Below are 112,932 nucleotides of genomic sequence, written 5' to 3'. Positions count from 1 at the left end.
CTCCTCGTCATTCTTCTTGATGCCGTGGCGGGAGTCGATCAGCACATAGACGCGCTTCAGCGTCGAGCGGCCGCGGAGATAATCGAAGACGAGTTTCGTCCAGGCGTCGACCTGTTCCTTCGGCGCCTGGGCATAGCCGTAGCCCGGCATGTCGACGAGCGCCATCGGCGGCAGGTCGTCGGCCTCGCCGGAATAGCCATCGGGTACGAAGTAGTTGAGTTCCTGCGTGCGGCCCGGCGTGTTCGAGGTTCTTGCCAGTCCCTTATGGCCGACCAGCGCATTGATCAGCGACGACTTGCCGACATTCGAGCGGCCGGCAAAGGCGATTTCCACCGGTCCCTCCGGCGGCAGGAACTTCATGGCGGGCACGCCGCGAATGAAAATCCACGGCCGGCCGAACAACGGCTTGTCGTCTTTGGTTTTGCTTTCGGCCATCGGCGGTCGGTCCTTCATCGAGAAAGTCCATGGCTTCCCGGTTTTGGCCGTGGATGTCAAGGCGTCGGCGTGCGGACCGGCCGTGTGGGGATGGTTTGCGCCCGCCGGAACTCGTTGAAGAGATAGGCAAGCAGCGCCAGAAAGATGAAGGTGCCGCCGATGATCGTCCGGCCGCTCGGCACTTCGCCATGAATGATCGCGACCCAGAGCGGACCGAGCACGGTTTCGGCGGTGCCGAGCAGGGCGGCCAGCGCCGAAGGTACCAGCCGGGCACCGGTGACGAAGAGCGCCATGCCAAGCCCGAGGTTGAAGGCGCCGAAGACGAAGAGAAGTGCCAATTCGCCCGATGTCACCGCAAGCCCGGAAGACTGGCCCCCCGCGATGGCGCTGGCCGCGAAGCAGCCGAAGCAGGTGGCGGGCGTCATCCGCACATGCGGATAGCGGCGCGTGATGACGGTTGCCAGCGCGAAGACCACAGGGATCAGCAGCGCCAGCGCATCGCCAACCGGCGACACGCTGCCCGTCAGGCTCTCCGACACCATGATCGCGACCCCGACGATGACGGCCGTGATCGCGCCCCAGGTGAAGCGCGATACCCGCTCGCGAAACAGGATCCAGCTCATCAGCGCCGCAAACAGCGGCACGCCGGCGCCGAGCAGCACGACATTGGCGATCGTTGTATAGGAAATGGCGATGATGAAGGAGGTCGAGGCGATGGTGAAGCAGAGCCCGACGGCGATGCCCGGCCAGCCCATGCCCTTGAAGAGTGCCAGCGTGCCACGCGGTCCGTCGCGCACCAGCATGAAGGCGAGCAGGAAGAGGCCGGCAAACAGGCAGCGCCAGAAGACGATCGTCCAGCTGTCGGGGATCTCCAGGAAGCGGGCGATGGCTCCTCCGAAACTCCAGAAGAAGGCCGAGCCGAAGACGAGCAGGGCGCCAAGCTTCTCGTTGGCGGCGAGCGGAGCGGAGGTGGCCGACGGGTCGGTCATGGCAAATTGTCCTGGAGCGAGGCGCAGAGATTTCGATATCGCCTGATGCCCGCGCCGCGCGCCCGCGTCAACGCCATTGCGTGTCGCGCGATGGCGCAGAAACGAAAAAGCCCCGGACCGTGGTCCGGGGCTCTGGGATTGTCGTGCCGGAGGCGTCATTCCGCCGGTTTGGGTTTCTTCGAAAACAGGCCCTTCAGGTTGTCGAAGAGCTCGATCTTCACGCCCTGGCGCTTCATGATGATCGACTGCTGGGCCACCGAAAGCGTGTTGTTCCAGGCCCAGTAGATCACGAGGCCGGCCGGGAAGGATGCCAGCATGAAGGTGAAGACCACGGGCATCCAGGTGAACAGCATTGCCTGGGTCGGATCCGGCGGCGTCGGGTTCATGCGCATCTGCACGAACATGGTGATACCCATGATGATCGGCCAGACGCCGAGGTGCAGGAAGGCCGGGCCGTCGAACGGCAGCAAGCCGAAGAGGTTGACGATCGTCGTCGGATCGGGCGCCGAGAGGTCGTGGATCCAGCCGAAGAACGGCGCATGGCGCATCTCGATGGTGATGTAGATCACCTTGTAGAGCGCGAAGAACACCGGGATCTGGATCAGGATCGGCCAGCAGCCCGCCAGCGGATTGATCTTCTCGTCCTTGTAGAGCTGCATCATCGCCTGCTGCAGGCCCATGCGGTCGTCGCCGAACTTCTTCTTCAGTTCTTCCATCTTCGGCTGAACCTTCTTCATGTTCGCCATCGATGCGTATTGCTTGTTGGCGAGCGGGAAGAACAGGCCCTTGACCACGATCGTGGTGATCAGGATCGCGATGCCGAAGTTGCCGAACAGACGGAAGAAGAAATCCATCATTTTGAACATCGGCTTGGTGATGAAGTAGAACCAGCCCCAGTCGATCAGCTTGTCGAAGTTGGGGATCGAGTAGGCCACTTCGTAATTGTCGACGACGGGAACTTCCTTGGCGCCGGCAAACACGAGGTTCTTGACTTCCGAGGACTGGCCGGCAGCGATGGTGATCGCATCGCTCTTGTAGTCGCTTTGGTAGCGGCCGCGGCCGTCGGTGAAGTGCGAGAAACGGGTGTCATAGGGCGTCGCCTGCGGCGGAACGATTGCGGAGGCCCAGTACTTGTCGGTGATGCCGAGCCAGCCGCCGGTCGCCTTGCCCGGTTCGATGGCCTTGTCGTCCTCGATCTTCGAATAGCCGACTTCCTGCAGGCCGTGATCGCCGAGGACGCCGATGAAGCCTTCATGCAGCACGTAGACGCTCGGCGTCGTCGGCTTGTTGAAGCGGGTCACGCGGCCATAGGACGAAAGCGCCAGCGGCTCGGCCGTGTCGTTCTTGATGCTGTCGACCACCTGGAACATGTAGTGGTCGTCAACCGAGATCGTGCGGGTAAAGGTGACGCCCTTTTCGTTGGTGAAGGTCAGTGTTACCGGGGTCGCTGCGGTCAGCTTGTCGCCGCCTGCAAGCGTCCACACGGTCTGCGGGCCCGGCACGCTGCCGGTTGCATCGCTGCCGACATAGCCAAGTTCGGCGAAGTAGCCGTCGGTGGTCTCTGCCGGGCTGAAGAGCGTGATGACGGGGCTCTTCGGATCGACCGTCTCGCGGTATTCCTTGAGCTTGAGGTCGTCGAAGCGTGCGCCTGCCAGGTTGATGGAGCCGGAAAGGGCTGGCGTGTCGATCGCAACGCGGGCCGATTTGGCAATTGCATGGTCGCGGTTCTCACCGGCGCCCGGAATTGCACCGCTGCCCGGCAGAGCTTGGCCCGAAGGCTGCTGCGTCGGGGTCGCCGACTGCGACTGCGCCTGTTGCGCCTGCAGTGCTTCCGCAGCGATGCGTTCCTTTTCCATCTTCGGATTGACGTAAAGGAACTGCCAGGCAATGAGGATCAGCACGGACAGGCCAATCGCCACGAAATAGTTGCGGTTTTTTTCCATCATGGTTTCCTGGAACCGGCCGGCGGCCGCTTCTGTTTCGGCTTGTTTTCGATGCGCTCGCCAAGCCCCCGGGTCAAGGCGTCGAAGGGGGCGTTCAGGAGATCGCGTCGGGCGACAATCACATAGTCGTGTCCGGGTTTCATTGCAAACCCGGCGGAAAGCCGCACCGCCTCTTTCAGGCGTCGGCGCATCCGGTTTCGCTCGACGGCATTGCCGTGTTTCTTGGTAACGGTGAAGCCGACGCGGGCTTCGCCCTCCGGATCGTTGCGGTCGAGCACTTCGAGGAGAAACAAGGGGCCTCTACGGCTTTCTCCTGCCCGAACGGCCAAAAACTGCGGACGGCTTTTCAGCCGCCCGACAGTCGTTTTGTCTTTATCTGACGTCATGTGCCCGGACACTGGTTTCGGGCAGTTTCGGCTTAAGCCGAAAGACGCTTGCGGCCACGAGCCCGGCGGGCTGCGAGGACCTTCTGGCCACCCTTGGTAGCCATACGCGAACGGAAGCCGTGGCGACGCTTGCGGACAAGCTTGGACGGTTGGTAGGTACGCTTCATTTATTTAATACCGCGGTGTGCGGCCCTTCTTGGGTTTGCGTGTAGCAAGGAGCGTTTACGTTACCGGACACGGCTCCGCCTTGCGGGCAGGAGGGCTTGACCGGACGTGCGCGGCTTATAAGGGGAAATTTCCCGGAAAGTCAATTGCGGCCGGTGATTCAGTGGCGGCGGGATCGCAAATATAAGCGGCACGCTCGATCGAGGCGTGTCACAGGCGCGCGAAAGGCGGGCATCTAGCCGAGATTGGTAAACAGAACTCTAACCGGCGTTCCCCAGAATGCCGGCCGGCGGCGGCGAGCTTTATTAACCACGGCTATTTTAGGGTCGTCTCGGTGCAATGGGGTGGCGGCAGTCCGATAATCGGACAGGTCTCGCGACCTTGTGGAGGTCGGGATGAAAATACGCGGTAAAATCTATCTGATCGTCGGGATCATGAGCCTGCTGGCGGTTGCGGTGACCGGGATGTCGCTCGTGGCGGTCGCCAAGTACAACGAGAAATTCCATCAGTACGAGAATGTCGCTGCGCGCGCCTTCAAGGCGGAACGCCTGAACCGCCTGGTGACCACGGTGGTGATGGAATCGCGCGGTATCTATGCCGCCCCGACCGTCGAAAAGGCCAAGCCCTTTGCCGAGGGTATCCGCAAGAGCCTTGACAAGATCGACACGCTGCTCGCCGAGTGGCGCCCGCTGATCCCCGCCGACACACAGGCCTCCTTTGATACGCTGGTCAGCAAGGCGCAGGAGTTCAAGACGTTCCGCGTCGAAACGGCTCGCCTCGGCGAACAGGTTTCGCCCCAGGCTGCCAGCGAGCAAGGCAACAATGATGCCAATCGCGCAAACCGCAAGGCCTTCCAGCAACAGATCGACTCCGTCGCCGATATCAATCTGAAGACACTTGAAGTCGTCACCGCGGAGGTCGCGGTCTTCGAGCGCTCGGTGGTCATCGTCATCCTGGGTATCGCCGGCCTCGGCATGCTGGCCGGCCTCGGCGCGGCCTTCTATATCGCAACGAACCATTTGAGCCGCCCGATCCTCGAGCTGACCGGCAAGATGAAGCAGCTGGCTGGCGGCGATCTGACCGTCGACGTGCCCTTCGCCGGCCGCAAGGACGAGATCGGCGAAATGGCCGAGGCCGTTCAGGTCTTCAAGCAGAACGGCCTTGCCGTTCGCGACCTCAACGCGCAGGAAGCGGTGCTGCGCGAAAAGAGCGCCGATCTCCAGTCGAGCATCGGCGTCGTCGTGGCGGCCGCTGCTGCCGGTGATTTCACCAAGCGCATCGGCAAGGATTACGAGAACGACGACCTCAACCGCTTCGCCGCAAGTGTCAACGAACTGGTCGGCAGCGTCGATGCGGGTATCGCCGAGACCCGCCGGGTCGTTGCGAGCCTCGCGGGCGGCGACCTGACCCAGAGCATGAACGGCCATTTCCAGGGCGCCTTCGCCGAGCTGCAGAAGAACGTCAACGAGACGCTGTCGACGCTGCAGAAGACGCTGCGTGAAGTCCGCGTGACGACCGACACGATCAACGGCAACTCGTCCGAACTGCGTGCAGCAGCCGACGACCTTTCGAAGCGCACCGAGCAGCAGGCCGCGGCCCTCGAGGAAACCTCCGCCGCGCTTGATGAGATCACCGTTGCGGTGAAGAGCTCGACCGAGCGGGCGCAGGAAGCGACCGTCATGGTCAATGAGGCCAAGCACAGCGCCGCGCAGTCGGCCGCCGTCGTACGCAACGCCGTCGACGCCATGGGGCGCATCGAGCAGGCTTCGAGCGAGATCGGCCAGATCACCAACGTGATCGACGAAATCGCCTTCCAGACCAACCTCCTGGCGCTGAATGCCGGCGTCGAGGCAGCACGCGCCGGCGATGCTGGCAAGGGCTTTGCGGTTGTCGCACAGGAAGTGCGCGAGCTTGCCCAGCGTGCGGCAAGTGCCGCCAAGGACATCAAGTCGTTGATCTCGAAGTCGGGCAGCGAAGTGGCGACCGGCGTCCGGCTGGTTCAGGAAACCGGATCGGCTCTCGGTGAGATCGAAGACCGCGTCCTGAAGATCAACGATCATATCCACTCGATCGCAACGGCGGCGCGCGAGCAGTCGACGGGCCTCAGCGAAGTCAGCACCGCGGTCAACCAGATGGACCAGGTGACCCAGCAGAACGCGGCGATGGTGGAGGAGGCGAATGCCGCCACCCACAAGCTCTCCGCCGAGGCCAACAACCTCGCCAACCTGATCGCCTACTTCAAGGTGGACAATACCGCGGCAAGGCCGGTGGTCGTCGCGCGTGAAACCGCCCGCCCGGTCGAATCGCCGGCGCGGCGCATGATGGGCAACGTCGCCCGCGCCTTTGGCGGCGGCTCCGCCGCGGCTGTGGCGAAGGACGATTGGCAAGAGTTCTGATCGGCGACTTGCCTCGCCAGGTGTTCGGAGCCCGCGGTACCTCTGGTGCCGCGGGTTCGCTTTTTGGGGGTGCCTCCTATGCCAGTCGCCGGTCTCACGGCACTGCCGCCAGCCGCAATCCCCGAAGCGTTGCAGCACTGTTCCCTGGGTGACTTACAGCGATCCGGATTCTGTGCAGGTAGGCCAGAGCGATGCGAGGGGAGGGAGATAAATCGGGATGTGGTCCTTTGCAATTGTCAACGGCGCGACACCGAATGATGTCCGCGCCTATGCCGCGCCGCGCCCAATCCCTCTGAGATTGGAAAACAGATGGCCATCTCCTATTATGGACCCTTGGCGCGAAGCTCCTTGGCTCGGACATTTGTACGGGGTCTCGGGCGCTTTGGTTGACGGGCAGGGAAGTTTGTAAGGCATGGCGGAAGAGACGCGTCCGGCAACGGCAAGTGAGCCACCAAAGACGAGTGCGGGGTTCTTCCGGGGTCTCTCCGGCAAGCTGCTCCTGCTGACCATTGTCTTCGTCATGCTGGCGGAGGTGCTGATCTTCGCACCGTCTGTCGCGACCATGCGCATTCGTTGGCTGGAGGATCGGCTGAACACGGCTGCTGCCGCCGCCGTCGTCGTCGATGGCTTGCAGAATGTCGAGCTGCCGCGGAGCGTCCAGAAGGACACGCTGATGGCGACCGGCACGAAGGCGATCGTCATCCGCCGCAAGGATGCGTCGCGCATGATCGCGCTCACCGACATGCCCCTTGAGATCGAGGGCGAGTACGACGTCGCCAATGCTACGGCTTTTGGCGCCATCCGCGATGCCTTCGACACCCTGCTCTTCGGCGGCGATCGTGTGATCCGTGTCTATGGGCCGCTCGGCGAAAGTGACGCGACGATCGAGCTCCTGATGAAGGATGCGAGCCTGCGCAAGGCGATGCTCGTCTATTCGCGCAACGTCTTCTTCCTGTCGATCGTCATTTCGCTGATCACGGCGGCACTGATCTTCCTCGCCATCAACCGCATGCTGATCACGCCGATCCGGCGGATGACGGCGAACATGCAGGAATTCTCCGACGATCCGGCCGATCCGGGTCGGGTGCTCGTGCCGCCGGAGGGGCGCGATGAGCTTGCCGTCGCCGGCCAGCATCTCGCCAGCATGCAGCGCGAATTGCAGAAGACGCTGAAGCAGCAGAAGAGCCTTGCCGAGCTTGGCCTTGCGGTGTCGAAGATCAACCACGACATGCGCAACATCCTGTCCTCGGCACAACTGATCTCCGACCGCTTGGCCGACGTGGACGATCCCGTGGTCAAGCGTTTCGCCCCGACCCTGCTGCGCACCATCGACCGGGCCGTCGGCTATACGCGCGAAGTCCTCTCCTATGGCCGCACCACCGAGGCCGAGCCGCATCGACGCTTCGTGGCGCTGAAGCCGCTCGTGTCCGATGTCGCCGAACTGCTGGCGATCGATCCCCAGGCGGGCATCGATTTCCAGATCCAGATGCAGGACGACATCGAGGTCGACGCGGACAGCGAGCAGCTCTTCCGGGTGGTGCACAATATCTGCCGCAATGCCGTCCAGGCCTTGACCAACCACGAACCGGAAGACGGCCGTCCGCGGCTGGTCACGGTGTCGGCCATGCGCATCGGCAGCGTCGTCACCATTTCCGTCGACGATACCGGCCCCGGCATGCCGCCGAAGGCGCGGGAAAACCTGTTTGCCGCTTTCCGCGGCTCGGCCCGCTCCGGCGGCACCGGACTTGGTCTCGCGATCGCGCGCGAACTGGTGCTCGCCCATGGCGGCACGATCGCGCTTGTCGAAAAGCCGACGCCCGGCACGCTCTTCCGCATCGAACTGCCCGACCGGCCGGTGCCGCTCGACGCGTTCCGCTCGAAATTCCGCCACTAGGCTGCAAACGTTCTCAAGTTCCGGGTGGAGCCTGTGCAAACGCTGCTGCCCCAGAATATTTTCTGTATTTGGCATTTCTGCCGCGACGCCCTGCTTTCCAAAGCGTCTGCGCGCCGGCATGGTCTTGTTCGTCCACAGCAAAACGGGACGCCGTCGTAAAAATGAAATTTTTTACCGAACGGCGCTTGCAATCCCCGAAAGGACCCTTTAGAGAACCGCTCACGCAAGCGGTTCGACCGCTTCAGGCAAGCACCCGTAGCTCAGCTGGATAGAGCACCAGACTACGAATCTGGGGGTCAGGAGTTCGAATCTCTTCGGGTGCGCCATTCTTCTTCAATAGCTTAGGCTAGTCTATATCCCCGTCGTTGCGCGGGGATTTTTGCGTTTTGGGGCCATCCTTTCAGTCAAGCGTGGCGCTGTGCGACGTTGGCGCAGCCGTCGGTCGCGCAGCCGTTCGGCCACGCTTGGTTGCGTGCCGATCGCTTTGGCGGCGGTGCGCGAACGGCCGAGCGATCCCGCTCACTCGGATGACGGCCCGAGTTTCTTTATATGACGCAGCGCCACCGCTGCGAGGACCGCAAGGATGGTCACGGCGATCGCGCTGCGGATGGCTGCGCTGCTGAGGCCTGCCGTAAGGGCGGCCCGCGCATTCTCGATGAGGCCCGCCGGCAGTTCCGTCAGCACCGCCAGCGCGCCCCACAGACTGCCGCTGAAAGCCGCGTCGGCTGCGGCGCCGAGGTCATCGGGAGTGCTGAGAGCAACCGAATGGCGGTAGATCGCCGTCGAGATGCTGCCGAGCACTGCGACGCCGAGCGAAATGCCGAGATCCTGCATGGATTCGGTCATGGCCGAGGCGGAGCCTGCCTTCTCGGGCGGTGCGGAGCCGACGACGAGGTCGGTGCGGAGCCGACGACGAGGTCGGTGCCGACTTCGCACATGAGACGTTGCTCGTCGACGAGCATCGTCATTTGCGGATGACCGTCTACTTCGAGGGCTAGGGGCCTTGCCCACAGTCACGACGATTTTTGCCAGTGCGACATATTCGCCGCACGGAGCGTGGGGGCAATTGTTCAATGCTCCGAAGTGGTTACGTGACAAAGAATATATATTAGTATAATGTTATCTTCATAGGTCGTGGAGGCGCCGAACCCGTCTCGGAGCCTTTGGGGGATAGTGACTCCGGATCACAAAAAGGCGGAAGCGCCTTCACGAACTTTTGACGCCTGTGTCTGAGAATTGGCCCAATGACTTCCTATATTCAGGAAGATACCGCGGCCACTGAAGGAAAGGAGGTGCCGGATGTATCGCTATATGATGAAAGAACTGCTGGTGATCGTAGCTGGCCTTTCGATATGTGCCTTCACGATCCTGTTCTTCCTGGTTAACTCGACGCCCAATCTCTGACGGAACCAAGCGACGTTCCGCGAGCGTTGGCGTCACCGCCGGTGCGCCAGTATGTCCAGAGTGCGCCGATCCTTCTCTCCCTCGAAATAGTGCTCAAGCGCCTGTTGGAACAGGCGCCCGCCTTCGTCGGCCTCGGCAAACAAGGTCATCGATGACCGGAACTTCACGTCGTCGGGGCTCGAGAATATGTCGTGTGCCGATTTCCCTAAAACCGAATTGACCAGTTCGGTGCATTGCCGAAGCCGCAGCCCCAGCAGCGGATGGGCGAGATAGGCCCGCGCTTCGTCGAGCCCACAGATCGCATAGCGCTCTGCCATCGGCGAGTGGCCGAGGCCGGCGATCTGCGGGAAGACGAACCACATCCAGTGCGTCCGTTTGCGGCCGTCGCTGAGCTCGTCCAGAACCGCGGCATAGACACGGTCCTGGGCTTCGACGAAACGTTTGAGCTCGAAGGGATCAGCCATTGCCGCGTCTCCTTGCCCACGCCTGCAGCGGTGGCGTCAGTTACCAGCGATGATGAACATGAACCTTCACCAGCCGTTCGTAAACTGCGGTGATGGCCGCCTTGGTCTGCTCGTCGATGGCTGAGAGTGCGCTGGCCGCGGCGTTGGATTTCGCTTGCGCCTCGTTGCGGGCGCCGGGGATGACCACCGAGACGGCCTGCTGCTCGAGGATCCAGCGTAGCGCGAACTGTGCCATCGGCACGCCTCCGGGCACCAGCGGACGAAGCTGCTCGACGGCTTCCAGCGCGGCTTCGAACGGCACGCCGGCAAAGGTCTCGCCGACGTCAAAGGCTTCGCCGTGCCGGTTGAAGTTGCGGTGATCGTCAGCGGCAAAGGCGGTTTCCCGGGTGATCTTGCCGGAGAGCAGACCGGAGGCGAGCGGCACGCGTACGATGACGCCGACATTCTTCTTCTGAGCCTCCGCAAAGAACAGCTCGTGCGGGCGCTGGCGGAGGATGTTGTAGATGATCTGCACGGTCGCAACGCCGGGATATTCGATCGCCTTCAGCGCTTCCTCGACCTTTTCGACCGACACGCCGTAGTGCCGGATCTTGCCCTTGGCGACGAGCCGGTCCAGCGCACCGAACAGCTCCGGACGATAGTAGACCTCGGTCGGAGGGCAGTGCAGCTGTACGAGATCGAGCGTCTCGACGCCGAGATTGGCGAGGCTGCGGTCGATGAAGGCCTCGATGTTCTCGCCCGTGTAACCCTCGGCGACATGCGGGCTGAGCCGGCGGCCGGCCTTGGTCGCGACGAAGGGCTTGTCGCCGCCGCGCTCCTTCAACACCGCCGCGATAATCTTTTCGGACCGGCCATCGCCATAGACGTCGGCCGTGTCGACAAAGGTGACGCCGGCATCAAGTGCGGCATTGAGTGCACGCTTGCCGTCTGCCTCGCTGACATCGCCCCAGGAGCCTCCGATCTGCCAGGCGCCGAAGCCGATCTCGGAAATGGTGGCGCCGGTCTTGCCAAGAACTCTCGTTTTCATGGTGCTGTCTCCTGTTTTGCGTCGTCGATCATAGGCTGTGTGGAGCGCTTCTATTATGACCGGTCTGATCGAGTAAATTAGAGCGAGATAGAGAGCGGGAAACCGCGCACACTTTTCTCGACAGGCTGCCTGAGAACGCGTTTTCGGGCGGAAGCTGATCGCTTGGGGCGTGGGCGCGCCGGGAGCTAGTCGTCGAGCGAGACTACGGCCTTGCCGCGGCTGATATCGACGACCATGGAAAGAATCGTCTCCGCTTCATCCTTGCGCAGGTCCACGGTCAGGACCGGGCCCTTGTCTGTGAAGCTCTCGCCGGCAATGGTCACGTCGCGGGCGAGGAGCCGCGCCTTGATCAGGGCCATGTCGGAAAAGTCGACTGCGACGGTCGCGCGCACGGTTTCGATCATCTCGATCTTCTCCGCCGCCCTGAGGCAGAGTGCCGCCGTACCGCCATAGGCGCGCATCAGCCCGCCGCTGCCGAGCAGGATACCGCCGAACCAGCGGGTGACCACCACGGCAACCCGGTCGAGCTCCTGGCCGCCAATCGCGGCGAGAATAGGCTTGCCGGCCGTGCCGCTCGGCTCGCCGTCGTCGCTGAAGCGATAGGCCTGGCCGAGGCGCCAGGCCCAGCAATTGTGGTTCGCCGTGGGATCGGAATGGGCGCTCAGGAACTCTTTCGCCGCCTGCTCGTCGGCAACGGGTGCGGCAATCGCCAGGAACCGGCTCTTCTTGACGTCCTGGGTTGCCGTTTCGATGCGCTTGAGGGTGAACATGGCCGCTTCCGTTTCTGAAACGCTGATAACGGATTGCGGGCAAGGGCGCCACCACGGTTTGTACCGCGGCCCAGGCTTGAGTATCGGAGCGGGTCCGAACTTTTCCGGCCCTCATTTCTGTGCTTGTTACAGAAATCCAGTCACGGCGCGTCTGCGCCGTGAGAAGACTCCGTCTGCAGTGGCGCCTTGAAAGGTTCTTTCGCGCCGCCGACGCTGCGCAGCTGGATCTCTGTGACAAGCACAGAGATGAAGAGGAGAGGGCAGCGCCACGACGACCGGGTGAAGCCCCAGCCCTTCATTGCCTCCCCCGCGTTCGGGAGAGGCATTCTTGTCTGTGAGGACGAGTGACGATCAGCCGATCGCCATCAGGCTGGCATTGCCGCCGGCAGCCGCCGTGTTGATCGACGTTGAGACCTCCTCGAGCAGCCAGTTCAGGCAATAGGCGTCGGGGTTCTTGCCGATCTCTTCGGTGGAGGCAGCCTGCACCAGAACCAGCGGGCCAGGCAGGCCCGCAATCGCCTTGCTGACCTCGCGCACCCGGGTGCCGTCGCCTTCGACCAGAGCGCCCGCGAACGGGCCATCCGCCGCCCAGTCCTTCGACCAGGAAAGCCGGGCGGAAACGCTCGCCGGCAGGTCCTTCAACGAGGCCTGCAGGCCGGAGGCAGCGTCGACAACTACGGTGTTGCCCGTGGCAAGCGCAGCACCCAGCTGGTGGTAGAGACCGGTTTCCGTCGCCGGCACCAGCAGGACGCGGCCGCGCGGGTGCAGCGCATAGAGGTTGCGTTCGCCGACCGGGCCCGGAAGCTCCGAAAGCAGGCCGAGGGCCGAGTTGCTGCCGGCGGTGCGGGCAGCTTCGGCTTCCGCCTTGGCACCCTTGCCGTCGAGCCACTTGGCAAAGTCGAGCAGCGCCGGATCGGTATGAACGGAGCTGTGCTGCGGCGGGACCGGGGCGGTGGCCACGAGACGGCCGAGATAGAGCGGACCGCCGGCCTTCGGGCCGGTGCCGGAGAGGCCGCGTCCGCCGAAGGGCTGAACGCCGACAACGGCGCCGATAACGTTGCGGTTGACGTAGAGATTGCCCGCCTTCACCCGCGAGGTGACATGGGCGATCGTCTCGTCGAGGCGCGTGTGCAGGCCGAAGGTCAGGCCGTAGCCGGTGGCGTTGATGTCGTCGATCAGCTGGTCGAGATCGTCGCGGCGGTAACGGATGACGTGCAGCACCGGCCCGAAGACTTCGCGCTTCAGGTCGGAGAGCTTGTCGAGCTCGATGATCGTCGGTGGCACGAAGGTGCCCTGTTCGGTTCCCGAGGCAAGGCCGATCTGTTCGACCTTGCGACCGAGGCCGCGCATGGCATCGATGTGCTTTTCGATGATGCCCTTGGCCTCAGCAGTGATGACCGGGCCGACATCGACCGACAGCCGATCCGTGCGGCCGATCTTCAGCTCATGCAGCGCGCCCTTCAGCATCGAAAGCGTGCGGTCGGCGACGTCTTCCTGCAGGCAGAGAACACGCAGCGCCGAGCAGCGCTGGCCGGCGCTGTCGAAGGCCGAGGCGATGACGTCGCCGACCACCTGTTCGGCAAGCGCCGAGCTGTCGACGATCATGGCGTTCTGGCCGCCGGTTTCGGCAATCAGCGGGATCGGCCGGCCGGCCGGGGACAGCCGGTCGGCAAGCTGCGCCTGGATCAGGCGGGCGACTTCGGTCGAGCCGGTGAACATCACGCCGGCGATTTCCGGGGCTGCGACGAGGGCAGCACCGATGCGGCCGTCGCCGGGCAGAAGCTGCAGGGCGTCGGCGGGGACGCCGGCCTCGTGCAGGATGCGCACGCCTTCAGCGGCGATCAGCGGCGTCTCCTCGGCGGGCTTTGCCAGCACCGGGTTGCCGGCGACGAGGGCCGCGGCAATTTGGCCGGTGAAGATCGCCAGCGGGAAGTTCCACGGGCTGATGCAGACGATGGGCCCAAGCGCCTTGTGGGCCGGGCCGAGGGTGCGACGCGTCTGTTCGGCGTAGTAACGCAGGAAGTCGATCGCTTCACGCACTTCGGCAATGGCGTTCGGCAGCGACTTGCCGGCTTCGCGGGCGATGAGGCCGAGCAGGGTCGGCATGCGTGCCTGCATCAGATCGGCGGCGCGCACCAGGCAAGAAGCACGTTCGGCCGGCGAGACGGCGGCCCAGCTTGCGGCCGCCTTGGCGGCAAGGGTCGCGGCCTGACGGGCATCGGCTTCCGAAGCCTCGGTGACCGAGCCGACCACGTCGCGGTGATCGCCGGGGTTGACGACGGCCCGCGTTTCCCCCGAGGCAGTGCCGGTTGCCAGCTGCGGAACGGCCTTCCAGTCGACGGCCGCACTGGCCTGCAGCGCTGCTGTCAGCGAGGTGAGGCCCGCTTCGTTAGAGAGGTCGAGACCGGCCGAGTTGCGGCGCGTTTCGCCGAAGAGATTGTCAGGCAGAGCGATCTGGTCATGCGGCGCGCCGACGATGGGCATGGCGCGCACGATCTCGACCGGATCGGCAATCAGCTCGTCGACCGAGACCTTCGGATCGGCGATGCGGTTGACGAAGGAGGAGTTCGCACCATTCTCGAGCAGGCGGCGAACGAGATAGGCCAGCAGCGTCTCATGCGTGCCGACGGGCGCGTAGATGCGGCAGGGACGGTCGAGATTGCCCTTGCCGACCACTTCGTCATAGAGCGGCTCGCCCATGCCGTGCAGGCACTGGAACTCGTACTTGCCGACCTTGAAGTCCTTGCCGGCCATTTCGTAGATGGTTGCGAGCGACTGGGCATTGTGGGTGGCAAACTGCGGGAAGATCACGTCGGTTGCGGCCAAGAGCTTCTTGGCGCAGGCGATATAGGAGACGTCGGTGTAGATCTTGCGGGTATAGACCGGGAAGTCTTCGAGACCGTCGAGTTGGGCGCGCTTGATCTCGGCGTCCCAGTAGGCGCCCTTGACGAGGCGAACCATGACGCGGCGCTCGGCGCGGCGGGCAAGGTCGATGATGAAATCGAGCACGTAGGGGCAGCGCTTGCCATAGGCCTGGACGACGAAGCCCATGCCGGCCCAGCCGGCGAGGTCCTTGTCGAGGCAGAGCTCTTCGAGCAGGTCGAGCGAGAGTTCGAGGCGGTCGGCTTCCTCGGCGTCGATGTTGAGGCCGATGTCGTATTTCTTCGCGATGAGAGCGAGCGCCTTCACCTTCGGCAGCAGCTCGCTCATCACGCGCGCGGCCTGGACGCGGGCATAGCGCGGGTGCAGCGCTGAAAGCTTAATCGAGATGCCGGGGCCTTCATAGATGCCGCGGCCGGCGGACGCCTTGCCGATGGCGTGGATCGCCGTCTCGTAGTCGCGGTAGTAGCGCTCCGCGTCGGCAGCCGTCGTCGCCGCTTCGCCGAGCATGTCGTAGGAATAGCGGAAGCCCTTCTGTTCGAGCGCGCGCGAACGGCGCAGCGCCTCGTCGATGGTCTCGCCGGTCACGAACTGTTCGCCCATCATGCGCATCGCCATGTCGACGCCGCGGCGGATGACCGGCTCGCCGCAACGGGCGATGAGACGGGTCAGAGCGGCCGAAAGGCTGCGGTCGTTCACGGTGGCGGTGAGCTTGCCGGTGACGACGAGACCCCAGGTGGCGGCGTTGACGAACAGCGAGCGGCCGCCGCCGATATGCGACTTCCAGTCGCCGTCGGAGATCTTGTCGCGGATCAGCGCGTCGCGCGTTGCGGTATCAGGAATGCGCAGCAGCGCTTCGGCAAGGCACATCAGCGCCACGCCTTCCTGGCTCGACAGCGAATACTCCTGCACCAGACCCTCGACGCCCGAGCCCTTGTGCTTGGCGCGCAGTGCCTCGATCAGCTTGCGTGCGGTCTTGGCCGCTGCCGCGCGGGTCGCGGCGTCAAGCGTTGCGGCTTCGATCAGCGCCGGCAGCGCTTCCGTTTCCGGGCGGCGGTAGGCGGCGGTGATTGCCTGGCGCAGCGTGCTCTGCGGCCGCACCGGCGGGGCGAAATCGGCGAAGGGAGCCTGCGGCGCGCCGGTTTCGGTCGTGGTCTTTTGAAGCGGTGTCTGGCTCATCGAGCGCTATCCTCCGGGAAGCGGTTTGGAGGGCGCGGCGCGCCCCCGATCGTGGGCGGAAAATACGCTTCCTTTCGCCGTACATCCATCCGGCATTTTTTGTCTTTTGCGGAATGTTTCACCGCTGCGGCCGAACATGACCGGAGACAATGCGGATTGTTCGCGATATCACCGGATGATCAGAGATCAGGCTGCCTTGCCGAAATGCTTCTCGCGCGCCATCAGGCACTCGTCGTCGCCGGGCATGCAGGTGCGACAGACGATCGGGCGGATCGCATAGATCTTGCAGCCGACGTGCTCGCCGAGCTTGCCGCCGAGTGCGGAGCAACGATCGTCCTCGCAGCGCATGCCGCCGAGATCGGCCGACACATATTCCGCCGGTATCAGGTCGAGCTCCTCGTCCGTCTCCAGCGAGAAGCGCGGCCAGTCGGCCGAATAGGCGCAGCAGGCGCCGCAGCTCTGGCAATCGAAGATGTCGTCGGAAGCGGAATGGGTCATGCGCCAAACTAGCATGAAGGTCCGCGGTCCGAAATGGCCCTCACGCGATGGTCGCGTCCCGGCGGGCAATCTCGTAGTCTTCCGTATGCACCAGCACGCCATCGTCGGTCACGACGGCGATGCCGTAGGCCGCCGGCTCGTCGACAGACAGAGACGTATCGGGTGTGTCGAAGGGCATCGGCTGCTGGTGCACGGGGCTCTTGAAGATCGAGAAGGGAATGCCGCGGCTGGAGCCGCTGATCGTGCGGTGCACGTGGCCGGCAAAGATATGCCGCACGTTGCCGTGTCGTTTGACAAGCGCGTAGAACTCCGTCTCGTTGGCGAGCCGGATCATGTCCATGCCGGTAAAGCCCGTTCTGTGTGGCGGATGATGCATGAACAGCAGCGCCGGTTTGTCGCCGGCCTCGGCAAGCTGCCGGTCGAGCCAGGCGAGACGTTTGGCACAGAGCACGCCGACATGGCTGGTGGGATAATCATAGGGCGGCGCAAAGAGCGTATCGAGCAGGATGGCACGGCAGTCCGGGAAATCGATCGCCTGCTGCACGAAGCCGTGCTCGTCTGTCGCCGTATTGGCAAAGACATCGAGGAAGACCTCGCGCCGATCGTGGTTGCCGATGGTTATGGCAACCGGCGGCGTGAGTTGATCGATAAGCTGCTTCAGCCGTTCGTAGGAGGTGCGATCGGCGTAGTGGGTGAGGTCGCCGGTGAAAATCACCCGGTCGGCGTCCGCATGGTAACGGTTGACGTGTTCGATGCCATTGGCAAGGCGCTGGTAGGGATCAAGCCCGATGATCGTCGTGCCTTCGGGCACCATGTGTAGGTCGGTAAAGATGATCAGCTTTGTCATGGGATCCAGCGGTGACGTCGTAGGTAGCCCAAGCTGTCGCGCGGCGTGCGACGCGTCAAGCGGCAACTTTGGGGCGACTCTCCGAGAGTCCAGCGGTTTTCCTTGCGACGGCTCTAGGAAAGCGCTAATGCAAACGCATCTGATATATCAGCCATGATCGCCGCTAGGCGACGGCAAGCGAGTTGGAGAAACGGCATGCGGTGGAAGCGCACGATCCAGTTGCTGGACGTTCATTGCGAGGGTGAGATCGGCAAGGTCGCGATCGGCGGCGTGCCGAAGATCCCGGGAACCTCGATCGCCGAGCAGCTCAACCACATCAACACGGTCGATGACAGCCTGCGCCGGTTCCTGTGCCTGGAGCCGCGCTCCGGCTCGATCGGATCGGTCAACCTGCTGGTGCCGCCGAAGCGGCCTGAAGCCGATGCCGGTTTCATCATCCTGCAGGCCGACCAGGCGCATGCCATGTCCGGCTCGAACTCGATCTGCGTCACGACCGCGCTGCTCGAATCCGGCATCATCGAGATGAAGGAGCCGGAGACAGTGGTGATGCTCGACACGGCGTCCGGTCTCGTCAAGGCAACCGCGACCTGCCGCGACGGCCGTTGCGAGAAGGTGAAGCTGACGATGGTCCCGTCCTTCGTGCACGAGCTCGACGTCGAGGTCGATACGCCGAAGTGGGGCAAGATCAAGCTCGATCTCTGCTACGGCGGCATCTTCTACGCACTGGTCGATGTCGGCCAGATCGGCACCACGATCGACAAGCCGAACGCCCGCGAGATCGTCGAAGCGGGCATGATCCTGAAGGATATCGTCAACCGCACCATCCCGGTCGTCCATCCGGAGATCCCGGAAATCAAGGGCGTTGCCTACGTCATGTTCCGCGATGTCGAGGCGGATGGCACGATCCGCACCTGCACGACCATGTGGCCGGGTCGTGTCGACCGTTCGCCCTGCGGCACCGGCAGCTCGGCCAACCTTGCGACGCTGCATGCGCGCGGCAAGGTCAAGGTTGGCGACGTCCTGAAGTCCCGCTCTATCATCGGCTCTGAATTCGAAGTGGGCCTCGAAGGCGTGACGACCGTTGCCGGCCGCGAGGCGATCATCCCGACCATTTCGGGCCGCGGTTGGACCTTCGGCCTGCACCAGGTGGCGCTCGACCCGTTCGATCCGCTGGCCGACGGCTTTGCGCTGACGGATACCTGGGGGCCGCAGGCGGGTGAAATTCGCTAAGCAATTCCAGGAAAAGTGTGCAGCGGTTTTCCGTCCGGATTTGCGAGGTTTCAGGCCAATTCCAGGAAAAGTGCGCAGCGGATTTCCGTCCGGAATTGCGCTGCTTCAAAAAAGAAGCGCGGGCCGAAGATCCCTATGATCTCCGGCCCGCGCGGCCCTTGGGAGGCGTGTTGGATTATTTGATACGGCTGGTCTTGCCGAGCATGGCCGTCTGCAGGGCGTCGCTGCCGGTAAGCTCCGCGAGCTTGCGTTCGGCGAAGGCGTCACCCTCGTTGGCGGCCTTACGGAAGATCGCACGGGCGGCCGGGATATCCTTGGCGGTGCCTTCGCCGTTCTCGAGCATCAGGCCGAGATTGACCATGGCATCGACATTGCCGCGGTCTGCGGCCAGGTGATAAAGCTTGGCAGCCTTGGCGTTGTCTTCCGGCACCAGCTTGCCTTCGTCCAGGATGACCGCGAGGTTGAAGGCGGCGACGTCGTCGCCGGCGAGCGATGCCCGTTCGAACCATTCGATCGCCAGCTTGCCGTTGACCGCCGTGCCCATGCCGTCGCGGTAGGAGACGCCGAGATTATAGGCGCCGAGAATGTTGCCGGCGGCGGCCGCCTTCTGGTTCAGCGCGAATTCGGTTGCCGTGTCGCCCTGTTCACCAACGAGAACAGCATAGTTGGTCATCGCCAGTGCGTGGCCGTGTTCGGCGGCTTCACCGAGAATGCGCAGCGACTGGATCTTCTGGCCGGCCTTGTCGAGCACACGGGCAAGCTGAAATTCGGTGCGAGCGCCGCTCTTCTGGTTATAGGCCTCGCGGCAGGCCGAAAGCGCCACCCCGATCCTGATGTCTTCGGTGGCAACGGCCGGGAAAGTCTGGTTGCGCTGCAGGTCGAAGATGCTGCCCGCTTCGCGGTCGCAGACTTCGGCTGCGGAGAGCTCGGCAGCGCGTGCCGACGGGAGAGCGATCGCGGCCACTGCCAGCAGACTGACGATCGCCAGCAGGAGGGCGTTGATGATGCGGGTGCCGGATGTGCTGCGCTTTTCCATGATGCTCTCCCCTTGTCTTGACGATGAATTTATCGGCGACTTTGGCGGAGGGCTGTTCCGGCGGGAACAGCCCGGTGGCGAAAGCTCTGGCGAAGTGACGGAGGAACATAAAGAGCCGGGCCTTTGAGCCGGCTTGCATCCGGGAACGCCGGGGCTATCTTCGAATGTCGGCAACGCTCAAACGGGAGAGGGGCAATGGAAGATCTGGCAGCGCCAATGCGCAAGATGCTGGTGAGCCGACGCGTTGTCGTCGGTGGCCTGCTGCTGACGGCGGCCGGCGGCGGTGTCGCCACCTCCTGGGCAAGCCCCTCACTTGGCGAGGCAACGGAGGTCCGCGGCGACGTTAGACGGAAGCAGGCGGAAAAGGACGACGCGCTCACGGTCGGTAGCCAGCTCTTCGAGAACGACCGGGTGCGCACGAACGCCGAGAGCTATGCGACCTTGAACCTCGGCACCGATACGCGCGTGCTGCTCGGCGCCGAAACCGAGCTGCTGGTCGACAGCTTCATCGCCGGTCAGGGCGGTACGCTCGAACTCGGAACGGGCCGCATGGTGTTCGATCGGCCCGAGGGCTTGCCCAAGGTCGATGTTGCGGTCCGCACGGCCTTCGGCATGATCGGCGTGCGCGGCACTAAGTTCTTTTGCGGGCCGAGCCGGGCCGCTTTTGCCGTTTTCGTCGAACATGGGAGCGTTTCGGTCGCGCGTGGCGGCGTGACCCGGACCGTCGCTGCAGGGCAGGGGGTGGAGTTTCATCATCGCGGTGACGCCCCGAGCGAGCCCGTCAAATGGGGTGAGCCGCGTATCAGGGAAGCCTATGCCAGCGTCGGGCTAACGCGTTGAGCCGCCGCTATTCCGGACCACAAGCCGCTTCGCGCATTGTGTCCCAGAAACTGGCTTTGCGGCGCTTTACTCCGAAACCGTGAAAAGCTCCATCGTCGAGAAGCCGCGAATTTCGTGGGTGCCGAGCGGGCGAAGCTGCTGCTTGCTCTCCGCCGCTGCAGCAGGCCCAACGCAGATCGCGGTGCCTAGGAACTTGTTCGCCTCCTGAAGCCGCGCCGCCAGATTGATCGCGTCCCCATGGGCGGTGTAGTCGAGCTTGCCGCCGGCGCCGACTTCGCCGACCACCGCCGGTCCGGTCTCGACGCCGATCCGGGTCCGGCCGAAGCTGTTGGCCGCGAACTGCGGACGCCGACGCATCTCTTCCGTCAATGCATGGATCGCTCTGGCGCACGCGATCGCCCTGTCGACGTGTTCCGGCAGGTCCTCGGGCGCGTTGAAAAAGGCGTGCACCGCATCGCCCACCACCTTGTCGACCATGCCGCCGTGCTCGGCCACCAGCGCGTTGACTTCGGCAAAGTAGATGTCGAGCAACGCGATCAGCTCCCGCGGCTTCAGTCTCTGCGACAGGGAGGAAAAGCTCTCGATATCGGTGAAGAGCGCCGTCACCTGCCGTTCCTCGCCGGCCACGCGTGCAAGCCCGGGATTGTCGATATAGCGGGCGACGACCGATTGCGGCAGGTATTGCGAGAATTTCTGCCGTGCTGCCGCTTCGGATCGCCGCACCCGAGCAAATTGCAGGATGCTCGTCACCGCGAGAACCACGGCGAGCGCGACCGAAATGCTGACCGCATCGATAAGCCAGCCACTGGTGTCATAGATGATCGCTGCTGCCGCGACGACGGCGGCGACGGCGATAAGGCCAAGGGCCGCGGATATCAGTGGCCGAAGGCGCGCGGCCGCAAAGGCGATACCACATCCGGCGACGAGGGCCATGGCGGCCTCGGCGAGCGGAAGCCGGCTGTCACGCTTCGGTATGAAGCCGGTCAGGACCGCGTTGGCGATATCCGCGTGGATCTGCACCGAGGGTTCGAGCGGCATCGAGGCGCTGGGCCGTAAGCCCCCGAGGCTCGGCAGGCTGCTGCCGATGAGCACGAGTTTGCCTGCAAAGCGATCCGCCGCCGCCTTGCCGGACAACACGTCGGCGGCGGAAACGGTGCGGGCGGCGAGCCGGTCCGCAGCACTGGCGACGAAGCGCAGGCTGCCGGTTTCGTCGAGCGCGATCAGCCGTCCGTCGATGCGCAGCCAGGCGGGTGCGCCGCCGAGGATCGGCGTGCCGGCGCCGCGCATCAGCCGTGTCGCCTCGATCGCCAGCGTCGGATAGGCGTCGTTGCCGAGGATGGCATAGGCCTGAACCCGGCGGATCCGCGCGTCCTCGTCGCCAACGAGAAACGAAGCGGCCGCCGCCTTCGCCTGGTCCATGAACGCGGCACAGGAGGTTTCGGCGCCGTCGAGGAACCAGAGTTCGGGCGGGGCGAAGGGGCGGCTCAGTGCCAGCGGCGGCACCGGACGTGGCCGCTCCTGGATCGTATCGGCTACCAGAAAGCCGAGAACGATGGGAACGCGTCCAAGCGCGGAGGCGAGGGCGGCATTGCCGTCGCCGGCCGCGTTGCAATCGGCGCTGAAGACGAAGTCGACCGCCACGGCCTTGGCGCCGGCCGTCGCAAGCCGCGACAGAAGATCGGCGGTTGCCGTCCTGTCCCATTCGCCTGACGGGCGCGATTGATGGGCCTGGCGGTCGATGTCGACGACAATGATGTCAGGCGACTGCGGTGCGGGAATCCACTGTGTCAGGCTGTCGAAGAACAGCTCGCGCTGCGTTTCTAATACCGGCTCGGCGAAGAGATAGAGGGCGACGGCAACCAGCAAGCTCGTCAGGAACCCGCCGGCAAGCGGAGTGAAACGCAATTGCCGGCGCGGCTCAGAGGCCATGCGCTCTAGTCCTCCTCCGGATCGGCGATGCTTTGCAGGCGGCCGACCTTGCAGGCGATGATGCCCTCGCTTCTTCTGATCGCGCCGCTTTCCTCCAGCCACTGGATGGCGCGGTTGACCTTTGGCCGGCTGGCGCCGAGCACACCGGCGATGTCCGTCTGGCTCATGGTCAGCCGGAGATTGGCGCTTTCCGGCAGCTCGTTGCCGTGGATCTGGCGGAGCGTGGCCAGGAAGAAGCGCGCGACGCGGGCGTTGAGGTCGTAGAGAGCGATGGTTTCGAGCCGCTCGGTCGTGTCGCGAAGCTGGGCGCAGAGGAAGCGGATGACGGCCTCGGCCGCTTCCGGCCGGTTGGTGACGATGTCGAGGAACGACTTCTTGCCGATCACATACCCTTCCGACGCCGTCATCGCCGTTGCGTCGGCCGACCGCGTCTGGCCGTCGAGCACCGCCATCTCGCCAAAAATTGCACCGGCTTCATGCTGACGCAGCATCAGTTCGCGGCCTTGCGGCGTGATCAGCGACAGCTTGATGCGCCCGGAGATGACGACAATCATGTAATTGCCTTCGTCGCCACGCTGGAAGATTACGGTACCGGCCGGCCACTTCCTGTAGGTCGCGATGTCGGCAAGCTCGGCAACGGCATTCTTGTCGAATTCTTCGAAGATCGGAAACGAGCGCCAGAAAGTCGGGCTCCTGTTGATTTCGTTCATGACATGCCCCCGCGCGGCGTCCCCTGCCGCGCCGAAATTCTTCGCCCAGCCGCCTCGTCCTTGCAATAGAAAAGAACGATGTGCCGACGATGTAGTTCCGTGTTTGTCTGCGGATAAGTCAGAAAGCGCCAAGCTCGAAGGTTGACGATGCCTACTGGTCGTTTCATTTTCTTGAACGATCTGTCGCTCCCGGAGCGGCTAGATGAATTTGAAAATGCTGATACTTCTGTTGCCAACAACCGTTTCTCACAGGAGCCTCGCATGCCTCAGAATGTTGTCGTCCTCATCGGACGCGTTCTTCTCTCTATCATGTTCATCATGTCCGGTTTCAGCAAGCTGATGGATCCGTCGGGCACGGCCCAGATGATCACCGGCGCTGGCTGGCCGGCACCGACCGCACTCGCTTACCTTGCCGGCCTCTTCGAACTCGTCGCCGGTCTCGCCGTTCTCGTCGGCTTCCAGACGAAGATTGCCGCCTATCTGCTTGCGGCGTTCAGCCTTGTCACCGCTTTCGCCTTTCACAGCGGCGCGATCAACATCCCGAACTTCCCGCCGGAAGCCAACGGCCTGCTGACCGTCTTCAACGGCCTGATGATGATGAAGAATATCGCGATCGCCGGTGGTTTCCTCGTGCTCGCCGTCTTCGGCCCCGGCGCTCTGTCGGTCGATAAGCGCGGCGCCTGAGACCGAACATGCCGTGCGTTGGGATCAACGCACAAGGCATACTCTGGTTTACCGCAGTAACATCAAGCCCGCCGCTCGTTCGGCGGGCTTCTTGCATTTCAGGGATAAATCACGCCCTTGCGCAGGATGACGTTGCCGTAGAGCCTGGGTTCGCTCGTCTGGACGACCGTGTGGGCGGCTCTTACGCGCGGGTAAAAATCCGCTCCGAGCAAGGGCACGACACGGCGGCCGGGCTCGTGCCGGGCGCAACACGCGACGATTTCCTGATGCACCGGATCAAGCGCATCCCTGTCCTGTTTGACGGTGGCGCGGAAGATCGCCTCGGGCACGAAATCGTCGATTGGCAAAACGCTGAAGATGGCGTCGAGCACCGGGATCAGCGGGTGCCCGTCGAGCCGGACGAGACGGCGCGCATGTTCCTGGCCCGGATAGTTGCCGTCGACCAGCGCGATCTCGTCGCCGTGTCCCATCACCCGGAGCGTTGCAAGCAGCTCGGGACTGAGGATCGGGTTTAGTCCTTTCAGCATCAGCCGAGCTCCTTGAAAAGGACATTGGTGTCGAGCAGGTAGCGGGAGAAGAGCGGCAGGCTGGCGCCGCCGATGGCGCGCGCGTCGCTACCGACCAGGCCTTCCACCAGCTCAGGGATGGTCACGCCCTGGAGGTCGAGCTCGTAGAGCGCCCTGCGCGTGGCGGCGAGCAACCGGGCGCGGACCCAGGGTGGGAAGCCGCCGTCGATGACAACGGCCGAGAAGTCGACGATCGATACCGCTGATACCACCGCCTGGGCAAGAGCCGCGCCACAGTCGTCGATCCAGATGTCGAGCGGTTCGCCGAAGTCGATCCAGTCGTCAGCCGAGTACCAGAGCGGCCGCGGGTCGATGCCGCGTTCGCGCAGCAGATTTTCGAGTACGAAGACCGAGGCGATCTTGAGGAGCTGGATGGTCTTGCCGTCCTTGCCTGAAACCGGCAGGGGGCCGATGGCGCCCGCCGTTCCGGTACGTCCGGAGAAGAGCGCTGAGTTCAGGACGACGCCGCCGCCGATGAACGAGCCGATATAGAAATAGACGAAGTCCGGATAGATGGCGCCGACGCCGAAGGCGAGCTCGGCGCCGCAGGCGCTGGTGCCGTCGTTCTGCAGGAAGACCGGATAGGTGGTGCGGGATGAGACTGCTGCCTGCAGATCGATGTCGCGCCACTTGTTCATTTCTTCCCGCGGCGCGCCCACTTCCTCCGCCCAGTTCCAGAGTTCGAAGGGCGTGGCGATGCCGATGCCGGCGATCCGCTTGCGCTGATCGGGGTTGAGCTGCTGTTCGAGCTTCGCCATGCCTGAAATGATGAAATCGACCAGATCGCCTGGCAGCGGATAGGCATGCACATGATGCAGATGCAGCCGGATGGTGCCGACGAAATCCATCAGCACGAGATCGGCGCTGCGCCGGCCGATCTTCACGCCGAAGGAAAAGACCGCGTCCGGATTGAGCCGCATCGGCGTCGATGGTTGCCCGACCTTGCCGCGAACGGGATCGCCCTTGACCAGCAGGCCGTCGCTTTCCAGCGCCCGCATGATCACCGATACGGTCTGCGCCGAAAGGCCGGAACGCCGGGCGATATCGGCTTTGGAGAGGCCACCGTGACGCCTGACCAACGACATGACCAGGCGCTCGTTATAGGCGCGCACGCGCGTCTGGTTGGCGCCGCCGCTCGGGTCGATGACCTCAGGTTGCGTCGGTCCCCGATCAGGACCGTCTGTCAGTGACATGCCACCGTCTCCTCCCGTTGGCATAGATCACGCTGGTTTAGAGTCGGATCGGCCCAAAACCATAAACGTGATCGTTTCTCATAAGTTAGAGCGGGATGCGGGCGGAAAACCGCATGCACTTTTCCTCATCCCGCTCTGGTGCCCGCTTGGCGCAGGTCTGTTGTTTCCGCTTGCCGTGGCTCTGTCAATTTGTCTGACGCTCCGCTTCTGCGACGGAGCGTCGTCATCCCAAGAATGACACATCGAAATAATAATTCAATTTGATTTATTTATTGACACCCCGGAATTTTAGTGTTTGTTTTTGTCTCGGAAGCGTCGATTGCAACGAGGAGAATGTTGCTGTCGCGTGGCCTGGGGCGGTCCGCCGGCCCGATTTTCAATCCTTGGGAGGATTTCATGAAGAAGACTGTTCTCTCCGCCGCTTTCGGCGCGCTGGCGCTTGGTGTCGCTTTCGCCGCGCCGGCACAGGCTGCTGATGTCGGCGCCTGCCTGATAACCAAGACCGACACCAACCCCTTCTTCGTCAAGATGAAGGAGGGTGCGACCGCCAAGGCGCAGGAACTCGGCGTGACGCTGAAGGCCTATGCCGGCAAGATCGACGGCGACCACGACAGCCAGGTGGCTGCGATCGAATCCTGCATCGCCGACGGCGCCAAGGGCATCCTGATTGCTGCCTCCGATACCAAGGCAATCGTCGACCAGGTGAAGAAGGCGCAGGAAGCCGGTCTTCTGGTGATCGCTCTCGACACGCCGCTTGATCCCGCCACAGCCGCCGACGCCACGTTCGCAACCGACAACCTGCTCGCCGGCAAGCTGATCGGCCAATGGGCCGCCGCTACGATGGGCGAGAATGCGAAGACCGCAAAGATCGGCTTCCTCGACCTCACCCCTTCGCAGCCGACGGTCGACGTCCTGCGTGACCAGGGCTTCATGATCGGTTTCGGCATCGACCCGAAGGACCCGAACAAGATCGGTGACGAGGATGACCCGCGCATCGTCGGCCACGACGTGACCAACGGCAACGAAGAAGGTGGCCGCACGGCGATGGAAAACCTTCTGCAGAAGGATCCCGATATCAACGTGATCCACACCATCAACGAGCCGGCCGCCGTCGGCGCCTATCAGGCGCTCAAAGCCGTCGGCAAGGAGAAGGACGTGCTGATCGTGTCGGTCGACGGCGGTTGCCCGGGCGTCAAGTCGGTGGCCGAAGGTGTTATCGGCGCGACTTCGCAGCAGTATCCGCTGATGATGGCCGCACTCGGCATCGAGGCGATCAAGAAGTTCGCCGACAGCGGCGAAAAGCCGAAGCCGACCGAAGGCAAGGACTTCTTCGACACCGGCGTTTCGCTCGTTACCGACAAGCCGGCTGCAGGCGTCGAATCGATCGACGTCAAGGTCGGCACGGAGAAGTGCTGGGGCTGATCGCCTCCGCTCTTCGATCGCATGAGGCAGTAACGGAAGGGCGGCCCCGGCCGCCCTTCGCGTAAGCGCCGATGTCTTTGACAAGGCGACGGAAACCGCGCAGCTTCTTTAGTGAGTGCTGATGCCCGCCCGATGGTGGGCGGGCTGTGCACCAGATTGCATCGCAACCCCTTGGGAGTGGGGTTCACCGGAGGAAGGTCCATGGGCGAGCCCAATACAGCCGCACAGCCATCCCAGGAATTCGAAAAAGTCCTGGTCAACAGTTCGACGCAGGTCGCGTCGTTCGATACGCATGACAAGACCGCGATCCAGAAGATCCAGCATTTCCTGCACTCGACGCCGGCGGCCGTGCCGTTCATCGTGCTCGTTGCAGCGATCCTGATCTTCGGTGTGGCGATCGGCGGAAAGTTCTTCTCGTCCTATACGCTGACGCTGATCCTTCAGCAGATCGCCATCGTCGGCATCCTGGGGGCCGCGCAGACATTGGTGATCCTGACGGCCGGCATCGACCTTTCGATCGGCGTGATCATGGTGCTTTCGGCGGTGATCATGGGCAATTGCGCCGTGACCTATGGCCTTCCGGCGCCCATTGCGATCTTCATCGGTTTCGTCGTCGGCGGCGCCTGTGGCTTCCTCAACGGTTTCCTCGTCTCCAGGGTCAAGCTGCCGCCGTTCATCGTGACGCTCGGCACCTGGTACGTCATCATGTCGACGAACTTCATTTACTCGGCCAATGCGACGATCCGCGAGGCCGATGTGACGGCGGTCACCCCGATGCTTCACCTCTTCGGCGTCAGCTTCAAGGTGGGGCCCGCAGTCTTCACGCTCGGCGTGGTGATGATGGCGGTGCTGGTCTTCGGCCTCTGGTATGCGCTCAATCACACGGCCTGGGGACGACACCTTTATGCCGTGGGTGACGATCCGGAGGCCGCCAAGCTTTCCGGTATCCGCACCAGCCGCGTGCTGCTCAGCGCCTATACGCTGGCGGGTCTGATCGCAGCGCTCGCCGCCTGGGTTTCAATCGGCCGCAACGGCTCGATCTCGCCTTCGGCAGCCGTCACCGACTACAATCTGCAGGCCATCACAGCAGCCGTGATCGGTGGCATCTCACTCTTCGGCGGACGCGGATCGATCCTTGGAACCCTGATCGGCGCGATGATCGTCGGCGTGGTCTCGATGGGTCTCAATATGCTGGGCGCCGATCCGCAGTGGAAAGTCTTCCTCACCGGCGTTTTGATCATCACCGCCGTCGCAATCGACCAATGGATCAGAAAGGTAGCAGGCTGATGGCTCAGGAACCCATTCTCACCGCACGCGGCCTGGTCAAGCGTTACGGCCGGGTCACGGCGCTGGATCATGCCGATTTCGACCTCTACCCGGGCGAGATCCTGGCCGTCATCGGCGACAACGGCGCCGGCAAGTCCTCGATGATCAAGGCGATCTCCGGCGCCGTCACGCCTGATGAAGGCGAAATCCGGCTCGAGGGCCAGCCGATCCACTTCCGTTCGCCGATGGAGGCGCGCACCGCCGGCATCGAGACCGTCTACCAGAACCTGGCGCTGTCGCCGGCGCTATCGATCGCCGACAACATGTTTCTCGGTCGCGAAATCCGTAAACCCGGCATCATGGGCAAGCTCTTCCGCACGCTCGACCGCGCGGAGATGGAGAAGCGGGCACGGGCAAAGCTGTCAGAGCTCGGCCTGATGACCATCCAGAACATCAATCAGGCGGTGGAAACCCTTTCGGGCGGCCAGCGCCAGGGCGTGGCCGTGGCGCGGGCTGCAGCCTTCGGCTCCAAGGTGGTGATCATGGATGAGCCGACCGCAGCACTTGGTGTCAAGGAAAGCCGGCGGGTGCTGGAATTGATCCTCGACGTGCGCTCGCGCGGCCTGCCGATCGTGCTCATCTCGCACAACATGCCGCACGTGTTCGAGGTGGCCGACCGCATTCATATCCATCGGCTTGGCAAACGGCTATGCGTCATCAACCCGAAGGAGCACACGATGTCGGATGCTGTCGCCTTCATGACCGGGGCGAAGGAGCCGCCGCGCGAAGCGCTCGCGGCATGAACGTCGAGCCGATCGCAAACGAAATCCTGAGACGGGCGGCTGGTGCTGCCCGTTTCGTCGTCGCCATTGCCGGCCCTCCGGGTTCCGGCAAGTCGACGTTGTCGGACGCGCTCGCCGAGACCCTGGTCGCCCGCGGCGAAAAGGCGGCGGTGCTGCCAATGGACGGCTTCCACATGGACAATGCCGTCCTGGAAGAAAAGGGCCTGCTCCCTCGCAAGGGCGCGCCGGAAACGTTTGACGTCAGGGCGTTCCTGTCGACGGTTCAGGCGGTCCGCGCCAATGACGGCGAGGTGCTTGTTCCGGTTTTCGACCGGTCGCGGGAATTGGCGATCGCCTCGGCCCGGATCGTTGCGCCCGAAACACGCATCGTTCTCGTGGAGGGCAACTATCTGCTTCTCGACGAGGACCCCTGGAACAAGCTCGCGGGCGCCTTCGATTTCTCCATCTTCATCAACCCAGGGATCGAGGAACTGGAGCGGCGTCTTTTGAAACGCTGGTACGATCACGGCTATGACGAGGAGGCGGCGAAGCGCAAAGCCCATGGCAACGACATCCCTAACGCGCATCGTGTCGTCGAGCACCAGCGACGCGCAGATCTCGTGCTTGCGGATTTCTGATCGATGGTCGGATTGCGGATTGTCTTCCCGGGCGCATTGGTGTTATCGAGACGCGGTTCCACCACATGAGTAACCGCCCGCCACCCGCACCTGCCGGCTGCAAAGCCGCGCGCGCGGATCGGGCGCGAGCAGAGCGGGATGAGTGTAAGCGGTTTCCGCCTGCATTCCGTTCTGAGCTAGGAGAACGCTGACCATGCAAGACCTCGTTATCCGCCGGCCGGATGATTGGCACCTTCACCTGCGCGACGGCGACATGCTGAAAGGCGTTATCGCCGATACCAGCCGCCATTTCGCCCGCGCGATCATAATGCCCAACCTGGTGCCGCCGGTCGTGACGACCGCAGACGCCAGCGCCTATCGCGAGCGCATCCTCGCCGCGCTTCCCGCGGGCGACCGGTTCGAGCCGCTGATGACGCTCTATCTCACCGCAGGCACCAATCCTGACGACGTCGAGGCCGGCCACAGGAGCGGCCTCGTCAAGGCGGTCAAGCTTTACCCGGCGGGCGCGACGACGAATTCGCACAGCGGCGTGCGCAATATCGATGAGGCGATGCCGGTGCTGGAGCGCATGGCGAAGATCGGCCTGCCGCTCTGCGTCCATGGCGAGGTCACGAGCTCGGATGTCGACATCTTCGACCGCGAAGCCGTGTTCATCGAGACCGTGCTCGATCCGCTGCGCAAGCGGCTGCCGGAACTGAAGGTGACGATGGAACACGTCACCACCAAGGACGGCATCGACTACATCAAGGCGTCGAAGGCCAATCTTGCCGGCTCGATCACCACCCATCACCTGATCATCAACCGCAATGCGATTTTGGTCGGCGGCATCAAGCCGCATTACTACTGCCTGCCGGTCGCCAAGCGTGAGAACCACCGTCTGGCACTGCGCGCGGCCGCCGTCTCCGGCGACAGGCGCTTCTTCCTCGGCACCGACTCCGCACCCCATGTCGATCCGCTGAAGGAATGCGCCTGCGGCTGCGCCGGCATTTACACCTCGATCAACACCATGAGCTGCCTAGCGCATGTGTTCGAGGAGGAGGGCGCGCTCGACAGGCTCGAAGCCTTCGCCTCGCTGAACGGTCCCGCCTGGTATGGCCTGCCGGTCAACGAGGAAAAGATCACGCTGCGCAAGCAGGCTGAGGCGGTCACCTATCCCAAGAAGATCGAGACCGGTGCCGGTCTGGTCACCGTATTCGATCCGATGTTCCCGCTGCACTGGGCCGTCGTCTGATCCGCTGAGTTTTGAAGGAGAGTTTGATGTTTTCCAACGCGTTCACCGACAAGGCTGTGATGGCTGAGCTGGTCGCCAAGATGCTCTGGGAGATCAAGGCCGTACACTTCCGCGCCGATGAGCCCTACAAGCTGTCGTCGGGCATGGCGAGCCCCGTCTATATCGACTGCCGCAAGCTGATTTCCTACCCGCGCATCCGCTCGGCGGTGATGGATTTCGCCGCAGCGACGATCCTGCGCGAGGCCGGTTTCGAGAAGTTCGACGTGGTCGCCGGTGGCGAAACGGCCGGCATTCCCTTTGCTGCGATGCTTGCCGAGCGCTTGGGCTTGCCGATGATCTATGTCCGCAAGGCGCCGAAGGGCCATGGTCGCAACGCCCAGATCGAAGGCCATATGCCGGAAGGCGCACGCGTGCTCGTCATCGAGGACCTGACGACCGCCGGCGGTTCGATGTTCAAATTCATCGACGCCATTCGCGCAGCCGGCGGCATTGTCGACCACGGCATTGCGCTCTTCTACTACGACATCTTCCCGGAAGCGGTTGGCGAGATGAAGGGTAAGGGCGTTGACCTCCACTGGATCGCCACCTGGCGCAACGTGCTGGCGGTCGCCCGCGAGCAGAAGCTGTTCGACGAGAAGACGCTGGGTGAAGTGGAAGCCTTCCTCAACGCGCCGCTCGCCTGGTCGGGCCGCAACGGCGGCGTGAGCGCTCTCGCGTAACGTTTGAAGAGGCCCCGGCCGAGCCGGGGCCTCGCAACGCCTAAGATTCAGTTCTTAAATCGATTGAAATTCTACCCAGGAGGAAGAGCCGATGATCGTATGTTGCGGAGAAGCGCTGATCGACATGCTGCCGCGGGACACGACCGCGGGCGAGAGTGCCTTTGCACCCTATGCCGGCGGGGCGATCTTCAACACGGCAATCGCGCTCGGCCGCCTCGGTATCCAGACCGGCTTCTTCACCGGCCTTTCCGACGACATGTTCGGCGATATCCTGCGCGAGACGCTGAAGGCGGCGAATGTCGATTTCGGCCCCTGTGCGACGCTCTCGCTGCACACGACGCTTGCCTTCGTCAAGCTCGTCAATGGCCATGCGAGCTACGCCTTCTTCGACGAGAAAACTGCCGGGCGCATGATCACGACCGAGCACCTGCCGAAGCTGGGGGATTTCTGCGAAGCGCTGCATTTCGGCGCGATCAGCCTGATCCCCGAGCCCTGCGGTTCAACGTACGAGGCGTTGATGACGCGCGAGCACGAAAAGCGGGTCATCTCCTTCGACCCGAACATCCGGCCCGGCTTCATTAAGGACCGCGACGCCCATCTCGCCCGGATGAACCGCATGGCGGCATTGTCGGATATCATCAAGTTCTCCGACGAGGATCTCGCCTGGTTCGGCATGGAAGGCAGCCATGACGAACTTGCTGCCGAATGGCTGAAGCGCGGGCCGAAGCTGGTGCTGATCACCAAGGGCGCCGACGGCGCAGTCGGCTACACGGCGCACCACAAGGTCGAAGTGGCCGGCGAGCGCGTCACCGTGGTCGACACGGTCGGCGCCGGCGACACCTTCGACGCCGGCGTACTGGCATCCCTCAAGCTCGCCGGCCTCTTGACCAAGGCCGATGTCGCCGATCTCACCGAAACCGCGGTCCGCAATGCACTGGCACTCGGCGCCAAGGCGGCGGCCGTCACCGTCTCGCGTGCCGGCGCAAACCCGCCGTGGAAGCACGAAATCGGCCTCTGAGCTTTCTTACTCTTCGGGCTCCGGGCGGTATTCCAGGATATCGCCCGGCTGGCATTGCAGCACGGCGCAGATCTTCTCCAGCGTATCGAAGCGCACGCCCTTCACTTTTCCCGATTTCAGCAGCGAGATGTTCTGCTCGGTAATCCCCACCTGTTCGGCGAGATCGCGCGAACGGACTTTGCGCTTCGCCAGCATGACATCGAGATTGACGACGATCGGCATCCGCTAGACGAAGCTCCTGTTCTCCGCCTCGACCCCCGACGCGATGACCAGGACGTGGCCAAGGCCGACGACCAGTCCGGCCATCAGCAGCACGATGATGGCGCCGCCACTGATATCGAAGACCACCGCATGTCCCGTGGTGCCCGGATTGTCGTAGGTGACAGCCAGGATGCCGATGCCATTGCTGATCGTCATGCATAGCGCTCCCGCAAGCGCCGTCAGCCCCACGCGCCGCAACAACACGCCATTGCGGCTGGTGAGAATCTCGCCGCGCTGGAAGCCGTCGAAAAGCTGCCACGCGAAGGCGAGGCCGGCGATGACGAGCGCATTGTTGATCGCGGTCAGGAAAATGACGGTGGCGATGGCGCGATAGGACAGCGTGATGACATCGACGCGGGGAAAGACGACGTCCCGAATACCCTGTTCGAAGCCCTGTCGGTCGAAGAAAATCTGCCAGTGCCCGTAGACGACGGCTGAGCAGAACAGTGCGCCGCTCAACACCACCATGAGCTTCATGAAGCGGCTGAGCTTGCGCAGCCTCTCGGCGGTTTCCGTCATAAAAATTCCCTTATCGTTTGGCTTGTATTTTTATCGTAAAACAATAAGTAATTCTCGTCAATTGTGATTTTGGTGCCGTGCCATGCCTCTCCTATCAGATCTCGATCTGATGCAGGTGCTGAAACCGGCGGGCGCCACGGTGCTGCCGGCCTGCGCTATATGATAAGGCCCGAGGCACGATCTGCACTTCGGGCCTTATCGTTCGACGCGATGCGGTTCAGGATGGAACCGCCTGGAGCTGCTCCTCAGCGCGCGGCCTTCAGCAGGGCCGCCACCAGGCCAGCGGTCGACGAATCGTGGCCGGCAGCACTCTCCTTGCCTTCGACGACCGGCAGCAGGCCTGTTGCCAGTTCCTTGCCGAGTTCGACGCCCCACTGGTCGAAGGAATTGATGTTGAAGAGCGCGCCTTCGACGAAGACGCGGTGCTCGTAGAGCGCAATCAGGCGGCCAAGTGCGAAGGGATCGAGCTGGTCGTAGACGATCGTCAGCGACGGGCGGTTGCCGGTGAAGACGCGGTGCGGCGCGATCCTGTCGGCCTTGGCGTCGGCCATGCCCTTGGCGGTGAGCTGCGCCTTCGCCTCAGTGAGCGTCCGGCCCTTCATCAGCGCCTCGGATTGCGCCAGGCAATTGGCAATCAGCAGTTCGTGCTGGTGGCGCAAGTTCTTTTCATGGCCGTTTGCCGCGATCATGAACTCGGCCGGGATGACGTCCGTGCCCTGGTGGATCAGCTGGTAGAAGGCGTGCTGGCCATTGGTGCCGGGCTCGCCCCAGACGACCGGGCCGGTTGAATACGCCACAGGGGTGCTGTCGAGCGTTACCGCCTTGCCGTTCGATTCCATGTCGAGCTGCTGCAGATAGGCGGGGAAGCGCGACAGACGCTGGTCATAGGGCAGGATCGCGCGCGACGGATAGCCGAGCACGTTGCGGTGATAGAAGCCGAGAAGGCCGAGCAGGACGGGAATGTTCTTGCGGATCGGAGCGGTGCGGAAGTGCTCGTCGATGGCATGGCCGCCATCGAGGAAGCGGCCGAAATTCTCCTTGCCGATGGCGATCATCAGCGGCAGGCCGATCGCCGACCAGATCGAGTAGCGACCGCCGACCCAATCCCAGAAGCCGAAGACACGGGCCTGGTCGATGCCGAAGGCGGCGACCTTGTCGAGCGCCGTCGAGACGGCAGCGAAGTGATGGCCGACGGCGGCCTCTCCGAGCTTGCCGGCGATGAAGGCGCGGGCCGTCGCGGCATTGGTCATCGTCTCGATCGTCGTGAAGGTCTTCGAGGCGACGATGAAAAGGGAGGTTTCCGGATCGACGAGCTTCAGCGTGTCGGCGATGTGGGCGCCGTCGATGTTGGAAACGAAGTGAAGGCGCGGACCGTCATGGAAGGGCGCGAGCGCCAGCGTCGCCATGACGGGGCCGAGGTCGGAGCCGCCGATGCCGATATTGATGACGTCGGTGATCTTCTTGCCGGTGGCGCCCTTGAGCGCACCCGAGCGGATGCCGTCAGCAAAGGCGCCCATGGCGTCGAGCACGCCGTTGACGTCGGGCATCACGTCCTTGCCGTCGACGAGGATCGGGCGGTTGCCGCGGTTGCGCAGCGCTGTGTGCAGCACGGCACGCTCCTCGGTGATGTTGATGATGTCGCCGCGGAACATGGCGTCCCGCTTCTCCTCGACCTTGGCCGCCTTGGCGAGCGCTTCGAGGCCGTCAAGCACCCTGTCGTTGACGGCGCATTTCGAATAGTCGAGCAGCAGGTCGCCGAGCGTGGTGCTGAAGCGCTGGAAGCGTTCGGCGTCGCTGGCGAAGGCAGCGCGGATATCGGTTGCGTTGGTCTCAGAGGCGGTTGCTTTGAGTTGGTCGACAAGCGCTTTCATCGCAGGGCTCCTTGTGTCGGACAGGGGTGTCGGACAATCGCCTGCGTAGCTATTCGCTTTAAGTGGACCAAATCAAGACTGGAAAACCGCCGAAGTGGCGGTTTTCAGGATTTTTTAAATCGTTTGAATTTTGGACTAATTCAGCCGCGCAGGTCTTTACGCAGGATCTTGCCGACATTGGTCTTCGGCAGCTCCGTCCGGAACTCGACGAAACGCGGGCGCTTGTAGTTGGTGAGGTTGGCGGCGCAATGGCGCTTGACCTCTTCCTCCGTCAGCGCCGGATCCTTCTTGACCACGAAGAGCTTGACGGCCTCGCCGGAATGCTCGTCCGGAACGCCGATCGCTGCGCATTCGAGAATGCCCGGATGGGTCATCGCCACTTCCTCGATCTCGTTCGGGAAGACGTTGAAGCCGGAAACGAGGATCATGTCCTTCTTGCGGTCGACGATCTTGACCAGGCCGTCCGCGTTCATGAAGCCGATGTCGCCCGAGCGGAAGAAACCGTCCGGCGAGATCGCCTTGGCTGTTTCATCCGGCCGCTGCCAGTAGCCGGCCATCACCTGTGGGCCGCGAATGCAGATCTCGCCGACTTCGCCGATCGGCAGCGTGTTGCCGAGGTCGTCGCGGATCTCGACGTCGGTCGAAGGAATCGGCATGCCGATCGTGCCGGTGAACTCGGTCGCGTCGAGGATGTTGGCCGTTGCCACCGGCGAAGTCTCCGACAGGCCGTAGCCTTCGGCGATCGAGCAACCGGTCATCTGCTTCCAGCGTTCGGCCACCGGGCGCTGGATCGCCATGCCGCCACCGAAGGTCAGCATCAGCGACGAGAAATCGAGCTTCTGGAACTCCGCATTGTTCATCAGCGCGTTGAACAGCGTGTTGAGGCCCGGGAAGATATTGGTCTTGTGCTTGCCGAGTTCCTTGACGAAACCCGGAATGTCGCGCGGATTGGGAATCAGGATGTTGTTGCCGCCAGTGGCAAGGCCCATCAGCGAATTCACCGTCAGTGCGAAGATGTGGTAGAGCGGCAGCGCGCACATGAAGACGAGGTTTTCCGGGCGTGCCCGCGAGCGGAACGCCGTGTGGAACCAGATTTCCATCTGCGCCATGTTCGACAGAAGGTTCGAATGGGTGAGTGTTGCACCCTTGGAGACCCCGGTCGTGCCGCCGGTATATTGCAGGAAGGCGACATCACCAGGCGCGACGTTCGGTTTCGTCAGCTTGGCACGGCCACCCTTGGAAAGCACCGTCTTGAACGAAAGGTGGCCGGGGATCGACCAGGCAGGAACCAGCTTCTTGACGCGACGGACCACGAGATTGACGATCGCGCCCTTGAGACCCAGCATGTCGCCCATCGTGGCGACGACGACGTGCTTGACGGAGGTCTTGTCGGTCACCTGCTGCACCGTGTGGGCGAAGTTTTCCAGAACGAAGATCGCCTTGGCGCCGGAATCGACGAGCTGGTGCTGCAACTCGCGCGGCGTATAGAGCGGGTTGACGTTTACGACGGTAAAGCCGGCTCTAAGAATGCCGTAGACGATGACGGGGTTCTGCAGGATGTTCGGCATCATCACGGCGACACGGTCGCCTTTGACGAGGCCGAGAGATTGCAGCCAGGCACCGATCTTGGCGGATTCGGCATTGAGGTCCGCAAAACTCAGCGTCTTGCCCATGCAGGTGAAGGCCGGGCGGGTCGAATAGCGGGCGACGGCGTGGTCGAAAAATTCGCCGATCGATTTGTAGGGCAGGGCGCCGATTTCGGCGGCTATGCCGGGTGGATAGGATTTCAGCCAGATCTTGCCTGGGCTGGTACCCGTTTGTTGTGCGCTGACTTCCACCATGACCTCTCTCCCTCTGGTCGCCACAGGCTGGCCTGCTCGCGGCCTGAGAAAATCCCTCCTGACCTTCTCATGCCGATGAAGATGATGCTTTTGAGACACCACTTCAAGCTGAGATTCGGGATTATCTAACTTTGACGTAAACGTCAACTGAGCTTACGGTTAACGGGCGCGGATTGCGCCCTCGAAAAAGTATGACGAGAGCTGCAAAAGCTTTGCCTGCTAGGGCAAAACACTGTATTGCATTGCAGCATATCCCTGTTGGTCCGATCCAACGTCCGCCGATATATCCCCCAGATTTTTCTCCGGTCCGCTCGGGCCGGACGACGCAGGCCATTGCTCATGTGTGACGAAGCTTATTCTTCCGCCGCCGAACCGCGCCGTGCCCGTGTTTCTGCTGCCGAAGTAGCGCTCGCAGTCGGCGGCTTCGGGATCGGCACCGGCGAATTCGCGATCATGGGTCTCTTGCCACAGGTCGCTGAGGATGTCGCCGTTTCGGTGCCGCGGGCAGGGGCAGTGATCAGCGCCTATGCTCTCGGCGTCGTTGTCGGCGCGCCGCTGATCGCAGTGCTTGCCGCCCGCTTCTCCCGCTTCCGCGTGCTGCTTGCGCTGATGCTGGTTTTCGCCGTCGGCAATTTTGCAAGCGCGATCGCACCGGATTTCTATACGCTGATCGTCGCGCGCTTCTTCGCCGGCCTGCCGCATGGTGCCTATTTCGGTGTGGCCGCCCTGGTCGCCGCCGGCCTCGCGGCGCCGAACCAGCGGGCGCGTGCAGTTGGCCGGGTGATGATGGGGCTGACGATCGCCACCCTCTTCGGCACGCCGCTCGTCGCATGGTTCGGCCAGGCGCTCGGTTGGCGGTCCGCTTTCGCCATCGTCGGCGGCATCAGCCTTTTGACCGTGGCGCTGACCTTCGTCCACGTGCCGCGCGACAAAGGCAATCCGAAGGCAACGCCGCTTCGCGAGCTCGGCGCGCTTGGCAAGCTGCAGGTCTGGCTGATGCTTGGCATCTGCGCCATCGGCTGCGGCGGCATGTTCGCAGTCTTCAGCTACATCACGCCGGCACTCACCGAAGTCGCGGGTGTTTCTCTTGCCAATGTGCCGGTCATGCTCTCGGTCTTCGGCGCCGGCATGATCCTCGGCAACATCGTCGGCGCGCGGCTTGCCGATTGGGCGCTGCTGCCGGCAATCGGCATCGCCATCGTCTTCAACATCTTCGCCTATGTGCTCTTCTATTTCACCATGGGCAATCCGTGGATCGCGATCGTCAACGTGCTCTTCATCGGCGGCGGTTTCGCCGTCGTGCCGGGCGTGCAGACGCGGCTGATGGATATCGCCGGCGAGGCACAGACGCTCGCCGCCGCCCTTAGCCATTCCGCCTTCAACCTCGCCAACGCGCTTGGCGCCTGGCTCGGCGGTGCCTCGATTGCCGCTGGCTACGGCTGGACCTCCACCGGCCTCGTCGGCGCCGTTCTCGGCGTTGCCGGCTTCGGCATCTTCCTCGCATCCGTCTTTGTCGATCGCGCTCAACCCGCTCGCCTGGCTGCAAAACCTGCGGCGGAATGACCGGTTTTTGCAAAAGAAGGTCGCGGGAACTTGATCCCTCCTAAATTTTTCTGTCATGTCCCGCCGCTAGCGTCGCTTCTGGCCCTGAAACTACCGTAAAGCAGGGGCAAAGGGCCGGGCTTGGTGCCACAGAGGCTGGCAAGACCCCGGGTTTGTTGTAAGCTCGTCGAAAGACGGAGGATCATTGGTGCAATTGGGCAATCGCGAACGAGAAAACTTCGCCGTGGAGCCACGGCTTCTCGGGCACACCGCGATTTCGCGCCATGCCCTCGTTGGACCGATGACGGCTGCCCGCTGGATGCTGGTCTTCGTTCTTCTTGCCGGCGTCTACTTCTTCCACGGTTTCCTCGTCCCGGTTCTGGCCGCCGTCGTCATCGGCTTTGCCAGCTGGCCGATCTATCGCCGGCTGCTTGCCGCCGTGAACGGCAACCGCACGCTTGCGGCCACCATCGCCATCGTCTGCGTCATCTCCTTCATCGTCGTGCCGATTTCTCTTGCTGCCGTCTATGCGGTGGACGAAGTGCGCGACTGGGTCGTCTGGGCCGTCGAGACCAATGCCAACGGTGCCGTGGTTCCCGCCTGGCTGACCAGCATTCCGATTGCCGGCGTTTGGCTCGGCGAACAATGGGTCAAGCATGTCGGTCATCCGGGTGCGCTCGGGGAACTGGTCCAGTTGGTCAGCGGTTCCAACATCGGCAACATCTACCGTGGCGTTCTGGTCGTCGGTGCCTCGACGTTCCACGCCTTCCTGACGCTGCTTTTCATGCTGATCACGCTGTTCTTCGTCTACCGCGACGGCCAGTCTTTTTCCGGACAGCTCGACCGTCTCGGCGAGCGCATCTTCCCGATGCGCTGGGAGCGCTTGTCGCGCGTCGTGCCGATGACGATCAGTTCCACCGTCACCGGCATGGGCATCATCGCCATCGGCGAGGGCATCGTGCTCGGCGTCGCCTACTGGCTGGCCGGCGTGCCGTCGCCGGTCACGCTCGGCATCATCACCGGCCTGATGGCTCTCATTCCGGGCGGTGCGCCGCTGTGCTTCACGCTGGTCTCGGTCTATCTCGTCGCCAGCGGCTCGCCGGTTCACGGCATCGCGCTGTTTGCCTGGGGCACGACCGAGCTCTTCATCGTCGACAAGACGCTGCGGCCGCGCCTCGTCGGCGGGCCGATCAAGCTTCCCTTCCTGCCGACTTTCTTCGGTCTCGTCGGCGGCGTAAAGACCATGGGTTTTCTCGGCCTCTTTGTTGGCCCGGTGCTGATGGCACTGCTGGTTGCCATCTGGCGCGAGTGGATGCGCGAAGTCACCACCCCCACCGACACGACCGTCAACCCCATCATCAAGGGCTGAGCCACCCATGGCTAAGCCGCCGGTTGCCTGGGCGCGGCCGGTGAGACCGTCTCCCTGTTTCATTGGAAACGCGAGATGATCCGATGCTTCGTATCTGCGCTCTCCGCCTCTCTCGGAATGTCGTCTGCGGGTGCCTTTATCTTTTCCTTACACCCCCTCCCAACCATCGCAATCGATAATTGACCCTGAGCGGACGCAAGATCCGGACTTCAATAGTCCGGAGTATTTTTGCATGTCCGATGTTCTTTTCCTTGCCGCCGGCATCGGCGGCTTTGTCGTGTTTGCGCTTTATGCGCGCGCGCTGAGCCGTCTTTGAGGAGGGCGTCATGTTCGAAGCCCTGATTGGTCTCGCAGTCGCCGTCGCCCTTGCGGCCTATCTCGTCGTCACCCTCGTTCGCCCCGAACGATTCTGACGCCCTTCGCGGAGAAATCTCATGTCTATCATCGGGTGGCTGCAGATCAGCCTCCTCTTCATCGCCGTCCTGATCGTCATCAAGCCGCTGGGGCTTTACATGGCGCGGGTCTTCTCCGGTGAACGCAACGTCTTTTCACCTGTCCTCGGTCCTGTCGAGCGCGGTCTTTATCTCGCTGCCGGCGTCGATCCGAACAAGGAGCAGGGCTGGCTCGCCTACACGATGTCGATGCTCGCCTTCAGCCTTGCAGGCTTCGTTTCTCTCTATTCGATTCTGCGGCTGCAGGCTTACCTGCCGATGAACCCGCAGGGTTTTGCCGGCATGCCATCCGATCTCGCCTTCAACACGGCGGTCAGCTTCGTCACCAATACCAACTGGCAGAACTACGGCGGCGAAACCACGCTCAGCCATTTCAGCCAGATGGCCGGGCTGACGGTGCATAACTTCGTGTCGGCGGCGACCGGCATCGCCATGGCGCTCGCCGTGACCCGCGCCTTTGCCCGCTCGAACGCTTCGACCGTCGGCAATTTCTGGGTCGATCTCACCCGTTCGACCCTTTATGTGCTTTTGCCGATCGCCGTCGTCATGGCCCTTGCCATGGTCTGGGCCGGCCTGCCGCAGACCTTCCATGCCGACCTTACTGCAACGACGCTCGAAGGCGCCAAGCAGACGATCTCGGTTGGTCCGGTCGCAAGCCAGGAGGCGATCAAGCAGCTCGGGACCAATGGTGGCGGCTTCTTCAACGTCAATGCCGCCCACCCGTTCGAAAACCCGACGGCCTTCTCCAATTACCTCAACATCTTCGCTATGCTGTCGATCTCGGCTGCCCTCGTCTACACCTTTGGCCAGATGGTCGGTAACCGTCGCCAGGGCTGGGCCTTCATCGCCGTCACTGCCGTCCTTTTGATCGCAGGTGTCGGTATCGTCTACTGGGCGGAAACGCAGGGTAACCCGATCCTGACCGCGCTTGGCCTCGATGCTGTCCAGGGCAATATGGAAGGCAAGGAGGTCCGCTTCGGTCAGGCGATGACGGCGCTTTATGCCGCGGTCACCACCGGCCTGTCGGATGGCGGCGTCAACGGGATGCACGGCTCGCTCACCGGTATCGGCGGTCTTGTGCCGATGTTCCTGATGCAGCTCGGCGAAGTTCTGCCTGGCGGTGTCGGCTCCGGCCTCTATGGCATGGTCGTCTTTGCGATCCTCGCCGTTTTCGTCGCCGGCCTCATGGTTGGCCGCACGCCGGAACTGCTCGGTAAGAAGATCGAATCGCGCGAGATGAAATACGCGATGTTCGCGGTCCTCATCCTGCCGGCGACGATCCTCGGCTTTGCCGCCGTGTCCGCCATGCTGCCTTTTGCCGTCGCAAGCATCGGTACCGCAGGCCCGCACGGCCTGTCGGAAATCCTCTATGCCTTCACCTCGGCTGCCGGCAACAACGGCTCGGCCTTTGGTGGCCTCACCGGCAATACGCCCTGGTACAACACCACGCTTGGTCTCGCCATGCTGCTCGGCCGCTTTGCCTATGCGGTGCCCGTCATGGCGATCGCCGGCTCGATCGCGGTCAAGACCCGCGTACCGGCTTCCAAGGGCACGTTCCCGACCGACACGCCGCTCTTCGTCGGTCTGCTCGTTGGCATCATCCTCATTCTCGGCGGGCTGCAGTTCTTCCCGGCGCTCGCTCTCGGTCCCATCGTCGAGCATTTTTCGATGCTTGCCGGCCAGACCTTCTAAAGGAATTCGACACATGTCTTCCAAACCAGTTGCTCCAAGTCTTCTGGATCCGGCCATCCTCCTGCCGGCTATCAAGGCGGCCTTTGTCAAGCTCGACCCGCGCCAGCTCGTGCGCAACCCGGTGATCTTCGTCACCGAAGTGGTTGCGGCCGTGGTCACTGGCCTCTTTGTCCGCGATCTTATGACCGGCACGGGCAGCCCGCTCTTCTCCGGGCAGATCGCCGCCTGGCTGTGGTTCACGGTGCTTTTCGCCACCTTCGCCGAAGCCGTCGCCGAAGGGCGCGGCAAGGCGCAGGCCGATAGCCTGCGGCGCACCAAGTCCGAACTGACGGCCCGCAAGCTCGTATCGGCAGAAGGCCGGGAAACCCAGACGATCCCGGCGACCTCGCTCAAGGTCGGCGACCTCGTGCTGGTCGAAGCCGGGGAACTGATCCCCGGTGACGGCGACGTCGTCGATGGTGTAGCCTCCGTCAACGAAAGCGCGATTACCGGTGAATCGGCTCCTGTCATTCGCGAATCCGGCGGCGACCGTTCGGCCGTCACCGGCGGCACGCAGGTGCTGTCCGACTGGATCAAGGTCCGCATCGGCGTCGCGCCGGGCAATACCTTCGTTGACCGCATGATTGCGCTGATCGAGGGCGCCCAGCGCCAGAAGACCCCGAACGAAATCGCCCTTTCGATCCTGCTTTCGGGCCTGACGCTGATCTTCCTCGTGGCTGTCGTCACACTCTGGGGGCTTGCCGGCTATTCTGGCACCTTGCTGTCGGTCACCGTGCTTTCTGCGCTGCTCGTCACCCTGATCCCGACCACCATCGGTGGCCTGCTCTCGGCGATCGGCATCGCCGGCATGGACCGTCTGGTCCGCTTCAATGTCATTGCCACCTCTGGCCGTGCAGTTGAAGCCGCCGGCGACGTCGATACGCTGCTGCTCGACAAGACCGGTACAATCACCTTTGGTAACCGCATGGCCGCCGACTTCATGCCGGTGCCGGGCGTCACCGAGGCGGAACTTGCCGACGCTGCACTGCTTGCGAGCCTTGCCGACGAAACGCCCGAGGGGCGCTCGATCGCAGCGCTTGCGACCGGTGAATTCGGCCGCCAGGCGCCTGCCGTTTCGCTTCCCGCGTCCGGAAAGGGTGAAGTCGTCGCGCTTGCCGTTGGCGGTGGCGCAAGCCCGGCCGGCGCGACCCGGATCGACGCGGTCATTCCGTTTGCTGCAGAGACAAGGCTCTCGGGCGTCGACTTTGGCGGCCGCCGGCTGCGCAAGGGCGCCGTCGACTCGATCCTGAAGTTCACCGGCATCCGCGACGAAAACGTGCCGAACGAATTCCGCCGCGCCGTCGACCAGGTGGCGCGCACCGGCGGCACGCCGCTTGCCGTCGCCGACGGCCCGCGCCTGCTCGGCGTCATCCACTTGAAGGACGTCGTCAAGCCGGGCATCAAGGAGCGCTTTGCCGCCCTTCGTGCCATGGGCATCCGCACTGTCATGGTGACCGGTGACAACCCGGTGACCGCCGCGGCGATCGCTTCCGAAGCCGGTGTTGACGACTTCCTCGCCGAAGCAACGCCAGAAGACAAGCTTGCCTATATCCGCAAGGAACAGCACGGCGGCCGCCTGATTGCCATGTGCGGCGACGGCACCAACGATGCGCCGGCGCTTGCTCAGGCCGATGTCGGCGTTGCCATGCAGACCGGCACGCAGGCCGCCCGTGAGGCCGCCAACATGGTGGACCTCGATTCCAGCCCGACAAAGCTCATCGAGATCGTCGAGATCGGCAAGCAGCTCCTGATGACCCGCGGTTCGCTGACGACCTTTTCGATCGCCAACGACGTGGCGAAGTACTTCGCCATCATCCCGGCGCTGTTCATCACCACCTATCCGGCGCTCGCCGCACTCAACGTCATGGGCCTCGCTTCGCCGCAATCGGCGATCCTCTCGGCCGTGATCTTCAACGCACTCATCATCGTCGCGCTGATCCCGCTGGCGCTGAAGGGCGTCAAGTATCGGCCAGTCGGCGCCGCTGCGCTGCTGCGCCGCAACCTCCTCGTCTACGGTCTCGGCGGCATCCTCTTGCCCTTCGCAGGCATCAAGCTTGTCGATATCGTCGTGAACGCGCTCAATCTGGTGTAACCATGCTGAACCAACTTCGCCCCGCCATCGTGATGACACTGCTCCTGACACTCATCACAGGCCTTGCCTATCCCTTCGCCATCACTGGCATGTCGCAGGTGCTGATGCCCGCCCAGGCAAACGGCAGCCTCATCGAGAAGGACGGTGCTCTGATCGGCTCTGAGCTGATCGGCCAGAACTTCACCTCCGACAAATACTTCTGGCCGCGTCCGTCCGCGACTGGACCGGAGGCCTACAACGCCGGCGCGTCGAGCGGCTCCAACCTTGGCACGACCTCGGTCAAGCTGAAGGATCGCGTCGCAGCCGACGTCGAGCGTTTGAAGAGTGTCGGCTTTACGGGCGAAATTCCTGCTGATGCGGTGACGACGTCAGGCTCCGGCCTCGATCCGCATATCACGCCGGCTTTTGCCCAGGCGCAGGTGGCCCGCATTGCCAAGGCGCGCGGTCTCACGGAAGCCGACGTCACCGCGCTGGTCAACAAGGCAACTGAAGGCCGTCTGCTCGGGGTCGTAGGCGAGCCGCGCGTCAATGTGCTAGAACTCAATCTGGCCCTTGATGCGCCCCGAACCTGATATCTCACGCCTGAGACGATGAATGCCCGACAGTGAACGCGACGCCAAGAGTCGCCCAGACCCAGACGCACTGCTTGCCCTCGCCGCGCAGGACCGCCGAGGAAAGCTGACAGTTTTCCTCGGCGCAGCCCCCGGCGTCGGCAAGACCTATGCGATGCTGACCCGGGCCCGTCGTCTGAAGGAAGACGGCGTCGATATCGTCATCGGGCTTGTCGAAACCCACGGTCGCGGCGAGACCGCCGCGCTGGTCGAGGGACTGGAAATCTTGCCGCGCCGCGATGTAACCCATCGCGGCCGCGTGCTTTCCGAGTTCGACCTGGATGCGGCCCTTGCCCGACGTCCCAAGATCATCGTCGTCGACGAACTCGCTCACAGCAACCCGGCTGAATGCCGGCATCCGAAGCGCTATCAGGACATCGAGGAACTGATCGCTGCGGGCATCGATGTCTGGACGGCGCTCAATATCCAGCACCTCGAAAGCCTTTCGGACATCGTCGCGCAGATCGCCGGGGTGCCGGTGCGCGAGCGGGTGCCGGATACGGTGCTGAAGCGCGCCGACGAGGTGCTGCTCGTCGATCTGCCGCCGGCCGAACTGATCGAGCGGTTGAAGGAAGGCAAGGTCTATCTGCCCGACAGCGCCAAGCGCGCCGTCGACCGGTTCTTTCGGCTTGGCAACTTGACGGCACTGCGCGAACTGGCGCTTCGGCGCACGGCCGACCGGGTCGATGACCAGATGGTCGACTACCTCAAGCAGAACGCGATCGAAGGCGTCTGGGCGAGCGGCGAGCGCCTGCTCGTCTGCATCGGGTCCGATGCGCTTTCCGAGAAGGTGGTCCGCACCGCAAGCCGGCTGGCAGAGGGATTGAACGCTCCCTGGATTGTCGTCTTCATCGAGCGCGCCGACCGCGAAAGCGGCGATGGCGAGGATGTGCGCCGGCTCGACGAGACCTTTCGTCTTGCCGAACAGCTTGGCGCCGAGACGCGCCGCATCATCGGCAACGACTTCGTCGAGGAGATCTTGAAGCTTGCGCGCCGCGAACATGCGACGCAGATCGTCATCGGCGCACGACGCCAATCCTTTCCGATGCGCTTTCTGCGTCAGTCTCTTCCCGACGCCCTGGCCGAGCGCGTGTCCGGGGTCGGCATCCACCTTGTCACCGATCGCGAGACGGTGCCTGCCAAGCGGCGGTCCACCGCGAAAAAGACGCTGCCGCCCGGCACCGGGCGCGCCGTTGGCATTGCCGCCGGCTCGGTGGGCGTGGCCACGGCGATCGGCCTGCTGATCGAGCGCTTCATCATCCTGCCCAACATCTCGCTTCTCTATCTACTCGCCGTCTTGGCCTCGGCGACCTATGCGGGCCACATCTCGGCGATCGCGGCGGCTTTGTTTTCGGTTCTGGCCTATAACTTCTTCTTCATCGAGCCGGTCGGCACGTTCACCATTGCTGAGCCGCACGAGGTCTTCGCGCTCTTCATCTTCCTGGTCGCCGCTGCCCTTGCCGGCAGCCTCGCATCGCGGGTGCGCGAACAGGCGAAGACCGCCCGCCGGCGCGCCGCAGCGACCCAGGCGCTCTACGATTTCTCCCGTAAGCTCTCCGGCACCGCCAAGGCAGACGATGTGCTGTGGGCGGCGGTGACGCAGATGCAGTCGACGCTCAAGCGCAGTTCGGCGCTGCTTTTGCCGGAGGAGGGGGATCTGCAATTGAAGGCCGCCTGGCCACCGGACACCGAACTCGATGTCACCGATATCATGGCGGCGCGCTGGGCGATGGACAAGCGGGAACCGGCCGGCAATGGTACGGGCACCCTGCCCAACAGCCCATTTCACTTCCGCCCGCTGACGAGCCCGCACGGCGTCGTCGGCGTCTGCGGCTTCGTTCAGGCGGACAAGCCGCTTGAAATCAACGAGGAGCGCGCGCTGGCGGCGATCCTCGACCAGACCGCGATCGCCGTCGACCGGGCGCGCCTGTCGCGCGAAAGCCTCGATCACGCAGCGAAACTTGAAGGCGAACGCTTTCGCGCGGCGCTGCTTTCGTCCATTTCCCACGATCTAAGGACGCCGCTTGCCACCATCACGGGGGCCGTCACCAGCCTGCGCCAGCTCGGCGACCGCATGCCGCCGGAGAGCCGCGACGATTTGTTGAAGTCGATCGAGGAGGAGGGAGCGCGCCTGACGCGCTTCGTTGCCAACCTGCTCGACATGACCCGCATCGAAGCGGGCACCGTCAACGCCAAGCGCGACTGGGTCGACGTCGCCGACGCAGTGCGGGCGTCCGTCGATCGTGCCCGCAAGTACTTTCCCGAGCGCGAGATCGAAACCAGCATCGCGCCGGACCTGCCTTTGATGCGCGGCGACAGCGTGCTGCTCGGGCAGGTGCTCTTCAATCTGCTCGACAACGCCAACAAGTACGGCGGCGACGAGCCGATCAGCATCTATGCCCGTTCGGATGGCAACGAGATCGTGCTGTCGGTGACCGACCTCGGCAGGGGCATTGCGCCGAAGGACCTCGAGCAGGTCTTCGAGAAATTCTTCCGCCGCGGCAAGGCGGATGGCCGTGCGCCAGGGACAGGCCTTGGGCTGTCGATCGCCAAGGGCTTCGTCGAGGCCATGGGCGGGCAGATCAAGGCGGAAAGCCCGGCGCTTCGCCGCCGCGGCACGCGCATTTCGATGCGCTTTCCGGCCGCCAAGGCCGAAATCTCCGAAAAGGACAGTGCATGAGCGTGGAGCGCATCCTCGTTGTCGACGACGAACCCCAGATCCAGCGTTTCCTGAGGCCCGCATTGAGCGCTGCCGGCTATGAGGTGCTGGAGGCAATGACCGGTGCCGAGGCATTGAAGGCGGCCGCAACGACCGCGCCGGACCTCGTAATCCTCGATCTCGGCCTGCCCGATATGGACGGCAAGGAGGTCATCGCAAACCTGCGTGGCTGGTCCCAGGTCCCGATCATCATCCTGTCAGCCCGCGACCGTGAAAGCGAAAAGATCGCCGCGCTCGACCTTGGCGCCGACGATTACATTGAAAAACCCTTCGGCATCGGCGAGCTGACCGCCCGCATCCGCACGGCACTGCGCCACCGAGTCCAGATGGAGGGCGGCCAGACGCAGCTTTCTGCCGATGGCGTGTCGATCGATACGATCAAGCGCGTGGTGACGAAGGATGGCGAGCCGCTGCGGCTGACGCCGAAGGAATATGATCTCCTAGTCATGCTGGCGCACCATGCCGGCCGCGTCGTCACCCACAAGACGCTGCTGACCTCGGTCTGGGGCGTCGCGCATGGCGAGGACCTGCACTATCTCAGGGTCTTCATCGGGCAGTTGCGCGGCAAGATCGAGCGTGACCCGGCCGACCCGAGGATCATCCGCACGGAGCCGGGCGTCGGCTACCGCTTCGTCGGCGACGACGGTTGATGGCGGGCTGCCGTCAAGGCGGCAGCCGCTGATCCGTCACTTGATCTTCACGGGCTGCGGCGTGTCGCTTGACAGCGTATCTCCGACGACCACCCTCTTCTTCTTCGTCGGCTGCGGATTTTCGAGGATCGATACCGGCGCCGAGACGGTGACCGCAGCGACATTGCCGACATTTCTCGCCGTGCCTGCAACAACCGCGGCAATGCCGGTTCCGACCGAGATGTCGGAGTCGGTGAGCGTCTGCCCCGTGGCAAGCCGCGTGCCGATGAGCTGAACGATCTGCGGGCTTTCTGCGAACTTGCCGTGATGCAGGCCGTCCTCCGTCTTGACCTTGGTCAGGTCGATGGCGGTGATGCCGGCCTTTTCCAGCTGGGTACGGTAGGGCTCCGCAGAAGGGTCGATCGCCCCAAGGCGAGATACGTCACCGGAAATGAAACTCGAAAGTGCCAGCGCACGATCGTCTTGCGAAACGAAGATCGTGAACTTCGGCCGCTTCTTGCCCATCTCGACGAATTGCTTGGCAAAGACGTCGAGATCGATATCCGGCGAGGCGAGAATGACATTCTCGATCTTCGACGGCACGTTGCCGTCGCGGATGGCCATCTGCCGGAGCGATTCCATCGTCAGCCAGGTCCCCATCGAATGGGCGAGGATGGTGATGTCCTTCACCTTCGGCGCGTCCGAGAGCTTTTTCAGGATGTCTTCGAGTGCCGTGCGCGAATAGTTCGTGCTTTCCTTGTCGTAATTGTAGTCGAAAACATTGGCACGGGACGGCCAGGTAAACAGGACTGGCGTCGCCTGGACCTCCGAATCGTGGACGATCTGGGCAAGGCGGTAGACGGAATCCTCGTAGCGGTTGTTGAAGCCGTGGACGAAGACGAAGGCGTGGCCGCCGACGTCGTGTTGTAGGAACCAGGACTTGGCTTCATCGAGTGTCTGGAGCTCACGCACACGCGTGACGGCGAATTCCTTGGCGGGATCCGGGGGCAGCTTGCGCGGCCATTGCACCGTGCCAGATTTCCGCACCGTGTCCGGCGGGATCGAGACCGCGACGTCGGTGAGGAAGGTATTGGCGTCTCGCTCGCCGGAAAACAGTGTCGCCGGATCGCCGGACGGTTGGCGCGTGGTTGCGACAAGCATGTCTACGGTCGATGTGCCGGGGGTAGGAGCGGTGACCGCGACAGGTGCCATCACACCTTTGGCATGACCACCGCATCCGGCAAGCAATGCCAAAGCCGCCAGGACGAAGATTGTCCGCCCTCCTCTTGCACATCCGTGCTGCAGCGAACCTTGAAACCCCACCCGCTCGAACATCGGCATCCCCATATACGCCTAACTTGGCTGCATCTGATCGCGCTTTCGCGAAACGAAGATGACAACACTCGGCGCTAATATGCAAGCGGCTGGGGATTGCGGTTTCGCTGCTGGGTTGTTGATGAGCGCGGATTCTCCCGTGCTGCGGGCTGCCGCAACACGGGGGAGGGTGCCTTTGATGGATGCTTGGCCGCCTATTCCGCAGAGGCCAGCGTCTTCAGAATTGCATGCACTGCCTTGATGCGCTCCGGATTCGGAAAGTTCCGGTTCGCCAGCATGACGACACCGATCTTCTTCCCCGGAACGAAGGCGACATAGCCGCCGAAGCCGTTGGTGGATCCGGTCTTGTTGTAAAGCGTCGCGCCATCGGGCCGCTTCGGAGGGTTCAATGCCGTAGCCGGATTGGCTTCCATGGCCATGGTCCGGGAGTTGCCGTCGAGCAATCGCTCCAGTGAACCCGGGTAGGGATACTGCTCCCAGCCGAGGCCCTGGATCATCTTGCCGGTATCGAAGTAGCCGACATGCGTTCCCTCTATGGCCTTGCGAACGGGGCCGTCGAACTGCTCCGGCTGGATATTGGCTTCGACGAAGCGGATCATGTCTGCCGCGGAGGATTTCACGCCGTAGGCTTCGGCGTCGAACATGCCTGGGTTGACCCGGATCGGCTTGTCTGCCTTGCCGTAGCCCCAGGCATAGCTGCCCATCGCGCTCCTGGGCACGGTGACATAGCTGTGCTTGAGGCCGAGCTTCGGAAACAACTCGGTCTCGAGCGCCGTGGCAAAACTGCTGCCCATCGCCAGGCCCGCGGCATGGCCGAAGAGGCCGATGCTCGGGTTGGAGTAGCGACGCTTCTTCCCTGGTTCGGCATCCGGTTTCCAGTTGCTGAAGTAAGTCAGCATGTCAGCGTTGCTCTTGACCTCGTCAGGGAACTGCAACGGCAGGCCGCCGGCGGTATAGGTGGCGAGATTGAGGAGGGTCGCCTTGTCGATCGCGCGGCCGCTGAGATCTGGCATGTACTTGCCGGGATGGTCGTCGAAGGACAGCTTGCCGAGCACCTGCGCATAGGATGCGAGCGTGCCGGCAAAGGTCTTGCTGATCGAGCCCAGCTCGAACAGTGTGTTTTCGGTGACGGGCGCCTTCGTTTCCTTGGAGGCGACGCCGTAGTTGACGAAGTAGTGCTGGCCGTCAACGGTGACCGCGATCGCCATGCCCGGCACCTTGTATTCGCGCATGATCGGTCGGATTGCCTTGTCCACGGCGGCGGCAATTCGGGCCTGCTCGCCGTCCGCGGCAAAGACGGTCGCGGTGAGTGAAAAGAGGGTTGTAGTAGCAAGCCCTAATTTGATTGTCGTCATTCTATCCATTCGGTCTGCTCTTTCTTGCAAGGCGGGGATGCCCATGACTCGGCCGGATCGGGCATCTGCCCGAAACAGCAGCGGATAATCGGTTCAATTCCGCTGCATTTGCCGTTCGTCCGCGCGGTGGACACGCGGGGTGAAAGCAAGAGGCCCGCGCCGGGGCAAGCCAGACCTAGCCCGCTCGCCGCCAGGCCACAAACGATGATATCTCGCGGGAGACCCAAAAAAATCTAGGGCGAGGGGTTTTCCGTCAGTCGGCGCACGTCCCTGGCCAAGGCTATGGGCTATTGCGGCCGGAAAGCTAATACTACGCGGAAGATTGTCATTTCTGGCGGCAAAGGGTAGTATTTGCCTCGCAAGTTTGGGACCTTTGTCTCCGGACTATGTGTTTTATTGGTGAGCTGCTCCTGAATAAACAGAAGAGCCTCCCTTATCCTGGGAGCATACTCGGAAGCTTATTTACGTCCGACGCCACTCAATGGCGCCTCCGCCCGATGTCTATTCCAAACAGACGGCCATATTGGAGGATAAAATGAGCAAACAGACCGTAACTATCATTCTTGCCGGCGCCCTAGCCTTGTCCGGATGCCAATCTGCCTACGTGTCGAAGAGCGGCTCGACGGGCAACGAATTCGGCTGCATTGCCGGAACGGTGGGTGGCGCAATCGTCGGCGGCCTGATCGGCTCGACGATCGGCTCTGGTACTGGTCAACTCTGGGCGGTTGGCGGTGGTGCTACACTTGGCGCTGCGGCCGGCAATGCGCTGACGTGCCGCTACTATTGATCGCGGAAGGTTGAGGGATGAGAAAGCTCGTTCTTTTGAGCGTCCTTGTGTTCTACCCGGCTGGTCTCGCTGTCGCGCAGCAGGCTGCAACGATGAACCAGGGCCAGATGAGTGCGCTCGACAGCAACAAGGACGGCGCGGTCGAACGTTCCGAATACGAGAGCTTCATGACGGCCGCCTTTGCCAACCTCGACAAGAACAAGGACGGAAGTCTCAGCCCCGACGAGACGAAGCAGGCGCTGAACGCTCAGCAGTTTGCTGCCACCGACGCCAACAGCGACGGCAAGGTCACCCAGAAGGAGTTTCTGGACAGGGTGATGGCCGACTTCAAGACTGCGGATCGCAGTGGCGACGGCAACCTGAAGTGACGGCTGAAACGGCAGGTTGGTCTGGGTTTGATGTCCCGTTGTGAATGTAGCGGCCGGCTGAAATGCCGGCCGCCACCTCGCATTCACCGCAGAAGCTTCAGCAATTCCTTGGCGCCGGAGGTCGAGGACGCCGGATTCTGTCCGGTGACGAGACGGCCATCGACGACCGTGAAATCCGCCCAATCGGCTGCCTTCTCGAAGCGACCGCCGAGACGCTTCAATTCGTCTTCGACGAGGAAGGGGACGACATCCGTCAGTTGCACGGCTTCCTCCTCCGAGTTGGTGAAGCCGGTGACGCGCTTTCCCTTGACGATAGGCTCACCCTGATAGGTTACCTTGCGGAGCACCCCCGGCCCATGGCAGACGGCAGCGACCGGCTTGCCGGCATTGTAGAAGCTCTCGATCAGCGCGATCGAGTTCACGTCGTTGGCGAGGTCCCACATCGGTCCGTGACCGCCCGGATAGAACACCGCGTCGAACTCATCGGCCTTGACGTCGGCAAGCCGGTGGGTGTTGGCGAGGACCCGTTGCGCGGCGGGATCGTCCTTGAAGCGGGCCATCGCTTCGGTCTGGTTGCCCGGATCGTCGCTTTTCGGGTCGATCGGCGGCTGCCCACCCTTGGGCGAGGCCAGGGTAATGTCGACGCCTGCATCCCGGAAAACGTAATAGGGCGCAGCGAATTCCTCGAGCCAGAAACCGGTCGGTTTGCCGGTATTGCCAAGCTGGTCATGTGAGGTCAGAACCATCAGTATCTTCATATTTCGCTCCCTTTGACGCGGCGGCTCCCGTTGAGCCGCCGATTGGCATGGCACCGGCTACTCGCGGTACTTCGCGGTGTAGTGGCCGAGGCTCCTTTCAACGTCGCCGGGTTGCTGCAGTCCCTGCTCGACCAACGCCTTGACGCGGGATTGCGCCGCTGGGCGCTGGACCGAAGTGATGAACGCATCCCACCCGGGTTGCATTTCCGCCTGCGGTGGCAGGCTGGCGCTGTCGATCAGCTTCTTGGTCTCGACAATGGCATATTGATCGAACGAGGCGATCCGTTTTGCCAGGCCATCGACAAAGGCATCCAGTTCCGCGTCCGGTAGTGCTCTGTTCACGTAGCCGTAGCGTTCGGCCAGTTCACCGTTGAAATCATCCGCGCCGATCAGAATTTCGATCGCTCGGCCGCGGCCAATGAGGCGAGGCAGGTAGGCCATCGGCCCGCCGCCCGGGACGAAGCCTGCACCGACTTCGAACTGCGATAGTACCGCTTTCTCGCGGCTGGCGAAACGCATGTCGGCCGCAAGCGCCAGTTCGCTGCCGATGCCGCTTGCCCGCCCGCGAATGGAAACGATCATCACGGCCTTCAGACGGCTGAGGCGTGTCATGAAATCAGGCACGGGATGCATGCCAGTCGGCCCGGAAGGCATGCCGGTCGAATCTTCGAGCGGCTTCAGAAGATCGTAGTGCGCCATGAAGTAGCCCGGTACCGAGCTGTCGAAGACGACGACCTTGACGTTCGGATCGGCCTCGATCCGGTCGAGGATCTTGACGAGTTGGCGGACCTCGGTCGGACCCACGATGTTGAGCGGTGGGTTATTGAAGGTCACGGTCCAATAGGCCGCGCTGTTGCGTGTCAGCCGAATCTTCTCCGATTGAGCGGCCTCGGCGGGCTGAGCCTGTGCGGCCTTGCCGGACGATTCCGCGGACTGCGCGGGTGACTGGATGGTCGAAAAGATTGCCGCCGATGCCGCCAGAAGAACGGCCAGTCTTCTGATGCCTTTCATCGCCCTGTCTCCTCTGTGAGCGCCGGTTCGGATTGCTGCGCTCGGTTTCGATGGAGCCATCTTCACGCATTCCGTCATTCGGGTGAATGCATGCGCATCGGCGGTCACTGTGCCGAAAATCGGTTGAATGCGATGCCGCTTGACCTCAACTCAGGTTGAGGTCGTAACAAATCGCCCGATAAAGCCAATCGCGTCGTCGGGAGCGGATTTCATGCGTATAAATAGACTGACACTCCCTGCATCGGATGTCGCAAAGAGTGCAGCCTTCTTTCGCGATGTGCTGGAACTGCCGATAGCCGGGAATTCCATTCAGGTGGGATGGAGCGAAATCCGGCTGGTCTCGGCCGTCGGAGATGCACCACACGGCGTGCACCTGGCTTTCAATGTGCCCTATGATCGGTTTGATGCCGCGATAGAATGGCTGAAGGAACGTACGCCTCTCCAACGGGAACCGGATAGCGGAGAGTGCTTCGTTCTTGAGGGGCATTGGCAGTCAAAATCTATCTACTTCGATGGTCCCGATAGCTCGGTGCTGGAATTGATCGGCCGCCGCAGGCTAATCGGCCCGGCTGGAAAGCGGCCGTTCAGCGGCGCTGATTTATCCTGCCTCAGCGAGGTCGGACTTCCGACCGAAGACGTCGGGAGTGTCATTGCCGAGGCCGCTCGGACGTTCGGGGTCGCAACGCTCGGACCGGCCTCTCCCGGCTTTGCCGCGATCGGTAGTGATGAGGGGTTGCTTATCGCCGTCGCCCCTAGCCGGCCATGGTTCCCGGAAAAGCGCCAACTGCCGAGCGCCAAGGGTTTGGAAATTTGGTTGAGCGGCGTGGATGCGCCTGGAGCCATGTCGGACCTGGCCAATGGTTGGAAGATCCACGCGGCATAACGCCGTTCTGCGTCGCGACCTACAAACGGTCGCCTTGCCGCAATCGAAAGCGCCGAAGCGCAGACTTGGGAACCACCGCACCAGTCTGCTGAATGGAGTTCGATTTGATATCCGGAGAGGAATGGTGCCGCTTACGTGACTCGAACACGTGACCCCATCATTACGAATGATGTGCTCTACCGACTGAGCTAAAGCGGCCCGGGGGCGGTTCCGCGGAAGACCGCGGAACGAATGTGAGGCGCTGATAAACGCAAAGCGCCAAGATTTCAAGCCATCAGTTTCGAGAACTTGAAAATTCCTTGTTGGTGGCCGCGACGGGCATGGCGTTCAGGCCAAGGCGGGTGCGTGCCGCATCGTATTCGCGCTCGAGCCGGTCGACGAGACGGGCGACGGAGGTCACTTCCTTGACCGCGCCGATGCCCTGGCCGCAGCCCCAGATGTCCTTCCAGGCCTTGGCGCTGTCGGTTGCGGCGCCGAAGTCCATCTTCGACGGATCTGCTTCCGGCAGTTTGTCCGGATCCATGCCGGCAGCAGCGATCGAAGGCTTCAGGTAGTTGCCATGAATGCCTGTGAAATAATTGGAATAGACGATGTCGGCGGCGTTGCTGTCGACGATCATCTGCTTGTAGGCGTCGGTGGCGCGCGCCTCTTCCGTCGCGATGAACGGCGAGCCGATATAGGCCATGTCGGCACCCATCGCCTGGGCGGCCAGGATGGCGCCGCCGGTGGCGATCGCGCCGGAAAGGAGCAGCGGGCCATCGAACCAGGAGCGGATTTCCTGGATGAGTGCAAACGGCGAAAGCGTACCGGCATGGCCGCCAGCGCCAGCAGCAACGGCGATCAGGCCATCGGCGCCCTTGCGGATCGCCGAATTGGCGTGGCGGTTGTTGATGATGTCATGCAGCACGATGCCACCGTAGGAATGGATCGCGGCGTTGACCTCGGGCACGGCGCCGAGCGAGGAAATGACCACCGGAACCTTGTATTTGACGCAGAGCATCAGGTCCTGTTCGAGGCGCGCGTTGGACTTGTGCACGATCTGGTTGACGGCGAAGGGCGCGGCGCGCCGGCCCGGGTTCTTGGCGTCGTGATCGGCGAGCGTCTCGGTGATCTCGGCAAGCCATTCGTCGAGCTGCGAATGCGGACGAGCGTTGAGCGCTGGGAAGGCGCCGATCACGCCGGCCTTGCACTGTGCGATCGTCAACTGCGGATTGGAGATGATGAACAGGGGCGCGCCGACGACCGGCAGTCTCGTCGTTCCGGAAAGAATTGGCGGAAGCGGCATCGGTTTCTCCATCCCTCGATTGGCGCATTGAACTTTGACGTTTGCGTAAACGTCAAAACAGATAGCAGCAAGTTCATCGCTTGCAAAGAGGTGGTTTTCGCGCCGGCGACGCCGGCTTATCCTGCATTGCGCCTGCGAAGTTGTCGCGTTTTCCCCGGGCTTGGCCGGTCGACTGGGCCACCGGACTTGCGGATTCCGAAAGCAGCGGTTACGCAATTGTTAACAAAACCAACGGCGTGCCTCCAGATTTAACCGTTAGGCCCTTGGAGAAAGATCGAGGGGTACCGATCAGCTAGAGCGCGCCGGCAGGCCCAAAGCCCTGCCTACACACAGAGGACTTGATGTGAGCGGACTTGAGACTGCGATCAGAAATGCGCTTGAGCGCTCCGACCGCGCCAGCGCGGAAACGCGCGCGCGCATCTACCAGTCGGCCCGCCAGGCGCTGGAAGCCGGGCTGCAGAAACAGGGAATTGAGGACGTCAACGTCATCGCCCAGCAGCGCCATCGGCTGGAGGCGGTGATCCATGCGATCGAAACGGAGGAGCGTGCCGCCCTCAGGGCGCGGCAACCGGCGCCTCCCGTTGCCACACCTCCCGTCGTCAGTGTCGATGATAGCGTCCGCGCACGTGGCCCGGAGCAGGCGCGTATCGAGCCGCAATCCCAAGCGCAATCCCGGCCTCAGGCCCAAGTGCCGTCGCCGGCGGCGGACCGCCGCGAGCCTGGCTTTGCTGCCGATGCGTCCCGTCCCGCGGCGAATGATGGCGGTCTCGGCGGCCTTCGTGCCGACCGTGATGGCCCGGTCGTCTCGACGCGTGCGGCAGCGGATACTGCTGCAAAGAGCGCGGAAGCCGCCACCGCCGCGCCCGAGGTTCGTGGAGACACCGATCGAAAGCGCCGCCGCAAGCGCAGCCGCTTCCTGTCCTTCACCATGGTGGTCGTCACCCTTGCCGCAGCCGCAGGTGCTGCCGCCTGGTGGGTGCAGACCAATGATCTCCTGAAATCCGCGGCCGAACGCGACACCAACGTCGCCAACCCGCCGGCATCGGTGGCCTCGGAAGATTTCGACGGGGCTGCCGGTCTGCAAACGCTCGGCGCCCAGCAGGGCTTCACCGGTGACTGGGTGGAAGTCTTTGCGCCTGAAAACACTGCCGCGGTCGTGGCGGGCTCACGCGCCAAGGCCGAGCCGGTGGATGACGACGGTGGCAAGCGCATCCAGTTGACGTCCTCGGTTGCCGAAACGGAAGGCGACATCACCATCGAAATCCCGGCAACGGTCCTGGCGCAGCTATCCGGAAAAACCTCGACCATGGCGCTGACGGTGCAGGCCCAACCGGGCAAGACGACCGAATTTGCCGTCGAGTGCAATTTCTCTTCGCTCGGCGAATGCGGCCGTCATCGCTTCACGGTGCATGACGAGCGGCTCGACATGCTGTTCAAGGTCACCTTCGATCGCAGCCTCGCGCCGAACTCCGCCGGCCGCATCGTGATCAACAGCGATATCAGCGGCGAGGGCAAGGGCCTCACCCTCTACGCCATACGCGTCCTTCCGGGCCAATAAGTCCCGCACGAGGGCCTCGATGTCCTCAAACCTCCGACCGCAATTGGGGCGACCGCATCGGCCGACCTCTGGCGGGGCCGTTGCGTTCGGCCGCTGTCGTATGGGCGCTATTTCAGAAAGCCCGGGCCGGACCCGACAATCTTGTCGTCGACCTCACCGATCGCGCCCTTGTCCTTGCCGTCATAGTCGAGCGTGGAAAGGATGTGGCGGATGAGATTGAGGCGCGCGCGTCGCTTGTCGTTGCCGCGCACCACGGTCCAGGGTGCGTGGTCCGTGTGTGTTGCCTTCAGCATCTCGTTGCGCTTTGCCGTGTAGTCGTCCCACTTGTTGAGGGCGGCGATGTCCATCGGCGACAGCTTCCAGATCTTCAGCGGATCGTGGCAGCGATCGTGGAAACGCTTGAGCTGCATCTCGCGGCCGATATTGATCCAGAATTTGAAGAACTGGATATCCTCGTGCACGATCATCTTCTCGAAGCGAGGCGCCTGCTTCAGGAACTGCTTGTGCTGTTCGGGCGTGCAGAAGCCCATGACCGGCTCGACGCCGGCGCGGTTGTACCAGGAGCGGTCGAACAGCACGAATTCCCCAGCCGTCGGCATGGTCGCGACATAGCGCTGAAAATACCATTGCCCGCGCTCGGTCTCCGTCGGCTTCGTCAGCGCCACGATGCGCGCCCAGCGTGGGTTCAGGTTGCCCATGGTCGCTTGGATCGCGCCGCCCTTGCCGGCGGCGTCGCGGCCCTCGAACAGCGCGATGATGCGTTTTCCGGTTTTCTGCTGCCAGAGCTGAACCTTGACGAGCTCGATCTGAAGCTTCTCCAGCGTCTCCAGATATTCTTCCTCGTCGAGCTTCTTCTTGTAGGGATAGTCATCGGACGAAAACGCTGCGTCGTCGATCCACTTCGGCAACTCGGGATTGTCGATGTCGAAGACGCGGCTCTTGCCGTCGATCTGCAGCTCCACTGCGCGGCTTTCCGCCTTTTCCGCCGTCTCCGCTAACGCCATATGCTCGCCCCTTCGGCTTGGCGCACGGGCCCGAAAACCGGCTTCGATCATCGGCAGGATCATGCGCGTTTTCAAACTTCTGCAGCTCCAAGCAGCGCCGAAAAGTCGCGGTGCTCAAGGCTCGATTTCCTTGGAGGAGGCCACAATTGCATTGCGGATTCAAGCCGGCCGTGAAAATCATGTCATGAAGGATCGCTATTCCTCGATCATTTTGGTCCGGGAGGAAGACAAAGTGATTCATGAGGATGTCGAGGTGGACGGTTCGAAAGCGTTCTGGCGGGACCTGGTGCCGCGGCTGAAGGCTGAGCGCTGGCTGCTGGGCCTCACCCTGCTTTTGGCGATCCTTGCGACGTTTGCCGGCATCCATTTCCTTATCGTGCTTCCCTTCTGGATCGTTCTGGTTGCGGCGCTGCTCAACCGCAGTGCGCCGGCCTCGGTGATCTTGAGCCCGGCCAAGGCGGTGGCCGTCGATGGCCCGACCAGCGATCCGCTGGTGCCGGCGCTGAATGCGCTCGACATGCCGGTGTTGGTCGTCGCCGCCGATGAGACGGTGGTTTTCCAGAACATCGCCGCGGAGAAAGCCTTCGGCACCATACCGCCGAACACTTACCTGGCCGCCCGGGTGCGTTCGCCCGGTGTTCTCGACATGATCCGCGAGACGATGGCGACCGGCAAGGCCAACCAGATCGAGCATACCGAGCGCCTGCCGTCGGATGCCGTCTATGTCGTGCGCGTGGCACCCGCCGAAATCGGCGGCGAGGGGCGGACGCCCCGCATCTTCCTGATCACCTTTCGCGATATCTCGCAGGCGCGCCGCATCGACCGCATGCGTTCGGATTTCGTGGCCAATGCCAGCCATGAGCTGCGCACGCCGCTGGCATCGCTGCGCGGTTTCATCGAGACCCTCCAGGGGCCCGCGCGCAACGACTTGAAGGCGCAGGAAAAATTCTTCGGCATCATGCATGAGCAGGTGACGCGCATGAGCCGCCTCGTCGACGACCTCCTGTCGCTCTCGCGGCTGGAGTTGCGCTCGCATATCGCGCCGGACGACCCGTTGGACCTTGCGCCCCTGCTCGGCCATGTCCGCGACAGCCTCCTGCCGCTGGCGAAGGACCTCGACGTGACGGTCTCTCTCGTGGTGCCGGACAAGCCCGTCATCGTACAGGGCGATCGCGACGAACTCATCGAAGTCTTCGAGAACCTGATCGAGAATGCCTGCAAGTACGGCCAGGAGGGCAAGAAGGTCGACATAACCTTGCGTGGCGGCGAAGAAGGGGCACAGGCCGAGGTGATCGTGAAGGACTATGGGCCGGGCATCCCCGCCGAGCATGTCCCGCGCATTACCGAGCGTTTTTATCGGGTCAATGTCGAGGCCAGCCGCTCGAAAAAGGGCACCGGATTGGGCCTTGCCATCGTCAAACACATCCTCACCCGGCACCGTGCCCGGCTGCTGATCCATTCTGAGGTCGGCAAAGGTACGACTTTTACGGTCCGGTTCTGACATATTGGCGCGGGAAAAGCCGGGATCGTTCATTTTCCATTAGTATTTTCAATGACATGAGCTGTCATAAATGTTTCGTCAAACTGACATAAAAGGTGTGGCCATCGGCAGCTAACTAGGGGCAGCCGATAAGACGGCGAAGAGCGCTGCAACGCTTGGCGCACACCAACACAAGCCCATTCCGGGAGAACTTTTATGAAAGCTCTTAAACTCACTGTCGCGGCGCTGGTAGCGTCTGCCGCATTTGCCGGCGCAGCCGCCGCCCGTGACCAGGTTCAGGTCGCTGGCTCCTCGACCGTTCTTCCCTACGCCAAGATCGTAGCCGAGACGTTCGGCGAGACCTTCCCCGACTTCAAGACCCCGGTCGTTGAATCTGGCGGCTCCTCGGCCGGACTGAAGGAATTCTGCAAGGGCGTCGGCCCGGACACCATCGACATCGCCAACTCCTCGCGCAAGATCAAGGACAGCGAAGTCGAGGCCTGCAAGGCCGCTGGCGTGACCGAAATCCAGGAAGTCAAGATCGGCTATGACGGTATCGTCTTCGCGACCGACGCCGGCAATGCCGACCTCGCCCTGAAGCCGGAAGACCTCTACAAGGCTCTCGCTGCTGAAGTCGTCGTCGATGGCAAGATCGTTGCCAACCCCTACAAGAAGTGGTCGGAAGTCAACTCCGCCCTTCCGGACGTTGAAATCGCCGCCTTCATCCCGGGCGAAAAGCACGGCACCCGCGAAGTCTTCGAAGAGAAGATCTTGGCTGCAGGCTGCAAGAACGCCGGCGCCGTTGACGTCATCAAGGCTGCCGTTGCCGATGAAAAGCAGCAGCACAGCAAGTGCGTCGCGGTCCGCAAGGACGGCATGGCTGTCGACATCGACGGCGACTACACCGAGACGCTCGCTCGTATCGCTGCCAACAAGAACGGCATCGGCGTCTTCGGCCTGTCCTTCTACGAAAACAACGCCGACAAGCTGAAGGTCGCCACCGTCAACGGCATCGTACCGTCGACCGAAACGATCGCTTCCGGCGAGTACCCGGTTTCCCGCCCGCTGTTCTTCTACGTCAAGAAGGCACACCTCGGCGTTATCCCGGGCCTCAAGGAATATGTTGAGTTCTTCATCAACGACCAGATGATCGGCCCGGACAGCCCGCTCGCCGAGTACGGCCTGGTTGCTGCTCCGGACGCCGAGCGCGAAGAAATCCGCAAGGCTTTCACAGCCGGCAACATGCTCTGATAACGACAAGCCCTGGCGCGATATCCTTCGCGCCGGGGCATGCCTTCATTCGATTTGCCGGCGGCTCATGACGGGCGATGCCGGGGAGACGTGCGGATGAGTACCTCGCTCCTTCTTTTGCTAATTATTGTTATTGGTTTCATTGCCTATTTTGCCGGTCGCGCACGCTCGCTGGCGCAGGCTGGCGGCAAGCTCTCCAACCTTCATTCCTTGCCGGGCTATCACGGTAGCTACGTCGCCATCTGGGCGATGCTTCCGGCGGCGCTCGTTCTCGGCGCCTGGCTGATTGCCGCTCCTATCTATATTGACGGAAGCACGCGCGCGGCCCTGCCGGACACCGTCCAGAGCCAAGGGGGCGCCGCCGTTCAGCTCGCGCTCGGCCAGGTCAAGTCCGTCGCCGGTGGTCTGCTGCGCCTGAGCGGCGAGGAGATCGCGGCACTCGAAAGCGGTGCCGCCAATCTCCGCTCGACGCTCGCAGCCAAGGGCGTCGCCCTTGCCGGCGAAGGCGAGCCCTACATGGTCGCCGTCGCCCAGCATTTCAACGCGATGACCGCCACCAATCGCTGGCTGATGACCGCGGCCGTACTGTTGATCGCGATTGCCGGCGGCATCTACGCCATCCGCAACATCGCCACCCGCTTCCGTGCACGCAACCAGGTCGAGCGGGTCATTCTCGGCGCGCTGATCGTCGCGTCTTCCATCGCCATCCTGACGACGGTCGGCATCGTCGCCTCGATGCTGTCGGAAGCCGGCCGCTTCTTCACCATGGTCTCGCCGTTCGAATTCTTCTTCGGCACGGTCTGGGATCCGCGTTTCGCTGCTGCTGGCAGCGGCGGCGCCTCCGGCCAGTTCGGCCTGATCCCGCTTCTCACCGGCACGCTCTACATCGCCTTCGTGGCCATGCTCTTCGCGGTGCCGATCGGCCTCTTCGCGGCCATCTACATGGCGGAGTATGCAAGCCCGCGCTTGCGGTCGACCGCAAAGCCGCTGCTCGAGGTGCTCGCCGGCATCCCGACCATCGTCTACGGTTTCTTCGCCCTGGTGACTGTTGGTCCGTTCCTGCGTGATATCTCGGCGCAGCTGAACGGCCTTGCCACCGGCAACTACCAGAACTTCATCCAGGCGCAGAGCGTGGTCACCGCCGGCATCGTCATGGGCATCATGCTGATCCCGTTCGTGTCGTCGCTCTCCGACGACATTATCACCCAGGTGCCGCGCGCACTGCGTGACGGGTCGCTGGGCCTCGGCGCCACCCGCTCGGAAACGGTCAAGAAGGTCATTCTTCCGGCAGCACTTCCCGGCATTGTCGGCGCGCTGCTTCTGACCGCATCGCGTGCCGTCGGCGAAACGATGATCGTGGTGCTGGCAGCCGGTGTCGCGGCCCGCATGCAGATTAATCCCTTCGAGCCGATGACGACGGTGACCGTGAAGATCGTCAACCAGTTGACGGGCGACCTCGAGTTCACCTCGCCGCAGACGCTGGTGGCCTTCGCGCTGGGTATCACGCTCTTTGTCATCACGCTCGGCCTCAACATTTACGCGCTCTATATCGTGCGCAAATACCGGGAACAGTACGAATGACCGACATCGCTTCCCCGACCGTCCGGATCTCCGCCCGTCCCGAATCCGCAAAACGCGATATCGGCATCAAGCGCCGCTACGCCGCCGAGCGCCGGTTCCGCGCCTACGGCATTGCCGCAATCAGCACCGGTCTCTTCTTCCTGGCGCTGCTGCTGTGGACCGTCATTTCCAATGGCTACACCGCGTTCCAGCAGACGACGATCACGCTGCCGATCGAGTTTACCGAAAAGGTCATCGACCCCAACGGCGAACGCACGACCGACAGCAAGGTACTGGTGGCCGCCAACTATCCGCTGCTGGTGCGCGATGCGCTCGTCAAGCAGCTCGGCATCGATGCGACCAAGCGGCCGCTGGTCAAGCAGGCGACCGACATGGTCTCGGCGAGCTCCCGTACGCTCTTGCGCGACATGGTCGTGGCGGATCCGTCCATCATCGGCAAGACCATTCCGGTCACCCTGTTGGCCGAAGCCAACATCGACTCTGCCAACAAGGGGCAGATCGACCTCAAGGTCGAAGAGAGCAAGCGCAAGGTCAAGGACCAGCAGGTTACCTGGATGAACCAGCTTGCTGAGGCAGGTGTCTTGAGGAAGAGCTTCAACACCGGCATCTTCACCTTCGGTGCTTCCAGCCGTCCGGAAGCCGCCGGCGTCGGCGTTGCTGCGCTGGGCTCGTTCTACATGATGCTGATCGTGCTCGTGCTGTCGTTGCCGATCGGCGTTGCCGCCTCGATCTATCTTGAAGAGTTCGCTCCGAAGAACCGGCTCACCGACCTGATCGAGGTCAATATCAACAACCTCGCGGCCGTTCCGTCGATCGTCTATGGTCTGTTGGGTCTCGCCGTCTTCATCAACTTTGCCGGCATGCCGCGTTCGGCGGCGGTCGTCGGCGGTTTCGTGCTGACGCTGATGACCCTGCCGACGATCATCATCGCCACCCGCGCGGCCTTGAAGGCGGTCCCGCCGTCCATCCGCTCGGCGGCGCTCGGTCTCGGTGCCTCGAAGATGCAGACCATCTTCCACCACGTTCTGCCGCTGGCCATGCCGGGCATTCTGACCGGTACGATCATCGGCCTTGCCCACGCGCTTGGCGAAACCGCGCCGTTGCTGTTGATCGGCATGGTCGCCTTCGTCGTCGACTATCCCGGTTCGCCGATGGAGCCGTCGACGGCGCTGCCGGTGCAGATCTACATGTGGGCCAACGAGGCGGAACGCGCCTTCGTCGAGCGCACCTCCGGCGCGATCATCATTCTTCTCATCTTCCTCGTCGTCATGAACCTTGGCGCCATTCTGTTGCGACGTCGCTTTGAGCGCCGTTGGTAGTGAGGTAATTACTATGAACATCATGTCAGAAGCAGCGGTCGAGAAAGCCTTGGATCAGAAAATGAACACGGTTCCCTTCAAGATGATCGGCAGGGATGTGTCGGTCTACTACGGCGAGAAGCGTGCGCTTTTCGACGTCAACCTCAACATCCGCGAGAACACGGTAACGGCGCTGATCGGTCCGTCGGGCTGCGGCAAGTCGACCTTCCTGCGCACGCTGAACCGCATGAACGACACCATCGAGAACTGCCGCGTCACCGGCAAGATCACGCTCGATGAAGACGACATCTACGATCCGACCATCGACGTGGTCGAACTGCGCGCCCGCGTCGGCATGGTCTTCCAGAAGCCGAACCCGTTCCCGAAGTCGATCTACGACAACGTCGCCTACGGTCCGCGCATCCACGGACTTGCCCGCACCAAGGCGGACTTTGACGAGGTCGTCGAGACCAGCCTGCAGAAGGCAGGTTTGTGGAACGAGGTGAAGGACCGCCTGCAGGAGCCGGGTACCGGACTTTCCGGTGGTCAGCAGCAGCGCCTTTGCATCGCACGCGCCGTTGCCGTCAGCCCGGAAGTCATCCTGATGGACGAGCCCTGCTCGGCACTCGACCCGATCGCGACCGCCAAGGTCGAGGAACTCATCCACGAACTGCGCACGAACTTCACGATCGTCATCGTGACCCACTCGATGCAGCAGGCCGCCCGCGTTTCGCAGCGCACCGCCATGTTCCACCTCGGCAACCTTGTCGAGGAGAACGACACCGACAAGATGTTCACCAATCCGGATGACCAGCGCACCCAGGATTACATCATGGGCCGCTTCGGCTGAGGCCAATCACGGCTGCAACAGTCACTGGAAAGCGCCTGTAAGGATCGACGATCATGTCCATGCATATCATGTCCGCCTATGACGAAGAACTGAAGTACCTGACGCGCCGCATCTCGGAAATGGGCGGTCTCGCCGAGCAGATGGTCGCCGAATCCGTCCGCGCCCTGGTCAATTCCGACCTGGCGCTGGCGCAAAAGGTAATCTCGGACGACACCGTTCTCGATGATGCCGAGCGCCAGATCGGCGAGAAGGCGATTGTCACGATCGCCAAGCGCCAGCCTGTCGCCGCCGACCTTCGCGAGATCATGGGGTCGATCCGCATCGCCTCCGACCTGGAGCGTGTCGGCGACCTCGGCAAGAACACCGCCAAGCGCGTGATCGCCGTTGCCGGTTCGGGCATCCCGCGCAAGCTCGCCCGCGGTCTCGAGCACCTCGCCGAGCTCGCTCTGGTGCAGCTCAAGGAAGTGCTCGACGTCTATGCCTCGCGATCGCCGGAGAAGGCCAACAGCATTCGCGAACGCGACGAGGAGATCGACGCGATCTACACCTCGCTGTTCCGCGAGCTGCTCACCTACATGATGGAAGATCCGCGCAACATCACGCCCTGCACGCATCTTCTGTTCTGCGCCAAGAACATCGAGCGTATCGGCGACCACGCGACCAACATCGCAGAGACGATCTATTACATGGCGACGGGTGCCCAGCCGGAGGGCGAGCGCCCGAAGGATGACAACACGTCGACGTTGGGCTCGGTCAACGACTAGAAGGTTTGAGCGGGATGCGGGGGACAACCGCATACACTTTTCCTCATCCCGCTCTGGCGTTAAACGCGCCGTTCGCAATGCATGCCCCATGAATATCATCCGGTCGCGGCTTCGGTCGCGGCCCCGAATTCCTGTATCTGAAGCATGCGGCTTTTCGCACCGCCTTTGAAAATGGCGGGGGTGCTCCAGATTTAGAGTGTCTGAGCGCCGGCCGGTCCGCTGGACCCGCACGGCGCTCGCGGTAAGGAGACGTTACCTGATGTTGCCAAAAATCGCCGTGGTCGAAGACGAAGAGGCGCTGAGCGTCCTGCTGCGTTACAATCTGGAAGCTGAAGGCTTCGACGTCGATACGATCCTCAGGGGTGACGAGGCGGAGATCCGGCTACAGGAACGCCTGCCCGACCTTCTGATCCTCGACTGGATGTTGCCCGGTGTCTCCGGCATCGAGCTTTGCCGTAGACTGCGCCAGCGCCCGGAGACGGAGCGGCTGCCGATCATCATGCTGACGGCGCGCGGCGAGGAAAGCGAGCGCGTCCGTGGTCTTGCGACCGGGGCGGACGACTATGTGGTCAAGCCCTTCTCGACGCCGGAGCTGATGGCCCGCGTCAAGGCGATGCTTCGCCGGGCGAAGCCCGAAGTTCTCTCGACGCTGCTGCGCTGCGGCGACATCGAGCTCGACCGGGAAACCCATCGCGTCCATCGCCGCAGCCGCGAAGTTCGCCTGGGGCCGACGGAGTTCCGCCTGCTGGAGTTCCTGATGTCCTCTCCGGGCCGTGTCTTCTCGCGCTCGCAGTTGCTGGACGGCGTCTGGGGCCACGACATCTATGTCGACGAGCGGACCGTCGACGTGCATGTCGGCCGCCTGCGCAAGGCGCTGAACTTCTCGACCATGCCTGATGTCATCCGCACCGTGCGCGGCGCCGGCTACTCGCTCGAAAGCTGAGAAGGGCAAACGGAAGTCAATAAAAAAGGGGCCGATCGGCCCCTTTCGTTTTGGTCCTGTGCGGATCCTTAGCGCATCCGACGGCGCTCGGCCGACGGCTGGTAGGCAAGCCGCGCATGGAAGCTGCAATAGGGCGAAGCTTCCGGGGAGTCGTTGCCGCAGAAGTGGAACTCTTCCTTCAGCGGGTCGCCGATCGGCCACTTGCAGGTGCGTTCGGTGAGCTGGGTCAGCTCGAGGCGGCGGGACATCGGCACGACCACGTCGGTCTGGATGCTGAAATCCTGCTCGGCAACGAGATCGACTTCGATCTCTTCCTTGAGAACGGTGGCGCCGGACGGGCGGGCAACGGTGCGGGTCGAAACGCGCGCGGCGTAGTTCGGAGCGCGCGGCGCCGAGGTCGGCCGCTTCGGGCGGGCCGCCGCAGTGGTGCTGCCGCCGGCTTTGGCGCGGCCTGGAAGGCTCAGGCGATGAACCTTGCCGATGACAGCGTTACGGCTGACGCCGCCGAGCTGTGCCGCGATCTGGCTTGCGCTCAGGCCCTCGGACCAAAGCTTCTTCAGTTTCTCCACCCGCTCGTCAGTCCAGTTCATTTCTGCACTCTCCGTTCTCAGCGTTGGGGATGGCAGAATCCCTCACCGCACCCCGGCTGAATCCCGAGGTTGCAAACGCGATAACTCTTTTGGTGACTAGGTCCGCCGCATGCGTCTAGTAATTGAATGTTAACGTACTGACCGCCGGACTCCGTGGCAAGAGTCCGGGGAATCACGCCGAATCGAATTCGTAGTTTTCCCCAACTTGCTCGATCGGCGTTGCATTTTTGCAAGCCCTTCCAGCCGATTTTTTCGTCGCAGGGAAATGGGCCTCGCTACCGCGCTGCAAGGCTTGGTTTTGTTGACATTGCACTGCGAAATAGGAATAGTGCCTGCGCCGCCGAAAGGCGGCATTTTTGATTTTTATCGGGCCGCATAAAACAGCGGGATCGATGCCGATTGGAGTGAAGGAGAGCCTCGCATGACTGCAACCACGCCGCTTTACGATACCTACATGCGCGCGCCGTTGCGTTTCGAGCGAGGAGAGGGCGTCTGGCTGATCGCCGAAGACGGCTCGCGCTACCTCGACTTCGCCGCCGGCGTAGCTGTGAACTCGCTTGGTCATGCGCATCCGCATCTCGTCGAGGCGCTGAAGGCGCAGGCCGAGAAGGTCTGGCACCTTTCCAACCTTTACGAGGTTCCCGGTCAGGAAAGTCTTGGACGCCGCCTGGCGGCCGTCACCTTTGCCGATCGGGTCTTCTTCACCAATTCCGGTGCGGAAGCGCTGGAATGCGCGATCAAGACGGCGCGGCGGTACCACTTCGCCAAGGGGCAGCCGGAGAAGTTTCACATCATCACCTTCGAGGGCGCCTTCCACGGCCGCACGATCGCGACGATCGCCGCCGGTGGTCAGCAAAAGTACATTGAAGGTTTCGGGCCAAAGGCCCCAGGGTTCTACCAGGTTCCGTTCGGCGACATCGCGGCCGTCAAGAATGCGATCACCGAGGAGACCGCCGCGATCCTGATCGAGCCGATCCAGGGCGAGGGCGGCATCCGTCCCGCGACCAAGGAATTCATGCAGGAACTGCGCGCCCTGTGCGACGAATTCGGCCTGCTCCTGATCCTCGACGAGGTTCAGACCGGCGTCGGCCGCACCGGCAAGCTTTTCGCCCATGAGTGGACGGGCATCCGCCCGGATATCATGGCCGTTGCCAAGGGCATCGGCGGCGGCTTTCCGCTCGGCGCTTGCTTGGCGACGGAGGAGGCGGCAGCCGGCATGGTGGCGGGCACGCATGGCTCGACCTATGGCGGCAATCCGCTGGCGATGGCCGTCGGCAACGCCGTGCTCGACGTCATCCTCGCTGATGGCTTCCTCGCCCATGTGCGCGATGTCGCGCTCGTCTTCCGCCAGGGCCTTGCTTCGCTGAAGGATCGCTATCCCGATGTCATCGAGGATATCCGCGGCGATGGCCTGATGCTGGGCATCAAGGTGAAGGGCCCCTCGGCCGATCTCTTGAAGGAGATCCGCGCCGAGAAGCTCCTGGCCGTGCCGGCCGGCGACAACGTGTTGCGCCTGCTGCCGCCGTTGACTGTGACGGCGGAGGAAGCACGCGAGGGCCTCGCACGCATCGAGCGCGCCGCTGAAGCAGTGCGGAAGGCTGGCGGCAACGCCGCCGCTTAACGGATGAGGGCCGACTGCATGTTCCTTAAATCCTGGTCGATTTTAGGATAAAAACATGCAGCACTTCAAAGTGCTACAGCGACCTATGCGCGTCTGATGAGACACGCGGCGCTGTAGGACCGATCCAAAGTGTTAAAGTGACCTTTGTGCGTCCCGTAGGAGCGGGCGCACCTAGGATCCGTTTTCAGACAGGAACCGAGTACGATGGCAGGCACCAGACATTTTCTCGATCTTTCGGCCATGACGACCGCCGATCTCCGGACGATCATCGATGATGCCCGCGTCCGAAAAGCGACGGTCAAGGCCGGAACCGCCGAGAAGCCGCTCGCCGGCAAGATGCTGGCGATGATCTTCGAAAAGCCGTCCACCCGCACCCGTGTGTCCTTCGATGTCGGCATGCGCCAGCTCGGCGGCGAAACCCTGTTCCTGTCGGGCACGGAGATGCAGCTCGGCCGCGCCGAGACCATTGGCGATACGGCGAAGGTCCTGTCACGCTATGTCGATGCGATCATGATCCGCACCACCGACCATCGCCGCCTGCTGGAGTTGGCAGAGCACGCGACGGTACCCGTCATCAACGGCCTGACCGATGACACTCATCCCTGCCAGATCATGGCCGACATCATGACCTTCGAGGAGCATCGCGGACCGGTGAAGGGCAAGACGATCGCCTGGACCGGCGACGGCAACAATGTGCTGCACTCGCTGATCGAAGGCTCCGCCCGCTTCGGCTATCGCATGAACATGGCCGTGCCGCTTGGCTCCGAGCCGCAGGACAAGATCCTGAACTGGGCCCGCAACAACGGCGGCGAGATCCTGCTGTGTCACGATGCCGAGCAGGCGGTTGCCAACGCCAATTGCGTCGTCACCGACACCTGGGTGTCGATGAACCAGGAGCATCGTGCCCGCGGCCACAACGTTTTCCAGCCCTATCAGGTCAACGAGGCGCTGATGAAGCACGCGGCATCCGATGCGCTGTTCATGCATTGCCTGCCGGCGCACCGCGGCGAGGAGGTGACCGACGAAGTGATCGACGGCCCGCAGTCAGTGGTCTTTGATGAGGCCGAAAACCGCCTGCATGCGCAGAAGTCGATCATCGCCTGGTGCATGGGTCTCGTCTAGGCCCTCGCGAGCGCCGCGGTCAGCGCGATGGCGCAGCGCTTCGGCGGCTGTGAGGCCGGCTATTGACATTGCCGCCGCGCGACACGATCTAGGCGGCTGCGGGGCGCTCCTGACAACAGTGAAGCGCCGACTGCCATGGGTGTGTGCGGCGCAACGGCGAACGACACATACCCGGTGGATAATCCGTTTATCGCGGGATCGATTGAGACAGCGGGCACGTTGCGCCGGGGGAACAGGAATGTCCCTGGTGCAACGCAGTTGGCTGAAGCAAGGAGCAAGACATGACTGACATGACGCCAGGGCTTGGTGAATTCGACTTCGCCGGTGACGATCACGTCGTGCCTTTCCAGGTGGAAGGCCTCGACGTGCGCGGCCGCGCCGTGCAGCTCGGCCCGATGCTCGACGCAATTCTGGAGCGCCACAACTATCCGCTTCCGGTCGCGCGGCTCGTTGCCGAAACCGTCGTGCTGACGGTTCTGCTCGGCACTTCGCTGAAGTTCGAAGGTAAGCTGATCGTCCAGACGAAAGGGGACGGTCCGGTCGATCTCGTCGTCGCCGACTTCTCGACGCCGGATCGCGTGCGCGCCTATGCCCGCTACGATGCGGATGCGCTTGCGGTCGCCGAGAAGGATGGCCGCACCCTTTCGCATGAACTGCTCGGCAAGGGCGTGCTTGCCTTCACCATCGACCAGGGCGCTCATACCCAGCGCTACCAGGGCATCGTTGCGCTTGACGGCGCCACGTTGGAAGAAATCGCCGGCGTCTATTTCCGCCAGTCGGAGCAGATCCCGACCAAGGTCAGGCTCGGTGTGGCCGAGCTGCTCGACCGCGATGAAGACGGCAAGCCGCGCCATCGCTGGCGTGCCGGCGGCATGGTCGCGCAGTTCCTGCCGGAAGCGCCGGATCGCATGCGCCAGCCCGATCTTTCCGGCGGCGATGGCGATGACGGGGAAAGCGTCTTCGAGGATGACGATCTCTGGGCGGAAGCCAAGGTGATGGTCGAGACGATCGACACCGACGAGCTGACGGACCCGATGGTCGGAACCGAACGCTTGCTCTACCGGCTGTTCCACGAGCGCGGCGTTCGCGTCTATGAGCCGCAGGCGGTCTTTGATCGTTGCAGCTGCTCGCGCGAGAAGCTGCGTTCGGTGCTCGCCAATCTGGAAGCGGATGATCTCGAAAGCACCATCGAGGATGGCGTGGTGAAGGTCACCTGCGAATTCTGCTCGACGACCTATCGTTTCGAAGCAAGCGAAGTGCGTCCGCAGTAGCGGGCGCACTCCGGGTCAGCTAGAGCAACTCCAGGAAAAGTGCGAAACGGTTTTCCGTCCGGAATTGCGTAATTTCAAAGACTTAGATCACTTCAGTGTTTCGATGAAACAATGAAATGATCTAGTTCAGGGTACGCACGAGCCCGGGTGAATCGAGCGAGAAGGCGGGGATGGCCACGTTGAAGGTCTCTCCGCCTTCCGCTTCCATACTGTAATGGCCGAACATCACGCCCGACGGCGTATCCAGCGGGCAGCCGGACGAATACTCATAGGTGTCGCCGGGGTTGAGCAGCGGCTGTTCGCCGATCACGCCGGGACCGCTGACCTCGTCGACCTGCCCATTTTCATCGGTGATATGCCAGTAGCGGGTCATCAACCGGACGGCTGCGTCCGAATGGTTTGAGATGACAATGCGATAGCCCCAGACATAGCGGCCGTCATCGGGGTCCGACTGCTCTTCGAGATAGTACGGCTCCACCGTAACTTCTATGTCGCGGGTCAAAGCGCGATACATGGGCAACACCTTGCTTCAGTCTTTCAGGGTATTCTACAGCAAGATGGTTTCGTCAAGAATAACGGCAAGATTGTGCATACCCATTCTGGGGCAATGGCTTGCGGGTATCCGGATCGGCTGTTCGAAGCCGCTCGATCCCGCTGGTGAAGGCATATTGGATGGCGGGGCGCCCGCTGCATGAGCGCCACGGGGGATCGACGGCCGCCGTCTGTCGTGGCGGCCGTATCTTTTCGTTGCCTCAGGCTTTGACGGCCTTCAGCGCGCGGGCGAAATCCTCGACGACATCCTCGCTGTCTTCGATGCCGGCCGAGAAACGCACCGTGCCGGCGGAAATGCCCAGCTCTTCGCGGGCCTCGTCGGTCAGGTTCTTGTGCGTGGTCGTTGCCGGATGGGTGATCAGGCTCTTGCTGTCGCCGAGATTGTTGGAGATGCGCACGATCTCGAGCGCATTCTGCAGAGCGAAGGCCGCATCCTTGCCGCCCTTCAGTTCAAACGCGACGAGGGTGGAGCCGCCGGTCATCTGCTTGGCGATGATGTCGGCCTGCGGGTGATCCTTGCGGCCGGGATAAATGACCTTCGCCACCTGCGGCTGCTCAGCCAGGAAATCGGCGACGCGGCGTGCGGTTTCCGTCTGCTGGCGCACGCGCAGCGGCAGGGTTTCGATGCCCTTCAACAGCGTCCAGGCATTGAACGGCGACATGGCCGGGCCGGTATGACGGAAGTAGTCGTGCAGGTTCTCGTTGATCCATTCCTTGTCGGCAAGCACGACGCCGCCGAGGCAGCGGCCCTGGCCGTCGATATGCTTGGTGGCGGAATAGACGACGATGTGGGCGCCGAGTTCCAGCGGCTTCTGGAAGAGCGGCGTCGCAAAGACGTTGTCGACGACGACCTTGGCGCCGATCTGGTTGGCGAGCTTGGCCACACCGGCGATGTCGATGACTTCGAGCGTCGGGTTGGTCGGGCTTTCGAGGAAGAAGACCTTGGTGTTCTTCTGGATCGCCTTTTCCCAGTTCTTAAGATCGCGGCCATCGACCAGCGTGCACTCGATGCCGTATTTCGGCGCCAGCGTCTCGACCACCCAGCGGCAGGAACCGAAGAGGGCGCGGGCGGCGACGATGTGGTCGCCAGCCTTCAATTGGCAGAGGATCGCAGCGGAAACGGCGGCCATGCCCGAAGCCGTGGCGCGCGCGTCTTCGGCGCCTTCCAGCATGCACATGCGCTTTTCGAACATGTCATTGGTCGGGCTGCCGTAGCGGGCATAGATGAAGCCTTCAGTCTCGCCCTTGAAACGCGCTTCTGCCGCCTCGGATGTCTCGTAGACGAAGCCCTGGGTGAGGAAGATCGCCTCGGAAGTCTCGCCGTGCTGGGAGCGGGTGGTTCCGCCGTGGACGAGTTGTGTTGCCGGGCGCCAGTTTTTGCTCATGTGACGATCACCTTCAAAAACAAAAAAACCGGCCGCAAAACGGGCCGGTTTGACACCCGGCCTTTTTAGCTACTTGTTTAACGTGGCTGCAAGCCGACCGGCCAAATCACCACGGGATAAAGCTTCAATACTGCTAGGGTGCGCTTGCGTCAATTCCCGGAGTTTGGTTTTGTCTCGCAACTGAAAAGAGGACTGCAATGGGCCGCGACACTGGGATTTTGGCCGACCGCGCGATCGCCGCGCTGTTCGAAACGGGGCGCCTGAAGAGCGAGAGGCCGCTGGATGGCGATCAGATCCAGCCGGCAAGCCTCGATCTGCGCCTTGGCGCCAAGGCCTTCCGCGTCCGCGCGAGCTTCATGCCCGGCCCGTCCCACCTCGTCGCCGACAAGCTTGACCGGCTGAAGCTGCACGTGGTTGATCTTACCGATGGCGCCGTGCTTGAAACCGGCTGCGTCTACATTGTGCCGTTGATGGAGAGCCTGGCGCTGCCTGCGGGCATGTCGGCATCAGCCAATCCGAAAAGCTCGACCGGCCGCCTCGACATCTTCACCCGCGTCATCACCGACCGCGCCCAGGAGTTCGACAAGATCCCGGCCGGCTATAGTGGTCCGCTCTATCTCGAAATCAGCCCGCGCACCTTCCCGATCGTTGTGCGTCGCGGTTCGCGCCTGTCGCAGATCCGCTTCCGCATGGGCCAGTCGCTGCTCTCCGAACAGGAGCTGCTGGCGCTGCATGAAAGCGACGTGCTGGTGGCGAGTGAGCGGCCGAATGTCAGCGGTGGCGGCATCGCGCTGTCGATCGACCTCAAGGGCACCGGTCCAGAGGGTCTGATCGGCTACCGAGGCAAACACCACACCGCGGTCATCGATGTCGACAAGAAGGCGCAGCACAAGATCTTCGATTTCTGGGAGCCGCTCTACAGCCGTGGACGCGACGAGCTGATCCTCGATCCAGACGAGTTCTACATCCTCGTCTCGCGCGAAGCGGTGCATGTGCCGCCGCTTTATGCGGCCGAGATGACGCCGTTCGATCCGCTGGTCGGTGAGTTCCGCGTGCACTATGCCGGCTTCTTCGATCCGGGCTTCGGCCATGCCTCTGCCGGTGGCAGCGGTAGCCGCGCGGTGCTCGAGGTGCGCAGCCACGAGGTGCCGTTCATCCTCGAACACGGGCAGATCGTCGGCCGCCTGATCTATGAACACATGCTGGAGCGTCCTGACGGTCTCTACGGCCTCGGCGTCGGCTCCAACTACCAGGCCCAGGGCCTGAAGCTTTCGAAGCATTTCCGCGCCGAGTAGGGATTTTGCACGGGAACCTCGTGCCATACCGCGCAAGGGTCCTTGACAGATCGTGCCGGTTCGGGAAATTTCGGGGGCATTGCGGGTGTAGTTCAGTGGTAGAACGCCAGCTTCCCAAGCTTGATGTCGTCGGTTCGATCCCGATCACCCGCTCCAATTCTTCCTGAAGCCTCTTTTGCCCCGTTCGAGCGAGACCTATGGTCAGTTGCCTTGCGGACGGTTACTTTGCCGCTCGATGAATCATCCCGCGGTTCCAAGCGCCGCCCCTGACACATGAGACGTGCCGGTCCGCTGCCCATGAGATTTCTTTCCCTGTTCGCTCTCTGCGCGTCCCTGATCGCAACGCCGCTTGCGGCCCAGCCCAGGGACCTGCCCATTCTGTTCGATGCGCGCGAACGCATCGCCAAGCCCGATCTTACGGGCCTTGCGCGCCTGCGCTTTCTGACGACCGTGGACTTTCCGCCGTTCAATTTCATCGACCAGTCAGGCAAGCTCTCCGGTTTTCACGTCGATCTCGTGCGCGAGATCTGCCGCGAGCTCGACATCGAAGCCAAATGCCAGATCCAGGCGGTAACCTATGCGGAACTGCTGCCGGCGCTGGAGCAGGGGCAGGGCGAAGTGGTTGCCGCCGGCGTCGCCGTCGGCCCGGAACTGCGCCAGCGCTTCGCCTTCTCGCGCGCCTTCATGCGGCTTCCGGCCCGCTTAGCCATCAACGCCAAGGCGGCCGGCGCCGTGACGGGTCCGAAGGACCTCAGGAAAAAAACGGTCGGTGTCGTGGCGGGCACCACGCATGAGGCCATGTTCAAGGCGTTCTTCCCGAGTATCGAGGCCAAGGTTTTCCCGGATCGCGATGCCATGCTCACGGCGCTGCAGAAGGGTGAGGTGCCGGCGGTCTTTTCCGACGGTTTGCAGCTTTCCTTCTGGATCTCAGGCACGACTGCCGGGGGCTGCTGCACACTCGTCGATGGTGCCTATTTCTCGCAGCGCTTTCTCGGTGAAGGCCTGACGATCATGAACCGCAAATCCGAACCGGCGCTGACCCAGGCAATCGACCACGCGCTGCTGGCACTGTCGCGCAGCGGCCGGCTCGAGGAAATCTATCTGCGCTACTTCCCGAACGGCATCTATTGAGCGCCCACTGCATGTTTCCTTTAATCGTAGCCGATTTAAGGACAAAAACATGCAGCAATTCAAAGTGCTACAGCGACCTTTGCGCGTCCTATAAGACGCGCGGCGCTGTAGAGAGCTTGGCGTGAACGCCGGGAAATGATGAGCTATCGGCGGAAGCGGGCTAGCGCCCCTCGTTCGATGGCGGCGCAGGTGAGCTTGTCGAGACCGAGGCGATCGCGCAGCAATTGCAACAGCCGGATCTCTTCATTGCGGATGCGCTGGTCCGCAGCGGCGATCTCGACGGCAAGTGCATAGGCCGTCTCGTGGAACTTTTCCGGAAGCGCCTCGCGCACGATTTCCAGCGCGATGTCCAGCCCCTCGGGAGCCGCGAGCTGGGCGGAGCATTCGTGGCCGATATGGACGAGCTGGTCCTCGTCGAACCCCTCGAAGACGGGCAGGAACTGCACCAGCCGGCCGATGCGGGTGAATTCGTCGTCGCTCATCTCGCGGTCGACCGCCGACATCATCACCATGACATAGATGAGCGCTTCGTGGTGGCTGAGGCTTGGCAGCATGGGTCTTTCCGGCGGTAGCGCAATTCCGGGACCAGCGTGAAGCGGTTTTTCATCCGGAATTGCAAAGGTTCAAGGAGTTGGATCATCTCACTGTCTCTACGATACAATGAGATGATCTGGACGGTTGAGAGCTGGGAATTGCCGCGGCTGTTTACAAGTCCGGCTGCGGCTCGTCCATCCCGGTGCCGAGCGTCGGGTCGTCAAACGTCATCGGCGTGTGACTGAGGTCGCGCGGATCTTCGCCATAGAAGCCGATCTTGGCCTGGCGCGCGGCGTCGGCCCGCTTCTTGAGCGGCGAGCCGGCTACCGGCGTCGCCCAGCCGTTGTCGACGAGCCAGGTTGCGAGGTCCTGCCCGCCGAGCGAGCAGGAAGCGGTGGCCGATGCGCCGGCGCTTCCCTGGGGCATGTCGCAGCTGACCGCACGTGCGCGCAGGAAGTTTCTGAAGGCCGTCCGTGCGACGATGCCGCAGGGCCAACTCTTCCCCCCGGTTTCGCAGGTTCTCTCCGCCTGCTCGGGCTCGATGCCATCGATCTGCAGCGTGAGCTTGTCGAACTGGATCACACCGGCGGCGATCGCCACAGGGCGATAGAGGATGGTCGGCCCGGCGGTCGCCTTCGCCTGCTTCTCCGGCTCTGCCAGCGGTGCACGCGGCTCCGCGCGTTCGAGCGGCGCGCTGGTGACGGTGTCGGGCAGACCGAACTGCTCCGGCTCGATGGCGCGTGCGGCTTTCTCCGTCGTGGACGACTGCGGTTGATCGCCGGTCGTCGCCGCACCGGGCTGTGCGGTGCCGTCGGTCGGCGTTCCCAAGTCGAGCGGTACGTTATCGCCCGTTTCGGCGTCATCCGGCGCCGGCTCGATTTCCGTCATGTCGGGAGTTTCGAGAACGAGGTCCGGCGTGGCGGCACTCTCGCGGTCGCGAATGGCGGCTGCACCCGCATAGAGGATGCCGGTGAAAAGCGCGATCGCGGCGATGCCGCCGGCAAGGGAGTATAAATGCTGCCGCATCAGGAAGAACGTCCTATTGGCTGGCCCAGATGATCCGGGCGATCCATTCGATCTGGCTGATCTCGAAGCTCCGGTTCGGGTGCTCCGGGTTGAGGGAAAGGAGTTCGATCGTGCGCGGCGTCTGGCGTGTCAGGACCTTCGCCATGAACTCGCCTTCGCGCGTCTTGACCACGACGCGGTCGCCGCGCCGAACCTGCGCCCCCGGATCGACGATCAGGGTGTCGCCGTCGCGGTACAGCGGCAGCATGCTGTCGCCCTGGACCTCGAGCGCGTAGATGCCGGCCCGGCGTTCCACCGCTGTTGGGAAGTCGATCACGTCCCACCCCTGGCCGGCGGGAAAACCGCCGTCGTCGAAGAAGCCGCCGGCACCCGCCTGGGCGAAACCGATCAGCGGGATCGCGGCGCTTGCAGTCGCCGGGGTGGCCTGAGTGTCATTCGGGTTCAGCAGGCTGGTGAACTGGTCCATGGTAGCGCCGGTCGCCTCGAGCACCTTGGCGATCGATTCCGTCGAAGGCCAGCGTTCCCGCCCGTCAGCAGAGTGGCGCTTGGACTTGTTGAAGGAGGTGGGGTCGAGCCCGGCGCGGCGGGCGAGACCCGAAGGCGAGAGCTGATTGCGCTCGGCCAATGCATCGATGGCGTGCCAGATCGTGCCGTGAGACAACATGCGAAAGGTCCGGGCCGAACAGGCGGCCACTTGCTGGGTTTGTTCGACACCACACTATCGAAACGCAGGGTACCGGTAAAGAATCCGAAGGAAAATAGTCCTTTCTCCGTCATTTGCTTTGAAGGCGACGGGCCCTATAGTTCGCTTGACGGGCAAGGCAGGCTTTCACCGGAGGGAACGTTTGTTGGCGCGCATGAGATCGGAGCGTCTGCTGTTCGTTGCCCTCGCTGCCGCGATTGCCGGGATCGCGCTGGAGCATCAGCTTCTCGAAATGGGGCGCCTGGCAACGCTTCTCAGTGCCGCCGGTCTCGTGGTGGCGATCGTGCTCGCCTCGCTGCGCGTGTCGCACCATGCCGAGGTGCTGGCGTCCAAGGTCGGCGATCCCTATGGCACGATGATCCTGACGCTCTCGGCAGTCCTTGTCGAGGTCGTCGTGCTGGCGATCATGATGACCAGCGAGACCTCGCCGACGCTTGTGCGCGACACGATCTATGCGGCCGTCATGCTCGATATCAACGGCATCCTGGGACTGGCTGCACTGCTCGGTGGCCTGAAACATGGAGAGCAGCCGTATAACGACGATTCCGCCCGCACCTACAGCGTCATGATCCTGACCGCGATGGGCATCTCGATGGTCGTTCCGGAGTTCGTGCCGGCGGCGAAATGGCATCTCTACTCGGCCTTCACCATCGGCGCGATGGTCACCCTCTATGCCCTGTTCCTGCGCATGCAGGTGGGGGTGCACAGCTATTTCTTCAGCTACAGCTACCCAAAGGCGAAGGGCGAGGGGAGCGCGATACAGGGCGGGCCGGACCAGCCGGTGCTGCCGTCGATCGTGATCCTGATCCTCGGCATCGTGTTGATCGGCGTGCTGGCAGAAGTGATGTCGTCGCTGCTGACCTCAGGCCTGAAGGGGAGCGGTGCCCCGCCGGCGGTCACCGCTATCGTGGTTGCCGCGATTTCCGCCTCGCCGGAGATCATGACCGCCATGCGGGCGGCACTCGCCAACCGCATGCAGGCCGTCGTCAACATCGCGCTCGGCGCCTCGCTGTCGACGGTTATCCTCACCGTGCCGGTCATGGAGGCGATCGCGCTCTATACCGGCCAGCCCTTCCTGATGGCGATGTCGCCGGTGCAGACGGTGATGGTGGCGGTCACTTTGATCGTGGCCGCGATCAATCTCAACGACGGCCAGACCAACGCCATCGAGGGCATGACCCATTTCGTGCTGTTCGCCACCTTCATCATGCTGTCGGTGATCGGGCTCTGACCCGGTGCTACTGACAAGACTGATGTCGCCTTGCGCGTCTCACAGGGCACGCGGTACAATAGGCAGGCTTGGCGGTCAGCCGGTTGCCCGTGTCGCGCGGTTGCGGGCGACGACCTCTTCATAAGCAGCCTGCAATGTCGCGCGAACCCGCGGCGGGCCGTCGAGCGGTGTGCCAAGGTGGTCGCGTCGCAGCTCGTCCATGAAGCGGTCCCAGAGTTCCGGTCCGCCGTTTTCCATCAATTCGGCGCGGATGCTGAGCTCTTCGCTGACCGGCAGATAGCGCCGTCCCCAGGCGCCGAGCTGCGCCATGATCGGCACCAGCGCGATCGTCATCTCCGTGAGACTGTAGATCGCTTTCTGCTTGTGCGTGGGGTCGTCGGCCTTGGTCAGCATGCCCTGCTCGACCAGCATCTTCAGCCGGTCCGCCAGGATGTTCGAGGAGATGCCCTCCTGGGATCGCAGCAATTCCCTGAAGTGCCGTTTACCGCCGAAGATCATGTCGCGAATGATCAGCAGGCTCCATTTGTCGCCGAACACTTCGAGCGAAAGATTGATCGGGCAACCCGAGCGAATATCGTCCTTCATTGGCACCTCTTTAAAACCGCTTGCATTATCGCATCAGTAAAGCTATCGTGCAACTGCTTTCAAAATTATAGCAGTTTTTAAACGAAACCAGTTAGGCAAGAGCCAGCGGTTTTCAGGCCTTAGAGGAGACGAGGAACATGACTGACAGATCCGTGGAACATGCGAGCTTCACCATCGAGCGCAGCTTCAAGGCGACGCCGGAACAGGTGTTCAAGGCTTTCTCTCAGCCGGCCGCGAAGGAGCGCTGGTTCGTCAAGGCCGATGGCTGGCCTATCGCCGAATACAGCCATGATTTCCGCGTCGGCGGCCGCGAGGTCGGGCGCTTCAGCCAGGATGGCGAGACGATCTACATCAACGATACCGTCTATCTCGACATCGTCGAGAACCGCCGCATCATCTCCGCCTATACGATGACGCAGAACGACAAGCGGATTTCGGCCTCCATCGCGACGGTCGATATCCGGCCCGACGACAAAGGCTCGCGCATCGTCTTCACCGAGCAGGTGGCCTTTCTCGATGGGCTGGACAAGCTCGAATACCGGCGGGAAGGCTGGGAGGAGTTGATCGGGGCGCTGGCCAAGGAGCTCGGCGAGACGGCTGTTGCGGCCTGACGCGCAGCGACCTTCCCCGCAAGATCATTGAATCCCCGAGGGCCGTTGCCGGTCCCCGGGGATTTCTCAATGCATGGCAGCGATGGCGCTGCCGGCAATTCCCATCGAAAAGAGCGTGAGGCAGACGGCGGCAATCCGGCGCGGCAGATGCGATGCCGACATGCCCTTCGACATCTGCACCAGCATGGCCCCGGCGCCGATCCAAGTCGACCCGGCGGCGACGACGAGCAGCGAGAAGCCGGCGATCCAGGGCCAGACGGCGGCCAGTCCAGTCTGCGGCAAAAGCACCAGGGCGACGATCAGCGCCTTCGGATTGAGCAGCGTCGTGACGAAGACCTGACGGATGGAGATGACGACACCTTCGCTGCGCTCGGCATCGGTGGTCCAGAGCGCATAGGCGAGGTAGAGAACCCAGCAGGCGGCGACGAGCCTGAGCGCAAGACCGAGCTGCGGATGGGCGGCAAGGAATGGCGCGAGTAGTGCTACGGCCGGGATGATGACGGCGAGATAACCGCCGAGCTCGCCGGTGAGCAACGGCAGCGAACGGCGGAAACCGGCAGAGGCGCCGGACAGCCAGAGCAGCGTGTTTGTCGGCCCCGGCGTTGCGAGCAGGATCAGGGCGGCGAGGGCGAAGGCGAGCGGCTGCATGTCGTTGGACCTGAGTTTCGTGGCCGTTATCGCCGCCTTCTAGCAGCCGCGCAAGCGCCCGTTCTTGATCTCCATCAAGCGCGGTGCCCGATCGTACCGGAAGCTACCCGCAAGAAATCGCCACAGGGGGCCGCAGGAATGCCTCTTCCGCGTGTGTCGCCGCCGCGCTATCAGACGGGACGCTGCCGCTTCTCTCCCGCCGGCGCGATCGAGGCCCTCCCATGAACAAGACCGTATTGTCAGGCATCGTCATGACGACGTTTTCCTATTTCCTGTTCTCGTTGCAGGATGCGTCGGTCAAATGGCTCGTCGTCGGCTATTCGGTCTGGCAGATCCTGTTTACCCGCAGCATCACCATCCTCGTGCTTTGCCTCGTCATCGGCCGCGGCAAGCTCGTGCGCAGCGCCATCGCGTCCCCGGTGATCAGGCCGCACTTCGTGCGCAACCTGCTGCTGCTCGCCGCCTGGCTTTCCTATTTCAATGCGGCGCGCGATCTCGGCCTCGCGGAGATGACGACGCTCTACTATGCAGCGCCGATCATCGTGACGCTGCTTGCCGTGCCGATCCTGAAGGAAGACGTGCCGCCGATCCGCTGGTTCGCCGTCTTCATCGGCTTCGTCGGCGTGCTCATCGCCTGTGACCCGCTCGGCACCGGGATGAAGCTGTCGCTGCCGGTGTTCCTGGCACTTACCGCCGCCGTCTTCTGGGCGATCGGCACCGTCATGCTGCGCAAGACCGCGCTTCAGGAAACGACCTTGGTGCAGATGACCATCTCCAACGTCTTCTTCATCGCGATGACCGGACTTGCGGTCGGCTTCTTCTGGACGCCGCCGGCGCTCTTCGACGTCGCACTGATGGCAGGCACCGGCGTGATTGCCGGCATCGCCCAGTACGCGCTGTTCGAGGGCATGCGTCGGGCGCCGATCTCGGTGATCGCGCCGTTCGAATACACCTCGCTCGTCTGGGCCTTCGGCCTCGGTTTCCTGATCTGGGGCGACGTGCCGGCCATGAATGTCTTTGCAGGCGCCGGCCTGATCTTCGCGGCCGGCCTGCTGATCATCGTCGGCGAACGCCTGGCGCACCGACGGGCCGGTGCCGCCGCTTAGAGGATATCGAAGCGGTACGGCCCCGATGGAACGCCGCTTCAGGCCTTGATGACGAGGGCTTCAGGCACGCGGCCGGTCAGCCGGAAGAACAGATGGGACGTGACAAGCACGTTCGGGTCGGCCAGGTGGCGGTCGAGTGCGGCGAGATCGTCGTCCAGTTGGGCCTTGTCGATGAAACCCTCGGCGACAAGACCGTCTCGGACATTGTTGATGAAATCCTTAAAGATCGGCCGGCGGTCGTGGCCAGGCGGGTAGACATGTGCGACGGCGTCGACGGAAATCGCCTCGACACCCGCTTCCCGGAACAGCCGATGCAGGCGGCGGCCGATATGGAGGTCGATGCCTCTGGCCGCCGAATAGGCGATATAGGCGGCAAGCAGCCGGTCCCAGGCGGCAAGCGGCGGGTCGCAGACATGCGCCAGGAAATCGGCCTCGAAGCTCGCGATCCAGCCGCCGGGTTTTACCAGCGACACCATTTCGAGCACGATGAGCTCCGGCCGCGGCACGTTGACGAGCACCAGCCGCATATGGGCACCGTCGAAGGAGCGGCGCGGCAGGCCCGTCGCATAGGCGTCGCCTTCCCGCACCTCCACCTGAGGCAAGGCGTGGCTGGCGACGAAACGGCGCGCAAGTTCGACGAAGTGCGGGTCGCGTTCGATACCGAGCACGGAGCCCGTGGGCCCGACCCGTTTGCCAAGCAGGTGCAGCACGCCGCCGGGGCCGCAGCCGAGATCGATGACGTGCTCCCCCGGCTGGATGCCGACCCTTTCGAGCTGCTGGTCGGAATCGGGGGCGAGATTGGCAATCTGTCGCTTCAGGCGTTCTTCCTCAGGCCCGGCACGCCCAAGCAGATAGAGATCAGGCTCGCTCATGGCGCGTCCCCCTCTGATCCCGGCGAGGATGCGCCCGGTGAAGGCAGCCGTCAACCGGGGCGCGTGGGTGGCTCAGCGTACCTACGAAGTCATGTAGCGGCGCTCTGCCGTTTCCTCGTAGATAACAAGACCTTCGCGCCGGTAGAACGCGACAGCGGGGTTGGTGGTCAACACGCTGAGGCGCAGGGGCAGGCCAACCGCCCTTGCTTCGCCGAGCACCTGCCTGAGCGTGATCGCGCCGTAGCCGCGTTTCTGATGGATAGGGGCCACATAGAGCTTGTTGACCCAGACATGGTCGTCGCGCCGTGTCACCGAAACGCAGCCGACATCTTCTTCTTCCGCAACGATGATGCGATGTTCGTCGAGGATCAGCGCGTCCGCAGGGCGAGGCCGCCAGCTGCCCCAGAGCGCGATGGCATAGTCGCGCATGCAGGCCTCTTCCAGCCAGTGCAGATAGGGTTCGTCGCCGGCGATGGCGAGGCGGAGAGTGGCTTTGTTCATGGCGCCGTCACGGTCCGAAGCTTTGATCGCGACCGGTCTAGCATCTCAACCGTAACAGGTTGATGGCTGCTTGTGGAAGGATTCAACTCGCGCAGGGGCGTCAGCCCGTTGGCGATCCACTCCAGCGGTTCCGCAATCACCATCAGGCGATTGACCATCTCGAGCAATCGGAGTGGTTGCATGGGTGGGCTATCGGCAATATGTCTCGTTGCCTCAATCAGGTCTTGTGACTTCCGGGAACGAAACAAACTCGTATGAGATTTTGGAACCACCTGTTCGCACGCTTTTCCAAGCGGAAGAGACATATGAAGTCCGATGATTATCGTGTTTTCACGCGAAAGTTTGATCGGATAGTCCATGCGGAGCATTTGTCCGATGTACTTGGACGGCTGCCGGCACAGGTGGATCAGTCGCATGAAACGGCGTGGACTATCTTTCAAACCGGGCTGGAGGAATGGCGAATGCGCTGGCATCTCCGCGCATTGTCATCCGCGGAGGCTGTTCGCGCAGCGGTCTCCGACGATGTACGAAACGACTTGGCCGTCACGATCTTGGTGGATCAATCGGGTTCTATGCGGGGGCAGCCCATGTTGATGGCAGCCGCAGCTATCGAAGTAGGTGAGCAATTCCTTCGCGGTCTTGGTTGCACCGTCGAGATACTCGGATTTACGACGTCGACCTGGCAGGGTGGTGAAGCTCGAAAGTACTGGCAGGCGCTTCTCAGACCCGAGCGCCCGGGCCGTCTCTGCGATTTGTTGCACATCGTCTATCTGGATGCGTCGAAGCGAAATTCCGGCACGCCTGGCCATCGCAGCTTCAAGCCAATGCTTCGGCCGGACTTGCCCAAGGAGAATGTTGATGGTGAGGCCTTGCAATGGGCGGCGGATCGCTTGCGCGCGAGCAGGCACGGCACCAAGTTCCTGTTGATCGTGTCCGATGGAGTTCCGGCCGACGACTCGACGTTGCTGGCCAACGATCCAGGGTATCTCGAACGCCATCTTCACAAGGTGGTGGCTGCGCTCGAAACGGACCCCGACATTTCCCTGGCAGCCATCGGAATCGGCCACGACGTATCCAAACACTACATGCGATCGCGTTCTGTCTTGGGGCCGAGCGATGTCGGCGAAGGTCTCATCGATCTCCTCAGCGAAATGCTCTTGTCCTCTGCAGAGCCGCGCAACTCGGCGGCTTCTGAAAGGTCGCACTAGCGCGTGGGATGCCGCCATATAGCCCGGGCAGAAAATGGCGACCGCCGGGAAAAAAGAAGGGCCTTTGCAGGCCCTTCCGATTGAACGATGGCGCGTTTTACGCCGCCTGTTTCTTCTCGCCGTAGGGGTCGAAGCGGCCGTAGAAGGTCTCGCCGCGCTCGGCCATTTCCTTCAGCAGTGCCGTCGGCTTGAAGTGGCTGCCGTAGTCCTTGGCAAGCTTGTCGCACATCTTGACGAAGGCCTTTACGCCCATGCCGTCGATGTAGGAGAGCGTGCCGCCGGTGTAGGGGGCAAAGCCGAAGCCGAGGATCGAGCCGACGTCCGCTTCGCGCGGATCGGTGACGATGCCCTCTTCCATGGTACGGGCGGCTTCAAGCGCGATCGTCGCCAGGAAGCGCTGCTTCAGCACTTCGACGTCGATCTTGTCGGCGTTCTTCTGCGGGTAGAGCGTCTTCAGCTCCGGCCACAGATACTTCTTGGCGGGCTTCGCCGGATACTCGTAGAAGCCCTTGCCGTTCTTGCGGCCGCGACGGTCGAGGTCGTCGACCATCTTGTTGATCAGCGCCATGTGCTTGGGATCGACGGCCTTTTCGCCGAGATCGGCGACGGTGGCCTTGAGGATCTTCTGGCTGAGGTCGATCGCCACTTCGTCGTTGAGCGACAGCGGTCCAACCGGCATGCCGGCCATCTTGGCGGCATTCTCGATCATCGCCGGCGGCACGCCTTCGATCAACATGTCATAGGCTTCGTGGATGTAGCGGAAGACGCAGCGGTTGACATAGAAGCCGCGGGTGTCGTTGACGACGATCGGCGTCTTCTTGATCGCGGCGACATAGTCGAGCGCTGTGGCGAGTGCCTTGTCGCCGCTCTCCTTGCCGAGGATCACTTCGGTCAGCATCATCTTCTCGACCGGCGAGAAGAAGTGGATGCCGATGAACTGGCCGGGGCGCTTGGAGTTCTTGGCAAGGCCAGTGATCGGCAGTGTCGAGGTGTTGGAGGCAAAGATCGTGTCTTCGCCGATCACCGCTTCGACCTTCTCGATTACGTCCTTCTTGACCTGGCGGTCTTCAAAGACGGCTTCGACCACAAGGCCGACTTCCTTCAGGTCGTTGTAATCGGCCGAAGGCGTGATGCGGGCGAGCAGCGCTTCGCCTTCTTCCTTGGTCAGGCGGCCCTTGCCGACCGAATCCTTGACCAGGCCTTCCGAGTGGGCCTTGCCCTTTTCGGCCGCTTCCATGTCGCGGTCGATCAGCGTGACGGCAATGCCGGCGGCAGCCGTCACATAGGCGATCGAGGCGCCCATGAAGCCGGCCCCGACGACGCCCACATGCTTGAACTCCGACTTCGTCACACCGGCGGGGCGGCGGGCGCCCTTGCCGAGCTCCTGCATCGAGACGAACAGCGAGCGGATCATCGAGAAGGCTTCGGTCGTCTGAAGGATCTCGGTGAAGTAGCGCTGCTCGATCTTGAGCGCGGTGTCGAACGGCACCTGCAGGCCTTCGTAGACGCATTTCAGGATGGCAACGGCGCCCGGATAGTTGCCGTAGGTCTCGCGGCGCAGGATGCCGGAAGCGGCGGGCCACAGCTGGGCCGAGGCCGGCGTCCAGATGCCGCCGCCCGGTACCTTGTAGCCCTTTTCGTCCCAGGGCTGCACCGGCTTCAGCCCGTTCTTGATCATCGCCTTGGCGGCGTCGACCAGCTTGTCCGCATCGACGACTTCATGCACGAGGCCAAGCGCCTTGGCGCGGGCCGCCGTCAGCGACGAGCCGGTGGTCATCATCTGCAGCGCGTCCTGCGCATTGGTCAGGCGCGGCACGCGCTGGGTGCCGCCGGCGCCCGGGAAGATGCCGACCTTGACTTCCGGCAGGGCGATCTTGACCGACTTGGAATTCGACGCGACACGGCCGTGGCAGGCGAGCGAAAGCTCGAAAGCGCCGCCCATGCAGGTGCCGTTGATTGCCGACACCCACGGCTTGCCCGAGGTTTCGAGCTTGCGGAACAGGCCCGTCATGCGGCCGACGAGGTCGAAAAGCTTCTGGGCGGCGTTATCCGGATCCTTCTTCTTTTCTTCCTGCTGGAAGGTGAACATCGACTTGATCATCGAGAGGTCGGCGCCGCCGGAGAAAGTCGACTTTCCGGAGGTAAAGACGACGCCCTCGACGGCTGCGTCCGCTGTCGTTGCGTCGACGATGGCGTTCAGTTCCTCCATCACCTCCTGGGTGAAGACGTTCATCGACTTCTCAGGCATGTCCCAGGTGACGAGTGCGATGCCGTCGGCGTCGGTCTCGATCTTGAAATTGGTGTATTGCGTCATGGTTCTCCCCCTCAGTAGAGAATGGGTTCGATGCGCAGCGAGATGTTCGATCCGCCGCTGTAACGTTGTTTACTGGTATTGGTGGCGATCAGCCGGCCGTCGCGCTCAACGCGGACGGTGAAGCCCGCATCGGTGGCCTTATTGAGTTCAGGCTTCGGCACCTGCAGCACGAAGGGCACGCGGGTGGCCTTGCCATCGCTGACGACGGACGTTTCCGCGATCAGCTTGGCAGCGACGTCCATCACGCCTTGCTCTTCGAGCCTGATCGTGACCGTGCCGGCCGGAACCGGGCCGCTGGCGACATTGGTGATCGCACCGGTGAGCGTGAAGCTGTCGCCGCCTTCCTCGTCGGAGACGCAGCCGGCGGCTGCAAGCAGCCCCAGGCCCATCAGCGCGAGAAGAGAGCGGCGCATCACGTCCATCGTCAGACCCTTTCGATGATCGTGGCCGTGCCCATGCCGGCGCCGATGCAGAGTGTCACGAGCGCGGTGTTGAGATCGCGGCGCTCCAGCTCGTCGAGCACGGTGCCGAGGATCATCGCGCCGGTGGCTCCGAGCGGATGGCCCATGGCGATCGCGCCGCCGTTGACGTTGATCTTGTCGTGCGGGATGTCGAAGGCCTGCATGTAGCGCAGCACGACGGCGGCGAAGGCTTCGTTGAGCTCGAAGAGGTCGATATCCGACAGCTTCATGTCGGCGCGCTTCAGGAGCTTTTCGGTGACGTCGACCGGGCCCGTCAGCATCAGCGCCGGATCGGAACCGATATTGGCGAAGGCGCGGATGCGGGCGCGCGGCTTCAGGCCCATGCTCTCGCCGCCGGCCTTGGAGCCGAGCAGCACGGCTGCGGCGCCGTCGACGATGCCCGACGAGTTGCCGGCATGGTGCACGTAGTTGATCTTCTCGATCTCCGGATGCGCCTGGATGCCGACGGCTTCGAAGCCGCCCATCTCGCCCGGCATCTGGAACGACGGGTTGAGCGAGGCGAGCGCCTGCATGTCGGTGCCGGGACGCATGTGCTCGTCACGGTCGAGGATGGTCAGACCGTTCCCGTCCTTGACCGGCACGACCGACTTCTTGAAATAGCCCTTCTCCCAGGAATGCGCCGCGCGCTTCTGGCTTTCCACGGCATAGGCATCGACGTCATCGCGGCTGAAACCGTATTTCGTGGCGATCAGGTCGGCAGAAACACCCTGCGGCATGAAGAAGGCCGGCAGGTTGACCGAGGGGTCCATGAACCAGGAGCCGCCGGACATGCCGAGACCGACTCGCGACATGCTCTCGACGCCGCCGGCAATCACGATGTCGTCTGCACCCTGGGCGATCTTGGCCGCGCCGAAGTTGATGGCGTCGAGACCGGAGGCGCAGAAGCGCGAGATCTGCATGCCCGGCGCGCGGGTGGAATAGCCCGCTTCGAAGGCGGCCGCCTTCGGGATCACCGCACCGGCGTCCATCACCGGATCGACGCAGCCCATGATGATGTCGTCGACGGTCGAGGTGTCGAGGTCGTTGCGGTCACGCACCGCCTCCAGCATCTTGGCGGCGAGGCGAACGGACGGCACTTCGTGCAGCGATCCGTCCTTCTTGCCACGGCCGCGCGGCGTGCGCACGTGGTCATAAACGAAGACTTTCGTCATGTCTCATCTCCCTTTCGGCAGCACCATCAGGTGCTGCCCGTCAAAACAGTTTGAAATCGAACGGCTCAGAAGGCGGCCGCGTCGAGCGCCATCAGCGTGTCGGCGCCGGTCTCGATGCGGGCCTTGCGCAGCGCCGTTTCCGGCAGGATCCTTTCCATGAAGAAGGTCGCGGTGATCAGCTTGTTCTTCAGATAGTCTGCGCGCGCCGTTTCGCCAGAGGCAAGTTTTTCCTCAGCGGTCTTGGCAATTTTTGCCCACATGTAACCAAGCACGACGAGGCCGAAGAGGTGCATGTAGTCGGTCGAGCCGGCGCCGGCATTGTCGGGCTTGGCCATGGCGTTCTGCATGAACCACATGGTCGCGGCCTGCAGGTCGTTGAGACCCTTCTTCAGCGCCTTGGTATAGGCGGAGAGCTTCTCGTTGCTGCGGTTTTCCTCGCAGAAATCGCCGATTTCCTTGAACAGCGCCATAACGGCGCGGCCGCCGTTCAAGCCCAGCTTGCGGCCGACGAGGTCGAGCGCCTGGATGCCGTTGGCGCCTTCGTAGATCATTGCGATACGGGCATCGCGGACATACTGGCTCATGCCGTGTTCTTCGATGTAGCCGTGGCCGCCGAACATCTGCTGCGCCATGACGGCGTGGTCGAAGCCCTTGTCGGTCAGCACGCCCTTCAGGATCGGGGTCATCAGGCCGAGAATGTCATCGGCCGTCTGGCGGTCGGCGTCATTGTCGGAGCGGTGGGCGATATCAGATTTCAGCGCGGTCCAGAGCGTGAACGCGCGGCCGGCCTCGTTGAAGGCGCGGATCGTCATCAGCGTTCGGCGCACATCCGGATGCACGATGATCGGGTCGGCCTTCTTGTCCGGCGCCTTCGGACCGGAAAGCGAGCGGCCCTGGATGCGGTCGCGGGCATAGTTGGCGGCGTTCTGGTAGGCGATTTCGGCGATCGACAGGCCCTGCAGGCCGACGCCGAGGCGCGCCTCGTTCATCATCACGAACATGGCGTTGAGGCCCTTGTTCTCCGTGCCGATGAGGTAGCCCTCGGCCTCGTCATAGTTCATGACGCAGGTGGAGTTGCCGTGGATGCCCATCTTGTGTTCGATCGCGCCGCAGGAAACGCCGTTGCGTTCGCCCGGCTCGCCGTCGGCATTGAGCTTGAACTTCGGCACGATGAACAGCGAGATGCCCTTCACGCCTTCCGGTGCGCCCTCGATGCGGGCGAGCACCAGATGGATGATGTTATCCGACATGTCGTGTTCGCCGGCGGAGATGAAGATCTTCTGGCCGGAGATCTTGTAGGAGCCGTTGCCAGCTGGGACCGCCTTGGTGCGCAGCAGGCCGAGGTCGGTGCCGCAATGGGGCTCGGTCAGGTTCATCGTGCCGGTCCAGGTGCCGGCAACCATCTTCGGCAGATAGGCCTGCTTCTGTTCGTCCGTACCGTGAACGAGGATTGCCGCGATCGCGCCCTGGGTGAGGCCGGGATACATGGTCAACGCCATGTTGGCGGACGACATGTACTCGCCGACGGCGGTGTGCAGCGTATAGGGCAGGCCCTGGCCGCCGAATTCCTCAGGCACGGCGAGGCCGAGCCAGCCGCCTTCGCGGTAGAGGTCGAAGGCTTCCTTGAAGCCCTTCGGCACGCTGACCGAACCGTCGTCGCGGCGCTTGCAGCCTTCCTGATCGCCGGAGAGATTGACCGGGAACAGGGCCTCCTCGGCAAGCTTGGCTGCCTCGCCGACGATCGCCTCGATCATGTCAGGCGTCGCGTCCGCGAAACCGGGCAGGTTGTTGTAGCGCTCGATGCCGAGCACGTCGTTCAGGATGAAGAGGGTATCGTCGACCGGGGCCTTGTAGATGGGCATGCTTTCCTCGCCTTTTGGTGCTTCGGGCGCCGTACCTCGTCGTCGACGCCCGGTTGCAGGATGCCGGATGCGCCGCCATCCTCTTTGATTCTAGAGCATCTTTCCCTTCCAGTGATTCCACAGGAAGGCGGCATGCTCCAGGGCGGTCTCGCATCGTTGGCCGGATGCTACAAAATTTTGACGTTTGCGTAAACGTCAAAAATTGCGGGTTGCGAAGTTTCGTCGCGGCACCGGGGAGCCGAAAGGGGGGCCGGCAACCCGCGCTCACGGTACGATCCTGCCAAATCGTTAAAAAATCCTGGGTAGATTAACGGCTTATTTACCACGTTTCATGAAAGGTGCGTGTTGAGATGGTCAAAGCTGCAACCTGTCCTGGCGTCGCATCGTTGTAGTTTTGCCCACGTCGGAAGCGCCACAGGGGTGAGGAAAGCTGTTTTCTTCCGTGACGACTTTCGAGATGGCCGACGACAGGGGCGAAGAACACCATGAATGGATCGCGATCAAATCCTCAGCGCGCAGGCAGCCAGTCCTATAGCGAGCGGCCGTCGCTCGACGCTTTGAACCGCACCATCGAAGGACTTGAGGCGCGGATCGAAGGCCTGATGAACGGCGCTGCCCGCGACGTGGCGCCAAGACCGCCCGAACGTCTTCCGGCCCGCGAACCAGCCAGAGAACCCGCAACGCCCCGTGACGCCGTCTCCGAAATCATGCAGCGCCAGCGCAGCCTCAGCGCTTCGCGCGAGCGCCCGCCGCTTCGCGACCGGCTGCCCCAGCGCGAGCCGGAACGCTATGTTTCCGAACGTCCGGCCTCTGACCGTTTTACCGAAGAGCCCCGCCTGCAACCGCTGCACAGCCAGCCGCAGCGCCCGTCTTTGGCCGTCAACGATATCGCCGAGGCGCTGGTCGGTCTGCGCCAGGACCTGAAGCGCGACATCACCGACGGGCTGACACGCGAGATGATTTCGCTGCGTTCCGAAATTCGCGGCATCAAGGCCCAGGCGCAGGATCACAGCTTCGCCGAAGACGTGCGCGGTGACATGCAGCGCCTTGCCGACAGCATCCAGCAGCTCGGCCGCCAGGCCTCGCCCGCCCAGGCCGATGCGCTACGCGGCGACTTCGACGAACTGCGTGCGATGATCGACGGCCTTGCACGCGAAGACAGCATGCGCCGCATGGAAAGCCGCTGGACCGGCGTCGAGGACAGGCTGATCGCGTTTGATCAGAACCGTGACGACGAGCTGGTGGCGCTCGCCTATCGCCTGGACGAGATCAAGTCGCAGATCGGCTCGCTGAAGGGCAGCTCGGCCGTGGACGCGCTTGAGGACAAGCTGATCGCCGTCGCCCAGGCCATCGAAATGCTGGGCCGCCAGATCCAGCCTGACGACCGCCGTCTCGTTTCGCAGTTTGCGGATCTCGACAACCGGCTCGATGAAATCAGCCGCGCCATCGCTGCCAGCAGCCGCACGGCGACCGGCCTCGACGGTGGCTTCGTCAACCGGCTGGAAAGCCGGCTTGGCGACCTCTCCCGTCAGATGGATAGCCTGTCGCGCCCGAACGATTCCGGCCTCAGCGCCCGCCTGGAAGCTTTGACCGCCCGGGTCGAAGATCTCGCCGGCGAAAAGGCGGCCGCCCGTCTCGAAGAGCGTCTCGACCAGCTTTCGCTGCTGATGGAGCGCAGCAACAGGACCGCGCAGTCGGATCTCAACGATTATCTGTCGGATATTTCGCGCAAGATCGAGGCCCTGGACCAGGGCAGCGTCAACGACGCACTGGCCGAGCGGCTCGACTATCTGGCACGCCGGATCGACGAACTCGACGCCCATGGCGCTCAGCCCGCCTCCGACCCGCGTTTCGACCGGCTGGAAGATCGCCTGGTCGGCATCGCGCAGCGTCTGGAAGAGACCCACGCTGCACCGTTCGATGATCGTGTCGCCCTGCAGAACCTCGAAGCGCAGATCGCCAATCTGTCGACGCTGGTCAGCCAGCCGCGCGCGGACGTCGCTGCGAGCGCGGTGCCCGTCGATTTCGAAAACCGCATGAGCGCGCTCGAGGACTACCTCTCGACCAGCGACGAATACATCGTCGAGGCCGCTCGCCAGGCGGCCGAAGCGGTGATGGAAGCCTATGCCAAGAACGGCTCTACGCGGAGTTCCGGCGGAGATCTGGCCGCAATCTCGGCGCTTGCCGAAGACCTTCGCACGCTCGAGGACCTCAGCCGCTCCAGCGAGGAGCGCACAGCGCGCACCTTCGAGGCATTGCACGAGACCCTCGTGCATATCGCCGACAAGCTGGAGCGCATCGAAAATCGCGAGCCGGCAATGTCGGCACGGGCTGAAACGCCGGTGCTGCGCGAACCCGCGCAGATGCAGACGGCCGCACAGTCGGAATTCAACGATCCCTTCGGCGGCAACGATCTCGACGACCGCTACGAGGACCTGCAGCGCAACGTCCGTGCGCTGCAGGCCGAAGATCAGGCTGTGGTCGCCCAAACGGCCGAGCCTACAACGGCCTTTGCCGATGACCAGCAGGTCTCGACCGTTGAAGTCGAAGATGTGCGCGAACCGGCCGCTGCAGCCCGCACCGGCCTGCTTGCCGGCCTGACCCGGCGCTTCTCCGGCAAGCGGTCCGAGCCGGTGCACGAGCAGGAGCAGTCCCGACAGCTCGTCGAGCCGACCCCGTCGATCGATCCCTCCGAAATGCTTGCGCCCGAGGAAGCCAACCAGCTGCTGGAGCCGGGTTCCGGCGTTCCCGATGTCAAGAAGATCCTGGAACGCGTGCGCGCCGGGCAGATGAACAAGGCGGGCATTCAGCCTGCCGATGGCGACAAGTCGGACTTCATCGCTGCCGCCCGCCGTGCCGCCCAGCTCGCCGTTGAAGAGGCCGACACCCTGAACAAGGTCGGTCAAAGCGGAAAGACCTCTGGCATCGGCGGCGCTTTTGCCCGTCACCGCCGACCCATCCTGATGGCCGTCGGCGCGGTCCTGCTGGCGATCATGTCCTATCCGCTGGTCAGCAATATGCTGAAGAAGCAAGAGACCGCACCGGTGGAGCCGGCCGCGATCATCGAGCAGCAGGCGGTGCCGGAATCGCGCGAAAACAAGATCGTCGACGACCTTCTGCCGCAGACCGCGGCCGTGGCCCCGGCTGAAACGCCGGTCACGGCATCCGAAACCGCTGTCGCAGCACCTGTCGATTCCGTTGAAGCCCCGGCGAGGGTATCCGAAGCTTCGATCTCGGTACCGGCGACGGCCGTGCCGACGACCACCATTGCGACACCGGCCGAAGAGAAGGCACCGATGCTCGCGCCGGTCGCAGAAACGAAAGCCGCTTCGGCGGCTTCCGAGTTCCAGGCGACCCCCGCTGGCAACGCACCCGCCAGTGGTGCGGCCCTTATCAGTTCTGCGGCCGAGGGCGCGGCAACGACCGCGCTGGCGCCGGTGGCCGCACCGAGTGAGATCGTGCTGCCGGAAGGTTTCGGCCCGGCGGCGCTGGTCACCGCCGCCAAGGGCGGCGACCCGCTTGCCTTCTACGAAATCGGCGCCCGCTTTAGCGAAGGCCGCAGCGTTCCTGAAAACATGGCGGAAGCCGCCAAGTGGTATCAGCGCGCCGCCGACGCCGGCGTCGTTCCGGCGCAGTATCGCCTCGCGAGCATGTATGAAAAAGGCATGGGCGTAGCGCGTGACGCCTCCAAGGCGAAGGCGCTCTATCTCGCCGCCGCCGGCCAGGGCAACGCCAGCGCCATGCACAACCTCGCGGTGATGCTGGCGAGCGGCCGCGATGGTTCGCCTGACTTTGCCGAGGCAACGAAGTGGTTCGCGAAGGCTGCCGAACTAGGCATCCGCGATAGCCAGTTCAACCTCGCCGTCCTCTATGCGCGTGGCAACGGCGTGCCGCAGGACTTGACCGAATCCTACAAGTGGTTCTCGGCGGCCGCCCGCGAAGGCGACATGGATGCCGCCGCCAAGCGTGACGAAGTTGCCAAGGCGATGAAGCCTGAGCAGCTCGAAAGCGCCAAGGCGAAAGCCGATGCCTGGAAGGTGCAGCCGGTCGACGCCAAGGCGAACACGGTCGACGTTCCGGACGCCTGGGTCGGCCCGGCCAACAAGACCGCCAGCGTCGACATGACCAAGGCGGTCCGCAATATCCAGGCGATCCTGAACAACAACGGCTTCGACGCCGGCAAGCCCGACGGCCAGATGGGCAAGAAGACCGTGGCTGCCATCAAGGCCTTCCAGAAGTCGGTCGGCCAGGAGCCGACGGGCGAAATCACCGAGCAGCTGGTCAAGGAATTGCTGAAGCGCAATTCCTGACCCTTGGGCTTGCGCCGTAATAAAGCCGCAGAGCCGGGCGACACGGGTTGCGGGTGGCGAAGCCGTCTGCCATGTGGCTGAAAAGGTTGAAATGTCGGGCCTGCTGCATAATTCCTTAATCGGAATCAGGCTAGGGAAGAACTGATGCAGCAATCAAGGTCCGGCTGTGACCTTGGCACGTCCTGGCGGAAGCGCAACGCTGCAGGAGTGCATGACGAAAGCCGCCTCGCCCTCGAGAGAGGTGCCGGCCTTTCGAATAATCCCTCATTCGTGGTGAATTGCTTGCCACACTAACCGGTTTGCCCGCATTGCGGGCCGTTGGCATATCGAGGACCCGGCGTGACGATCTATCTGCCCATCGCAGAGTTGTCGGTGAACATACTCATCATTCTCGGTATGGGCGCGGCCGTCGGCTTTCTTTCCGGCATGTTCGGCGTCGGCGGCGGTTTCCTGATCACGCCGCTCCTGATCTTCTACAATATTCCGCCTGTCGTGGCGGTGGCGACCGGCGCCAACCAGGTGGTTGCCTCATCGATATCCGGCGCGATCACCCATTTCCGGCGCGGCACGATCGATATCAAGCTCGGCACGGTGTTGCTCTGCGGTGGCCTCGTGGGCGCGACGGTCGGCGTCTGGCTGTTTTCGCTGCTGCGCCGCCTCGGCCAGCTCGACCTGGTGATCTCGCTGCTTTACGTCGTGCTGCTCGGTACCGTCGGTGGCCTGATGCTCTGGGAAAGCATCGTCGCCATGCGCAAGGCCGCCAAGAACCAGACGACGACCCTGCGTCGCCCCGGCCAGCACAACTGGGTGCACGGCCTGCCGTTGAAGATGCGTTTCAAGAAGTCGAAGATCTATCTCAGCGTCATTCCGGTTGCCTTCCTCGGCTTCTGCATCGGTATCCTGACCTCGATCATGGGCGTCGGCGGCGGCTTCATCATGGTGCCGGCAATGATCTATCTCCTGCGCATCCCGACCAACGTCGTCGTCGGCACGTCGCTGTTCCAGATCGTCTTCGTCTCGGCCTATACGGTCATCGTCCAGGCGTCGACCAACTATACCGTCGATATCGTGCTCGCCTTCGTCCTGATGATCGCCGGCGTCATCGGCGCGCAATATGGCGTGCGTGTCGGCCAGAAGCTGCGCGGCGAACAATTGCGTGCGCTGCTCGCGCTCCTCGTTCTTGCCGTCGGTATTCGTCTGGCAGTCGAGCTCGTCATCCCGCCGAAGGACATCTATTCGGTCGTATCAGCGGGGTTCGGCTTCTGATGATCCGCGTCGCCCGCACAGCACTCGTTCTTTTCGCCCTTGCGCTGGCGGCGCCGGCCGACGCCGCACTGCAGGATGAAAACGCCGACTTCACCGAAAAGCTGGAGATCGGCATCTCCACCGACGAGATCGCCATCACCTCGGATTTCCGCGGCGCGGATCTCACGATCTTCGGCGCCGTCGATGGTTTCGACCAGGGACTGCTGGCCCAGGGCAGGTACAACATCATCGTGTCCCTCGAAGGCCCCAAGGACAATGCGACGGTGCGCAAGAAGGAGCGCGTCTTCGGCATCTGGGTAAACACGCGGTCGATGACCTTCGAGCTGGTGCCGGAATCCTATTCGCTGTCGAGCACGCGCGACATCGAAACGATCGCGCCGCCCGGCGAGATGGGCAATATGGGCATCGGCGTCGACCACATGCGGCTGGTGCCGCTCGGCTTCGTCGGCGACGGCAGCAATCTCGGCGAGTTCCGCAACGCCTTCCGCCGCATCCGCGAAACGAGTGGCGTCTACGAGCGCGATCCCGGCGGGGTGCAGTTCATCAGTGCGAGCTTGTTCAAGGCGTCGGTGCGCCTGCCGGCGAACGTGCCGAACGGCGTCCACGTGGTGCGCGCCTACCTCTTTCGCGACGGTGTCTTCGTCGCCGCCAAGGCGCTGCCGTTGCGTGTCGTCAAGACTGGCCTGGAACAGTTCATTACCCAGGCAGCGCATCAGCAACCGCTTTTCTATGGCCTCGTCGCCGTGCTGCTCGCAGTCATCACCGGCTGGGGTGCCAGCGTGATCTTCCGCAAGGAATAGTTGGGCCGGGAGCTTACCCTGCGTTTTCTTTTGCCCGGCGTGCGTTTAAAGAAAGGGCAGCAGGATGCTTTAGGGATCAAATACCCGGGCATCTCGAACATGTTGATCTGAACACGCCGCGCCGAACGCGCGCTGAAGTTCGAGAAGGCGATGCTTGCGCCGGTAGCGGCAAGCGACGCGACAAAGACAGAGGAAGCTCGATGAAACCGATTTTTGTCCAGTTGCAGTGTGCTCCCGGCAAGACCTACGAGGTCGCTGACGAGATCTACCGCAAGGAAATCGTTTCGGAAATGTACTCGACCAGCGGCGACTACGACCTGATCATCAAGGTCTACATCGAGGAAGGCCAGGACATCGGCAAGTTCATCAACGACAATATTGCCACGGTGCCGGGTATCTCGCGCTCGTTGACGACGCTGACCTTCAACGCGTTCTGATCACTGGTTCGGCGGCGTGCGGACGGAGCCGCACGCTTTCCCCAAGCGTCAGGCAATCAGATTGGCAAACCGGACCGAATAGATCCGGTCGCGACCGAGCATGTGGGCGACCAGCTTGCTGCGGTCGAAGAGCCCGGTCATGGCCCGGTGTCGCAGGTCTAGCCCGCCGGTCGTGACCCCGAAGGCGGGCATCAGCATGCGGGTGCCATCCGTCGCGAAGCAGGCGCGGCGCACGGCCCTTTCGCGTCTCACCACCGTTGCCGCCGGATGCAGATGCCCGGCGATCTCGCCAACGGCGTCGCCGCGCTTGGGCTCGTGCCGGAAGATAAGGCCCGCATGGCTGAGCTCGTCCATCGAGGCGCCCGGCAGGCCGAAGGCGCCGTCCGGGTCGTGGTTGCCGTTGATCCAGACCCATTCGCGCCCGAGCGCCATCGCCGCGATCATGTGCCGGAAGGCGTCCGGCATCACGGCTGAACCGACACGATCGTGAAAATTGTCGCCGAGGCTGATGACGAGTTTCGGGTTGTGGCGCGCGATCGCCGCCTCCAGCACGCGCAGGGTCGCCAGCGTATCGTAGGGCGGCAGCAGCATGCCGCGGCGGGCGAAGGCCGAACCCTTTTCCAGATGCAGGTCGGAAACGACGAGCGTGCCCGTCTCCGGCAGATAGAGACCGCCGAGCGGATCGCAGATGCCTTCGACTCCATTGATCGTCGTCTGAGCGTGGAGGAGAGGGGCTGTCGTCGGAACTGATAGAATATGAGCGAGGCGGTGCATGGTCACGGTCTCGCACGTTGTTTGACGAGGTAAGCCGCCGGACGCGACAGACCGTCCAGAGAAGGGTAACCCGCCCAGCGCGACAGACTGCTCTTTCTCAAAACGACTTTGCTAGCGTTCCGCATCGTAGCCCATCGCCGCGTGGATCAAGTCGTCGGCGGCCTCCGAAAGCAGGAAGTCCTGCGCTTCGCCCTGGATCATTTCCTTGCCGATCTCCAGCATCACGGGCACCGCCAGCGGCGAGATCCGGTCGAGCCGTCGATGGGTGATATGGCCCTTGATTCGCTTCAGCATATCCGCGAGCCGAGCGATGTCCAAAAGCCCCGTTGCCGCATCATTGCGGGTCGCTTCGAGCAGCAGATGATCCGGCTCGTGCGCGTGCAATACGTCGTAAATGAGGTCGGCCGAGACCGTCACCTGCCGGCCGGTCTTTTCCTTGCCGGGATGCCTTTGGTCGATGAGGCCGGCGATGACGGCGCAGTTGCGGAAGGTGCGTTTCAGCAGAAAGGACTCGTTCAGCCAGGCTTCGAGGTCGTCGCCGAGCATGTCTTCGTCGAACAGCTCGGCAAGCGCGCCGCGCTTGAGCTTGAAGGTGGTGCCGAGGTCGTCGAGCGCCCAGACCGCCAGCGAATAGTCCGTCGCGACGAAGCCGAGCGGTTTCAACCCGGCGCGGTCGAGCCGGCGGGTCAAAAGCATGCCGAGCGTCTGGTGCGCCAACCGCCCCTCGAAGGCATAGATGACCATGTAGTGGCGGCTGCCGCGCGGGAAGGTCTCGATCAGAAGCTCGTCCTCGCGCGGCAGCATCGAGACGTCTTTCTGTAGCGAGAGCCAGTCGCGCACCTGTTCCGGTAGCGCCGCCCTGTGCGCCGGATCGGCGAGCATCCTGCGAACCTGCTGTGCCAGATAGGTCGAGAGCGGAAACTTGCCGCCGGCATAGCTCGGCACCTTCGGATCGAAGGTAAAGGCCTGGCTGACGAGGCATTCGTTCTCGCGGATGCCCTCGAAGCGCAGCACCTTGCCGGAGAACATGAAGGTGTCGCCCTGGGAGAGCATTTCGAGGAAATACTCCTCGACCTTGCCGAGCGGCATGCCGCCGCGGCCGAGCGAGCCGCGCTGGTTGCGCTTGACCATGCGCACGTTCAGCATCGGCGACTCGACGATGGTGCCGACATTCAGGCGGTATTGTTGCGCCACCAGCGGATTGGAAACGCGGTAGAGCCCGTCCTTGGTCTTGCGGATCCGGGCATAGCGTTCATAGGTCTTCAGCGCGTAGCCGCCGGTCGCCACAAAATCGATCACCCGCTCGAAGGTCTCCCAGGCGAGCGTCGTGTAGGGCGAGGCGCTGGTGATCTCGTCGTAAAGCGACAGCGGGTCGAAAGGCGCGGCACAGGCCATGCCGAGCACATGCTGGGCGAGCACGTCGAGCGCGCCCTTGCCGACCGGCGGCGTGTCCTGCGCGCCGATATAGTTGGCGTCGAGCGCCGCCTGGCATTCCATCACCTCGAACCGGTTGGCCGGCACCAGGATCGCCTTCGAGGGTTCGTCCATGCGGTGGTTGGCGCGGCCGATGCGCTGGGCGAGGCGGCTTGCCCCCTTCGGCGCACCGACATGCACGACGAGATCGACGTCGCCCCAGTCGATGCCGAGGTCGAGCGTCGACGTGGCGACGACCGCGCGCAGCCGGTTCTCGGCCATCGCCGCCTCGACCTTGCGGCGCTGGGCGACATCGAGCGAGCCGTGATGCAGCGCGATCGGCAGATTGTCGTCGTTGATCGTCCAGAGTTCCTGGAAGAGCAGCTCCGCCTGGCTGCGGGTGTTGACGAAGAGCAGGGTGGTGCCGTGCTCCTTGATCGCGGCGTAGACATCGGCAATGGCGTAGCGCGCCGAGTGCCCGGCCCACGGCACGTGCTCTTCCGTCTTGAGGATGGAGATCTGCGGCTTGGCGCCGCCTTCGACAAGCACGAGCCCTGCGTGATTGTTCGTGTCCGGCTCCTGTGGCGCCAGCCAGCGCTGCAGGTCCATGGGGTCGGAGACCGTTGCCGAAAGCCCAATCGTCTGCAGCCGCGGCGCCAGCCGGCGAAGCCGCGCTAAGCCCAGGGAGAGGAGATGGCCGCGCTTCGAGGTGACGAGCGAGTGCAACTCGTCGAAGACGACGTAGCGCAGGTCTTTGAAGAAGCGCGTCGCCTCGCCATTGGCAAGCAGCAGCGCCAGCTGTTCCGGCGTCGTCAGCAATATGTCCGGTGGATTGAGCTTTTGCCGCTGCCGCTTGGCGGTGGGCGTGTCGCCGGTGCGGTTTTCGACGCGCACCGGCAATCCCATCTCGCCGACCGGTTTCATCAGGTTTCGCTCGATATCGACGGCAAGCGCCTTCAAAGGCGAGATGTAGAGCGTATGGATGCCGACGAAGGCGGAGCCGGGCGGGATCCTGCCGCGGCGGGTGAGATCGACCAGCGAAGGCAGGAAGCCGGCAAGCGTCTTGCCGGCACCTGTCGGTGCGATCAGCAGCGTGCTCTCTCCTGCCTCGGCCTGCGCCAGGAGCTCGAGCTGGTGGGCGCGCGGCCGCCAGCCCTTCTCGCCGAACCAGCGCAGAAAGGGGGTGGGCAAGGTCAGGGCATCGCCCTGCGGTTCTCTGGAATCGATCCTGTTCACGGAGAACAAAGGTAGATCAAATCTGCCAAAAGAGAAGCCCGGAAGACCTGCCGCCGGGCGGCACCTTGACTCCTGTTCGGAACCGGATCGCCGTCGGCTTCCGCTCCCCGCATCCGGTCGACGCACCGGCGAAAGCCGCTTAGTCCTCGCGACGCTCTTAAAGTGCGATGTAACGATCGGCGCGGTGGTTGATGGCCACAAACAGGTTGAGCACGACCGCGCCGAGCACCGACCACGCGACCACCGTGGGCGTCGTCACCCCAAAGGCGGCGACGAGCACGACCATGTCAATCGCAAGCTGCACGAGGCCGGCGCGAATGCCGAAGCGCTCCTGCAGGTAGATGCCGAGAATGCCGACGCCGCCAAGGCTCGCGCGGTGGCGATAGAGCGCGAGCAGGCCATAACCGAGCAGCAGGCCGCCGAGCAATGCTGCCCAGGCCGGCTGGATCGTGCCGATCTGGAAGAGGCGCGACTGGATGTCGGTCAGGAACGAGGTCACGCCGATGGCGATGAAGGTCTTGACGGTAAAGGCCGGGCCGAGCCGCTTCAGCGACAGATAGAAGAACGGCAGGTTGAGCAGGAAGAAGGCAAGACCGAAATTGATGCCGAACGCATAGTGCAGCAGGAAGGCGACGCCCGCGGTGCTGCCGGTGAGCAGACCGGCGCTTGCGAGGAAATAGAGGCCGAGCGCGGCGATCAGGCTGCCGGTGAAGATGCCCTGTAGGTCCTCGACCGCCGTATGCCGGGTCGGGCTGGTGTTCCAGATACCGAAAACGCTGCTGATCTGAGCCATGGCAAAACCTCGATTGCGATGGCCGCAGCAATGCTGCAACGCACAACAATATTCAAGAAAAATACGTCAGTAATGCTGACTTATTTTTGCGACTCTGCCATGCGTTTTATGCAGGCTTGCGCGCCAGAAACAGGATGCCGAAAACCGGTTCGCCGGCATCCATGCGGATGACGGTACGCTCGATGGCCAGCAGCTTCAGCCCGTGCGCGGTGCAGAGGCCGCGAATATAGGCTTCGCTATGGGCGTAGCGCAGCGAGGGGCGCAACAGAAAATCCACGCCACCGCCCGCATCCTCGACGGAAAAGGCGAAGTAGCCATCGGCGGCCAGTAGTCGGAGGGTAATGTCGAAGACGCTGTCGAGATTGCCGAGATACATGAGGACGTCAGCGGCGCTGACGAGATCGGCGCGGGCGGGGGCGAAGTTGCCGAAGATGCCCGAGGCTTCCGGCGAGAGAGAGAGGTCGGCGCGTGCCAGTCGATCGTAGGTGGATTTCGCCTCGGCCTTGGCGAGCATGTTGATGGAGATGTCGAAACCTTCGAGGAACTGCGCCTGATCCCGGATGCGTTCGCCGAAGAGGCCGGTGCCGCAGCCGAGATCCGTCACATGCTCGAAGATGAGGCCCCCGGTGTGGCTTTGGATCAGCGCCGCGAGCTTTTGCGGCACCGTATAGCCGAGCTTTTCCACCAGTGCCTGGTCGAAGCGATCGGCATAGTCGTCGAACAGGCGCTCGACATAGAGGCTCGGCGGCTGTTCGGGCACCGCGGCGGCGCCGAGCAGCGCCAGCTTCAGGCCGGCGCCGAAGATGTCCTGAGGGCTCAGCGCCAGGGTTTTTCTGAGCGCGTCGATCGCCGCCTCTTTCCGGCCCGATTTTTCCTCATAGTCCGCCAGCCGAAACCAGCCGGCTGCCCAGTCCGGCGCCCGTTCGAGCGCCTGTGCCATGAGTTCGGCAGCACTTCCGGGCTCGCCGCCCTCGGCAAGCATTTTTGCGTAGTCGGCGCGGCGGTCGGCGATCAGGTCGCCGGAGGAGAGCTGGTTGAGCGTCATCAATGTGAGATATCGGTTGCGATCAGCGCTTCTGACGCCGGATGCTGCAAAACACAAGCGGAATCTGGCTGAAACTGAGAGCTTGGGTGCTGTGCAAGGTCTGGCCGACTTGCGGCGCTGCCGATCGCGGCTTATGTGAAGACAAACAGGAGAAGTTCGCGGATGTCGGACGGAATGAACAGATTTTTGGGTGACTCGCCGCTGCGCGTGCTGGTCAAGCTCGTCGTGGTGTCGATCCTCGTCGGCTTCGTCATGACCGTCTTCGGCTGGTATCCGACCGATATCTATTTCGCGGTCCGCAACTTCCTGCTCGACCTCTGGCACACCGGCTTTGCCGCACTTGGCCGGGTGGGCGACTATCTGCTGCTCGGTGCGGCGATCGTCGTTCCCGCCTTCGTGATCCTGCGTGTTCTGAGCTACCGGCGCTGATGATGCACGACCGGTTTCTCTTGATCGAACGCCGCGGCCTGCTGCGTGCAACCGCCATCCTCTCGCTCGGCGCGCTTGCCGGCTGCACGACGTCCCAACTGCTGACGCCCGATGGTGGCACGGGCAGCGACCAGACCGACGCGAGCCTCGGTTATGTCAACAAGCTGCGCAAGGGCAAGGGGCTGACGGAGCTCGTGGCGGACCACGCGGCCTCGGTCGCCGCGATGAGCCAGGCGGCGCGCATGGCGCGGGTCGGCAAGATGCAGCACCTGATCGGCTGGAACGACAGTTTCTACGACCGCATGAAGGGCCAGGGCGTGACGCTTCCGGCAGCCGAAAACATCGCCATGGGCCAGGACGATGCCGAGCGCGCCTATGACGCCTGGTACAAGTCGCCGAAGCATCTGGAAAATATGCTCGGCAACTATCGCGGCCTCGGCGTTGCCGTCGCCCAGAACGCTTCATCCGGCAACCGCCCCTTCTGGGCCATGGTGCTGTCGGCCTGATCCGGCCTTAGCGGACATCTGAACCGCGCTTGGCCCCTCATTCCCCTGCCGGGGCCTTCTCCCCGCAGGCGGGGAGAAGGCAGCTTGCCGCCCCCGCTCGTACCCGCAATTTCCATGCTTGAAGCTGTCCCCGACGGTAGCTCAGGATGTGGCGCCTCAGCTTGTGCGCGTCCCCTCTCCCCGCCTGCGGGGAGAGGGCTAGGGTGAGGGGCTTTGGCAGGCACAGACTTAGATACGCACTCATCGCCGCTGAACAGCGCATGGTCCCTTGCATCCTCCCATGCACTTTCCCTAAAACGGTCGTCACTCACCCATAACGCCCGGACCGTTCGATGACCGCCTCTCCCGCCTCGCCGAACGATCCCGCCGGCGCCTTTCACGTCACCCATCGGCTGATCCTGGCGATTGCGCTGCCGATGACGCTCGGCTTCCTGACGACGCCCTTGCTGGGTCTGGTCGATACGGCTGTTATCGGCCGCATGGGGCAGGCGACGCTGCTCGCAGGGCTCGCGATCGGCGCCATCATATTCGACCTGATCTTTACCACCTTCAATTTCCTGCGCGCCGGCACGACCGGCCTCGTTGCTCAGGCCTATGGCCGTGGTGACAGACGTGAGCAGCAGGCGGTGTTCTGGCGGTCGCTTACGATCGCGCTTGTCTGCGGCGCGGCTAGTATTCTCATTTCACCGCTTCTGCTCTCCGGCGGCCTCTGGCTGATGGGGCCGGAACCGGAAGTGGCGGCCGTCACCAGCACCTATTTTCTCTGTCGCATCATTTCGGCGCCGGCGGCGCTTGCGAACTACGCCATCCTCGGCTTCGTGCTTGGCCGGGGCGAGGGCACCATCGGGCTGATGCTGCAGACGCTGATCAACGGAATCAACATCGTGCTGTCGATCCTGCTCGGTCTCGTGCTCGGCTGGGGCGTGATGGGTGTGGCGCTCGCCACCGTCACCGGCGAGGTGATCGGGGCGCTCGCCGGCTTTGCGATCGTCTATGGCCGCTTCGACCGCAAGGATGCACCGAGCTGGGCGCTGATCTTCGATCGCGAACGATTGAAGCCGCTCTTCGGCCTCAACCGCGACATCATGATCCGCTCCTTCGTGCTGCTCGCTGCCTTCACGCTGATGACGCGCATCGGCACGGCCTTTGGGCCGGTGACGCTTGCGGCAAACGCGGTGTTGATGACGATCTTCCTGGTCGCCGGCTACTATCTCGACGGCCTCGCCAACGCCGCCGAGCAATTGATCGGCCGTTCGATCGGTGCCCGCTACCGCCCAGCCTTCGATCGCGCGCTACGCCTGACGGCCGCCTGGTCGCTGGGGCTCGCCTTGGTCACCACCATCGTCCTCCTGCTTTTCGGCGATCGGCTCATCAATCTGTTGACGACGGCGGCCGATGTCCGCGCGGCCGCTTACGAGTATCTGCCCTGGGCGGCTGTCACTGCGACCACCGGCGCACTCGCCTTCCTGATGGATGGCGTCTTCATCGGCGCCACCTGGTCGCGCGAGATGCGCAACATGATGGTCGCGGCCTTTGTCGGCTACGCGGCGGCGCTGGCAGTGCTCGTGCCCGTCTTCGGCAATCACGGGCTTTGGGCCGGCCTCAACCTCTTCCTGTTGCTGCGCGGCCTGTTCCTGCTTTCGAGAATTTCCTCGAAGGCGCGTCAGACCTTCCGGCCGGCCCAGTAGTCGAGGCGGCTGTCTCTGATATCGCGGATCGAGCTGAGCCGCTCACGGTCGCAGAGATCGGAAAGGCCACGCACGATGCGGCCGGGGAGCGCAGGGCCTTCATAGACCATGCAGGAATAGAGCTGGACCAGATCGGCGCCGGCGCGGATTTTTTCTGCCGCGGTCTCGGCCGAACTGACACCGCCGACACCGATGATCGGCAGATTTGGTCCGACGCGCTTGCGCATGCGGGCAAGTACCGCCGTCGATTTCTCGAAGAGCGGCTTGCCGGAGAGGCCGCCAGCTTCCTTCGCCTGGTTTTGGTCCTTCAAGCCTTCGCGCGAAAGCGTCGTATTGGAGACGATCAGGCCGTCGAGATTGTGGGCGAGAACTTCGGCTGCGATGTCGTCCATGCCCTCTTCCGTCAGATCGGGCGCGATCTTTAGGAACACCGGAACGTACCGGTTGCTACGGCGGGCTTCCTCGTCGCGCGCGGCGAGCACGGCGGACAGCAGGGCGGCGAGGCTCTCGCGCGCCTGCAGGTCGCGCAGGCCCGGCGTGTTCGGCGAGGAGATGTTGGCGGTGAAATAACGGGCGACCGAATAGAAGGCGTGAATGCCGTTCACATAGTCGGCAACGCGGTCGGCACTGTCCTTGTTGGCGCCGATATTGACGCCGATCAGAGCAGCGCGCGAGCAGGCCTTGAGCCGCGCCAGCGCCGCGCCATGGCCCTCGTTGTTGAAGCCGAGGCGGTTGATCACGGCCTCGTCCTCGACCAGCCGGAAAATGCGCGGCTTGTCGTTGCCGGACTGCGGCTTCGGCGTGACGGTGCCGATTTCGGTGAAACCAAAACCGATCTTCAGGAGCGCTTCCGGCACCTCGGCGTTCTTGTCGTAGCCGGCGGCCATGCCGATCGGGTTTGGGAACTCGATGCCGGCGACCGTCTGGGAAAGCCGCTTATCGACCTTGGAAGGACAGCTGGGCACGAGCCCGGTCTTCAGCGCCTTGATCGACAGGCCGTGCGCGGCCTCGGGATCGAACAGGAAGAGGCCGCGGCGGGCGAGATTGGTAAGCGGATTCATGCGTCAAGTTCCGGGAAGATATGCGAACCATCGGCGCCAAGCGGCAGGGGTTTTTCCCAGACCACGGCCGAGAGGAAGAGAGGGGCATAGAGATGCGGGAAGAGGGCGCCGCCGCGCGAGGGTTCGTAGACCAGTTCCTCGCCGAGCGCGTCGCCGTCGACGGCGACCAAAAGCAGGCCTTCCTGTCCCTCGAAATGCCGCGCTGCCGTTTCCACGGCCTGTTCGGCGGTGGAGAAATGGATGAAGCCGTCAGCGAGGTCGACGGGTGCGCCGTCGAAGCGTCCGCTGCGCTTGGCTTCCTGCCACAGCGAGGCCGGAACGATCTTGTAGATGATGGAACCCATTGTGCCCGTCTGTCCCCGTAATCTTCTGTCGTGGCCTTGCCGCAAATATCGGCGATTGTCCATCGCAGAAGGACGTCGATTCGCGCATAATCGGTGGTGAAGATCGATTTCGCTCTTCCCGTTCATGTGCCGGACGTCATCTGGCAAGGACCGCAACGGAGAGGACGTCATGAGAAAAGCTACTGTCGCACTTCTGATCGGAGCCGGCCTGGCATCCGCCGGCATCGCCTCGGCGCAGGATCCGGCGCCTGGCCGCTACAGCATGCAGAAATCCGAGACCGGGATTGCCCGGCTCGACACGCAAACCGGCGAAGTGTCGCTCTGCCAGGAAAGGAGCGGCGAGCTCGTCTGCCGCATGGCAGCCGACGAACGCTCCGCGCTCGAGCTCGAGATCGAGCTTTTGACCAAACGGGTGGAGACCTTGGAAAAGGCCGTTAAATCCGGTGAAAGCGTCGCGAAACCGGACCTTCCGACCGACGAAGAGATTGACCGGACAATGGGCATCATGGAAAGAATGATGCGTAAGTTCATGGATATCGTGAAGGATCTCGAAGGCAGCGACCCCGCGACGGAGCCGCAGAAGACCTGAGACGCCGGAACGGCCATGCGGGATGCGGATCGGCGCGTGGAGGCGCGCAGGTCGCAGGCCGGGCTCTTGGGAGGGAGCGACATGACGCCGGACATGACCATCATCATCGCGGACGATCATCCGCTGTTTCGTGGCGCCATGCGCCAGGCCTTGAGCGGCATGGACGGCGCGCCCGCCATCGTCGAGGCTGCTGATTTCGCCGCGGCGCGCAAGGCCGCCGCCGATTATCCGGATGCCGATCTCCTGCTGCTGGACCTGACCATGCCTGGCGTCAGCGGCCTTTCCGGCCTGATTGCGCTTCGCGCCGAGTTTCCGAGCCTGCCGGTCATGGTGGTCTCCGCCCACGACGATCCGGCGACGATCCACCGTGCGCTCGATCTCGGCGCGTCCGGCTTCCTGTCGAAGTCGGCCGGTATCGAGGAGATCCGCGAGGGTATCGAGAAGGTCATGGCTGGTGAGGTCTTCGTGCCGGCGGGTTATGACCAGGCGCAGGAATACGAACCGGAAGTCGCCGACCTGCTCCAGCGGCTACAGACGCTGACGCCGCAGCAGTCACGCGTCCTCAGCATGCTGGGCGAAGGCCTGCTCAACAAGCAGATTGCCTATGAACTCGGCGTCTCCGAGGCGACCATCAAAGCCCATGTCTCGGCGATCCTGTTGAAGCTCAATGTCGACAGCCGCACCCAGGCGGTCATCCAGCTTTCGAAGATCGGCACCGTCGCCGCCGCCTGAGGCGATCGAGCGTAGTGGCGATCTTCTCCTACTGCGTGCCGTCTCGGCGCAGCGCCGCAACGCCGGAGCCGCTCATTCCGCAGCCGTTCGCGCCGCCGTCGAAAGCTGTGTCAGCCACGCCCGCATCGCCGCCGGCCGCACTGGCTTGTTCTGGATCGAAACGCCGTCGCGCTCGGCCGCGGCGCGCACTTCCGGCGAACGGTCGGCCGTCACCAGCAAGGCGGGGATCGCCTCGCCCGCGGATAGCCGGATCTTCGCAATCGCTTCGATGCCCGTGCCGTCGTCGAGATGATAGTCGGCGATGATCGCGTGCGGTTTCTCGGCCGGCTCTCCCGTCATCTCGGCGCAAGCGGCAACCGATTCCGCCGTGCTGACGACGCAGCCCCAGCCCGAAAGCAGCACTTTCATGCCCTCGAGGATGCGCGGTTCGTTGTCGATGCAGAGCACGCGCAAGCCGTTGAGCGCCTCGCTCGCCTTGTTGGGGACAACTGGGCGGACCGCGACCGGTTCACCGGCGCTTGCGTCCAGCGGCAGCGTCACCTTGAACCCGGTGCCTTTGCCCGGTGTCGATTGCAGGCTGACCGGATGGTTGAGCACGCGCGAGATGCGATCGACGATCGATAGGCCGAGGCCGAGCCCGGAAGCGGTGCGCGCGCCCTCGTCGAGCCGTGCGAATTCCTTGAAGACCGTCCGGAACTTCGACGATGGAATGCCGATGCCGGAATCGAGCACCTCGATCGTCGCCATCGCCCCATGCCTGCGCACGCCGACCAGCACCTTGCCGGTGAGCGTATATTTGATCGCGTTGGAAACGAGGTTCTGCACCACGCGGCGCAAAAGGTTCGGATCGCTACGCACGACCAGCGAGGTCGGCATGATCACCAGTTCGAGATCCTTGGCGCGCGCCATCGGCGCGAAGTCGGTCTCGATGCGACGGAGCAGGTCATTGAGCGGGACGGATTGCAGCCGCGGCTTCATTGCGCCGGTGTCGAGGCGCGAAATATCGAGCACGGCGCCAAGAATGGCCTCGACCGATTCCAGCGAGGAATCGATGTTCTCAACGAGCGTGCTGTTGTCGGAATCGCCAAGCCGCTCGACCAGCGAGGACGAATAGAGACGGGCGGCATTGAGCGGCTGCAGGATATCGTGGCCGGCGGCAGCGAAGAACCGCGTCTTGCCAATATTGGCCTCTTCCGCGGCCGCCCGTGCTTCGGCGAGTTCCCGGTTCACGCGGGTGAGTTCGCCGGTGCGTTCCTCGACGCGCAGTTCCAGCGTCTCGTTTGCCTGTTTCAGCGCCATGTCGGCGGCAACGCGCTGGGTGATGTCGGTATAGGTGGTGACAATGCCTTTGTCGGGCATGGCATTCGTGCGCACTTCGATGATGCGCTCGCCATTGCCAAGTTCGAGCAGGAAGGGCTTGTCGAGCGTCAGGAAGTTGGCGATCAATCCCTTTTCCTGGTCCTTGCGGATATCGCCACGCTTGGTGAGGATCGAAACGATATCGGCAAGCGGGAAACCCACCTGGCCGGCCGCCTCGGGCAGGTCGAGAAGCTGGCGGAAGCGCCGGTTCCAGATGATCAGGTTGTTGGCGTTGTCGAAGACGGCAATGCCCTGGTCCATCTGCGCAAGCGCGGTGTTCAGCATATCCTGATTGTATTGCAGCGCCTCGCTCGCCTGGTCGAGCAGCCAGGCCGTGTCCGACGACGTGTCGTCGCCGCGCTGCAGGACGAGCGAAAGCACGAGCCGGGCTGACGAGGAGCCGATGGCGCTGCCGAGCAGCTGCTCGGAAAAATGCACGACGGCCATGTCCGCCGGCGCATTGTCGTCCAGCCAGCGGCCGGACTGGCGCTCATAGGTGTGGAACGAGCGCTGCATGCGCTCGGTTCCCATGTAGCGGCCGATCGTCGCCTTGAGGTCGCGCACGGTGACCTTGGTCTTGCGGCCGCGGAAGGTGCCTTCCGTGCGCGACCGCCGGGTGATGAAGACACCGGCCTGGAAACGTTCGATCGGTTTCGGCGTACGCGTCAGGGAGGCGAGCACATAGGTGGTGCAGTTGACGAGCAGGCTCAGCGTCGTGGCATTGACCAGCGGGTCGGCATTGGGACCCGAGAAGAGATCGGTGAACGGCAGCAGGAAGCTCAGCACCGTCGTCGCGACATGGGAGTTATCGGGTCCACCGAGGCTCGGCAGGAACAGGAGATAGGCCCAGACCAAGAAACCTGAGACCATGCCGGTGATGGCGCCACGCGCATTGGCCTGCCGCCAGACGAGGCCGCCGAGCAGGGCCGGCGCCATTTGCGAGATGGCGACGAAGGACAGAAGGCCAAGCGAGGCGAGCCCGGCGCTGATATCGGCGGCGCGGTAGTAGCCATAACCGAGCAGCAGCACGACGAAGATTGCCGAGCGGCGGATGTTGAGCAGCGTCCCGGCGAGATTTTCCTGCAGGCCGCCGCGCTGGCTGAGATTGCGACGCAGGAATACTGGCATGACGATGTCGTTGGAGATCATGATCGAAAGCGCCACGGAGGCGACGATCACCATTGCAGTTGCCGCTGAAAAGCCGCCGATGAAGGTGATGAGGGTCAGCACCGGCAGGTCGTTGGCGAGCGGTAGGGTCAGCAGATAGAGATCGGCATTGCCGGAACCGGAGAAAGTGAGGATGCCGGCAATGGCGATCGGCAGCACGAAGAGATTGATACCGATCAGATAGAGCGGAAAGAGAATGCCGGCGGTGCGCAGTTCCCCTTCGGTGCGGTTCTCGACGACGGTCACATGGAACTGCCGCGGCAGCATGATCACCGCGAAGGCGGAGGTGACGATCAGCAGGATCCACCGCGCCGTCGGAGTTTCATAGGAGAGCGCCGATTGCACTGCCGGGCTCTGCGCGGCCAGCGACCAGAGATTGGCCGGGCCGTTGAAGATCACGAAGACGATGTAGAAACCGGCGGTGACGAGCGCCACGAGCTTGACGAGCGATTCCATCGCGATCGCCAGGATGAGCCCATCCTGATGTTCCGTCGCGTCGGTATGGCGGGTGCCGAAGACGATGGCGAAGCAGGCGAGGAACAGGGTGACGAGCAGCGGCAGGTCGATGAAACTCTGCCCAGCGCCGATGCCGTAATCGCTGGTGTTGATCATCGCCGCGACGGAGCTCGAAATCGCCTTGAGCTGCAATGCGATATAGGGGATGGCACCGACCAGCGAGATCAGTGCGACGATCGCCGCCACGGCCGGGTTCTTACCGTAGCGCGCGGCGATGAAGTCGGCGACGGAGGTCAGCTTCTCGGTCTTGGCAAGGCGGATGATCTTGCGGATCAGCGGCATGCCCAGCGTGAACATCAGGATCGGGCCGATATAGATGCCGGTGAATTCGAGCCCGCGCTCGGCCGCGAGCCCGATACCGCCGAAATAGGTCCAGGACGTGCAATAGATCGCAAGGCTGAGCGCATAGACGAGCGGTCTGCCTTTCAGCGCAGCGCTTTTCCTCCTGGCCCGCCGGTCGCCATAGCTCGCGACTGCAAATAGCAGCAGCAGATAGGCGAAGGCCGAGGCAAAGATGACCGAACCCGAAAGCATGCCTCACTCCTCCGACGCGAAGCATAGGACAAGTCCGCCAGGTTGAGAATTGCCCGGCATATGAGTCTTAAGTCCAAGGTGCCGCAAGAGAAAATGGTCTGCCGGATGCGGAAGAGAGTTTGATCCTTCTTTTGGCAGGCACGACTTGACCGAAGGCAAAGAAAGGTTTTCTCGCTGCCCGCTTTGGTTTAGTTTCCGTAAACGGTTGCAGCGCGGGACAGCGCCGGCGGTCGTTTTCAACGGGGATAATACGGAGAGACGTATGCTGAATGAGTTCAAGGAGTTTATTGCCCGCGGGAACGTGATGGACCTCGCGGTCGGTGTCATCATCGGCGCCGCCTTCAGCAAGATCGTCACGTCGGTCGTCGAAGACCTCGTGATGCCCATCGTCGGTGCGCTGACCGGTGGTGGTTTCGACTTCTCCAACTACTTCCTACCGCTGTCGGCCAACGTCACGGCGACGTCTCTCGCCGCTGCCCGTCAGCAGGGCGCCGTCTTTGCCTATGGCAACTTCATCACCGTGCTCATCAACTTCCTGATCCTCGCCTGGATCATCTTCCTGATGATCAAGGCCGTGAACCGCATGCGCGCGTCGATCGAGAAGAAGAAGGACGAGGCACCGGCCGCGCCACCGCCGGAAGATATCCTTCTGCTCTCCGAAATCCGCGACCTGTTGAAACAGCGCGCCTGAGGCTTCACGCGGCTCCGTTCTCGCGGGGCCGCGAAACATCACAGAAATCGATAAACCGGTCAGATAAAGTCGCGTGATCGCGGTGGCGAAAGCGGCTAGAAGCGATGGGCAGTCTGGAGCGGTCCACTTCCGCTCTAATCCATTGGAATCTTTCACGATGCTCCCGGGCGATCCGGCGCGGGACCGTCGTGCCTCCGGAGCCCGCCGATGACCATCCTCAGCACCATCAGCCCCCGCGCACTTGCGGCGCCCGAAAGCGGCATCGTCGAGGTGGTGAACTATGCCCGCGGACGCGACGGCCTGATTCCGCTCTGGGTCGGCGAAGGCGACCTGCCGACGCCGGCCTTCATCAGCGATGCGGCGCGCGAGGCGCTTTCGGCCGGCGAGACCTTCTACACCTGGCAGCGCGGCATCCCGCCGCTGCGCGAGGCGCTGTCGCGCTACTATCAGCGGCGTTTCCAGAAAGCCCTTTCGCCCGAAAATTTCTACGTCGTTGGCTCCGGCATGCAGGCAATCAAGCTCTCGATCGAGGCGATCGCTTCGCCGGGAGACGAGATGGTGCTGCTGACGCCGGCCTGGCCGAACTTTGCCGCTGCCGCTGACCTCTCTGGCGTCCGTCCGGTCTCCGTCGAACTGCGCTTTGAACACGGCAAATGGCAGCTCGATCTCGATCGACTGGAAGCGGCGATCGGCCCGAAGACCAAGGCACTGTTCATCAACACGCCGTCGAACCCGACGGGCTGGACCGCAAC

At 63.1% G+C, this 112,932-nt stretch carries 99 protein-coding genes, 3 tRNA genes, 1 pseudogene and 1 riboswitch (2 of these 104 cut by a window edge); of the genes and pseudogenes, 53 read left to right on the top strand and 50 right to left on the bottom strand.

The window, feature by feature from the left end:
* The 5 genes from yihA to rpmH form a co-directional block, all read right to left on the bottom strand.
* A protein-coding gene (gene yihA / locus V7S54_RS03565) for a ribosome biogenesis GTP-binding protein YihA/YsxC (RefSeq protein WP_065372449.1) crosses the window boundary here: on the bottom strand, positions 1–435 show its 5' portion. The gene continues 219 nt to the left of window position 1, outside the view; 435 of the gene's 654 nt are visible here — the first part of the coding sequence; the start codon lies at positions 433–435; the stop codon falls past the left edge of the window.
* A 56-nt stretch (positions 436–491) separates the two neighbouring features.
* The gene (locus V7S54_RS03560; protein WP_065372266.1) at positions 492–1,424 is read right to left on the bottom strand and encodes a DMT family transporter; all 933 of its coding nucleotides are present in this window, start codon (positions 1,422–1,424) and stop codon (positions 492–494) included.
* A gap of 155 nt (positions 1,425–1,579) precedes the next feature.
* Positions 1,580–3,367 carry a membrane protein insertase YidC gene (yidC, locus tag V7S54_RS03555; RefSeq protein WP_083203446.1) on the bottom strand — a complete coding sequence of 596 codons (1,788 nt, stop codon included), beginning with the start codon at positions 3,365–3,367 and terminating at the stop codon, positions 1,580–1,582.
* On the bottom strand, positions 3,367–3,765 hold the full coding sequence (gene rnpA, locus V7S54_RS03550; RefSeq protein WP_057248057.1) for a ribonuclease P protein component: 399 nt from the start codon (positions 3,763–3,765) through the stop codon (positions 3,367–3,369). Before rnpA ends, yidC begins: the two co-directional genes overlap by 1 nt.
* 20 nt (positions 3,766–3,785) lie before the next feature.
* Positions 3,786–3,920, bottom strand: coding sequence for a 50S ribosomal protein L34 (gene rpmH / locus V7S54_RS03545; protein ID WP_077962533.1), 135 nt, complete (start codon positions 3,918–3,920; stop codon positions 3,786–3,788).
* Between the two features lie 393 nt (positions 3,921–4,313).
* Between rpmH and V7S54_RS03540 the strand changes: the two genes are divergently transcribed.
* From V7S54_RS03540 to V7S54_RS03530, 3 genes are all read left to right on the top strand, one after another.
* Complete coding sequence (locus tag V7S54_RS03540) at positions 4,314–6,314, top strand: methyl-accepting chemotaxis protein (RefSeq protein WP_065372268.1); 2,001 nt, start codon at positions 4,314–4,316, stop codon at positions 6,312–6,314.
* A 412-nt stretch (positions 6,315–6,726) separates the two neighbouring features.
* The gene (locus tag V7S54_RS03535; protein WP_065372269.1) at positions 6,727–8,208 is read left to right on the top strand and encodes a sensor histidine kinase; all 1,482 of its coding nucleotides are present in this window, start codon (positions 6,727–6,729) and stop codon (positions 8,206–8,208) included.
* Positions 8,209–8,457: 249 nt separating this feature from the next.
* Positions 8,458–8,534: transfer RNA gene (locus V7S54_RS03530), tRNA-Arg, on the top strand.
* Positions 8,535–8,727: 193 nt separating this feature from the next.
* Here V7S54_RS03530 and V7S54_RS03525 read toward each other — a convergent pair.
* From V7S54_RS03525 to spdA, 7 genes are all read right to left on the bottom strand, one after another.
* Positions 8,728–9,054: a hypothetical protein gene (locus V7S54_RS03525; RefSeq protein WP_065372270.1), complete on the bottom strand. Its 327-nt coding sequence runs from the start codon at positions 9,052–9,054 to the stop codon at positions 8,728–8,730.
* A gap of 590 nt (positions 9,055–9,644) precedes the next feature.
* The gene (locus V7S54_RS03520; RefSeq protein ID WP_065372271.1) at positions 9,645–10,076 is read right to left on the bottom strand and encodes a DUF1810 domain-containing protein; all 432 of its coding nucleotides are present in this window, start codon (positions 10,074–10,076) and stop codon (positions 9,645–9,647) included.
* Between the two features lie 40 nt (positions 10,077–10,116).
* Positions 10,117–11,103 (bottom strand): aldo/keto reductase, encoded by a 987-nt coding sequence (locus tag V7S54_RS03515; RefSeq protein ID WP_065372272.1) that lies wholly within the window; start codon positions 11,101–11,103, stop codon positions 10,117–10,119.
* Positions 11,104–11,288: 185 nt separating this feature from the next.
* Complete coding sequence (locus V7S54_RS03510; protein WP_065372273.1) at positions 11,289–11,873, bottom strand: IMPACT family protein; 585 nt, start codon at positions 11,871–11,873, stop codon at positions 11,289–11,291.
* Between the two features lie 351 nt (positions 11,874–12,224).
* Positions 12,225–15,932 carry a trifunctional transcriptional regulator/proline dehydrogenase/L-glutamate gamma-semialdehyde dehydrogenase gene (putA, locus tag V7S54_RS03505; RefSeq protein ID WP_065372274.1) on the bottom strand — a complete coding sequence of 1,236 codons (3,708 nt, stop codon included), beginning with the start codon at positions 15,930–15,932 and terminating at the stop codon, positions 12,225–12,227.
* Between the two features lie 186 nt (positions 15,933–16,118).
* Positions 16,119–16,430 carry a YkgJ family cysteine cluster protein gene (locus V7S54_RS03500; RefSeq protein ID WP_057248253.1) on the bottom strand — a complete coding sequence of 104 codons (312 nt, stop codon included), beginning with the start codon at positions 16,428–16,430 and terminating at the stop codon, positions 16,119–16,121.
* Positions 16,431–16,470: 40 nt separating this feature from the next.
* Entirely contained in the window at positions 16,471–17,277 is an 807-nt protein-coding gene (gene spdA, locus V7S54_RS03495) for a 2', 3'cyclic nucleotide phosphodiesterase SpdA (protein WP_065372275.1), read from the bottom strand.
* A 195-nt stretch (positions 17,278–17,472) separates the two neighbouring features.
* Here spdA and V7S54_RS03490 point away from each other — a divergent pair, with 195 nt between their 5' ends.
* The gene (locus V7S54_RS03490; RefSeq protein ID WP_065372276.1) at positions 17,473–18,507 is read left to right on the top strand and encodes a proline racemase family protein; all 1,035 of its coding nucleotides are present in this window, start codon (positions 17,473–17,475) and stop codon (positions 18,505–18,507) included.
* A 175-nt stretch (positions 18,508–18,682) separates the two neighbouring features.
* Here the strand turns inward: V7S54_RS03490 and V7S54_RS03485 are convergent, their stop codons facing one another.
* Together V7S54_RS03485 and V7S54_RS03480 are read right to left on the bottom strand one after the other, a co-directional pair.
* The gene (locus V7S54_RS03485) at positions 18,683–19,021 is read right to left on the bottom strand and encodes a tetratricopeptide repeat protein (RefSeq protein WP_327077963.1); all 339 of its coding nucleotides are present in this window, start codon (positions 19,019–19,021) and stop codon (positions 18,683–18,685) included.
* Positions 18,998–19,543, bottom strand: a pseudogene (locus V7S54_RS03480) (sel1 repeat family protein); the annotation flags it as partial. The pseudogene V7S54_RS03480 and the gene V7S54_RS03485, both read right to left, overlap by 24 nt.
* Before the next feature lie 216 nt (positions 19,544–19,759).
* Between V7S54_RS03480 and V7S54_RS03475 the strand changes: the two are divergent.
* A complete protein-coding gene (locus V7S54_RS03475) occupies positions 19,760–20,383 on the top strand; it encodes a FecR family protein (RefSeq protein WP_065372450.1) in 624 nt (207 codons plus the stop codon).
* A 66-nt stretch (positions 20,384–20,449) separates the two neighbouring features.
* Here V7S54_RS03475 and V7S54_RS03470 read toward each other — a convergent pair whose 3' ends face one another.
* Together V7S54_RS03470 and V7S54_RS03465 are read right to left on the bottom strand one after the other, a co-directional pair.
* Positions 20,450–22,312, bottom strand: coding sequence for a CHASE2 domain-containing protein (locus V7S54_RS03470; protein WP_065372277.1), 1,863 nt, complete (start codon positions 22,310–22,312; stop codon positions 20,450–20,452).
* Between the two features lie 5 nt (positions 22,313–22,317).
* The gene (locus tag V7S54_RS03465; RefSeq protein WP_065372278.1) at positions 22,318–23,022 is read right to left on the bottom strand and encodes a Crp/Fnr family transcriptional regulator; all 705 of its coding nucleotides are present in this window, start codon (positions 23,020–23,022) and stop codon (positions 22,318–22,320) included.
* Positions 23,023–23,283: 261 nt separating this feature from the next.
* Here V7S54_RS03465 and V7S54_RS03460 point away from each other — a divergent pair, with 261 nt between their 5' ends.
* Positions 23,284–23,706, top strand: a complete 423-nt coding sequence (locus V7S54_RS03460) for a DoxX family protein (RefSeq protein WP_065372279.1) — start codon at positions 23,284–23,286, stop codon at positions 23,704–23,706.
* 98 nt (positions 23,707–23,804) lie between these two features.
* Here V7S54_RS03460 and V7S54_RS03455 read toward each other — a convergent pair whose 3' ends face one another.
* Together V7S54_RS03455 and V7S54_RS03450 are read right to left on the bottom strand one after the other, a co-directional pair.
* The gene (locus tag V7S54_RS03455; protein WP_336408047.1) at positions 23,805–24,233 is read right to left on the bottom strand and encodes an RbsD/FucU family protein; all 429 of its coding nucleotides are present in this window, start codon (positions 24,231–24,233) and stop codon (positions 23,805–23,807) included.
* A complete protein-coding gene (locus tag V7S54_RS03450; protein WP_065372281.1) occupies positions 24,233–25,465 on the bottom strand; it encodes an ROK family transcriptional regulator in 1,233 nt (410 codons plus the stop codon). Before V7S54_RS03450 ends, V7S54_RS03455 begins: the two co-directional genes overlap by 1 nt.
* Positions 25,466–25,861: 396 nt before the next feature.
* Between V7S54_RS03450 and V7S54_RS03445 the strand changes: the two genes are divergently transcribed.
* From V7S54_RS03445 to V7S54_RS03415, 7 genes are all read left to right on the top strand, one after another.
* Positions 25,862–26,887, top strand: coding sequence for a sugar ABC transporter substrate-binding protein (locus tag V7S54_RS03445; protein WP_065372451.1), 1,026 nt, complete (start codon positions 25,862–25,864; stop codon positions 26,885–26,887).
* A gap of 201 nt (positions 26,888–27,088) precedes the next feature.
* Positions 27,089–28,174 carry an ABC transporter permease gene (locus V7S54_RS03440; RefSeq protein WP_065372282.1) on the top strand — a complete coding sequence of 362 codons (1,086 nt, stop codon included), beginning with the start codon at positions 27,089–27,091 and terminating at the stop codon, positions 28,172–28,174.
* Positions 28,174–28,956, top strand: a complete 783-nt coding sequence (locus V7S54_RS03435; RefSeq protein ID WP_065372283.1) for an ATP-binding cassette domain-containing protein — start codon at positions 28,174–28,176, stop codon at positions 28,954–28,956. The genes V7S54_RS03440 and V7S54_RS03435 overlap by 1 nt, the downstream gene beginning before the upstream one ends.
* Positions 28,953–29,573, top strand: coding sequence for a nucleoside triphosphate hydrolase (locus V7S54_RS03430; RefSeq protein ID WP_065372284.1), 621 nt, complete (start codon positions 28,953–28,955; stop codon positions 29,571–29,573). Before V7S54_RS03435 ends, V7S54_RS03430 begins: the two co-directional genes overlap by 4 nt.
* A gap of 193 nt (positions 29,574–29,766) precedes the next feature.
* Entirely contained in the window at positions 29,767–30,804 is a 1,038-nt protein-coding gene (gene pyrC / locus V7S54_RS03425; RefSeq protein WP_065372285.1) for a dihydroorotase, read from the top strand.
* 26 nt (positions 30,805–30,830) lie between these two features.
* Positions 30,831–31,523, top strand: coding sequence for an orotate phosphoribosyltransferase (locus tag V7S54_RS03420; RefSeq protein WP_065372286.1), 693 nt, complete (start codon positions 30,831–30,833; stop codon positions 31,521–31,523).
* Positions 31,524–31,614: 91 nt separating this feature from the next.
* Positions 31,615–32,541 (top strand): carbohydrate kinase family protein, encoded by a 927-nt coding sequence (locus tag V7S54_RS03415; RefSeq protein ID WP_065372287.1) that lies wholly within the window; start codon positions 31,615–31,617, stop codon positions 32,539–32,541.
* 6 nt (positions 32,542–32,547) lie between these two features.
* On the opposite strand, the gene V7S54_RS03410 is transcribed toward V7S54_RS03415, so the two are convergent.
* From V7S54_RS03410 to V7S54_RS03395, 4 genes are all read right to left on the bottom strand, one after another.
* Positions 32,548–32,763: a helix-turn-helix domain-containing protein gene (locus V7S54_RS03410; protein ID WP_065372288.1), complete on the bottom strand. Its 216-nt coding sequence runs from the start codon at positions 32,761–32,763 to the stop codon at positions 32,548–32,550.
* A gap of 3 nt (positions 32,764–32,766) precedes the next feature.
* A complete protein-coding gene (locus V7S54_RS03405) occupies positions 32,767–33,321 on the bottom strand; it encodes a DUF2975 domain-containing protein (RefSeq protein ID WP_058329065.1) in 555 nt (184 codons plus the stop codon).
* A 245-nt stretch (positions 33,322–33,566) separates the two neighbouring features.
* Positions 33,567–35,192 carry a glucose-6-phosphate isomerase gene (pgi, locus tag V7S54_RS03400; protein WP_065372289.1) on the bottom strand — a complete coding sequence of 542 codons (1,626 nt, stop codon included), beginning with the start codon at positions 35,190–35,192 and terminating at the stop codon, positions 33,567–33,569.
* 140 nt (positions 35,193–35,332) lie between these two features.
* Positions 35,333–37,033: a long-chain fatty acid--CoA ligase gene (locus V7S54_RS03395; RefSeq protein WP_065372290.1), complete on the bottom strand. Its 1,701-nt coding sequence runs from the start codon at positions 37,031–37,033 to the stop codon at positions 35,333–35,335.
* A gap of 339 nt (positions 37,034–37,372) precedes the next feature.
* On the opposite strand from V7S54_RS03395, the gene V7S54_RS03390 reads away from it, so the two are divergent.
* The 8 genes from V7S54_RS03390 to V7S54_RS03360 all read left to right on the top strand — a co-directional run bounded on the left by V7S54_RS03390 (position 37,373) and on the right by V7S54_RS03360 (position 48,199).
* A complete protein-coding gene (locus tag V7S54_RS03390; RefSeq protein ID WP_065372291.1) occupies positions 37,373–38,596 on the top strand; it encodes an MFS transporter in 1,224 nt (407 codons plus the stop codon).
* A 187-nt stretch (positions 38,597–38,783) separates the two neighbouring features.
* Positions 38,784–39,944, top strand: a complete 1,161-nt coding sequence (locus tag V7S54_RS03385; RefSeq protein WP_065372452.1) for an AI-2E family transporter — start codon at positions 38,784–38,786, stop codon at positions 39,942–39,944.
* A 326-nt stretch (positions 39,945–40,270) separates the two neighbouring features.
* The gene (gene kdpF, locus V7S54_RS33260) at positions 40,271–40,357 is read left to right on the top strand and encodes a K(+)-transporting ATPase subunit F (RefSeq protein ID WP_057248082.1); all 87 of its coding nucleotides are present in this window, start codon (positions 40,271–40,273) and stop codon (positions 40,355–40,357) included.
* Between the two features lie 21 nt (positions 40,358–40,378).
* Positions 40,379–42,088: a potassium-transporting ATPase subunit KdpA gene (kdpA, locus tag V7S54_RS03380; protein WP_065372293.1), complete on the top strand. Its 1,710-nt coding sequence runs from the start codon at positions 40,379–40,381 to the stop codon at positions 42,086–42,088.
* Positions 42,089–42,101: 13 nt separating this feature from the next.
* A complete protein-coding gene (gene kdpB / locus V7S54_RS03375) occupies positions 42,102–44,219 on the top strand; it encodes a potassium-transporting ATPase subunit KdpB (protein WP_065372294.1) in 2,118 nt (705 codons plus the stop codon).
* A 2-nt stretch (positions 44,220–44,221) separates the two neighbouring features.
* The gene (gene kdpC, locus V7S54_RS03370) at positions 44,222–44,791 is read left to right on the top strand and encodes a potassium-transporting ATPase subunit KdpC (protein ID WP_065372295.1); all 570 of its coding nucleotides are present in this window, start codon (positions 44,222–44,224) and stop codon (positions 44,789–44,791) included.
* Between the two features lie 22 nt (positions 44,792–44,813).
* The gene (locus tag V7S54_RS03365) at positions 44,814–47,510 is read left to right on the top strand and encodes a sensor histidine kinase (RefSeq protein WP_065372296.1); all 2,697 of its coding nucleotides are present in this window, start codon (positions 44,814–44,816) and stop codon (positions 47,508–47,510) included.
* Positions 47,507–48,199 carry a response regulator gene (locus V7S54_RS03360; protein WP_336408046.1) on the top strand — a complete coding sequence of 231 codons (693 nt, stop codon included), beginning with the start codon at positions 47,507–47,509 and terminating at the stop codon, positions 48,197–48,199. Before V7S54_RS03365 ends, V7S54_RS03360 begins: the two co-directional genes overlap by 4 nt.
* A gap of 36 nt (positions 48,200–48,235) precedes the next feature.
* Here the strand turns inward: V7S54_RS03360 and V7S54_RS03355 are convergent, their stop codons facing one another.
* Both V7S54_RS03355 and ampC read right to left on the bottom strand, forming a co-directional pair.
* On the bottom strand, positions 48,236–49,513 hold the full coding sequence (locus V7S54_RS03355; protein ID WP_065372453.1) for an alpha/beta hydrolase: 1,278 nt from the start codon (positions 49,511–49,513) through the stop codon (positions 48,236–48,238).
* Positions 49,514–49,707: 194 nt separating this feature from the next.
* Positions 49,708–50,877, bottom strand: coding sequence for a class C beta-lactamase (gene ampC, locus V7S54_RS03350; protein WP_083203448.1), 1,170 nt, complete (start codon positions 50,875–50,877; stop codon positions 49,708–49,710).
* A gap of 526 nt (positions 50,878–51,403) precedes the next feature.
* Between ampC and V7S54_RS03345 the strand changes: the two genes are divergently transcribed.
* Positions 51,404–51,655 carry a glycine zipper 2TM domain-containing protein gene (locus V7S54_RS03345; protein WP_065372299.1) on the top strand — a complete coding sequence of 84 codons (252 nt, stop codon included), beginning with the start codon at positions 51,404–51,406 and terminating at the stop codon, positions 51,653–51,655.
* A 17-nt stretch (positions 51,656–51,672) separates the two neighbouring features.
* Positions 51,673–52,023, top strand: a complete 351-nt coding sequence (locus V7S54_RS03340) for an EF-hand domain-containing protein (RefSeq protein ID WP_058323613.1) — start codon at positions 51,673–51,675, stop codon at positions 52,021–52,023.
* Positions 52,024–52,106: 83 nt separating this feature from the next.
* Here the strand turns inward: V7S54_RS03340 and V7S54_RS03335 are convergent, their stop codons facing one another.
* The gene (locus tag V7S54_RS03335; RefSeq protein WP_065372300.1) at positions 52,107–52,781 is read right to left on the bottom strand and encodes a type 1 glutamine amidotransferase domain-containing protein; all 675 of its coding nucleotides are present in this window, start codon (positions 52,779–52,781) and stop codon (positions 52,107–52,109) included.
* A gap of 57 nt (positions 52,782–52,838) precedes the next feature.
* Positions 52,839–53,792 (bottom strand): enoyl-CoA hydratase/isomerase family protein, encoded by a 954-nt coding sequence (locus tag V7S54_RS03330; protein ID WP_065372301.1) that lies wholly within the window; start codon positions 53,790–53,792, stop codon positions 52,839–52,841.
* Between the two features lie 139 nt (positions 53,793–53,931).
* Here V7S54_RS03330 and V7S54_RS03325 point away from each other — a divergent pair, with 139 nt between their 5' ends.
* Positions 53,932–54,675: a VOC family protein gene (locus V7S54_RS03325; RefSeq protein ID WP_336408045.1), complete on the top strand. Its 744-nt coding sequence runs from the start codon at positions 53,932–53,934 to the stop codon at positions 54,673–54,675.
* Positions 54,676–54,797: 122 nt separating this feature from the next.
* Here the strand turns inward: V7S54_RS03325 and V7S54_RS03320 are convergent.
* Positions 54,798–54,873 (bottom strand) — tRNA-Thr (locus V7S54_RS03320).
* Positions 54,874–54,949: 76 nt separating this feature from the next.
* Entirely contained in the window at positions 54,950–55,960 is a 1,011-nt protein-coding gene (locus V7S54_RS03315; protein WP_065372303.1) for an NAD(P)H-dependent flavin oxidoreductase, read from the bottom strand.
* Between the two features lie 343 nt (positions 55,961–56,303).
* Between V7S54_RS03315 and V7S54_RS03310 the strand changes: the two genes are divergently transcribed.
* Positions 56,304–57,518, top strand: a complete 1,215-nt coding sequence (locus V7S54_RS03310) for a biotin transporter BioY (protein WP_065372304.1) — start codon at positions 56,304–56,306, stop codon at positions 57,516–57,518.
* 107 nt (positions 57,519–57,625) lie between these two features.
* On the opposite strand, the gene ppk2 is transcribed toward V7S54_RS03310, so the two are convergent.
* The gene (gene ppk2, locus V7S54_RS03305; RefSeq protein WP_065372454.1) at positions 57,626–58,522 is read right to left on the bottom strand and encodes a polyphosphate kinase 2; all 897 of its coding nucleotides are present in this window, start codon (positions 58,520–58,522) and stop codon (positions 57,626–57,628) included.
* Between the two features lie 232 nt (positions 58,523–58,754).
* Between ppk2 and phoR the strand changes: the two genes are divergently transcribed.
* From phoR to phoB, 7 genes are all read left to right on the top strand, one after another.
* The gene (gene phoR / locus V7S54_RS03300; protein WP_065372455.1) at positions 58,755–60,023 is read left to right on the top strand and encodes a phosphate regulon sensor histidine kinase PhoR; all 1,269 of its coding nucleotides are present in this window, start codon (positions 58,755–58,757) and stop codon (positions 60,021–60,023) included.
* 195 nt (positions 60,024–60,218) lie between these two features.
* Positions 60,219–61,253, top strand: a complete 1,035-nt coding sequence (locus tag V7S54_RS03295) for a substrate-binding domain-containing protein (protein ID WP_065372305.1) — start codon at positions 60,219–60,221, stop codon at positions 61,251–61,253.
* A gap of 96 nt (positions 61,254–61,349) precedes the next feature.
* Positions 61,350–62,834, top strand: a complete 1,485-nt coding sequence (pstC, locus tag V7S54_RS03290; protein WP_065372306.1) for a phosphate ABC transporter permease subunit PstC — start codon at positions 61,350–61,352, stop codon at positions 62,832–62,834.
* Entirely contained in the window at positions 62,831–64,153 is a 1,323-nt protein-coding gene (gene pstA, locus V7S54_RS03285; RefSeq protein WP_065372307.1) for a phosphate ABC transporter permease PstA, read from the top strand. Before pstC ends, pstA begins: the two co-directional genes overlap by 4 nt.
* Positions 64,154–64,166: 13 nt before the next feature.
* Positions 64,167–64,982: a phosphate ABC transporter ATP-binding protein PstB gene (pstB, locus tag V7S54_RS03280; RefSeq protein WP_065372308.1), complete on the top strand. Its 816-nt coding sequence runs from the start codon at positions 64,167–64,169 to the stop codon at positions 64,980–64,982.
* A 50-nt stretch (positions 64,983–65,032) separates the two neighbouring features.
* Positions 65,033–65,746: a phosphate signaling complex protein PhoU gene (gene phoU, locus V7S54_RS03275; RefSeq protein ID WP_093231848.1), complete on the top strand. Its 714-nt coding sequence runs from the start codon at positions 65,033–65,035 to the stop codon at positions 65,744–65,746.
* A 259-nt stretch (positions 65,747–66,005) separates the two neighbouring features.
* Positions 66,006–66,689: a phosphate regulon transcriptional regulator PhoB gene (gene phoB / locus V7S54_RS03270; RefSeq protein WP_057248102.1), complete on the top strand. Its 684-nt coding sequence runs from the start codon at positions 66,006–66,008 to the stop codon at positions 66,687–66,689.
* Positions 66,690–66,757: 68 nt separating this feature from the next.
* Here the strand turns inward: phoB and V7S54_RS03265 are convergent, their stop codons facing one another.
* Positions 66,758–67,279 (bottom strand): GcrA family cell cycle regulator, encoded by a 522-nt coding sequence (locus V7S54_RS03265; protein ID WP_065372309.1) that lies wholly within the window; start codon positions 67,277–67,279, stop codon positions 66,758–66,760.
* A gap of 421 nt (positions 67,280–67,700) precedes the next feature.
* On the opposite strand from V7S54_RS03265, the gene V7S54_RS03260 reads away from it, so the two are divergent.
* The 3 genes from V7S54_RS03260 to V7S54_RS03250 all read left to right on the top strand — a co-directional run bounded on the left by V7S54_RS03260 (position 67,701) and on the right by V7S54_RS03250 (position 71,293).
* Complete coding sequence (locus tag V7S54_RS03260) at positions 67,701–68,900, top strand: aspartate aminotransferase family protein (RefSeq protein WP_065372310.1); 1,200 nt, start codon at positions 67,701–67,703, stop codon at positions 68,898–68,900.
* A 204-nt stretch (positions 68,901–69,104) separates the two neighbouring features.
* Positions 69,105–70,022, top strand: coding sequence for an ornithine carbamoyltransferase (gene argF, locus V7S54_RS03255; protein ID WP_065372311.1), 918 nt, complete (start codon positions 69,105–69,107; stop codon positions 70,020–70,022).
* Positions 70,023–70,303: 281 nt separating this feature from the next.
* Positions 70,304–71,293, top strand: a complete 990-nt coding sequence (locus V7S54_RS03250; RefSeq protein ID WP_065372312.1) for an Hsp33 family molecular chaperone — start codon at positions 70,304–70,306, stop codon at positions 71,291–71,293.
* A 121-nt stretch (positions 71,294–71,414) separates the two neighbouring features.
* Here V7S54_RS03250 and apaG read toward each other — a convergent pair whose 3' ends face one another.
* Together apaG and V7S54_RS03240 are read right to left on the bottom strand one after the other, a co-directional pair.
* Entirely contained in the window at positions 71,415–71,807 is a 393-nt protein-coding gene (apaG, locus tag V7S54_RS03245) for a Co2+/Mg2+ efflux protein ApaG (RefSeq protein WP_057248107.1), read from the bottom strand.
* Positions 71,808–72,045: 238 nt separating this feature from the next.
* Positions 72,046–73,230 (bottom strand): O-succinylhomoserine sulfhydrylase, encoded by a 1,185-nt coding sequence (locus V7S54_RS03240; protein WP_065372456.1) that lies wholly within the window; start codon positions 73,228–73,230, stop codon positions 72,046–72,048.
* A gap of 44 nt (positions 73,231–73,274) precedes the next feature.
* Positions 73,275–73,353: riboswitch (SAM riboswitch) on the bottom strand.
* A 74-nt stretch (positions 73,354–73,427) separates the two neighbouring features.
* Between V7S54_RS03240 and V7S54_RS03235 the strand changes: the two genes are divergently transcribed.
* From V7S54_RS03235 to V7S54_RS03225, 3 genes are all read left to right on the top strand, one after another.
* A complete protein-coding gene (locus tag V7S54_RS03235; RefSeq protein ID WP_065372313.1) occupies positions 73,428–74,525 on the top strand; it encodes a 2'-deoxycytidine 5'-triphosphate deaminase in 1,098 nt (365 codons plus the stop codon).
* Positions 74,526–74,606: 81 nt separating this feature from the next.
* Positions 74,607–74,681, top strand: a tRNA-Gly gene (locus V7S54_RS03230).
* 141 nt (positions 74,682–74,822) lie between these two features.
* On the top strand, positions 74,823–75,656 hold the full coding sequence (locus tag V7S54_RS03225; protein WP_336408044.1) for a transporter substrate-binding domain-containing protein: 834 nt from the start codon (positions 74,823–74,825) through the stop codon (positions 75,654–75,656).
* A 143-nt stretch (positions 75,657–75,799) separates the two neighbouring features.
* On the opposite strand, the gene V7S54_RS03220 is transcribed toward V7S54_RS03225, so the two are convergent.
* The 3 genes from V7S54_RS03220 to V7S54_RS03210 form a co-directional block, all read right to left on the bottom strand.
* Positions 75,800–76,210 carry a tellurite resistance TerB family protein gene (locus V7S54_RS03220; RefSeq protein ID WP_058323602.1) on the bottom strand — a complete coding sequence of 137 codons (411 nt, stop codon included), beginning with the start codon at positions 76,208–76,210 and terminating at the stop codon, positions 75,800–75,802.
* Between the two features lie 151 nt (positions 76,211–76,361).
* Positions 76,362–77,216, bottom strand: coding sequence for a thermonuclease family protein (locus V7S54_RS03215; RefSeq protein WP_065372315.1), 855 nt, complete (start codon positions 77,214–77,216; stop codon positions 76,362–76,364).
* A 13-nt stretch (positions 77,217–77,229) separates the two neighbouring features.
* Complete coding sequence (locus V7S54_RS03210; protein ID WP_065372316.1) at positions 77,230–77,880, bottom strand: S24 family peptidase; 651 nt, start codon at positions 77,878–77,880, stop codon at positions 77,230–77,232.
* A 181-nt stretch (positions 77,881–78,061) separates the two neighbouring features.
* Between V7S54_RS03210 and V7S54_RS03205 the strand changes: the two genes are divergently transcribed.
* The gene (locus V7S54_RS03205; RefSeq protein WP_065372317.1) at positions 78,062–79,150 is read left to right on the top strand and encodes a calcium:proton antiporter; all 1,089 of its coding nucleotides are present in this window, start codon (positions 78,062–78,064) and stop codon (positions 79,148–79,150) included.
* A 75-nt stretch (positions 79,151–79,225) separates the two neighbouring features.
* On the opposite strand, the gene V7S54_RS03200 is transcribed toward V7S54_RS03205, so the two are convergent.
* Positions 79,226–79,735, bottom strand: a complete 510-nt coding sequence (locus V7S54_RS03200; RefSeq protein ID WP_065372318.1) for a winged helix-turn-helix transcriptional regulator — start codon at positions 79,733–79,735, stop codon at positions 79,226–79,228.
* Positions 79,736–79,872: 137 nt separating this feature from the next.
* On the opposite strand from V7S54_RS03200, the gene V7S54_RS03195 reads away from it, so the two are divergent.
* Positions 79,873–80,346, top strand: coding sequence for an SRPBCC family protein (locus tag V7S54_RS03195; RefSeq protein ID WP_065372319.1), 474 nt, complete (start codon positions 79,873–79,875; stop codon positions 80,344–80,346).
* 66 nt (positions 80,347–80,412) lie between these two features.
* Here the strand turns inward: V7S54_RS03195 and V7S54_RS03190 are convergent, their stop codons facing one another.
* A complete protein-coding gene (locus V7S54_RS03190; RefSeq protein WP_065372320.1) occupies positions 80,413–80,994 on the bottom strand; it encodes a LysE family translocator in 582 nt (193 codons plus the stop codon).
* Between the two features lie 221 nt (positions 80,995–81,215).
* Between V7S54_RS03190 and V7S54_RS03185 the strand changes: the two genes are divergently transcribed.
* The gene (locus V7S54_RS03185; protein WP_336408043.1) at positions 81,216–82,100 is read left to right on the top strand and encodes a DMT family transporter; all 885 of its coding nucleotides are present in this window, start codon (positions 81,216–81,218) and stop codon (positions 82,098–82,100) included.
* Between the two features lie 38 nt (positions 82,101–82,138).
* Here the strand turns inward: V7S54_RS03185 and V7S54_RS03180 are convergent, their stop codons facing one another.
* Positions 82,139–82,972, bottom strand: coding sequence for a methyltransferase domain-containing protein (locus tag V7S54_RS03180; RefSeq protein ID WP_065372322.1), 834 nt, complete (start codon positions 82,970–82,972; stop codon positions 82,139–82,141).
* A gap of 81 nt (positions 82,973–83,053) precedes the next feature.
* Complete coding sequence (locus tag V7S54_RS03175; RefSeq protein ID WP_065372323.1) at positions 83,054–83,473, bottom strand: GNAT family N-acetyltransferase; 420 nt, start codon at positions 83,471–83,473, stop codon at positions 83,054–83,056.
* Positions 83,474–83,778: 305 nt separating this feature from the next.
* Here V7S54_RS03175 and V7S54_RS03170 point away from each other — a divergent pair, with 305 nt between their 5' ends.
* The gene (locus V7S54_RS03170; RefSeq protein WP_065372324.1) at positions 83,779–84,681 is read left to right on the top strand and encodes a cobaltochelatase CobT-related protein; all 903 of its coding nucleotides are present in this window, start codon (positions 83,779–83,781) and stop codon (positions 84,679–84,681) included.
* A gap of 97 nt (positions 84,682–84,778) precedes the next feature.
* Here V7S54_RS03170 and V7S54_RS03165 read toward each other — a convergent pair whose 3' ends face one another.
* The 4 genes from V7S54_RS03165 to V7S54_RS03150 all read right to left on the bottom strand — a co-directional run bounded on the left by V7S54_RS03165 (position 84,779) and on the right by V7S54_RS03150 (position 90,490).
* Positions 84,779–86,995, bottom strand: coding sequence for an FAD-dependent oxidoreductase (locus V7S54_RS03165; protein ID WP_065372325.1), 2,217 nt, complete (start codon positions 86,993–86,995; stop codon positions 84,779–84,781).
* Between the two features lie 11 nt (positions 86,996–87,006).
* Positions 87,007–87,408, bottom strand: a complete 402-nt coding sequence (locus tag V7S54_RS03160) for a YbaY family lipoprotein (protein WP_176707508.1) — start codon at positions 87,406–87,408, stop codon at positions 87,007–87,009.
* A gap of 11 nt (positions 87,409–87,419) precedes the next feature.
* On the bottom strand, positions 87,420–88,628 hold the full coding sequence (locus V7S54_RS03155) for an acetyl-CoA C-acetyltransferase (RefSeq protein ID WP_057248123.1): 1,209 nt from the start codon (positions 88,626–88,628) through the stop codon (positions 87,420–87,422).
* A 65-nt stretch (positions 88,629–88,693) separates the two neighbouring features.
* The gene (locus tag V7S54_RS03150) at positions 88,694–90,490 is read right to left on the bottom strand and encodes an acyl-CoA dehydrogenase C-terminal domain-containing protein (protein WP_065372327.1); all 1,797 of its coding nucleotides are present in this window, start codon (positions 90,488–90,490) and stop codon (positions 88,694–88,696) included.
* 485 nt (positions 90,491–90,975) lie between these two features.
* On the opposite strand from V7S54_RS03150, the gene V7S54_RS03145 reads away from it, so the two are divergent.
* The 4 genes from V7S54_RS03145 (at position 90,976) to V7S54_RS03130 (ending at position 97,303) form a co-directional block, all read left to right on the top strand.
* Positions 90,976–94,800: a peptidoglycan-binding protein gene (locus tag V7S54_RS03145; RefSeq protein WP_065372328.1), complete on the top strand. Its 3,825-nt coding sequence runs from the start codon at positions 90,976–90,978 to the stop codon at positions 94,798–94,800.
* Between the two features lie 339 nt (positions 94,801–95,139).
* A complete protein-coding gene (locus V7S54_RS03140) occupies positions 95,140–96,066 on the top strand; it encodes a sulfite exporter TauE/SafE family protein (RefSeq protein ID WP_065372329.1) in 927 nt (308 codons plus the stop codon).
* Positions 96,066–96,866, top strand: a complete 801-nt coding sequence (locus V7S54_RS03135) for a TIGR02186 family protein (RefSeq protein WP_065372330.1) — start codon at positions 96,066–96,068, stop codon at positions 96,864–96,866. The genes V7S54_RS03140 and V7S54_RS03135 overlap by 1 nt, the downstream gene beginning before the upstream one ends.
* A 200-nt stretch (positions 96,867–97,066) precedes the next feature.
* Complete coding sequence (locus tag V7S54_RS03130) at positions 97,067–97,303, top strand: Lrp/AsnC ligand binding domain-containing protein (protein WP_034797129.1); 237 nt, start codon at positions 97,067–97,069, stop codon at positions 97,301–97,303.
* Between the two features lie 48 nt (positions 97,304–97,351).
* On the opposite strand, the gene pdeM is transcribed toward V7S54_RS03130, so the two are convergent.
* From pdeM to V7S54_RS03110, 4 genes are all read right to left on the bottom strand, one after another.
* Positions 97,352–98,077: a ligase-associated DNA damage response endonuclease PdeM gene (gene pdeM, locus V7S54_RS03125; protein WP_065372331.1), complete on the bottom strand. Its 726-nt coding sequence runs from the start codon at positions 98,075–98,077 to the stop codon at positions 97,352–97,354.
* 111 nt (positions 98,078–98,188) lie between these two features.
* On the bottom strand, positions 98,189–100,735 hold the full coding sequence (locus V7S54_RS03120; protein WP_065372332.1) for a ligase-associated DNA damage response DEXH box helicase: 2,547 nt from the start codon (positions 100,733–100,735) through the stop codon (positions 98,189–98,191).
* Between the two features lie 148 nt (positions 100,736–100,883).
* A complete protein-coding gene (locus V7S54_RS03115) occupies positions 100,884–101,519 on the bottom strand; it encodes a YitT family protein (protein ID WP_065372333.1) in 636 nt (211 codons plus the stop codon).
* Between the two features lie 106 nt (positions 101,520–101,625).
* Complete coding sequence (locus V7S54_RS03110; RefSeq protein ID WP_065372334.1) at positions 101,626–102,564, bottom strand: methyltransferase; 939 nt, start codon at positions 102,562–102,564, stop codon at positions 101,626–101,628.
* A gap of 162 nt (positions 102,565–102,726) precedes the next feature.
* Between V7S54_RS03110 and V7S54_RS03105 the strand changes: the two genes are divergently transcribed.
* From V7S54_RS03105 to V7S54_RS03095, 3 genes are all read left to right on the top strand, one after another.
* The gene (locus tag V7S54_RS03105; protein ID WP_065372335.1) at positions 102,727–102,993 is read left to right on the top strand and encodes a DUF6460 domain-containing protein; all 267 of its coding nucleotides are present in this window, start codon (positions 102,727–102,729) and stop codon (positions 102,991–102,993) included.
* A 2-nt stretch (positions 102,994–102,995) separates the two neighbouring features.
* Positions 102,996–103,499: a CAP domain-containing protein gene (locus V7S54_RS03100; RefSeq protein ID WP_065372457.1), complete on the top strand. Its 504-nt coding sequence runs from the start codon at positions 102,996–102,998 to the stop codon at positions 103,497–103,499.
* A 332-nt stretch (positions 103,500–103,831) separates the two neighbouring features.
* Entirely contained in the window at positions 103,832–105,187 is a 1,356-nt protein-coding gene (locus V7S54_RS03095; RefSeq protein ID WP_065372336.1) for an MATE family efflux transporter, read from the top strand.
* Here the strand turns inward: V7S54_RS03095 and V7S54_RS03090 are convergent.
* A complete protein-coding gene (locus V7S54_RS03090; protein WP_065372337.1) occupies positions 105,163–106,248 on the bottom strand; it encodes a quinone-dependent dihydroorotate dehydrogenase in 1,086 nt (361 codons plus the stop codon). The genes V7S54_RS03095 and V7S54_RS03090 overlap by 25 nt on opposite strands.
* Positions 106,245–106,592 carry a DUF952 domain-containing protein gene (locus V7S54_RS03085; RefSeq protein WP_065372338.1) on the bottom strand — a complete coding sequence of 116 codons (348 nt, stop codon included), beginning with the start codon at positions 106,590–106,592 and terminating at the stop codon, positions 106,245–106,247. Before V7S54_RS03085 ends, V7S54_RS03090 begins: the two co-directional genes overlap by 4 nt.
* Before the next feature lie 169 nt (positions 106,593–106,761).
* Between V7S54_RS03085 and V7S54_RS03080 the strand changes: the two genes are divergently transcribed.
* Positions 106,762–107,181, top strand: coding sequence for a hypothetical protein (locus V7S54_RS03080; RefSeq protein ID WP_065372339.1), 420 nt, complete (start codon positions 106,762–106,764; stop codon positions 107,179–107,181).
* An 81-nt stretch (positions 107,182–107,262) separates the two neighbouring features.
* Positions 107,263–107,913, top strand: a complete 651-nt coding sequence (locus V7S54_RS03075) for a response regulator transcription factor (RefSeq protein WP_058329037.1) — start codon at positions 107,263–107,265, stop codon at positions 107,911–107,913.
* A 72-nt stretch (positions 107,914–107,985) separates the two neighbouring features.
* Here the strand turns inward: V7S54_RS03075 and V7S54_RS03070 are convergent, their stop codons facing one another.
* Positions 107,986–111,489, bottom strand: a complete 3,504-nt coding sequence (locus V7S54_RS03070; RefSeq protein ID WP_065372340.1) for a PAS domain-containing hybrid sensor histidine kinase/response regulator — start codon at positions 111,487–111,489, stop codon at positions 107,986–107,988.
* Between the two features lie 262 nt (positions 111,490–111,751).
* Between V7S54_RS03070 and mscL the strand changes: the two genes are divergently transcribed.
* Together mscL and V7S54_RS03060 are read left to right on the top strand one after the other, a co-directional pair.
* On the top strand, positions 111,752–112,180 hold the full coding sequence (mscL, locus tag V7S54_RS03065) for a large conductance mechanosensitive channel protein MscL (RefSeq protein ID WP_057248138.1): 429 nt from the start codon (positions 111,752–111,754) through the stop codon (positions 112,178–112,180).
* A gap of 207 nt (positions 112,181–112,387) precedes the next feature.
* Positions 112,388–112,932, top strand: partial view of a pyridoxal phosphate-dependent aminotransferase gene (locus tag V7S54_RS03060; RefSeq protein ID WP_065372341.1) — the beginning only. Its footprint extends 622 nt past the window's final position; 545 of the gene's 1,167 nt are visible here — the first part of the coding sequence; its start codon is at positions 112,388–112,390; its stop codon lies off the right edge, out of view.

The organism is Ensifer sp. CCNWLY38, from assembly GCF_037120565.1.
Taxonomy (GTDB): domain Bacteria; phylum Pseudomonadota; class Alphaproteobacteria; order Rhizobiales; family Rhizobiaceae; genus Ensifer; species Ensifer adhaerens_H.
Note: the sequence above shows the minus strand (reverse complement) of the source record. Positions and strands in the feature narration are given on the sequence as shown.

What these genes read in the sequence shown, in the direction of transcription:
- V7S54_RS03475 (WP_065372450.1), top strand. Translation starts at nt 19,760, where the DNA reads ATGCGCAAGATGCTGGTGAGCCGACGCGTTGTCGTCGGTGGCCTGCTG.
- V7S54_RS03190 (WP_065372320.1), bottom strand. Translation starts at nt 80,994, where the DNA reads ATGCAGCCGCTCGCCTTCGCCCTCGCCGCCCTGATCCTGCTCGCAACG.
- pstB (WP_065372308.1), top strand. Translation starts at nt 64,167, where the DNA reads ATGAACATCATGTCAGAAGCAGCGGTCGAGAAAGCCTTGGATCAGAAA.
- V7S54_RS03260 (WP_065372310.1), top strand. Translation starts at nt 67,701, where the DNA reads ATGACTGCAACCACGCCGCTTTACGATACCTACATGCGCGCGCCGTTG.
- kdpB (WP_065372294.1), top strand. Translation starts at nt 42,102, where the DNA reads ATGTCTTCCAAACCAGTTGCTCCAAGTCTTCTGGATCCGGCCATCCTC.
- ampC (WP_083203448.1), bottom strand. Translation starts at nt 50,877, where the DNA reads ATGGATAGAATGACGACAATCAAATTAGGGCTTGCTACTACAACCCTC.
- V7S54_RS03345 (WP_065372299.1), top strand. Translation starts at nt 51,404, where the DNA reads ATGAGCAAACAGACCGTAACTATCATTCTTGCCGGCGCCCTAGCCTTG.
- V7S54_RS03525 (WP_065372270.1), bottom strand. Translation starts at nt 9,054, where the DNA reads ATGACCGAATCCATGCAGGATCTCGGCATTTCGCTCGGCGTCGCAGTG.
- V7S54_RS03510 (WP_065372273.1), bottom strand. Translation starts at nt 11,873, where the DNA reads ATGTTCACCCTCAAGCGCATCGAAACGGCAACCCAGGACGTCAAGAAG.
- V7S54_RS03215 (WP_065372315.1), bottom strand. Translation starts at nt 77,216, where the DNA reads ATGCGGCAGCATTTATACTCCCTTGCCGGCGGCATCGCCGCGATCGCG.
- V7S54_RS03340 (WP_058323613.1), top strand. Translation starts at nt 51,673, where the DNA reads ATGAGAAAGCTCGTTCTTTTGAGCGTCCTTGTGTTCTACCCGGCTGGT.
- V7S54_RS03540 (WP_065372268.1), top strand. Translation starts at nt 4,314, where the DNA reads ATGAAAATACGCGGTAAAATCTATCTGATCGTCGGGATCATGAGCCTG.
- V7S54_RS03460 (WP_065372279.1), top strand. Translation starts at nt 23,284, where the DNA reads ATGCCTCAGAATGTTGTCGTCCTCATCGGACGCGTTCTTCTCTCTATC.
- V7S54_RS03085 (WP_065372338.1), bottom strand. Translation starts at nt 106,592, where the DNA reads ATGGGTTCCATCATCTACAAGATCGTTCCGGCCTCGCTGTGGCAGGAA.
- V7S54_RS03220 (WP_058323602.1), bottom strand. Translation starts at nt 76,210, where the DNA reads ATGCTGCCAAGCCTCAGCCACCACGAAGCGCTCATCTATGTCATGGTG.
- V7S54_RS03265 (WP_065372309.1), bottom strand. Translation starts at nt 67,279, where the DNA reads ATGAACTGGACTGACGAGCGGGTGGAGAAACTGAAGAAGCTTTGGTCC.
- V7S54_RS03405 (WP_058329065.1), bottom strand. Translation starts at nt 33,321, where the DNA reads ATGACGGAAACCGCCGAGAGGCTGCGCAAGCTCAGCCGCTTCATGAAG.
- ppk2 (WP_065372454.1), bottom strand. Translation starts at nt 58,522, where the DNA reads ATGGCGTTAGCGGAGACGGCGGAAAAGGCGGAAAGCCGCGCAGTGGAG.
- V7S54_RS03165 (WP_065372325.1), bottom strand. Translation starts at nt 86,995, where the DNA reads ATGACGCAATACACCAATTTCAAGATCGAGACCGACGCCGACGGCATC.
- V7S54_RS03440 (WP_065372282.1), top strand. Translation starts at nt 27,089, where the DNA reads ATGGGCGAGCCCAATACAGCCGCACAGCCATCCCAGGAATTCGAAAAA.
- kdpA (WP_065372293.1), top strand. Translation starts at nt 40,379, where the DNA reads ATGTCTATCATCGGGTGGCTGCAGATCAGCCTCCTCTTCATCGCCGTC.
- V7S54_RS03430 (WP_065372284.1), top strand. Translation starts at nt 28,953, where the DNA reads ATGAACGTCGAGCCGATCGCAAACGAAATCCTGAGACGGGCGGCTGGT.
- V7S54_RS03390 (WP_065372291.1), top strand. Translation starts at nt 37,373, where the DNA reads ATGTGTGACGAAGCTTATTCTTCCGCCGCCGAACCGCGCCGTGCCCGT.
- V7S54_RS03465 (WP_065372278.1), bottom strand. Translation starts at nt 23,022, where the DNA reads ATGAACGAAATCAACAGGAGCCCGACTTTCTGGCGCTCGTTTCCGATC.
- apaG (WP_057248107.1), bottom strand. Translation starts at nt 71,807, where the DNA reads ATGTATCGCGCTTTGACCCGCGACATAGAAGTTACGGTGGAGCCGTAC.
- V7S54_RS03295 (WP_065372305.1), top strand. Translation starts at nt 60,219, where the DNA reads ATGAAAGCTCTTAAACTCACTGTCGCGGCGCTGGTAGCGTCTGCCGCA.
- V7S54_RS03170 (WP_065372324.1), top strand. Translation starts at nt 83,779, where the DNA reads ATGAAGTCCGATGATTATCGTGTTTTCACGCGAAAGTTTGATCGGATA.
- V7S54_RS03315 (WP_065372303.1), bottom strand. Translation starts at nt 55,960, where the DNA reads ATGCCGCTTCCGCCAATTCTTTCCGGAACGACGAGACTGCCGGTCGTC.
- pstA (WP_065372307.1), top strand. Translation starts at nt 62,831, where the DNA reads ATGACCGACATCGCTTCCCCGACCGTCCGGATCTCCGCCCGTCCCGAA.
- V7S54_RS03210 (WP_065372316.1), bottom strand. Translation starts at nt 77,880, where the DNA reads ATGTTGTCTCACGGCACGATCTGGCACGCCATCGATGCATTGGCCGAG.
- V7S54_RS03355 (WP_065372453.1), bottom strand. Translation starts at nt 49,513, where the DNA reads ATGTTCGAGCGGGTGGGGTTTCAAGGTTCGCTGCAGCACGGATGTGCA.
- V7S54_RS03150 (WP_065372327.1), bottom strand. Translation starts at nt 90,490, where the DNA reads ATGCCCATCTACAAGGCCCCGGTCGACGATACCCTCTTCATCCTGAAC.
- V7S54_RS03235 (WP_065372313.1), top strand. Translation starts at nt 73,428, where the DNA reads ATGGGCCGCGACACTGGGATTTTGGCCGACCGCGCGATCGCCGCGCTG.
- pstC (WP_065372306.1), top strand. Translation starts at nt 61,350, where the DNA reads ATGAGTACCTCGCTCCTTCTTTTGCTAATTATTGTTATTGGTTTCATT.
- V7S54_RS03410 (WP_065372288.1), bottom strand. Translation starts at nt 32,763, where the DNA reads ATGCCGATCGTCGTCAATCTCGATGTCATGCTGGCGAAGCGCAAAGTC.
- putA (WP_065372274.1), bottom strand. Translation starts at nt 15,932, where the DNA reads ATGAGCCAGACACCGCTTCAAAAGACCACGACCGAAACCGGCGCGCCG.
- rpmH (WP_077962533.1), bottom strand. Translation starts at nt 3,920, where the DNA reads ATGAAGCGTACCTACCAACCGTCCAAGCTTGTCCGCAAGCGTCGCCAC.
- V7S54_RS03365 (WP_065372296.1), top strand. Translation starts at nt 44,814, where the DNA reads ATGCCCGACAGTGAACGCGACGCCAAGAGTCGCCCAGACCCAGACGCA.
- V7S54_RS03240 (WP_065372456.1), bottom strand. Translation starts at nt 73,230, where the DNA reads ATGAGCAAAAACTGGCGCCCGGCAACACAACTCGTCCACGGCGGAACC.
- V7S54_RS03420 (WP_065372286.1), top strand. Translation starts at nt 30,831, where the DNA reads ATGTTTTCCAACGCGTTCACCGACAAGGCTGTGATGGCTGAGCTGGTC.
- V7S54_RS03395 (WP_065372290.1), bottom strand. Translation starts at nt 37,033, where the DNA reads ATGGTGGAAGTCAGCGCACAACAAACGGGTACCAGCCCAGGCAAGATC.
- V7S54_RS03515 (WP_065372272.1), bottom strand. Translation starts at nt 11,103, where the DNA reads ATGAAAACGAGAGTTCTTGGCAAGACCGGCGCCACCATTTCCGAGATC.
- V7S54_RS03470 (WP_065372277.1), bottom strand. Translation starts at nt 22,312, where the DNA reads ATGGCCTCTGAGCCGCGCCGGCAATTGCGTTTCACTCCGCTTGCCGGC.
- kdpF (WP_057248082.1), top strand. Translation starts at nt 40,271, where the DNA reads ATGTTCGAAGCCCTGATTGGTCTCGCAGTCGCCGTCGCCCTTGCGGCC.
- V7S54_RS03095 (WP_065372336.1), top strand. Translation starts at nt 103,832, where the DNA reads ATGACCGCCTCTCCCGCCTCGCCGAACGATCCCGCCGGCGCCTTTCAC.
- V7S54_RS03330 (WP_065372301.1), bottom strand. Translation starts at nt 53,792, where the DNA reads ATGAAAGGCATCAGAAGACTGGCCGTTCTTCTGGCGGCATCGGCGGCA.
- V7S54_RS03145 (WP_065372328.1), top strand. Translation starts at nt 90,976, where the DNA reads ATGAATGGATCGCGATCAAATCCTCAGCGCGCAGGCAGCCAGTCCTAT.
- V7S54_RS03455 (WP_336408047.1), bottom strand. Translation starts at nt 24,233, where the DNA reads ATGCTGAAAGGACTAAACCCGATCCTCAGTCCCGAGCTGCTTGCAACG.
- V7S54_RS03250 (WP_065372312.1), top strand. Translation starts at nt 70,304, where the DNA reads ATGACTGACATGACGCCAGGGCTTGGTGAATTCGACTTCGCCGGTGAC.
- V7S54_RS03080 (WP_065372339.1), top strand. Translation starts at nt 106,762, where the DNA reads ATGAGAAAAGCTACTGTCGCACTTCTGATCGGAGCCGGCCTGGCATCC.
- V7S54_RS03445 (WP_065372451.1), top strand. Translation starts at nt 25,862, where the DNA reads ATGAAGAAGACTGTTCTCTCCGCCGCTTTCGGCGCGCTGGCGCTTGGT.
- pgi (WP_065372289.1), bottom strand. Translation starts at nt 35,192, where the DNA reads ATGAAAGCGCTTGTCGACCAACTCAAAGCAACCGCCTCTGAGACCAAC.
- V7S54_RS03435 (WP_065372283.1), top strand. Translation starts at nt 28,174, where the DNA reads ATGGCTCAGGAACCCATTCTCACCGCACGCGGCCTGGTCAAGCGTTAC.
- V7S54_RS03180 (WP_065372322.1), bottom strand. Translation starts at nt 82,972, where the DNA reads ATGAGCGAGCCTGATCTCTATCTGCTTGGGCGTGCCGGGCCTGAGGAA.
- V7S54_RS03115 (WP_065372333.1), bottom strand. Translation starts at nt 101,519, where the DNA reads ATGGCTCAGATCAGCAGCGTTTTCGGTATCTGGAACACCAGCCCGACC.
- V7S54_RS03415 (WP_065372287.1), top strand. Translation starts at nt 31,615, where the DNA reads ATGATCGTATGTTGCGGAGAAGCGCTGATCGACATGCTGCCGCGGGAC.
- V7S54_RS03225 (WP_336408044.1), top strand. Translation starts at nt 74,823, where the DNA reads ATGAGATTTCTTTCCCTGTTCGCTCTCTGCGCGTCCCTGATCGCAACG.
- V7S54_RS03075 (WP_058329037.1), top strand. Translation starts at nt 107,263, where the DNA reads ATGACGCCGGACATGACCATCATCATCGCGGACGATCATCCGCTGTTT.
- pdeM (WP_065372331.1), bottom strand. Translation starts at nt 98,077, where the DNA reads ATGCACCGCCTCGCTCATATTCTATCAGTTCCGACGACAGCCCCTCTC.
- pyrC (WP_065372285.1), top strand. Translation starts at nt 29,767, where the DNA reads ATGCAAGACCTCGTTATCCGCCGGCCGGATGATTGGCACCTTCACCTG.
- V7S54_RS03155 (WP_057248123.1), bottom strand. Translation starts at nt 88,628, where the DNA reads ATGACGAAAGTCTTCGTTTATGACCACGTGCGCACGCCGCGCGGCCGT.
- V7S54_RS03175 (WP_065372323.1), bottom strand. Translation starts at nt 83,473, where the DNA reads ATGAACAAAGCCACTCTCCGCCTCGCCATCGCCGGCGACGAACCCTAT.
- V7S54_RS03195 (WP_065372319.1), top strand. Translation starts at nt 79,873, where the DNA reads ATGACTGACAGATCCGTGGAACATGCGAGCTTCACCATCGAGCGCAGC.
- mscL (WP_057248138.1), top strand. Translation starts at nt 111,752, where the DNA reads ATGCTGAATGAGTTCAAGGAGTTTATTGCCCGCGGGAACGTGATGGAC.
- V7S54_RS03135 (WP_065372330.1), top strand. Translation starts at nt 96,066, where the DNA reads ATGATCCGCGTCGCCCGCACAGCACTCGTTCTTTTCGCCCTTGCGCTG.
- V7S54_RS03520 (WP_065372271.1), bottom strand. Translation starts at nt 10,076, where the DNA reads ATGGCTGATCCCTTCGAGCTCAAACGTTTCGTCGAAGCCCAGGACCGT.
- V7S54_RS03500 (WP_057248253.1), bottom strand. Translation starts at nt 16,430, where the DNA reads ATGACCCATTCCGCTTCCGACGACATCTTCGATTGCCAGAGCTGCGGC.
- V7S54_RS03490 (WP_065372276.1), top strand. Translation starts at nt 17,473, where the DNA reads ATGCGGTGGAAGCGCACGATCCAGTTGCTGGACGTTCATTGCGAGGGT.
- V7S54_RS03100 (WP_065372457.1), top strand. Translation starts at nt 102,996, where the DNA reads ATGCACGACCGGTTTCTCTTGATCGAACGCCGCGGCCTGCTGCGTGCA.
- yidC (WP_083203446.1), bottom strand. Translation starts at nt 3,367, where the DNA reads ATGGAAAAAAACCGCAACTATTTCGTGGCGATTGGCCTGTCCGTGCTG.
- V7S54_RS03105 (WP_065372335.1), top strand. Translation starts at nt 102,727, where the DNA reads ATGTCGGACGGAATGAACAGATTTTTGGGTGACTCGCCGCTGCGCGTG.
- argF (WP_065372311.1), top strand. Translation starts at nt 69,105, where the DNA reads ATGGCAGGCACCAGACATTTTCTCGATCTTTCGGCCATGACGACCGCC.
- V7S54_RS03160 (WP_176707508.1), bottom strand. Translation starts at nt 87,408, where the DNA reads ATGCGCCGCTCTCTTCTCGCGCTGATGGGCCTGGGGCTGCTTGCAGCC.
- spdA (WP_065372275.1), bottom strand. Translation starts at nt 17,277, where the DNA reads ATGACAAAGCTGATCATCTTTACCGACCTACACATGGTGCCCGAAGGC.
- V7S54_RS03360 (WP_336408046.1), top strand. Translation starts at nt 47,507, where the DNA reads ATGAGCGTGGAGCGCATCCTCGTTGTCGACGACGAACCCCAGATCCAG.
- V7S54_RS03185 (WP_336408043.1), top strand. Translation starts at nt 81,216, where the DNA reads ATGAACAAGACCGTATTGTCAGGCATCGTCATGACGACGTTTTCCTAT.
- V7S54_RS03535 (WP_065372269.1), top strand. Translation starts at nt 6,727, where the DNA reads ATGGCGGAAGAGACGCGTCCGGCAACGGCAAGTGAGCCACCAAAGACG.
- V7S54_RS03200 (WP_065372318.1), bottom strand. Translation starts at nt 79,735, where the DNA reads ATGAAGGACGATATTCGCTCGGGTTGCCCGATCAATCTTTCGCTCGAA.
- kdpC (WP_065372295.1), top strand. Translation starts at nt 44,222, where the DNA reads ATGCTGAACCAACTTCGCCCCGCCATCGTGATGACACTGCTCCTGACA.
- V7S54_RS03110 (WP_065372334.1), bottom strand. Translation starts at nt 102,564, where the DNA reads ATGACGCTCAACCAGCTCTCCTCCGGCGACCTGATCGCCGACCGCCGC.
- V7S54_RS03450 (WP_065372281.1), bottom strand. Translation starts at nt 25,465, where the DNA reads ATGTCACTGACAGACGGTCCTGATCGGGGACCGACGCAACCTGAGGTC.
- V7S54_RS03070 (WP_065372340.1), bottom strand. Translation starts at nt 111,489, where the DNA reads ATGCTTTCGGGTTCGGTCATCTTTGCCTCGGCCTTCGCCTATCTGCTG.
- V7S54_RS03090 (WP_065372337.1), bottom strand. Translation starts at nt 106,248, where the DNA reads ATGAATCCGCTTACCAATCTCGCCCGCCGCGGCCTCTTCCTGTTCGAT.
- V7S54_RS03130 (WP_034797129.1), top strand. Translation starts at nt 97,067, where the DNA reads ATGAAACCGATTTTTGTCCAGTTGCAGTGTGCTCCCGGCAAGACCTAC.
- V7S54_RS03335 (WP_065372300.1), bottom strand. Translation starts at nt 52,781, where the DNA reads ATGAAGATACTGATGGTTCTGACCTCACATGACCAGCTTGGCAATACC.
- V7S54_RS03560 (WP_065372266.1), bottom strand. Translation starts at nt 1,424, where the DNA reads ATGACCGACCCGTCGGCCACCTCCGCTCCGCTCGCCGCCAACGAGAAG.
- phoB (WP_057248102.1), top strand. Translation starts at nt 66,006, where the DNA reads ATGTTGCCAAAAATCGCCGTGGTCGAAGACGAAGAGGCGCTGAGCGTC.